This window comes from Exiguobacterium sp. SH3S3, from assembly GCF_004337115.1.
Classification (GTDB): domain Bacteria; phylum Bacillota; class Bacilli; order Exiguobacteriales; family Exiguobacteriaceae; genus Exiguobacterium; species Exiguobacterium aurantiacum_A.
In genome coordinates, this window is record NZ_SJUU01000008.1 from 56,829 (window position 1) to 145,107 (window position 88,279).

The 88,279-nt window shown below is 53.6% G+C and carries 82 protein-coding genes, 1 tRNA gene, 2 rRNA genes and 3 riboswitches (1 of these 88 running past the window's edge); of the genes, 20 read left to right on the plus strand and 65 right to left on the minus strand.

What is annotated here, in order from left to right; all coding sequences use genetic code 11:
- A protein-coding gene (locus tag EVJ28_RS08965; RefSeq protein WP_131456785.1) for a DUF368 domain-containing protein crosses the window boundary here: on the minus strand, positions 1-136 show its beginning. Its footprint begins 674 nt before the window's first position; the window shows 136 of its 810 coding nt (coding positions 1-136); it begins with the start codon at positions 134-136; its stop codon lies off the left edge, out of view.
- A gap of 106 nt (positions 137-242) precedes the next feature.
- A complete protein-coding gene (locus tag EVJ28_RS08970; RefSeq protein ID WP_236634107.1) occupies positions 243-797 on the minus strand; it encodes a GNAT family N-acetyltransferase in 555 nt (184 codons plus the stop codon).
- 100 nt (positions 798-897) lie between these two features.
- On the opposite strand from EVJ28_RS08970, the gene EVJ28_RS08975 reads away from it, so the two are divergent.
- Entirely contained in the window at positions 898-1,647 is a 750-nt protein-coding gene (locus EVJ28_RS08975; protein WP_131456781.1) for a sugar nucleotide-binding protein, read from the plus strand.
- Positions 1,648-1,735: 88 nt separating this feature from the next.
- A complete protein-coding gene (locus EVJ28_RS08980) occupies positions 1,736-2,098 on the plus strand; it encodes a potassium channel family protein (protein WP_131456779.1) in 363 nt (120 codons plus the stop codon).
- Between the two features lie 15 nt (positions 2,099-2,113).
- Here EVJ28_RS08980 and EVJ28_RS08985 read toward each other — a convergent pair whose 3' ends face one another.
- Both EVJ28_RS08985 and yidD read right to left on the minus strand, forming a co-directional pair.
- Positions 2,114-3,472 (minus strand): alanine/glycine:cation symporter family protein, encoded by a 1,359-nt coding sequence (locus EVJ28_RS08985; protein WP_131488720.1) that lies wholly within the window; start codon positions 3,470-3,472, stop codon positions 2,114-2,116.
- Positions 3,473-3,604: 132 nt separating this feature from the next.
- The gene (yidD, locus tag EVJ28_RS08990) at positions 3,605-3,874 is read right to left on the minus strand and encodes a membrane protein insertion efficiency factor YidD (protein ID WP_083274114.1); all 270 of its coding nucleotides are present in this window, start codon (positions 3,872-3,874) and stop codon (positions 3,605-3,607) included.
- A gap of 209 nt (positions 3,875-4,083) precedes the next feature.
- On the opposite strand from yidD, the gene EVJ28_RS08995 reads away from it, so the two are divergent.
- From EVJ28_RS08995 to EVJ28_RS09010, 4 genes are all read left to right on the plus strand, one after another.
- The gene (locus EVJ28_RS08995; protein WP_070328863.1) at positions 4,084-4,881 is read left to right on the plus strand and encodes a pyrroline-5-carboxylate reductase family protein; all 798 of its coding nucleotides are present in this window, start codon (positions 4,084-4,086) and stop codon (positions 4,879-4,881) included.
- A gap of 187 nt (positions 4,882-5,068) precedes the next feature.
- The gene (locus EVJ28_RS09000) at positions 5,069-5,305 is read left to right on the plus strand and encodes a FeoA family protein (RefSeq protein WP_070328862.1); all 237 of its coding nucleotides are present in this window, start codon (positions 5,069-5,071) and stop codon (positions 5,303-5,305) included.
- Positions 5,302-7,278: a ferrous iron transport protein B gene (gene feoB / locus EVJ28_RS09005; protein WP_131488722.1), complete on the plus strand. Its 1,977-nt coding sequence runs from the start codon at positions 5,302-5,304 to the stop codon at positions 7,276-7,278. The genes EVJ28_RS09000 and feoB overlap by 4 nt, the downstream gene beginning before the upstream one ends.
- A gap of 15 nt (positions 7,279-7,293) precedes the next feature.
- Positions 7,294-7,509, plus strand: coding sequence for a FeoB-associated Cys-rich membrane protein (locus EVJ28_RS09010; protein ID WP_131488724.1), 216 nt, complete (start codon positions 7,294-7,296; stop codon positions 7,507-7,509).
- 27 nt (positions 7,510-7,536) lie between these two features.
- On the opposite strand, the gene EVJ28_RS09015 is transcribed toward EVJ28_RS09010, so the two are convergent.
- The 6 genes from EVJ28_RS09015 to EVJ28_RS09040 all read right to left on the minus strand — a co-directional run bounded on the left by EVJ28_RS09015 (position 7,537) and on the right by EVJ28_RS09040 (position 10,414).
- Positions 7,537-8,241 (minus strand): DUF554 domain-containing protein, encoded by a 705-nt coding sequence (locus tag EVJ28_RS09015; protein ID WP_070328859.1) that lies wholly within the window; start codon positions 8,239-8,241, stop codon positions 7,537-7,539.
- 158 nt (positions 8,242-8,399) lie between these two features.
- Positions 8,400-8,472 (minus strand) — tRNA-Val (locus EVJ28_RS09020).
- Between the two features lie 86 nt (positions 8,473-8,558).
- Positions 8,559-9,116 carry a GNAT family N-acetyltransferase gene (locus EVJ28_RS09025; RefSeq protein ID WP_083274112.1) on the minus strand — a complete coding sequence of 186 codons (558 nt, stop codon included), beginning with the start codon at positions 9,114-9,116 and terminating at the stop codon, positions 8,559-8,561.
- Positions 9,117-9,183: 67 nt separating this feature from the next.
- The gene (locus EVJ28_RS09030; RefSeq protein ID WP_131488727.1) at positions 9,184-9,498 is read right to left on the minus strand and encodes a DMT family transporter; all 315 of its coding nucleotides are present in this window, start codon (positions 9,496-9,498) and stop codon (positions 9,184-9,186) included.
- Positions 9,495-9,824: a DMT family transporter gene (locus tag EVJ28_RS09035; protein WP_236634113.1), complete on the minus strand. Its 330-nt coding sequence runs from the start codon at positions 9,822-9,824 to the stop codon at positions 9,495-9,497. Before EVJ28_RS09035 ends, EVJ28_RS09030 begins: the two co-directional genes overlap by 4 nt.
- 11 nt (positions 9,825-9,835) lie before the next feature.
- On the minus strand, positions 9,836-10,414 hold the full coding sequence (locus EVJ28_RS09040) for a TetR/AcrR family transcriptional regulator (RefSeq protein WP_131456763.1): 579 nt from the start codon (positions 10,412-10,414) through the stop codon (positions 9,836-9,838).
- 131 nt (positions 10,415-10,545) lie between these two features.
- On the opposite strand from EVJ28_RS09040, the gene EVJ28_RS09045 reads away from it, so the two are divergent.
- A complete protein-coding gene (locus EVJ28_RS09045) occupies positions 10,546-11,328 on the plus strand; it encodes an alpha/beta hydrolase (RefSeq protein ID WP_131456761.1) in 783 nt (260 codons plus the stop codon).
- Between the two features lie 52 nt (positions 11,329-11,380).
- Here the strand turns inward: EVJ28_RS09045 and EVJ28_RS09050 are convergent, their stop codons facing one another.
- Positions 11,381-12,619, minus strand: a complete 1,239-nt coding sequence (locus EVJ28_RS09050; RefSeq protein ID WP_131456759.1) for an aminopeptidase — start codon at positions 12,617-12,619, stop codon at positions 11,381-11,383.
- Between the two features lie 114 nt (positions 12,620-12,733).
- On the opposite strand from EVJ28_RS09050, the gene EVJ28_RS09055 reads away from it, so the two are divergent.
- The 3 genes from EVJ28_RS09055 to EVJ28_RS09065 all read left to right on the plus strand — a co-directional run bounded on the left by EVJ28_RS09055 (position 12,734) and on the right by EVJ28_RS09065 (position 16,797).
- A complete protein-coding gene (locus tag EVJ28_RS09055) occupies positions 12,734-13,141 on the plus strand; it encodes a YkvA family protein (RefSeq protein WP_131456757.1) in 408 nt (135 codons plus the stop codon).
- An 86-nt stretch (positions 13,142-13,227) separates the two neighbouring features.
- On the plus strand, positions 13,228-14,094 hold the full coding sequence (locus EVJ28_RS09060) for a YitT family protein (protein ID WP_131456755.1): 867 nt from the start codon (positions 13,228-13,230) through the stop codon (positions 14,092-14,094).
- A 99-nt stretch (positions 14,095-14,193) separates the two neighbouring features.
- A complete protein-coding gene (locus EVJ28_RS09065; protein ID WP_236634108.1) occupies positions 14,194-16,797 on the plus strand; it encodes a putative bifunctional diguanylate cyclase/phosphodiesterase in 2,604 nt (867 codons plus the stop codon).
- A gap of 43 nt (positions 16,798-16,840) precedes the next feature.
- Here the strand turns inward: EVJ28_RS09065 and EVJ28_RS09070 are convergent, their stop codons facing one another.
- Entirely contained in the window at positions 16,841-18,910 is a 2,070-nt protein-coding gene (locus EVJ28_RS09070) for an alpha-amylase family protein (protein ID WP_131488729.1), read from the minus strand.
- Between the two features lie 168 nt (positions 18,911-19,078).
- On the opposite strand from EVJ28_RS09070, the gene EVJ28_RS09075 reads away from it, so the two are divergent.
- Positions 19,079-19,702 carry a hypothetical protein gene (locus EVJ28_RS09075; protein ID WP_236634109.1) on the plus strand — a complete coding sequence of 208 codons (624 nt, stop codon included), beginning with the start codon at positions 19,079-19,081 and terminating at the stop codon, positions 19,700-19,702.
- Positions 19,703-19,747: 45 nt separating this feature from the next.
- Here EVJ28_RS09075 and EVJ28_RS09080 read toward each other — a convergent pair whose 3' ends face one another.
- Both EVJ28_RS09080 and EVJ28_RS09085 read right to left on the minus strand, forming a co-directional pair.
- Entirely contained in the window at positions 19,748-21,784 is a 2,037-nt protein-coding gene (locus EVJ28_RS09080) for a heavy metal translocating P-type ATPase (RefSeq protein WP_131488733.1), read from the minus strand.
- A gap of 109 nt (positions 21,785-21,893) precedes the next feature.
- A complete protein-coding gene (locus EVJ28_RS09085) occupies positions 21,894-22,259 on the minus strand; it encodes an ArsR/SmtB family transcription factor (RefSeq protein WP_070328849.1) in 366 nt (121 codons plus the stop codon).
- A 145-nt stretch (positions 22,260-22,404) separates the two neighbouring features.
- Here EVJ28_RS09085 and yhfH point away from each other — a divergent pair, with 145 nt between their 5' ends.
- Positions 22,405-22,566 carry a protein YhfH gene (gene yhfH / locus EVJ28_RS09090; RefSeq protein WP_016509445.1) on the plus strand — a complete coding sequence of 54 codons (162 nt, stop codon included), beginning with the start codon at positions 22,405-22,407 and terminating at the stop codon, positions 22,564-22,566.
- A 29-nt stretch (positions 22,567-22,595) separates the two neighbouring features.
- Here the strand turns inward: yhfH and EVJ28_RS09095 are convergent, their stop codons facing one another.
- The 3 genes from EVJ28_RS09095 to EVJ28_RS09105 form a co-directional block, all read right to left on the minus strand.
- Positions 22,596-22,943: a fluoride efflux transporter FluC gene (locus EVJ28_RS09095; protein ID WP_070328848.1), complete on the minus strand. Its 348-nt coding sequence runs from the start codon at positions 22,941-22,943 to the stop codon at positions 22,596-22,598.
- A complete protein-coding gene (gene crcB / locus EVJ28_RS09100; protein ID WP_131488735.1) occupies positions 22,943-23,347 on the minus strand; it encodes a fluoride efflux transporter CrcB in 405 nt (134 codons plus the stop codon). The genes EVJ28_RS09095 and crcB overlap by 1 nt, the downstream gene beginning before the upstream one ends.
- Positions 23,348-23,439: 92 nt before the next feature.
- The gene (locus EVJ28_RS09105; protein WP_131488737.1) at positions 23,440-24,642 is read right to left on the minus strand and encodes an ornithine--oxo-acid transaminase; all 1,203 of its coding nucleotides are present in this window, start codon (positions 24,640-24,642) and stop codon (positions 23,440-23,442) included.
- A gap of 158 nt (positions 24,643-24,800) precedes the next feature.
- Here EVJ28_RS09105 and EVJ28_RS09110 point away from each other — a divergent pair, with 158 nt between their 5' ends.
- Positions 24,801-26,843: an EAL domain-containing protein gene (locus tag EVJ28_RS09110; RefSeq protein ID WP_131488739.1), complete on the plus strand. Its 2,043-nt coding sequence runs from the start codon at positions 24,801-24,803 to the stop codon at positions 26,841-26,843.
- 42 nt (positions 26,844-26,885) lie between these two features.
- Here the strand turns inward: EVJ28_RS09110 and EVJ28_RS09115 are convergent, their stop codons facing one another.
- A complete protein-coding gene (locus tag EVJ28_RS09115; RefSeq protein WP_070328844.1) occupies positions 26,886-28,289 on the minus strand; it encodes a basic amino acid/polyamine antiporter in 1,404 nt (467 codons plus the stop codon).
- 224 nt (positions 28,290-28,513) lie between these two features.
- On the opposite strand from EVJ28_RS09115, the gene EVJ28_RS09120 reads away from it, so the two are divergent.
- Positions 28,514-30,142, plus strand: a complete 1,629-nt coding sequence (locus tag EVJ28_RS09120) for a peptide ABC transporter substrate-binding protein (protein WP_070328843.1) — start codon at positions 28,514-28,516, stop codon at positions 30,140-30,142.
- A 110-nt stretch (positions 30,143-30,252) separates the two neighbouring features.
- On the opposite strand, the gene EVJ28_RS09125 is transcribed toward EVJ28_RS09120, so the two are convergent.
- The 3 genes from EVJ28_RS09125 to ade all read right to left on the minus strand — a co-directional run bounded on the left by EVJ28_RS09125 (position 30,253) and on the right by ade (position 34,303).
- Entirely contained in the window at positions 30,253-31,845 is a 1,593-nt protein-coding gene (locus EVJ28_RS09125; RefSeq protein WP_131488741.1) for a Na+/H+ antiporter NhaC family protein, read from the minus strand.
- A gap of 113 nt (positions 31,846-31,958) precedes the next feature.
- A riboswitch (Lysine riboswitch) is annotated at positions 31,959-32,134 on the minus strand.
- Between the two features lie 69 nt (positions 32,135-32,203).
- The gene (locus EVJ28_RS09130; protein WP_070328841.1) at positions 32,204-32,476 is read right to left on the minus strand and encodes a hypothetical protein; all 273 of its coding nucleotides are present in this window, start codon (positions 32,474-32,476) and stop codon (positions 32,204-32,206) included.
- Between the two features lie 117 nt (positions 32,477-32,593).
- A complete protein-coding gene (gene ade, locus EVJ28_RS09135; protein ID WP_131456733.1) occupies positions 32,594-34,303 on the minus strand; it encodes an adenine deaminase in 1,710 nt (569 codons plus the stop codon).
- 119 nt (positions 34,304-34,422) lie between these two features.
- On the opposite strand from ade, the gene EVJ28_RS09140 reads away from it, so the two are divergent.
- Entirely contained in the window at positions 34,423-34,959 is a 537-nt protein-coding gene (locus EVJ28_RS09140; protein ID WP_131456731.1) for a gamma carbonic anhydrase family protein, read from the plus strand.
- A gap of 428 nt (positions 34,960-35,387) precedes the next feature.
- On the opposite strand, the gene EVJ28_RS09150 is transcribed toward EVJ28_RS09140, so the two are convergent.
- Positions 35,388-35,936 (minus strand): nitroreductase family protein, encoded by a 549-nt coding sequence (locus EVJ28_RS09150; RefSeq protein ID WP_070328837.1) that lies wholly within the window; start codon positions 35,934-35,936, stop codon positions 35,388-35,390.
- A 186-nt stretch (positions 35,937-36,122) separates the two neighbouring features.
- Between EVJ28_RS09150 and EVJ28_RS09155 the strand changes: the two genes are divergently transcribed.
- Entirely contained in the window at positions 36,123-36,737 is a 615-nt protein-coding gene (locus EVJ28_RS09155; protein ID WP_131467958.1) for a hypothetical protein, read from the plus strand.
- A gap of 99 nt (positions 36,738-36,836) precedes the next feature.
- On the opposite strand, the gene lysA is transcribed toward EVJ28_RS09155, so the two are convergent.
- The 10 genes from lysA to EVJ28_RS09205 all read right to left on the minus strand — a co-directional run bounded on the left by lysA (position 36,837) and on the right by EVJ28_RS09205 (position 46,661).
- A complete protein-coding gene (gene lysA, locus EVJ28_RS09160) occupies positions 36,837-38,129 on the minus strand; it encodes a diaminopimelate decarboxylase (RefSeq protein WP_236634110.1) in 1,293 nt (430 codons plus the stop codon).
- Positions 38,099-39,187, minus strand: a complete 1,089-nt coding sequence (gene alr, locus EVJ28_RS09165; RefSeq protein ID WP_131488743.1) for an alanine racemase — start codon at positions 39,185-39,187, stop codon at positions 38,099-38,101. Before alr ends, lysA begins: the two co-directional genes overlap by 31 nt.
- Positions 39,188-39,200: 13 nt before the next feature.
- Positions 39,201-40,127 (minus strand): branched-chain amino acid transaminase, encoded by a 927-nt coding sequence (locus EVJ28_RS09170; RefSeq protein ID WP_071399081.1) that lies wholly within the window; start codon positions 40,125-40,127, stop codon positions 39,201-39,203.
- 46 nt (positions 40,128-40,173) lie between these two features.
- Positions 40,174-40,881 (minus strand): 2,3,4,5-tetrahydropyridine-2,6-dicarboxylate N-acetyltransferase, encoded by a 708-nt coding sequence (gene dapD, locus EVJ28_RS09175; RefSeq protein ID WP_070328832.1) that lies wholly within the window; start codon positions 40,879-40,881, stop codon positions 40,174-40,176.
- Positions 40,859-41,608: a 4-hydroxy-tetrahydrodipicolinate reductase gene (gene dapB, locus EVJ28_RS09180; RefSeq protein WP_131456721.1), complete on the minus strand. Its 750-nt coding sequence runs from the start codon at positions 41,606-41,608 to the stop codon at positions 40,859-40,861. Before dapB ends, dapD begins: the two co-directional genes overlap by 23 nt.
- Positions 41,605-42,486, minus strand: a complete 882-nt coding sequence (dapA, locus tag EVJ28_RS09185; RefSeq protein WP_131456719.1) for a 4-hydroxy-tetrahydrodipicolinate synthase — start codon at positions 42,484-42,486, stop codon at positions 41,605-41,607. Before dapA ends, dapB begins: the two co-directional genes overlap by 4 nt.
- Before the next feature lie 12 nt (positions 42,487-42,498).
- Positions 42,499-43,494, minus strand: coding sequence for an aspartate-semialdehyde dehydrogenase (locus EVJ28_RS09190; RefSeq protein ID WP_131467950.1), 996 nt, complete (start codon positions 43,492-43,494; stop codon positions 42,499-42,501).
- 12 nt (positions 43,495-43,506) lie between these two features.
- The gene (locus EVJ28_RS09195) at positions 43,507-44,706 is read right to left on the minus strand and encodes an aspartate kinase (protein WP_070328972.1); all 1,200 of its coding nucleotides are present in this window, start codon (positions 44,704-44,706) and stop codon (positions 43,507-43,509) included.
- Between the two features lie 114 nt (positions 44,707-44,820).
- A riboswitch (Lysine riboswitch) is annotated at positions 44,821-45,001 on the minus strand.
- 77 nt (positions 45,002-45,078) lie between these two features.
- The gene (locus EVJ28_RS09200; RefSeq protein ID WP_131488745.1) at positions 45,079-45,507 is read right to left on the minus strand and encodes a GNAT family N-acetyltransferase; all 429 of its coding nucleotides are present in this window, start codon (positions 45,505-45,507) and stop codon (positions 45,079-45,081) included.
- A complete protein-coding gene (locus EVJ28_RS09205; protein WP_131488747.1) occupies positions 45,501-46,661 on the minus strand; it encodes an alanyl-tRNA editing protein in 1,161 nt (386 codons plus the stop codon). The genes EVJ28_RS09200 and EVJ28_RS09205 overlap by 7 nt, the downstream gene beginning before the upstream one ends.
- Positions 46,662-46,756: 95 nt before the next feature.
- Here EVJ28_RS09205 and EVJ28_RS09210 point away from each other — a divergent pair, with 95 nt between their 5' ends.
- Entirely contained in the window at positions 46,757-47,485 is a 729-nt protein-coding gene (locus EVJ28_RS09210; protein WP_131456711.1) for a GntR family transcriptional regulator, read from the plus strand.
- A gap of 34 nt (positions 47,486-47,519) precedes the next feature.
- Here the strand turns inward: EVJ28_RS09210 and EVJ28_RS09215 are convergent, their stop codons facing one another.
- The 4 genes from EVJ28_RS09215 to EVJ28_RS09230 form a co-directional block, all read right to left on the minus strand.
- Positions 47,520-48,623: an LCP family protein gene (locus tag EVJ28_RS09215; RefSeq protein WP_131488749.1), complete on the minus strand. Its 1,104-nt coding sequence runs from the start codon at positions 48,621-48,623 to the stop codon at positions 47,520-47,522.
- A gap of 156 nt (positions 48,624-48,779) precedes the next feature.
- Positions 48,780-49,544, minus strand: a complete 765-nt coding sequence (nagB, locus tag EVJ28_RS09220; RefSeq protein WP_131456707.1) for a glucosamine-6-phosphate deaminase — start codon at positions 49,542-49,544, stop codon at positions 48,780-48,782.
- Entirely contained in the window at positions 49,541-50,689 is a 1,149-nt protein-coding gene (gene nagA / locus EVJ28_RS09225; protein WP_131470609.1) for an N-acetylglucosamine-6-phosphate deacetylase, read from the minus strand. Before nagA ends, nagB begins: the two co-directional genes overlap by 4 nt.
- A 178-nt stretch (positions 50,690-50,867) precedes the next feature.
- Positions 50,868-52,238: an MATE family efflux transporter gene (locus EVJ28_RS09230; protein ID WP_131456703.1), complete on the minus strand. Its 1,371-nt coding sequence runs from the start codon at positions 52,236-52,238 to the stop codon at positions 50,868-50,870.
- A gap of 39 nt (positions 52,239-52,277) precedes the next feature.
- On the opposite strand from EVJ28_RS09230, the gene EVJ28_RS09235 reads away from it, so the two are divergent.
- Positions 52,278-53,051 carry a CHAD domain-containing protein gene (locus tag EVJ28_RS09235; protein WP_131456701.1) on the plus strand — a complete coding sequence of 258 codons (774 nt, stop codon included), beginning with the start codon at positions 52,278-52,280 and terminating at the stop codon, positions 53,049-53,051.
- Here the strand turns inward: EVJ28_RS09235 and glsA are convergent.
- Positions 53,048-53,989 carry a glutaminase A gene (glsA, locus tag EVJ28_RS09240; RefSeq protein ID WP_131456699.1) on the minus strand — a complete coding sequence of 314 codons (942 nt, stop codon included), beginning with the start codon at positions 53,987-53,989 and terminating at the stop codon, positions 53,048-53,050. The genes EVJ28_RS09235 and glsA overlap by 4 nt on opposite strands.
- 59 nt (positions 53,990-54,048) lie before the next feature.
- The gene (locus EVJ28_RS09245) at positions 54,049-54,228 is read right to left on the minus strand and encodes a hypothetical protein (RefSeq protein WP_070328819.1); all 180 of its coding nucleotides are present in this window, start codon (positions 54,226-54,228) and stop codon (positions 54,049-54,051) included.
- Positions 54,229-54,340: 112 nt separating this feature from the next.
- Between EVJ28_RS09245 and hemG the strand changes: the two genes are divergently transcribed.
- Both hemG and EVJ28_RS09255 read left to right on the plus strand, forming a co-directional pair.
- Positions 54,341-55,708, plus strand: coding sequence for a protoporphyrinogen oxidase (gene hemG, locus EVJ28_RS09250; protein WP_131467945.1), 1,368 nt, complete (start codon positions 54,341-54,343; stop codon positions 55,706-55,708).
- Positions 55,705-56,778, plus strand: coding sequence for a TIGR04053 family radical SAM/SPASM domain-containing protein (locus tag EVJ28_RS09255; protein ID WP_131488751.1), 1,074 nt, complete (start codon positions 55,705-55,707; stop codon positions 56,776-56,778). The genes hemG and EVJ28_RS09255 overlap by 4 nt, the downstream gene beginning before the upstream one ends.
- Positions 56,779-56,811: 33 nt before the next feature.
- Here EVJ28_RS09255 and clpB read toward each other — a convergent pair whose 3' ends face one another.
- The 27 genes from clpB to EVJ28_RS09390 form a co-directional block, all read right to left on the minus strand.
- Positions 56,812-59,403, minus strand: a complete 2,592-nt coding sequence (gene clpB / locus EVJ28_RS09260; protein WP_131456693.1) for an ATP-dependent chaperone ClpB — start codon at positions 59,401-59,403, stop codon at positions 56,812-56,814.
- Between the two features lie 18 nt (positions 59,404-59,421).
- Complete coding sequence (locus EVJ28_RS09265) at positions 59,422-60,288, minus strand: DnaJ C-terminal domain-containing protein (RefSeq protein ID WP_070328816.1); 867 nt, start codon at positions 60,286-60,288, stop codon at positions 59,422-59,424.
- Between the two features lie 140 nt (positions 60,289-60,428).
- The gene (locus tag EVJ28_RS09270) at positions 60,429-61,538 is read right to left on the minus strand and encodes a CamS family sex pheromone protein (RefSeq protein ID WP_236634111.1); all 1,110 of its coding nucleotides are present in this window, start codon (positions 61,536-61,538) and stop codon (positions 60,429-60,431) included.
- Positions 61,539-61,743: 205 nt separating this feature from the next.
- Positions 61,744-63,237 (minus strand): LPXTG cell wall anchor domain-containing protein, encoded by a 1,494-nt coding sequence (locus EVJ28_RS09275; protein WP_131488770.1) that lies wholly within the window; start codon positions 63,235-63,237, stop codon positions 61,744-61,746.
- A 255-nt stretch (positions 63,238-63,492) separates the two neighbouring features.
- Positions 63,493-65,487, minus strand: a complete 1,995-nt coding sequence (ligA, locus tag EVJ28_RS09280) for an NAD-dependent DNA ligase LigA (protein ID WP_131488753.1) — start codon at positions 65,485-65,487, stop codon at positions 63,493-63,495.
- Between the two features lie 9 nt (positions 65,488-65,496).
- Complete coding sequence (pcrA, locus tag EVJ28_RS09285) at positions 65,497-67,713, minus strand: DNA helicase PcrA (protein WP_131456685.1); 2,217 nt, start codon at positions 67,711-67,713, stop codon at positions 65,497-65,499.
- A 40-nt stretch (positions 67,714-67,753) separates the two neighbouring features.
- Entirely contained in the window at positions 67,754-68,434 is a 681-nt protein-coding gene (gene pcrB, locus EVJ28_RS09290) for a heptaprenylglyceryl phosphate synthase (protein ID WP_131456683.1), read from the minus strand.
- Between the two features lie 90 nt (positions 68,435-68,524).
- Positions 68,525-68,758, minus strand: coding sequence for a hypothetical protein (locus EVJ28_RS09295; RefSeq protein WP_016509263.1), 234 nt, complete (start codon positions 68,756-68,758; stop codon positions 68,525-68,527).
- Positions 68,759-68,770: 12 nt separating this feature from the next.
- Complete coding sequence (locus EVJ28_RS09300; protein ID WP_131488755.1) at positions 68,771-70,153, minus strand: TrkH family potassium uptake protein; 1,383 nt, start codon at positions 70,151-70,153, stop codon at positions 68,771-68,773.
- A gap of 35 nt (positions 70,154-70,188) precedes the next feature.
- The gene (locus tag EVJ28_RS09305) at positions 70,189-70,494 is read right to left on the minus strand and encodes a YerC/YecD family TrpR-related protein (protein ID WP_016509246.1); all 306 of its coding nucleotides are present in this window, start codon (positions 70,492-70,494) and stop codon (positions 70,189-70,191) included.
- 67 nt (positions 70,495-70,561) lie between these two features.
- Positions 70,562-72,304 (minus strand): adenine deaminase C-terminal domain-containing protein, encoded by a 1,743-nt coding sequence (locus EVJ28_RS09310; RefSeq protein WP_131456679.1) that lies wholly within the window; start codon positions 72,302-72,304, stop codon positions 70,562-70,564.
- Positions 72,305-72,479: 175 nt separating this feature from the next.
- On the minus strand, positions 72,480-74,765 hold the full coding sequence (locus EVJ28_RS09315) for a bifunctional diguanylate cyclase/phosphodiesterase (protein WP_236634112.1): 2,286 nt from the start codon (positions 74,763-74,765) through the stop codon (positions 72,480-72,482).
- Positions 74,766-74,865: 100 nt separating this feature from the next.
- Positions 74,866-76,119, minus strand: a complete 1,254-nt coding sequence (gene purD / locus EVJ28_RS09320; RefSeq protein ID WP_131456676.1) for a phosphoribosylamine--glycine ligase — start codon at positions 76,117-76,119, stop codon at positions 74,866-74,868.
- A 13-nt stretch (positions 76,120-76,132) separates the two neighbouring features.
- Entirely contained in the window at positions 76,133-77,653 is a 1,521-nt protein-coding gene (gene purH / locus EVJ28_RS09325) for a bifunctional phosphoribosylaminoimidazolecarboxamide formyltransferase/IMP cyclohydrolase (protein WP_131456674.1), read from the minus strand.
- Entirely contained in the window at positions 77,650-78,228 is a 579-nt protein-coding gene (gene purN, locus EVJ28_RS09330; RefSeq protein ID WP_071399056.1) for a phosphoribosylglycinamide formyltransferase, read from the minus strand. The genes purH and purN overlap by 4 nt, the downstream gene beginning before the upstream one ends.
- The gene (gene purM / locus EVJ28_RS09335; RefSeq protein ID WP_131488757.1) at positions 78,225-79,259 is read right to left on the minus strand and encodes a phosphoribosylformylglycinamidine cyclo-ligase; all 1,035 of its coding nucleotides are present in this window, start codon (positions 79,257-79,259) and stop codon (positions 78,225-78,227) included. The genes purN and purM overlap by 4 nt, the downstream gene beginning before the upstream one ends.
- A gap of 12 nt (positions 79,260-79,271) precedes the next feature.
- Positions 79,272-80,681, minus strand: coding sequence for an amidophosphoribosyltransferase (gene purF / locus EVJ28_RS09340; protein ID WP_131456670.1), 1,410 nt, complete (start codon positions 80,679-80,681; stop codon positions 79,272-79,274).
- On the minus strand, positions 80,657-82,876 hold the full coding sequence (purL, locus tag EVJ28_RS09345) for a phosphoribosylformylglycinamidine synthase subunit PurL (RefSeq protein WP_131488758.1): 2,220 nt from the start codon (positions 82,874-82,876) through the stop codon (positions 80,657-80,659). The genes purF and purL overlap by 25 nt, the downstream gene beginning before the upstream one ends.
- On the minus strand, positions 82,860-83,540 hold the full coding sequence (gene purQ / locus EVJ28_RS09350; protein WP_070328802.1) for a phosphoribosylformylglycinamidine synthase subunit PurQ: 681 nt from the start codon (positions 83,538-83,540) through the stop codon (positions 82,860-82,862). The genes purL and purQ overlap by 17 nt, the downstream gene beginning before the upstream one ends.
- A complete protein-coding gene (gene purS / locus EVJ28_RS09355; protein WP_021065194.1) occupies positions 83,537-83,779 on the minus strand; it encodes a phosphoribosylformylglycinamidine synthase subunit PurS in 243 nt (80 codons plus the stop codon). The genes purQ and purS overlap by 4 nt, the downstream gene beginning before the upstream one ends.
- A complete protein-coding gene (gene purC / locus EVJ28_RS09360; protein ID WP_131488760.1) occupies positions 83,776-84,480 on the minus strand; it encodes a phosphoribosylaminoimidazolesuccinocarboxamide synthase in 705 nt (234 codons plus the stop codon). Before purC ends, purS begins: the two co-directional genes overlap by 4 nt.
- Positions 84,481-84,528: 48 nt before the next feature.
- Positions 84,529-85,821, minus strand: coding sequence for an adenylosuccinate lyase (purB, locus tag EVJ28_RS09365; protein WP_131441204.1), 1,293 nt, complete (start codon positions 85,819-85,821; stop codon positions 84,529-84,531).
- Positions 85,818-86,912: a 5-(carboxyamino)imidazole ribonucleotide synthase gene (purK, locus tag EVJ28_RS09370; protein WP_131456664.1), complete on the minus strand. Its 1,095-nt coding sequence runs from the start codon at positions 86,910-86,912 to the stop codon at positions 85,818-85,820. Before purK ends, purB begins: the two co-directional genes overlap by 4 nt.
- Positions 86,912-87,400 (minus strand): 5-(carboxyamino)imidazole ribonucleotide mutase, encoded by a 489-nt coding sequence (gene purE, locus EVJ28_RS09375; protein ID WP_131441206.1) that lies wholly within the window; start codon positions 87,398-87,400, stop codon positions 86,912-86,914. The genes purK and purE overlap by 1 nt, the downstream gene beginning before the upstream one ends.
- A 69-nt stretch (positions 87,401-87,469) precedes the next feature.
- Positions 87,470-87,571: riboswitch (purine riboswitch) on the minus strand.
- Positions 87,572-87,712: 141 nt separating this feature from the next.
- Positions 87,713-87,904: an NETI motif-containing protein gene (locus tag EVJ28_RS09380; protein WP_034809046.1), complete on the minus strand. Its 192-nt coding sequence runs from the start codon at positions 87,902-87,904 to the stop codon at positions 87,713-87,715.
- A gap of 85 nt (positions 87,905-87,989) precedes the next feature.
- Positions 87,990-88,105 (minus strand): 5S ribosomal RNA (gene rrf / locus EVJ28_RS09385).
- Between the two features lie 51 nt (positions 88,106-88,156).
- Positions 88,157-88,279: ribosomal RNA gene (locus EVJ28_RS09390) — 23S ribosomal RNA — on the minus strand; the annotation flags it as partial.

An 88,279-nucleotide genomic window follows, 5' to 3' on the forward strand; every position in this document is an offset into this window, starting at 1 on the left:
GACTGAACACACCGCTGATCGCTTCGATCAATCGATCGTAAATCCCTAAAATGACCGCGATTGTCCCCCCGCTGACGCCAGGAATCAAGTCACTCGTCCCCATCGCGATACCGCGCAGGATATTTTTCCACTCCATAATCGATCTCCTTTTTACATCTGATTCGTTTCAAGCACTTAGTATATCCGAGAAGCTCGGGTTTTGCATCGGTTTCAAGACTGAGACTCAGACTTCGACCCATGTTTCACAGATTGAGCATCATATAATCGAAGCGGCCTCCCGAAATCTCAATCTCTTTATGTTTGCGGAAACCAAGACGTTCGTAAAGACGAGCCGCTGCCGGATTGTCCTGGTCGACGTTGAGTGTGACGACCGGGATGTTGATCTCACGAGCATGTTCGACCACTCGCCGGACCAATTTCGTACCGATCCCGCGTCCTCCAAATTCTGAGTCGACGGCCACGGAATCGATATACAAAACGTCTCCTTCCGTCTCCACGTCAAGATGTCCAGGCTGCCCGCGCTCAATGAGCCATTGCTTAATCGGCTCATCCAACTCAGTCGCGCGCTTGCCCTCATAGGCGATAATAATACCTGCGATAACGCCATCTATGTCTGCCACCCAAATGTTTTCATAACTCAACCGGTTGTTCGGCCGACCGATCCACATCGCTAAGCGCTCGAGCACTTGCTTTTGGTCTGCCGTCCCCGTCAATGAATACGCGATGTCATGAATCGCTGCGTAAACGAGCGGTGCGATCGCTACACTCTCGTTTGACTGTGCCTGTCGAATGTTCATCATTTATCTCCTCCACCAATTAGTCTAGCATAAAGCTAGAAACTGTTGGTTTGTCACATCTAGAAGTGTGGGATGATAGAAACAGAAGGGAGGAATTTTTATGAAAGCTATTTTAACGGGCATGAACGGTACAGTCGCACCGGTCGTCGCCAAAACGATACAACGACATGGGATCGAACCTGTCGCTTGGGACAGATCAAAAGTCTCGACGTCAGACGAGGCGGCGATGCGTGAATTTATCGAATCGGTGCGTCCTGATTATTTTCTCCATATCGGCATGGGATCGGTTGAATGGGCGGAAACGTTGGCCCGCCTTTGTGGAGAATACAACATCCCGTTCTTGTTTACGAGCACGGTCTCGGTATTCTCAGACAATGTGACCGGTCCGATCATGCCGGACACACCACCTGACGCGACGGACGAGTACGGCAGTTACAAACGAGCCTGCGAGGAAACGATCGCCCGGACAAACCCCGGGGCACAAATCGTCCGACTCGGCTGGCAAATTGGAGAAACTGCCGGCTCGAACAATATGATGGACTATTTTACGAATGAAATGAACCAGCACGGTGTCATCAATGCGAGCGCACACTGGTACCCGTCGTGCTCCTTTTTAGAAGACACGGCTGACGCACTGTTCGAGATCTTGACGAAGCGCGGTCCCGGTCTATATCAATTGAATGGCAATCCGAGCCTGTCGTTCTATGACATCGCCACTGCTTTAAACGAGTTGCATGACCTCGCGTGGCGCGTCGAGCGAACGGATGAACCAAAACGCGACAATCGAATGATCGACATGAACATCACAATCCAACCGATCACGAAACGATTGACACTTCATACAAAATGAGTCGACGAATTCGTCGACTCATCTTTTGGCTACAAAGGATGTTCCCTCGTTTCTATCGAACAAACCTACTAGGAAAGGAGGGATCTGTATGCTCTCATTCATTTTGACGTTCCGTCGCATGTTCCGTGGGATTTGGCGCGGGTTGAAAGAACCCGAATTTCAAGTATTGTTCACCTTAGCGTCCCTTACTATATTGTCGGGAACGCTGTTTTATACCCGCTTCGAAGATATGCGTTGGTTAGACGCCCTCTATTTCAGCGTCATCACGCTCACGACGATCGGCTACGGTGATTTCGTCCCGACGACCGATATCGGCAAAGTGTTCACAATCGGTTACGTCATCACCGGCGTCGGCATCATGGTCGGGTTCGTGACACAAGTATTCAATCACTTGCAGCAGGCACGACTTGAGGAAATAAAGAACAAACGAAAAATGCCGCCATCCGATTAAGGATAGCGGCGTTCGTTACGATGCTTTTCGACTTCGATTCTCGATCGCTAACCGCTGATTAAAGCGCTTCGTCTCAGCGATGACGACACCCGACAAGAACAAGAGCCCAATCAAGTTCGGAATGGCCATCAAGCCGTTGAAGACGTCAGACAGTGCCCATACCATGTTCAAGTTCGTCGTCATCGCCCCGAGTCCGGCGACGAGTACAAACGCGATCCGATACGGGATGATCGACTTTTGACCGAACAAGTAATGAGTCGACCGCTCACCGTAATACGACCAACCGAGCACCGTCGAGTAGGCGAACATGACGAGACCGATTGTGACGACATAACTGCCGAACGGCCCGAGGAACTGCTCGAACGTCGCCGTCGTCAACTCGACCCCTTCGAGTCCCGATCCGATTTGACCGCCCATGACGAGCGTGATCCCCGTGACCGAACAGACGATCAACGTATCAAGAAACACCTGCGTCATCGAGACGAGGCCTTGACGACCTGGCATGTCCGTCTTGGCCGCGGCCGCTGCGATCGGAGCCGAGCCAAGACCAGCTTCGTTCGAGAAGACGCCTCGCGCAACCCCGTACCGGATGGCTGCCCCGATGGCCCCGCCGCCAATCGCTTCGGCGCTGAACGTGCTGCTGAAGATGAGCGCGATCGCATCGGGGATGAGTGTGTAGTTCATGATCATGATCAAAAGACCGCTCCCTAAGTAAAAGACAATCATGACCGGGACGAAGTAACTGACGACACGACCGATCGATTTGACACCACCGAGAATGACGGCGCCCGTAAAAATCATCATCAAGATACCCGATACGTAAAGCGGGACGTCGAACGTCGAGTTGAGCGCCAACGCGACTGAGTTCGTTTGAACCCCGTTCCCGATCCCGAACGCGGCCAGTGAGGCGAACGCTGCAAACGCGACCGCGAGCCAGCGTTGCTTCAAGCCCCGTTCCAAATAATACATCGGTCCTCCGGCCATTTGACCACGTTCGTCCGTCACCCGGTACTTGACGGCGAGCACGGCTTCGGCGTACTTTGTTGCCATCCCGAAGAAGCCCGATACCCACATCCAAACGATCGCGCCTGGTCCCCCGAGGACGACCGCAGTCGCGACACCGACGATATTCCCCGTACCGACGGTCGCTGCGAGCGCCGTCATGAGGGCTTGGAAGTGGCTAATATCTCCTCGTGACGTCTTGTCTTGATTTTTAGAGAATGCGAGTTTCAACGAGTAAGGCAACTTCGTGATTTGGAGCCCCCCGAGACGCACCGTCAAATAAACGCCTGTCCCCACAAGCAAAATTAACAGCGGCGGTCCCCACACAAAGTCTGAAATCGTACCGATTAGTTCGCTGAACGATTGACTCATGCTGTAATCCCCTTTCCCCTTATGTAATAAATACACCTCTATTTTTTCAGAATACTCGGAACGTTGTCAAAAGTATTGTGCTAAAACAAAGAAGGGGATAAACGCCCTGTATCTAAAACAGCGAGCCGTCGGTTAGACGTCTCGCTGTGACGGTGGCTTTTCGCGTTGCAGGGGGGCTTTCCAATCAAAATCGTCCGGCACATAGTCAAGTCCGCCCGAATGGAACGGTTGGCATCGCAACAGGCGCCGAGTCGTCAAATATCCGCCTTTGACAGCGCCATGCTTCTCAATCGCCTCAATCCCGTAGTGCGAACAGCTCGGATAAAATCGGCACGTCGGGGGCTTTAAAGGAGAAATAAAGCGCTGGTATCCTTGAATCCCACGTACTAATACTCGTTTCATTTCAATCGCCTCGCTCAGTCAGATTACTGCAATGATAGCCCGGACTGCGTGAATTGTCATCTGCAGCGCTTCGTCGATTCTCGTTACAAAACGACGAGTTTTTTTCCTTTCTTTTACAATTCAAGCGTGGCAGGCGATAATTGCTCGAACATTTGTTATGATAGGCAACATATATACGACCGAATCAAATGAATGAAGAGGTGACGGAAATGAACATATTAATGGTAGGAGCAGGATCGATGAGCGAGGCACTCGTCCGAGGCTGGATCGCTTCCGGGCTCTCCCCTGAACAAATTACGATGACGAACCGGAGCGACCTTACACGTCTAGAGCAGTTGCGAGATGAGCTCGGCGTACAGATCGTCGAAACAGAAGACGTCAACGCTTATACAATCGTCGTGCTCGCGATGCAACCAGACGGCGTCTTAGCTTACGCTCAATCACAGACGTGGAAAACACCGCTGCTCGTATCCGTTGCGGCGCATATCGAACCGAGCGAGCTTGAAGAAGCAGCCGGCATCCCAGCCATCTGCGCGATGCCGAACACCCCGGTCGCCCATCAAACCGGGATGACCGGACTCTGGTTCGGACCTGAGACAGATGCGACCGACCGCGAGACGGCGACCGCACTGTTCAACCGTGTCGGTCGGACGGCCGTAACGGACGCGAAAACGATGTCGGCTTTCATGGCGGCGGCCGGATGCAGTCCTGCGTTCTTTTACGAGATCGTCGGTTCGATGACCCCGGTGCTGACAGAAGCCGGGTTTGATGAAGACACGGCCCGCCAAATCGTCGCTCAAGCGATGAAAGGATCAGCCGAGTTATTGTTGCATGAGACACGTCCGACCGACGAGCTGATCGCCGACGTCGCCGCACCAGATGGACCGACCGACCGCGGTGTCGGCGTGCTCCGCTCACGTGACTTGTCTGACGTGATGTCGTCCGCCCTACGTGAGAGTGCAAAGGAAGACCACGACCCTGTCGACGCAACGATTGAAAGAACGTAAGCACTTGAACCGCCCGATAGAAGTCGAACGTTAAGTTCTGACTTCTATCGGGCGGTTTTTTTAATTCTCGCACTACTATTTTTTAGAAGTCATAAAATCCACAAATAATCTTGCTTCCCGATAGTAAAGAACGTGTTATGCTACCAAATGAGAAGAATTATCATTTGACTAAAATGGAGAGATCTTAATGAGTTCATTACTTGCCATGCCGCTACATCAACCAGTGCTCATATCCGATTTAACGAGAATCGATGACCGCTTGCGGCGTCGCATGATTGCCTTAGGATTTTATGAGGGCTGTTCCGTACGAATTAAACGTCGGGCCATCTTTTCCGGACCACTCACGATTGAACAAATCGAACATCAACAAATGATTGCCATCCGTCGCTGTGACGCTGAACAGATTGGGGTGATCGTCCCGTGACGCAACGGATTGCCCTAATCGGAAACCCGAACACCGGAAAAACGTCTTTATTTAACCGATTAACGGGCTCCTTCGCCCACGTCGGTAACTGGGCCGGTGTCACGATCGAACAGAAAATCGGGCAGCTGCATGGAAACATCGGACAGTTGATCGACTTGCCCGGTGTCTATGATTTAGACCCGCTATCGGCTGACGAAGCAATCGTCTCACGATTCTTGTTGCAGGAACCGTTCGATGGGATGTTCAACATCATCGATGCCTCGCAGTTCGAACGTAACTTACAACTAACGCTCCAACTGCTCGAAATGGGCCGCCCGCTTCAAATCGGTCTGAACATGGTCGATGTCGCTGAAGGCCGAGGCATCCACATCAATTTAGAGCGTCTGAAAGAACGTTTGGACGTGGATGTGTTTCCGATCACAGCGCGCACAGGCGCCGGCTGTGAAGTTCTCCTGTCCTCCCTGCGAACGACCCCTCGCGAACCTTTCGTACTCGATTACGGGGAAGAGACCGAACAGGCGATTCAACAAATTCTTGAAGCGACGGGACTTGGTGAGCGCGATCGCTGGGTCGCCATTCAATACTTGGCCGGAAATCGCGTCGTTTCAGAACAGCTCGAGTCTTCGACGCCAACCGTCAATGAAATTCGTAAAGCGTTAGAAGTAAAACTCGGACGCTTCGCCCACGCCCACATTACAGAACGCAGACGCGACTGGACGAAAGACGTTCGCCACCACGTCGTCGATCAGCAAGGCGCACAACAAGCCACGGTCACTGACCGCATCGATGCCGTCGTGACACATCCGATCTGGGGCTTACCCATTTTCTTTACAGTACTTTACGCCTTGTTCCACATCACGTTCAACTGGATCGGTGCCCCGTTGTCCGATCTGTTGGATGGATTTCTGTCGGGTCCGGTCACGTCCGGAACGAGCTCGTTGTTACAACTGCTCGGGACCTCTTCTTTCATCCAGGCGTTGCTGATTGATGGGGTGATTGCCGGTGTCGGCGGTGTCCTCGTCTTCGTCCCTCAGATTTTCGTGCTCTTTTTCTTTATCTCGTTTTTAGAGGACTCTGGCTATATGGCGCGTGTCGCCATTGTCATGGACCGATTCATGCAACTCGTCGGACTGAACGGGAAAAGTTTCATTCCGATGATCATTGGATTTGGTTGTAACGTCCCAGGTATTATGGCGGCACGGACGGTCGAGGAAGAGCGGGAGCGGCTCGTCACGATTTTTATTTCGCCGTTCATGTCGTGCTCGGCGCGTCTACCGATCTATGCCGTCTTCGCTGCCAGTTTTTTCGCATCAAACCAAGCGCTCGTCGTCTTATCGCTCTATATGCTCGGGATCGTCCTGGCGTTGATTGCCGCGAAAATATTCACGTCCGTATTGGCGGCGGAAGATCGAAACAGCCTCTTTATCGTCGAACAGCCTCCATATCGTGTCCCCCAAGGGTTGACGCTTTGGCGTAGCACGTGGCAAAAAGCGAAAGGGTTCGTCCGAAAAGCAGGTACGTTCATCTTTGGCGGTTCCGTCTTCATTTGGTTACTCGCCTATTCCGGTCCAGCCGGAATGGACGTCCCGATGAACGAGAGTTTTCTCGCTATGATCGGCGGGGTCGTTGCGACGTTGTTGATTCCACTCGGTTTCGGGACGTGGCAGGCCGGTGCTTCGCTCATCACAGGTTTTTTGGCGAAAGAAGTCGTCGTATCGACGATGGCGATCATTTATGCGGTCAGCGAATCTGACTTGTCCGCTTCGTTGCTTCCCGTGTTTACGCCGTTGAGCGCATATAGCTTCATGGCGTTCGTCCTCTTGTACGTCCCTTGTCTAGCGACCGTCGCCGTCATTCGGCGCGAGGTGGGAAGTGCCAAGTTGACGTGGGTCGCTAGCCTTTATGGGCTTGGTGTTGCGTACGTCGTATCACTGATGATCTATCAAATCGGTCGTCTGTTCGGATTGTCTTAACAAGGAGGAAATCATATGTTCTTATTTGATTTACTGATCGGTCTTGCCGTATTCGGGTACGCCGCCTATTCGCTCTATCGCTACACCCGTAAAGCAAAAGCCGGTAAATGCGCCACGTGCGAAATCGCACCGACTTGTACGACATCCTGTGATGCCGCAGACTGGGATAAAATCATTGCGGAAGCACTACATCCTGATCAACCAGTCACGGCCCACAAAAAAACGGATTAGCGCGAAAAAATGCGCTAGTCCGTTTTTTCATTGAAAGATATGTAGCGTGGTGACAATGATCGCGACCATCAAAATACCGGGCAGCAAGTTGGCGACACGAATCCGGGTGATCCCGACCAGGTTCAACCCGATGGCGACGATCATGACGCCCCCGGTCGCCGTCATCTCCAAAATAAAGTCATCCATGAGCGACTCCGGAATAAACTTCATGATCTGGATGGCGAGCAACGCGATCGCTCCTTGGTACAACAAGACCGGTACGGCCGAGAACATGACGCCGATGCCGAGCGTCGAACTGAGCACGAGCGCCGTGAAACCGTCAATCAACCCTTTTGTATAGAGGACGTCATGGTCCCCGCGCAGGCCGCTGTCGAGCGCCCCGATGACGGCCATCGCCCCGATCACAAAGATGAGCGTCGCCGTGATGAAGCCTTCCGCGATGCTCGACTTACTTTTTCCACCGAGACGCCGTTCTAACTGATAGCCGATCTCGTTCAACTTCTCGTCGAGCTTCCACCATTCGCCGAGTGCGGCTCCGATAACGAGACTGCCGATGACGATTAAAAAGTTCTCACTCTTCATGCCCATCTGCACGCCAAGCAAGACGACGGCGAGACCGATGGCAGCCGTGACCGTCTCTTTCATCCGCTCGGGGATTCGGTGAAACAACAACCCGAGTAATGTGCCGACCACGATCAAGGCCGCATTGACGATTGTTCCGGTTAATACCATCGTATAATTCCCCGTTTCTGTATGTATTGAGAGGAATATACCAACTGTTTATGTGGGCTGTCAATTAAAAGAATACACAAAAAAAGCCACTTCTCGTAAGAAGTGGCTGCGCGGAAACCCACGTTCCTATGGGTTTCGCATCGGGTTTGGCACCCAAGTGATTCTGACTGGGCTCGAACCAGCGACCTCTACCCTGTCAAGGTAGCGCTCTCCCAGCTGAGCTACAGAATCAGGTCGTGTCCTCTCTTTAGGACACTATTAATATATCAAGAAACTAATGCCTTGGCAACTGTTTTTTAAAACTTTTTTTATTTTTTTCACCGCGTCATTTCTTCCCGCTTCATGTGACGGCATAGACGTTCCAAATCGCCGGCATACACGGACACGATCATGCCTCCGTGTTCGGTGTCACGGTCCCAATGCAATCCGTTCGCTTTCGCGACTCGTTGTGACGGCACGTTGTCTGGGTGGATGAGCGAGATGATGTCTTTCTCGCCTTCCTCGAACGCATGCTGCATGAGACGCGCGGCCGCTTCCCGGCCGTAGCCCATGTGCCAGTGCTTTGGTGCCAGCCAATAACCGACCTCGAGCTCGATGTTGCCATCAAGTTCATGCAAGAGCGTCCCGGCATGGCCGATCGGCTCATCGCTGTGATGTGTCATCAGCTTGAGGAGTCCGGTCTGTCGGCCCGTCGTATAGCGGACCAATTGTCTCTCGAACCATTCGATTGTCTGTTCATCCGTATATGGCTTGCCGTCCGGACTGATGAAACGCATCACTCGCGGATCTTGGAGTAGCGATTTTACGAAATAGAAATCGGAGATCGTGTAATGTTCAAGCCGTAGACGTTCTGATTGCAACTCGACAAGATTCATCTTTCCCGCCCCTTTCGTTCACAGTCTGAACTATTCGATTCCCGTTTTCATCTCGTTTCAATCCTATTCACGCCACGACTTTCAATCCGATAACGCTCCCGATAATGAGAATTAAAAAGAAGATACGCCAGCGATCCCTCGACTCGTTCAAGTACAACATACCGAGAATCACTCCGCCCGCCGCGCCGATCCCGACCCAAATCGAGTAAGCGAGCCCGAGCGGCAGCGTCTCGAGCGAACGTGACAACAAATAGAAACTTAGTGCGAACGTCGTGATCGAAAGAAGCGACCATTTTAAAATCTGATAGCCTTTTGATTTCCCCATGAAGAAAACAGCAAGCATCTCAGCGAGCCCAGCCCCGATTAAAAAAATCCAACTCATGCCGACTCACCTCCTGTCACTTGCTTCAAACCGACCACCCCGACAAGGAGTATCGCGATAAACAACAGCTTCATTCCCGTCATCGTCTCATCGAACAAAACATTTCCAACGATGACCGTCCCGACGGCGCCAATACCCGTAAAAACGGCGTACCCAGTGCCGGCTGGCAACACACGGAACGACATCGCCAACAAGCCAAAACTGACAATCAATAACGCGATGGTCACGACGGTCGGCCCTAACACGGTGAACCCGTTCGACAATTTCATCGTCGTCGCCCAAACAATTTCAAGAAGTCCGGCGAGCACGAGCCACAACCAAGCCATTTGTTCCTTTTTCATGTCCACCCGACTCCTTTCTTGAAAATTTTAAATGCTGCATGCTGTCGTTGCGCTCGATTCGTTGCAAACGAAAAGAGTGAAAGCAACGCCCCGTCCAAAAAGCAATAGTACGCATCATATACGTCGTCGAGCGATTGTTCCGGTAAATCGCCCCGCTCCATCGCCAAACGGAACTGCTCTTTCTCAAACGTTTGGAGCTCGGTCTCGACCGACCCGATCGTCGACTCGATGAAGGCGCGCAGCTCAGGCGGCGGTACGAGCAGCATTCGTTTCGTCAGCATCCATGTCTCTTCTTCTTCGAAGAAATGAATCAACGCTTCAACGATCGCCTCGATCCGTTCGAGCGGTGCCGCCCCGTCAGACGCGTCCCGTGCTTGTTCCCAAGCTCGCTGGTAACGCTCGGCCATCTGTTCGACGACTTGTTTGAACAGCTGTTCTTTTCCTTCGATGTGCGCATATAAAGACGGCTTCTTAATCCCGACATCTTCGGCGAGCGCCGCCAAAGACAGTCCTTCATATCCTTCAAGCGCAAACCGGCGCCTGGCAGCCTGTTCAATTCGCTGTTTCGTGGTCATGTGCGATCTACCCCTTTCATCTCCCCTCACTTTAACTAACGAACGGTAGGTAGTCAATCTTCCGGATTGAGTTTTTGTACGGACAACGCCAAAATGAGAAGAGACCGTCAGAGGAAGGGAGGAATGATTGTATGATCGAACAGTTTAGTTTCACCTTGCCGACCGAGACGATGCGCGGCCGAAAACGAATCGTCCGCGTCTACCGCCCTGACTTCGCTCGTACCGACGAGGCGTTGCCCGTGCTCTATATGCATGACGGCCAAAACGTCTTCGACGGCAAGACCGCGACAATCGGGGAAGGTTGGGCGATTGACCGCCATCTCGACGATTTGCAACTACCGCTCATGGTCGTCGCCATCGCAAGCGCCCCCGATTGGCTCGACCGCTATGACGAGTACTCGTTCTATGAAGACGAGATGCTTTATAAACGCATCGGGCCCGAGCTCGCTAAGACCCGGCCGACACTTGGCGGCAAGGGGCGTCTCTATGCCGACTGGCTCATGTTGGAGCTGAAGCCGTGGATTGACGCACGCTACGCGACCAACCCGGATGACGTCGGCGTGATAGGTAGCTCGATGGGCGGCGTCATCTCGCTCTATATGATGGCGACGTATCCGGCAATCCGTCGTGTCGGTTCACTGTCGACGGCCGCCTGGGCCAACCTCGACTCGCTCATTCGTGAACTGAAACAAACTGACCTGTCCGCCCGGCTCTATATGGATATCGGCACGAACGAAACGAGCGGACCGATCACGCCCGAGGACTACTTATACACGAATGCGAAACTCGTCGAGACGATCGCTCGGACCGGCATCGCCTTCCGCTATGAAGTCGAGCCTGGGGCGGTCCACAACGAGATTGCATGGCGACGTCGGTTGCCGAACGCGCTCGCATTTCTGTATGAACTCTCATGACATGAAAAGACGCAAAGGCGGTCGCCTTTGCGTCTTTACTTATTGTTTTCTATTAGATGACCCAGTTCCCATCACGCATGATGGCTTCGCGTGTCCCGTCCTCGAGCTCACCGTCGATATTCATTTCGGCCGAGCCGATCATGAAGTCGACGTGTGTCATCGAGTCGTTCGCACCATTCTCAGCGAGTTCTTCGGCCGACATCGCCGGTCCGCCTTCGAGGCACGTCGAGTAGGCACGACCGAGCGCCAAGTGGCACGAGGCGTTCTCATCGAACAACGTGTTGTAGAAGAGGAGTCCTGAGTTTGAGATCGGCGAATCGTCCGGCACGAGTGCGACTTCTCCGATGCGGCGTGCCCCTTCATCAAGGTTCAACAGTTCATCGAGTGCCGCCTGCCCTTGTTTCGCTTCCGCTTTCACGACTTTTCCGCCTTCGAACCAAAGCGTGAACCCGTCGATCAAGTTTCCGCTGTAGCTGAGCGGCTTCGTGCTCGACACGTGTCCTTCGACCGCATCTTTATCGGCGAGCGTAAACACTTCCTCCGTCGGCATGTTGGCGATGAAGTCGACGCCGTCCAGGTTCGGACCGCCGCCGCCGAGGAAGACGTGCTTCTTCGGAAGACCGATCGTCAATTCCGTGCCTGGTGCTTTGTAGTGAAGTTTCGCGTATTTCTTGTCCGTCAACAGCTGCGCCCGCGAGCGCAACGCTTGATCGTGCTCGTCCCAGGCGGCAACGACATCGTCTTGGTCCATTCGTGTCGCTGCGAAAATCGCTCTCCACAGGGCTGGAACCGCATCTTCACGGTCTGGGAATACTTTTTTCGCCCACGCTTCAGAAGCACCGGCCACGATTGACCAGCTGACATTATCACTCATGACATACTTACGCCATTTCGCGAGCGCGACACCAGACGCCCGGTTCGAGTCGGCGATGCGTGATGATTCGACACCGTTTAGCGCGTCGGGATCGTCGCTGACGATCGACAAGAACGCCGTCTTCTCTTCCGCGAGTTGCTCGAATCGTGCTTTGAGCCACTCCGGGAACTCCTTGAACGCTTCATTCGGTGCGTTGAAGTAACGCACTTTCGTCGTCTCTTCATCGCTCCAGTTGACGTACACTTGTTTCGCCCCGGCCGCGTAGGCCGCTTTCACGATTTGACGGACGAGCGGTGCTTGGCTAATATCGGCTCGGACTTCGAGCTGTTGACCCGGTTGAATGTTGACACCTTTTTTGACGGCAAGCTCAGCATAACGGGCAAATTCTGCCTCGGTCGGTAAAGTTACAGTAGACATATGTACAGTTCCTCCTTTTTCACTTACACCTATCTTCTTAAATTTTCGGAAAAGTTGCAACCAAATCGCAAAAACGGGCATATTAGTAGATGTAGAGAGAAGGAGGAGAAAAACATGTCAGATTGGAAAACGACTTATTCACACTTTTTAAACAACGCCCAAACCGACTTCACCGAGAACGAACAGCTAGGTGACTTATTAGTCCAAGGAGAACTCGCCCTAGCAAAAGTCACGGTCGACGTCGCTTCAAACGAAATTAGCGACATCGAACGGGAAGAGGAGCTCACACTGTACTTCCAAATGAAACAACTGCTCAACATGCTACGCGCCGTCTACAACGCCCAGTTCGAGATGCAGCCCGACAAGCAACACGCCCTCGTCGCGGCCGTGCTCTATTTCGTCTCACCGTTCGACGCAATCCCGGACGACGCCCCGCTCGGACTGTTTGACGACGCTCAAGTCATCGACTACGTCCACGAACAGCTAGCAAGTGATATCGACCGCTTTCATAACGAGTTATAATCTTTCAAGACTTGAAATTAAGGCTTCATCGGAGTACGCTTGCATGAGTTCATGCAAAGGAGGCGTATGGCGCCTTAGCCACTCATATGTACGCAAAATCACGTAAACGGATCGCTGTCGAGACAGTCCTTTTTATCATCGCCGGAACGATCCTACAATCTATCTTTGTCGGCCTGCTCCTAAAGCCGAATGAAATCGGGTCCGGCGGGATTGTCGGCATCACGCTCATCGTCAACGAGCTGTTCGGCACACCGATCGGACTCACCCAGTTGGTGCTAAACATCCCGCTCTTCATCATCGGGATCAAATATCTCGGGAGACGATTTATTCTCATGACAGGACTCGTCGTCGTCCTGTCATCGATTTTAATCGATGCGCTGCCTGTACTCATTCCACCGACGCCACTCGACGATCCGCTCGTCGCGTCCGTCTTCAGCGGGATCGTCTCGGGACTCGGTTTGGCACTTTTGTTATTTGCCGGGGCGTCGACAGGCGGACTCGATATTTTGGGGAAAGTCATCTTCATGAACAACCGCAACTTATCGCTCCCGAAAATCTTTTTGACCCAAGACCTCATCGTCTATATTCTCGTGTTCATCACGTTCGATATTAAAGCGGTCATGTACGCACTCGTCCTCAGTTTTGTCCGGTCGCGGACGCTGTTGACGATCCATCGCTTCTTCTCCGCCCAAAAACAGTGTTTCATCATCTGTAAAAAAGCGGACGAGATCAACTTGGTCATCAAACAGAACTTGAAGCGTGGGGTCACGATCATGGACGCGACCGGCGGCTATTCGAACGACGCGAAAAAAATGCTATACGTCGTCGTTCAAAACAATGAGATTCCAAAGTTGCGTCAAATCGTCTCAGACATTGATTCCGAGGCGTTCGTCACTGTCTCAGAAATCGACTCAATTGTCGGTAACTTTAAAGAACATTCGTATACACTTTGATCGACAGCACGATGCTGTCGATTTTTTGTGTAATAAATACCCGAACGTTCCGATAATAAGAATGAGCCTCAGAGACATATACAGAAGGAGGTGCATAAGTTGTCTAGCCACACTTTGCGCCAATCAGTCCCCGCTCTTCTCGTCGGGACGTTTTTTATCGGTCTATTCGTTATCTTATTCAGCCCTTATGCGTTAAGGGAGACGAGCTTGTTCGTCTACTTTATGATCATCGCACTCGTCGCCACCGTGGTAAGCGGGAGTGCCATATTGCGCCATCACGGGATGCGCCGCTATATCTATCTTCTCATTAGCGCTGGCAACGTCTGTTTCATCGCTTATTTGGTGGGACACCGCTTTACCACGGCGATGCCAATTGACATGATGCTGTTCATTCAAAACTTCTTTTATTTGATCATGGCCCTCATCGTCATCACCCAATCGATTGAAATTAGAACGTTGAAGTTGCGTACGTTTGATGTGTTCGCACTGCTCAGCTTTTTGATTGTCGGTGCGTTGCATATCTTCTTTTACACAAAGAACAACGGTCAATATGTCACGAATTTGAACGGCTTTGAAGAACAGATGGTGCTCATCAGCCTTTACATGGTGCTCGGTTTCTTATATTTGAATCGCATCGTGACATCCGGGCAAGGCTTCCGCGTGATGCTCCTCATCGGGATTCTCGGTTTTACAACCGCCTCGATCATCAATGAGCTGCAGTTGTTCACCGGTATCGGCCATGAGCTCCTCCATTTGCTTCAAGTAATCAGCATTCTCATCATTTCAATCAGTTATTTGTTTGATGAATCGACAGAAGACGTCCTCGCTCATGATTCTGTGTTTGATTACGTCATCTACAGTACGATTGTCATGTTGTACATGCTCGCCTCGGATCGACTGCTCGGCACCTCGATCATCGACTCGATGATTGCGAACGCGGTGTTGCTACTGCTCATCCGTCAATTCGTTGTCGCCAAACAGAACGCACTCATTAGCCATCGCTTACATACCGTCAATACAGACCTCGAAGTCGCAGTCACGACGAAAGCCCACGAGCTCGAACTCCGTGAACAACAGTACCGCTCGCTGTTCGCGTATCACGCAGAGCCCATCTTTTTGTTCGACCTTGACGGCGAAGTGTTGTCCGTCAACGAAGCAGGGAGCTCTGTCCTCGGTCATGACACCGAGACGCTCATCGGATCAAATATTTTAGACATCATCGAACAAACGGATCGATCCGCCTATACGAACGTGTTACGTGACCTTACGAACGGACGGCCGCAAACATTAGACGTCAATGTCGTGACAGAAGATGGTTCGGCACGCGTTTGGCAATTGATGAACATCCCGATGATCATTGATGGGGAAGTCGAAGGCATCTATGCCATCGTCAAAGACATCACGCAAATGATCGTCCAGCAAGAACAGATCCTGTATCAGGCTAACCACGATAGCTTGACCGGGCTGCATAACCGTTACGCGCTGCAAGAACAGATCGAGCGCCTGATCACGGACGGCCGACCGTTCACACTCATGTTCTCCGACCTCGACGGGTTCAAAGAAATCAATGACCAGTTCGGCCATCATATGGGTGATCAGTTGCTGCAGCACATCGGTAAACGTCTACGCAGCGCCTTGTTGCCAAACGAATATGCCGGACGACTTGGAGGCGATGAATTCATCGTCGTCGCCGAACACAATGATGATGAAATTCTCGTTGAACGTTTACGTCGTCTCGTTTATCGTCCTCCTTATTTCATGGCCGGGAACCTCGTCGAAATTCATGCTTCAATCGGAATCGTCCGTTATCCGGAGCACGGCACGACGCTGAAGCACCTCTTATCGAACGCTGATTTGGCCATGTATAAGGCAAAAGACAAAGGACGCGATGAGACCGTCATCTTCGCTCCTGCGCTTCGCGTCGATAAGGAAGAACGAAAATTGTTGATGGAAGGACTTGATATGGCGCTCGAGAAAGGTGAAATCTCACTTTATCTCCAGCCACAGGTCGATGCCTCGACGAAGGCGATCATCGGCGCCGAGGCACTCATGCGTTGGCAACGCGACGGCAAGTTCATCCCGCCGAGCGAATTCATTCCGATTGCCGAAGAGACCGGTCATATTCATGACCTCGGTCGTTGGATGATTCATGAGACGTTCCAACTGATGTATGCGTTTGAACAAGGCGACATCGATTTGCCGAAACTATCGGTCAACTTGTCGGTCCGGCAATTGTTCGATGAACACTTGATCGATTATTTGACGACGTTGTTCGAACGCTTCCCGATCGAACCGAGCCGCTTGAACTTCGAGTTGACCGAAACGGTCGCGGCGCACCAGTCGGACCGCGTCTTAAATCGAATTCTCGAGTTGAAGGCACTCGGCATCAAACTATCGATCGACGATTTCGGGACCGGCTACAGCTCACTCGCCTATCTAGTCCGCTACCCGATTGACGAGTTAAAGATCCCGCGGGAGTTCACGATGCAGCTAGAAGAAAATCGCGAGTATCAAACCGTGACCGCGACCATCGTCGCCATGGCACGACAACTTGGGATGGCTCTCGTCGCTGAAGGCGTCGAGACCGAATACCAAGAGACGTTCCTTCGGCGGATCGGTTGCAATTCGATGCAAGGGTATCGTTACGCGAAACCGATGCCGCTCGACGAGTTCGTCATCTATTACATGAAACAAAACGCTTGAACAGACAAACGCCTCGGATCCGCTTACGGATCCGAGGCGTTGCTTATTTCATTTCATAGATTTTGACTTCGCCTGGCATCAAATCGACCCAAAGGTCCCAGTTGTCGTCGAACGAATGCTCGGCGTACGGCCATGAGTTCGGTGAGTACACCATCTCGGCGAAACGACTCGCGTTCCAGTTCCGGCGACGCACCCCATCGAGCGGCACCTTACCTTGCAGGTGCTCTTGCATATTCGTGTTGGCGACGATGAGCAACGTCTCGTTCGTATCTGCCCGTAACCAAGCCAGACCGATGAACGGCGCCCCCCTATCCGTCATCGTGAGCGGTTCGAAGTGACTCGGGTCGACGAGAACATCGAGCCAACGGCGGCGAACTTCCGCCACTTGATGCATAAGTTCGACCATTTCAGTCCGCTCAGGATGATCCCAATGGAACTGATACGCGTCGAAGAAAGCAAGTTTCCCGAAATATGGATCAGTCGGGAACAACTGATACGCCTCTTCCGGTCGGCAATCGAGACCGGTATTCATCGGCTGCGTCTCATACAGTTCAAGCCCCGAGTTCGTCAATGGCACCCCGTTTGGCATGAAGCCGTTCAGTACGGTGAGCAAGCGACTCGCCTGGCGTCCGCCGTCTCGCGTCGCAATCCGGCGTGTATCGGCTGTCTCACCAGCCGCAAATACCGGCAACGGCAAGAAACGTGAGTCGTAGATGAATTGATGGGTGTCATGTGTGTCAAAACGCGGCTCTTTATAGAACCCGTATCCGATGATCATATTGTAGCCGGCCTCACGCGCCGCCCAAGCCCCGACTTCGATCAGTTCTTCGGCGATGAAACTGAAGTTCGAATCGAGTTGACGCGGCTCTGTCAAGATGCGCTGGGCGAGATCGACCGGCAAAGCGTGTCCCATGTCGATTCGGGCACCGTCAATCCCATATTCGCGTTGATAATGCGGAATGATGTCGGCTAACATCACCCAAAGCGGTTCGTTGATCTCGTCACCCCGGAACTGGTTCGACTTGATCGAGTCGAACAAAATATATGGGGCCAGACCAGCCTCGCCGACATAAGGGGCAGCGGCTGTCGGATGGTCGAGGAACAAGCGGAAGTACGTGACGTCCGACCACGGCGGTTGCGGATCGTTGATACAGTCCGAGAACGCCGGAGCGGTCGTCAAACCGAACTCACGCTCGATGACGGCAAGTAAGTTTTCCTCTGGATGTTCGACCAAGTAGGCTTTCACCGTCTCCCACTTGGCAGCATCGACGAGATTAGGCGCCATCGAGAAGCGGCGGAGATGATGCCAAACGTCCTCAGATCCATAGATCATCGGCAGGAATGCATACTCAGGCTTCACGTTTTCTCCAATTCCCGGGACGTGAGGCGGGTGATAGTAAGCGAGTTCCGCAACCGGGATCCAGTAGAACCATTCCGGATTTTCTAAAATGAGACGGTTATCGCGGGCGCACGTGCGAGGAATGACATCGATGACGACACGGATGCCCACCATATGACACGCCTCGACGAAAGCGGCGAACTCTTCCTCGACCGTCAATCCGTCCCCTGTCAATGTCTCTTTTAGTTCTTCGTCGATGGCAAAGAAATCTTGGACAGCGTATGGGGAACCGAACTCACCTTTCTTATTTTTATGACTGTGCTGCGAGATCGGCAATAAAAATAACGTGTCGATCCCCATGTATAACAAGTGCGGCAACAGAGCCAGCGTTTTCACGAACGTGCCGGTATCTTTCATGCCTTGAGAGTTGTCCATCTCGACGTAGCCTGACCCGTCATGGTCCCACGACGTCGAGGTCCGGACTTGCATCGAGTAAACCGAGGAGCGCTTAATCCAGTCTCCCCCTGTCTCGAGGTGCCCGTCCGCTTGTGCGACCGACTGACGATAATCACGCCCGTTGACAGCGTGCGGAAGAATGCCTCGTTCAATCGTATCGATTAAAAAGTCGTACGGGTTCACCCGCTCGACACCGTCGCGCACCGGTTCTGCCGGAAATCGCATCCGGTTCCACAAGGTCGGGATTTCATATTGAAGGTTGGTCCGTTTTGTTTTTAAGACCTGATGTAACTTTTTTAACGACGAGTTCTCTGGCATATTTACTCTCCTTATGAATGAAATCATTCCATCGTCTATTGTAAGCGATAACAAGAAACGTCATATTATATATTTAACTCTTTACCCGGTTTTTCCTTTCCCAAAAAAATATTTTATGCTGAAACCCGAAAAATATTGTACGATTGTCTTCATAAAGGAGGGATGAACATGTCCCAACGAAAGTGGCTGCTGCTGCTCGCCTCATTGTCCGTATTAATCGTCCTCGTCATCGCCAGTTTCATCGTTCAACTGCGAAATACGACTGACCAGATCGATACCATTCACGAGCAACGGTTCGATTCATATGAAGCAATTGAAGACATCATGTACTACAATATCGAACGCGCCAACGCTATCCGCGGTCTCCTCGCCTATGAAGACCGCCGCTTTTTAGAAGCCTATTACAGCATGTCCCAACGTACGAAAGAATTGAAGGAATCTATCAAGAATGATCCGAGAACGCCAAGTTCATTCCTCGACTTACTGCATCGGGACGGCATTTGGGAACAAGAAGCCGACCGCGTCCTCGTCATGTACGAGAGCGGTGACATCGAACAGGCGACGGTGACGGCCAAGTCGATGACCGATCAACGGCAGACGATACTAGAAGATTTAAGAGCTTTGAAACAGATGCAATACAACGATATCCGGAAAGAGCTCGTATCCACTCAAAATCAAATCGATATCGTCATTCAAGCACTGTACTCAATCGTTTTCTTACTCGTAGCGACTATCATCATCCTCGTGTTCATGATTTTCAAAACACGTCAAAAAAAGACCGATCACAACTGATCGGTCTCAAGTATTCACCAAACTTCAAGCTCGCTTGAAGTTTTTTTAGTTGGAACGAATCAAGCGAGTCGCGTTGCCGATGGCGAGCAACGCGACGCCGACGTCTGCGAACACAGCTTCCCACATCGATGCGAGTCCGAGCACGCCGAGCAGGAGGAACAGCGCCTTCATCCCGAATGCGAGGACAATATTTTGCCACACGATCCGCTTCGTCCGCTGACTTAGCTCAATCGCCGCAACGACATCGCTCGGTGCGTCATTCATGAGCACGAGGTCTGCCGCCGTCACTGCGGCATCGCTCCCGATTCCACCCATGACGAGTCCGACGTCCGCACGGGCTAGCGCTGCCGCATCGTTCAAACCGTCACCTACGAACGCGACTTTCCCTCGCGCGGCCAACTTCTCCACTTCCTCGACTTTCTGATGGGGAAGTAACTCACTTTTCACTTCATCGATTCCGATTTTCAAACCGACCGACGTCGCAACTTCATCCCGGTCCCCTGTCAACATGACCGTCCGATAGCCGAGACGTTTTAGCGCGGCAATGGCTGCTGCGGCATCCTCTTTCACCGTATCCATCAGTTCAATCCGCCCGAGCCAGCGGTCATTTCTCATGACGTGGACGCTTGTGCCCATTTGTTCATCTTGAATCGAATGTCCTAACTTCCTCATGAAACGGGCACTTCCGACATAGATTGTATCCGTGCTATCTGTCGCTGTCAGACCGTAGCCCGGGTCTTCGGTAATATTCGCAAACGCGGTCGTCTTGCTCGCCTTCGCGACGATTGCTTTTGCCAGCGGATGCGTCGATGCCATCTCAACACGGGCAGCGAGCGTTAACAACTCCGCTTCCGTCACGTCTCCGCTCGTCGTCACGTCCGTCACTTCAAAGCGACCGGTCGTGAGTGTTCCCGTCTTGTCAAAGATGACCGTCTTCACTTCGGCGAGCACGTCTAAATACTCGCCGCCTTTGACCAAAATCCCTCGTTTAGAACCAGCCCCGATCCCGCCGAAATAACCTAACGGAATTGAAATGACGAGTGCGCACGGGCAACTGATGACGAGGAAAATTAAGGCGCGATACACCCACTCCTCTAAATTCCCAACGAAAAGAGGTGGGATGAACGCAACGATTGCTGCTAAAACGACGACAATCGGCGTATACACTCTGGCTAAGCGTGTGATCATCTGCTCTGTCTTTGCTTTGTTCGAGCTTGCCTGTTCGACAAGCGCAATCATCTTTTGCAAGCTCGACTCCGTCGCAGATCGTATGACGCGCACTTCAAGCCGCCCTTCTAAATTGACCATTCCGGCGAGCACTTCATCGTGCGGTCCGACTTGACGGGGAACCGATTCGCCCGTCAATGATGCCGTATCGAGTGAACTCGATCCGATCACGACGCTCCCGTCCATCGGAACTTGTTCGCCGGCACGGACGATGATGACCGAGCCGATTGCCACATCTTCAGGACGCCGTTCGAACTCACCGTCCGGACCGAGCACACGTGCCATCGTCGGTTTCATATTCAATAATGACTGGATCGACCGACGCGACGCGTGGACGGCTCGTCCTTGGAAGTATTCGCCGAGTTGATAAAATAGCATGACGGCGACCGCTTCCGGATATTCTCGAATTGCGAACGCTCCAATCGTCGCAATCGTCATTAAAAACTTCTCATCGAACCATTCGCGATGCCATACGTTTCGTGCTGCCGCATAGACGACATCATAGCCGGCGACCGCATAAGCAACAACGTATAACGGCAGTGATTCAGTCAAGAGAGCGAGCACAAGCAGGCTGAGGGCGATACCAAAGCGCCACAACAGGTGGTTCGATGCTTGCTCGATTTGATCAGTTTTCACGAAATGCGCGCCCGGTTCAATCCGCCCCATCGTCTCTTCAATTGAACGGAGGCCTGTTTCACGCTCGGACGGATCAATCCATTCGATGATCATCCGGCTCGTCGCAAAGTCGATTTGACAGGATGCGACACCGGTCTGCTCCGAGACGCTTTTCTCGATCTTCGCCGCACAATTTGTACAAGTTATACCTTCGACTGGTAAGACGTCACGTGATTCCATCGCTCTTCCTCCCACTTCATTCAAACGTTTATTTGAATATATCGTAACGCTGATTGGAAGAGAATACAATATAAAAAAGTGTCTACTGTGTTGTCGCAGTAGACACTTCTCAAAGACCTGATTGCTGTTCGGCACTGTGCGCCATCGCGATTTCGACGAGAAGACGAACGTGCTCATCATCTAATGAGTAATAAACAACTTTCCCATCTTTACGATATTTTACGAGCCCTTGATCGAGGAGCGTCCGTAAATGATGAGACGCGGTCGCGTTCGAGTGTCCGATCACGGCGGCGACGTCACAGACACATAATTCTTGCTCGAGCGTCAAGACGTACAGCACTTTCAGTCTCGTCGGATCAGCGAACGCCTTAAACAACCGACTGACTCGGTTCGCATCCAATCGCACAAGTGCCTGTTGCAATACAGCCACATCTTCACTTTGGATGGCGATTGTTTCGCATTGTGGTGCCTTCATCCGTGTCACCTCATTTCGTATAATTTCATTTTAGCAAATCCAAACAGAAAAATCTGTTATAGATTATAATTGACTTAAACACAACTGTTATAATACAATGAATACAACTTAACAAACGCACGCATACTTAAAGGAGGCGCTTTATATGAATGAATGGGCAAGCCGACTCGAATCGTCAGTCGAATTTTATCGGAAATTACCAGATAAGACGTGTCAAGAATGCGGACAACATATGGATGAGCAGTGTGAGTCTTATGAAAACACATGCGCATCATGTGCTGAAAAGCTTCAACTCGCTGAACAATAAACAATCCCTCGGAGTTTCCGAGGGATTGTTTATTGTCCAAATTGGTAGCCAAGGTAGGCGGCAATTAAACCAAAGACATACGTCGCCAGTAAGTATAAACCAAAGCGAAGCCAATCTTTCGTCACGAACCGCATCACTTCAAGTTTGAACGTCGAGAACGTCGTGAACGAACCGAGGAAGCCGACACCGATTCCGAGTCCCACCACCGAAGGTACAGGGGCTGCATACAAATATCCGAGCCAAAACGATCCGGTCACGTTCACGAACAAAGTCGCCCAAGGAAAGACCGATCTCGTCCATACTTTAACGAGCTGACCAATTCCGAAGCGGGCCATCGCCCCGAAAAAGGCACCGATCATCACTGTCACAACAGTCATCACGCCTCCCCCTCTCGCTTCACAAAACGCCGGAATCGTCTTCTTCCTAGTTTATAGCCTAACCACGAGCTGAACAGGCCGAGGACGATGCTCAGTGTCACATAGGTGAGCGCTCCGATCAGGTTCCCTGACTCAATCATCACAATCGTCTCGACACTGAACGTCGAGAACGTCGTGAACGAACCGATAAACCCTGTACCGACCGCCGTAATGACCATCGGTGAGAACTTTCCGGTCTGAAACAAGTAATGGGTGAGCCAACCGAGTAGAAAACTGCCGATCAAGTTGACGGTGAGCGTCCCTAGCGGAAATGTACCTGTCCACAACGTATGCATCCCTATACCGACCCCATACCTTGCTAGCGCTCCAAGCGCTCCTGCTAAACCAACGTAAACGTAGAGCACGACCGTTCCTCCTTACGAAAAGACACCTGCCGCGAAAACATCGCCCGGCAGGTGTCTGCATTTCTTCTCAAATTATAACAAGCCCTCCCGCATTATGAAATAGGAGTCGGTGCGAATACAGCCTCGATTGCCGTGAACGCCTCATCGAGTTCTTCTTTCGTAATGACAAGCGGTGGCGCGAGTCGAATGACCGTCTCGTGCGTCTCCTTGCAAAGCAAGCCCCGCTCTTTAAGCGCCTCACAATAAGGACGAGCCGCTTCCGTCAACTCGATCCCGATAAATAGGCCGCGGCCCCGGACTTCTTTAATGCGTGGGTTGTCGATTGACTTTAAACGGTCCATAAAGTACGTCCCGAGTTCGAGCGAACGCTCCGGAAGCTGTTCTTCTTCAAGCACCTCGAGCGCAGCGATCGATACCGCCGCCGCGAGCGGGTTCCCCCCGAACGTCGACCCGTGCGATCCTGGATTGAACACTCGGAGGACGCTTTCGTTAGCAGCCACGCACGATACCGGGAAGACACCGCCACCGAGTGCTTTTCCGAGGATATACATATCGGGATCGACGCCTTCCCATTCGATCGCGAACCATTTTCCAGAGCGGCCAAGACCTGACTGAATCTCATCTGCGATGAACAACACGTTGTTCGCCTTACACAATTCAGCCGCCCGCTTCAAGTAACCCGCCGGCGGGATGATGATACCCGCTTCCCCTTGAATCGGTTCAACGATGAACGCCGCCGTGTTCTCCGTGATCGCCGCCTCGAACGCGTCGATGTCTCCGTACGGCACGACTTTGAAGCCTGGGAGGAGCGGTCCGAAACCGCGCTGATAGTCCGCTTCTGTCGACATCGACACAGCCGCCATCGTCCGTCCATGGAAGTTGCCGGTGCAGACGATAATCTCGGCTTGCCCCGGAATTTGTTTGACCTCATAGGCCCAGCGCCGTGATGCCTTGACCGCGGTCTCGACCGCTTCGGCACCGGTGTTCATCGGTAACACCATTTCTTTATTTGTAAGCGTTGCCACTTTTTTGTAGAAGCGACCGAGCTGATCATTGTAGAAAGCACGTGACGTCAACGTGATCTTGTCGGCCTGATCTTTTAACGCTTGAATGATTTTCGGATGACAATGCCCCTGGTTGACAGCCGAATACGCACTCAACATATCCATGTAACGATTTCCTTCCGGGTCCGTCACCCAAATCCCCTTCGCCTCCGAGATGACGATTGGAAGCGGATGATAATTGTGCGCCCCGAATTTCTCTGTCAATTCAATCACTTCTTGTGTTTTTGACATTTGATTTCCCCCTTATGAAAAAAAACTACCTTACTCCTCCAGTATATGATGACCGTCTTTCTTTTGACAACGACGAACTTGCCCGTTCCTTGGGTTGGGAAAATAAGGTACACTGAACGTATAGTATGACTTATTTGATGTAGATTGGAGGAATTTGTGTGACTTCATTGCGTGATTTGCCGATTGATACGTTCATCGATGCCCTATCGATCCCATGCTGTTACATCGATTTTGACGGCACCGTCCTTCTTTGGAACGAACAAGCGGAGACGCTGTTCGGTTGGGAGCGTGACGAGGTACTTCACCACGCATTACCCGTCGTCCAACATTTAGAGCAGGCGCTTGATACGTGGTCACCATTGCTCCTTCAATATCCATTCTCGACGACGGCGTTGACGGCGTTTAAACATAAAAACGGCTCGGTCGTCTATGCGACCGCTTACTTACAAACTTTTTCGATCAACAACGTCAACGGCTATTTTTTAGCCTTCCTACCGAAAGGCTTCGGTCCGCTCATCAGCACCGAGCAGTTCAACCTGCTCCACCACTTCCAAGCGATGATCGAGCATTCGACTTATTATTTGGCAGCCAACGCTCGCGGCGAGATCACAGAGATCAACCCGCTGTTGTGCGACTTGATCGGGGCACCTGACCAACAATTCATCGGTCGTAACTGGTTCGATCTCATTCACCCCTCTTTTGAAGATGATCCGATTGCGGGCGTGGTACGTCAAGCGCTCACGACCGATCAAATTTGGAACGGCGAGATGCCGATTCGGTCACAACGACATGTGACGAACATCTGCTGGCTCAACTTGACAATCGTACCGATTTTAAGTGAAGACGGCGAAATCGCCCAATACACGGCGTTTGGTTTCGACGTGTCTGATAAGAAACGTCTCGAACAAGAAGTGAACTACCTCGCCTATCACAACGATTTGACCGGACTGTTAAATAAAAAAGGGCTCTTGCGCCAATATGCGCACTCACTTACTGACGTGAAAGAACATAACGGGTTGTTGCACGTCGCCCTCTTCGATATCGATCGGTTCAAAATTATCAACGAGTCGTTCGGTTCACGCGTCGGCAATGAACTGTTGCTCCAAATTAAAGATCGGGCTGAACGCTTCCTGCCCCAGTCGAGTGTCATGTTCCATCCTTCGGGCGGCTTGTACGGTATTCTTTTCTTTGAACAATCAAAAGAAGAAGTGTTCCAGCTGCTTCGTCAACTGCAACACGAACTGCAACGACCGTTCCGGATTTACCACCATTCGATCATGTTATCGATCTCGATCGGTTGCGTGTTCTACCCATCGGCCACTAATTCGTTGGACGAGCTATACACCCGGGCCGAGAGCGCTTTGTTCAAAGGCAAGCGCATCGGTGTCGGGACGATCCAATTCGTCACGAAAGACATGGACGATGCGTTCTCAAGACAAATCCATATCGAAAAAGCGCTGTACCAAGCGCTCGAAGAAAAACATTTTTATCTCGAATACCAACCGAAGTTCGACTTGAAAACGGATAAGCTGATTGGATTTGAGGCGTTACTGCGCTGGCATCACGACCAACTCGGGCAAATCCCGCCTTCGGAGTTCATCCCGCTCGCTGAAGAGATGGCGCTGATCGTCCCGATCAACAACTGGGTCATTCTTGAGGCCACCAAGCAACTGAAGGCGTGGCAACCGCTCGTCAATCATCCTCTATCGATGGCGGTCAATATTTCGCCGAACCAGTTCCGCAGCGAGAGTTTCATCAACACGCTCCGAAACATCAAGCAACAACTCGATTTGAACCCGTCCGACGTCATTCTCGAGATCACAGAAAGTCTCGTCATGCAACAGACGGAGGAAACCATCGCTCGGATGAATCAAATCAAACGGCTCGATTACCGCCTGTCGATCGACGACTTTGGAACCGGCTTCTCGTCGCTTCAATACTTGAAATCGTTCCCGGTCGACGAGCTGAAGATCGACAAAGTGTTCCTCGACGACTGGTTGACGTCGAAGTCTCACTTGCTCGACGTCATCGTCCACCTCGGCAAGAGTTTGAACCTTCACGTCGTCGCCGAAGGCGTCGAAGACCAAATCATGCTCGACCATTTAAAAGAGACCGATTGCGACTCGTTCCAAGGATTTTTATACGCCAAACCAATGCCACCCGACCAAGTCGTCCGGTTGCTCACGAATAACGAGACATAAAGAAGCACCGGTCGTCATCTCGACGACCGGTGCTTCTTTTGATTAGAGGCTAATCGCAGCCGTCCATAGTCCGTACACACCATAAGTCGCCGCGAGGATGATGACAGTCGCAATCGCATACTGAATCCCGCTTAGGAACTTCCGTCCTTGCTCCCGTTCTGCGAGCATGAAAACGAAGATTCCCGGCGCATACAAAATCATTGCGATGAGCATGTATTCAATCCCGGATGCGTAGAGTAACCATGCCGCGTAGAGCGAGGCGACACTCGAAACGAGGACCATTTTCCGAACACCAGTCCGCCGTGCCTCTTTCCAGCCGAACAAGGCCGAGAATAAGTAAGGCACGAGCGCGGCGATACCGGCGATGCTCGAGAGCACCAAGTACGTCTGTTCCGAGAACAAGGCGATGACCGTGACTGCTTGCGTGAACGCTTGCGTGATGAACAAGGCGCTCACCGGCGTATCATTTCGATTGAGTCGATTGAACAATTTCGGGAACACACCGTCCCGGCTCGCCACGTAGGAGATCTCCGTCGCCAATATCGTCCACCCGAGCAACGCCCCAGCGAGCGACACGAGCAGACCGATATTGATGATCGTCGCACCGACCGGACCGACGACCGCTTCGAGCACGTACGCCATCGACGGTTCCGGGAGCGCCGTGAGTTGTTCTTGCGTCATGACGCCGAAGGAGAAGATTGAAATCATCATGTAAATCAACAGCGTCCCGATGAGGCCGATCACCGTCGCCCGCCCGACATCGCGCTTATTGCGCGCCCGCGACGATAAGACGACCGCGCCTTCAATGCCGACAAACGCCCAAAGCGTCACGAGCATCGTCGATTTCACTTGGGGAAACACGTGCGACCAACTGAAACCAGACTCGCCCCAAACATCGATTTGGAACGTCTCAATCTGGAACGCAAACAAAATGAGCACGATGAACAAGAAGATCGGGACGAGCTTCGCGATCGTCGTGACGATGTTCAAGAGCGCCGCCTCCTTCATCCCTCGAGAGATGAGCCAGAACAGCCCCCAAATGAAGAACGCGCTCATCACTAACCGGAACGATCGATGCTCTGCTGAAAAAATCGGGAAAAAGTAACTGAGCGTGCTAAAGATCAGCGTGATGTTCGCTACTGTCCCGATCCAAGCGGACATCCAATAACCCCAGCCGCTATTGAAGCCGACGAACTTCCCAAACCCTTCTTTAGCGTAGGCATAAATCCCACCCTCAAGTTCAGGACGTGAATCCGCCAAAAATTGGAATACGAACGCCAGCATAATCATACCGACCCCTGTGATCGTCCAACCGATCATCACTGACCCGACCCCGGCACCTTGGGCCATCGCTCCTGGCAAGTTAAAAGCTCCTCCGCCAATCATCGTCCCGACGACCATGGCAGCGAGCCCGAAAAAGCCGATTCCGGCTGATTGTGACTTCATTCAAAACCCTCCAACATTAGTTCACTTTTATCGAATAACTATACACACATAATGTATAAACATTCGATGATTTTCTCATTCTACTGAATAAAGGAACGTTTAGATAGGTGTTTTAGTAATGTTTGTATTTTCGAATAATTTAAAAAATTTCATTGCGCATTCATTCTGTTTGTAGTTTAATTGCAATATATTCGAAACAATCAGAATTTTCGGGAGGTAAGACAATGCGGAATAAAAAATGGTTAGCTTTATCGGGTGTCGCTTTGCTTGCTACAGCAGCGTGTGGCGGTGGAGAAGAGGCAACAGATTCGTCGGACGGATCGTCATCAAGTGACGCGAAAAAAGAAGTCACGCTCGTTTCGGCAACTGATTTGCCACAGCTTGACCCGACACTCACGACCGACTCGACATCGATCATCGTGACGAACAACGTCTTCGAGGGACTGTATCGTCTTGATGAAAACAACCAACCAGTACCAGGTATTGCTGAGGACGTCGAGATTTCGGAAGACGGTCTTACATACACATTTAAATTACGTGACGCCAACTGGTCAGACGGCTCACCAGTAACGGCTGAAGACTTCGTTTACTCGTGGAAACGTGCCCTCAACCCTGAAACGGGTGCCGAGTACGCATACATCCTTCAAGACTTGAAGAATGCCAACAAAATCCTCGGCGGCGAAGCTGAACTCGATTCACTCGGTGCGAAAGCAGTCGATGAGAAGACGCTTGAAGTTCAATTGGAAGCACCGGCTCCATACTTCCTCGGGTTGACAGGATTCCCGACGTACATGCCGCAAAAACAAGAGTTCGTCGAAGAACAAGGCGAGTCGTTCGCGACAGCCGTCGATAAAACGCTCTACAACGGCCCTTACGTACTTGATAGCTGGCAAGACAACGAAGGTTGGGTTTATAAAAAGAATCCAGATTACTGGGATGCTGAAAACGTCAAGATGGACACGATCAACGTCAAAGTCGTCAAAGAAGTCGCGACCGGTGTCAACTTGTTCGAGTCAGGTGAAGTCGACTATACGCTCTTGTCTTCTGAATTCGTTCCACAATTCCAAGAAGCAGAAGAGTTTAAAACACGTGCTGACGCACGGATCAACTTCCTTCGTTTCAACCAAAAGAATGAAGCACTCCAAAACGTGAATATTCGTGAAGCGTTGGCGAAAGGTTTCGACAAGCAAGGCGTAACCGACGTCATCTTGACAGACGGTTCACAGCCGGCCAACTTCATCGTCGCTAAGGACTTCACGTTCACGGAAGACGGAGCTGACTTCCGCGAGAAGTATCCTGATCTTCAAAGCTACAACGTCGACGAAGCGAAAGCTGCCTGGGATAAAGGACTTGCCGAGCTCGGCGTCGAGACGATCGAACTCGAGTTCCTCTCACGTGATGAAGAAGCGTTCAAGAAAGTCAACGAGTACATCAAAGGTGAACTCGAGAAGAACTTGCCTGGACTCACGCTTAACATCAAACAACAGCCGTTCAAAAACTTCCTCGAGCTTGAAGGTGCAGGCGACTATGATATCTCTGCTGCCGGCTGGGGCCCTGACTATCAGGATCCAATGACGTACCTCGACATGTGGATCACAGACGGTCCGTTCAACCGGATGGCGTACTCGAACGATGAGTACGATCAGTTGATCCAAAGCGCGAAGAAAGAAGCTGATCAAATGAAGCGTTGGGAGACGATGCAAGAAGCTGAACGCATCCTGCTCGAAGACGACTTCGCGATCGCACCGATCTACCAAAAAGGTGAAGCTTACCTCGAGCGCTCAAACATTCAAAACATGTACCGCCATCCGTTCGGAGCTGACGCTAGCTTCAAGTGGTTGGACGTTAACTAAAAAACAAATCCTGTCGCATAGCGGCAGGATTTGTTTTTACATTCCATACAAAAAAGATGTGTGTCACATGATTCGTGACACACATCTTTTCGGATTGTTAGACGAGCTGTTTACGCTTCACGCTCAGCACGCATCTCTGCCGGCACTTGGCCGCGCTTCGAGATGACTTGAGCGACGACCAGCGCGACGACGAACGTCGCGAACGCCGCGAAGAATCCAATCCACATCGAGCTTGTGATCCCAAGAACCAAGTAACCGACCGCCGACACTCCTGCCGCGATCAACGCGTACGGGAGTTGTGTCAACACGTGGTCGATGTGGTGCGACCCGGCACCCGTCGAACTGAGGATCGTCGTATCCGAGATCGGTGAACAGTGGTCACCGAACACGGCACCTGCGAGCACAGCGGCAAGTGTCGGGAGCAACAGCTCTGGGTCGACTGCCATGATCAAATCAGCACCGATTGGTAGCATGAGACCGAACGTCCCCCAGCTCGTACCCGTTGAGAACGCCATGAGACCGGCAATCGCGAACAAGATGAGCGGCAAGTATGACGCCGCGATCGTATCTGTGACGAAGCTTGCCAAGTAATCACCAGTTCTCATATCCCCGATGACGGCAATGATCGTCCAAGCGAACAGCAAGATGAGTACGGCTGGCCACATGGCCCGGATACCGGCCCACGCTGCATGACCGTAGTCCACAGCTGGAATGTTGCGACCGATGAGAAGCAAGAACGCCACGATCAAACTGATGACCGCGCCGGCAACGAGTGAACGCGTCACGTCCGTCGATTCGAACGCTCCGAGCAGCGAGAAGCTTTGACCGTCAGCAGCAAGCGCTTGGCCACCTGTGTAAAGCATGGCCGAGACGGTCGCGATGATCAAAACGATGATCGGGACGATCAAGTCGCGAACTTTCCCACCATCATGCTCTTTAATGTCTTCACTCATTCCCATCGGCGCACCTTTCGACACGTCGTAGAGCTCGCCTTTAAGCGCACGTAGCTCGTGCGTCCGCATCGGTCCGATGGCAAGCCCTGTGAAAGCGACGTACCCCGTCAACATGAGTGCGAAGATGGCATAGAAGTTCATCGGAATGATTTGAATGAACGCCGAGAACGACGAGTAGCTGTCGATTGAGTACTTCGTTAAAATACCAGCGATGATGGCGATGATGTAGGCCCCCCAGCTCGAAAGTGGGCTGATGACACAGACCGGAGCCGCCGTCGAGTCGATCGTATACGCGAGTTTAGCGCGCGATACTTTCTTCCGGTCCGTCAGCGGTCGGCTAATGTTCCCGACAGCGAGACTGTTGAAATAGTCGTCGATGAAAATCAACATTCCAAGACCGAACGAGACGAGGCGCGCGCCGCGCGCCGTTTTGACGTTAGAAGCCGCCCATTCACCGAACGCGCGAGCACCGCCCGATGTTTGAATGATTGACGATAAAACACCAAGCAAGAGCAAGAACGCGATCAAGAGCACGTTCCATTCGTTTATGGCCCCATCCGCCCAGAACAAGGCGATGACGTTCGACCATAAGTACTGAATCGATTCAAGTGGATTGAAGCTATGAAGGAGCAAGACCCCTGCGATGATCCCGACACCGAGTGACGGAATAACTTTCCTTGTTGTGATCGCCATAATGATGGCGAGTAGTGCCGGCACTAACGAAAGCACCGATGTTGAATAATCTACCATGCTGATTTCCTCCTCTTCTGTTTGAGATGAGGCCCCCCAATGCTTAAAAAAACGCAAAGCGAGGGCATCGGCAACAAAGCCGACACCCTCGCTGGATGTTCCGTCTTTCTTAGCCGACTTGGAGCGCTCCATACGTAATATATGTATGGCAGTCCGACGAGTATTTCCCGTCAGCCCAGCATAAAGTCAGAGACATGACTTTACACTTCGGCGATTCTGCCTTTCTGTAGTCTTCACCGTTGTCATCCTCGGACTACTTACTCATCAGCATCGCACCTCTACCTCATCGATAGCACGAATATTCATTTAAAGTTACGTCTAAATTATCATAGGTTACAGTAACATATCAATAGTTTTTTTAGTCACGGACGATTTGTTTTAATACAGCGAGCGCGGCTTGGTCGTTTGACTCAACGGCTTTAAAGAAATCACTAAAGAAGTGATAAAGCACGAACCGTTCGGCATGCGATGACGTATGATCTTTGATCGTCAATAAAATAAGACGGCGCAACCGTCGCTTCGTCTGCGTCTCGCTAGGTAATTCTTCACACCGGTCCTTGAAGGCACGATACACAGAATTGATCAAATCCTCATGTTCATCATACGACCGGTTGTAAGCAACTTGTTCCATCTGTTATATCCCCCCTTTCAATTTGTACCGATGAAACTTGTTGTAACTATATCAACTTAAGCGCACGCATTCAAACGTTTCGGGTTGGTCTTTACGAAAATCATACGTTAGACCGAGTCAATTTCCGATAAATGAGAACGTTGTCACATCAAACAGTCCCATGTCCGTCAATTTCAAGTCGGGAATGACGGGGAGTGCCAGGAACGACATCGTCAAATACGGGTTGAAGTGACGATGAGCCCCGACGACGTCAAGTGCGTCGTTCAGCTGTTCGAGCACGTCTGCGACTTCATGATACGGACGCCTCGTCATGAGCCCTCCAATCTCGAGCGGCAAGACGGCAAGCACTTTCCCTTCCGAGACGGCGACGACACCGCCACCGACCTTCTCGAGCGTCTCTGCAGCAAGTAACATGTCTTCCGGGCTGACACCGGCAATGACAAGGTTATGGCTGTCGTGGGCGACCGTCGCTGCGAGCGCACCACGTTTGAGTCCAAAGCCCGTCACCGGTGCGAGCGCCATATGGCCCGTCCCGTGATGCCGCTCGATGACGGCGAGCGTCACGATGTCCTCGGTAAGATCAGCGCCCGATTCATCCGGGTTGAACACGTGGCGGACACGCTTCGTCAACAGGCTGTTCGGCAACACTTGAATCACGTCGACCGCTTCTTCCTTGATCGGCAGGCGGAACGAGTCAGTTGTCAGGTCCGGGAGTTTGAGCTCACCTTTCATCGGCTTCGGCACTTCAACCCCTTCGGCCTCGAACGTGGCTTTCCCCGCTCGCGCGACTGCCGTACCATCGACGTAGACGGTTTCGATGTTAACCGATTCGACGTCTGACAAGATAACAAAGTTCGCTTTTTTGCCCGGCGCGATCGCACCGACGTCTTTCAAGCCGTATGCTTCAGCCGCATGAAGGCTGGCGATGGCGTATGCCGTCTCCGGCTTGACGCCCTGACGGATTGCCATGCGGATGTTATAGTCGATACCACCTTCTGCCACGAGATCATCGAGGTGCTTGTCGTCCGTACAGAACAAGAAGCGGTGGGCATTACTTTCGGTGATGGCCCGACTCACTTTCTCGACGTTCCGCGCGACCGATCCTTCGCGAATCTGGACGTAAAAGCCACGACGGACCCGCTCGATCGCCTCTTCTGCCGTCGTGCATTCGTGGTCGGTCATGATGCCGGCTGTCCGGTACACGTTTAACTGATCAGGATTGAGGCCTGACGCGTGACCATCGACGACTTTCCCCGCGAGTTCCGTTTGCGCGATTTTTTGGAGCATGTCCTCGCTGCCGGCTTCGACCGATGGATAATCCATCACTTCCCCGAGACCGTGCACTCCAGGGTCCCCTAAAAATGGCGCAAGATCTTCGGCATACAGTTTGGCGCCCGCGTGTTCGAACGGCGTCGCCGGGACGCAGCTCGGTAGCATCATCCGGACGTCGAGCGGCAATCCGTTCGCATCGGCAAGCATATACTCGATCCCGAGCGCACCGTTGACGTTCGCGATCTCATGTGGGTCGGCGATGACCGTCGTCACACCGAGCGGCAGGACCGCTTTCGCAAACTCATGCGGAGGCACCATCGACGACTCGATGTGAACGTGTGAGTCGATGAATGACGGAGCGAGCGTCCAAGACGGGTCATGATATTCCGTCTCCCCTTCGTAACCTTCTCCGATGGCGACGATATAGCCCGAGTCGATGGCGACATCGGTGCGAATCGTCTCGCGGCTATAGACGTCGATGACCGCGACGTCCTTAAAGACGACCGCCGCTTTCTTTTTCTTGGCGGCAATGTCGATCAAATGTTGTTTTTCCATCTGTCTGTCTCCTTTTGCAACGTATTTTACCTATCTTATCAAGAATAATCTTTCGGACGCAATTTCTTTTTGTAGTTGTGCGACAATGGGAGCATATCTAGTTGAAAGGGGTTACACATATGCAATACAAATTAGGAGACCTGATCCCACATGTCGACGAGACGGTATTCGTCGCACCTGGCGCCCACGTCATCGGTGACGTCACGATCGGAGCCCATTCCGGTGTTTGGTTCAACACCGTCATCCGTGGAGACGAGGGCCCGATCCAGATTGGCGCTTATGTCAATATTCAAGACGGGTCGATGATCCATCAATACGAAGGATCACCGACAATCATCCATGACCGTGTCTCGATCGGCCATATGGCGATGATTCACGGTTGTGAGATCGAGGAAGGCTGTCTCATCGGGATGCATGCGACCGTGCTTGACGGTGCCAAAGTCGGGAAAGGCTCGTTCGTTGCCGCCGGTGCACTCGTCACCCCGAATATGCAAATTCCGGAAGGTGTCATGGTCATGGGCGTACCAGCCAAAGTCGTCCGTCCGCTCAATGACGAAGACCGCTTCATCATGGAACGGACCGTCAACAAGTATGCGAAGCGGGCCGAGCAGTACTTGACGACGTGTGAACCGTTAACACCGACACAAAGTTTGTGAAAGCGTTTACAAGATTCATAAATTGTTAACGATTACCCCGATTTTTCTTCATGTTTCCCTTGTATACTGAGGATGTAGTCAAGCCGACGTGTCGAAAGGGGCCAATTGTATGTATCCAAACCATGCACAACTCATGTTAGACCTGTACGCCTCGTCCATTAACCCAAGCTATTGCCTTCACATCGATGATTCGTTCGATGATACGCTAAAAGGTACACATCGAGAGGTTTGGGAACGGATGCAATTGGATAATGCTATAGAAGAAGAAACTCAAACTGGGGGAAAGTAATCACCATGATTCCGACGAATGTCATTCAAAACTGGCTTGCTGGCAAGCTCAAAAAATAAACTGAGACGTTTTTAAACGTCTCAGCCTATTTATACATCCAGCTCGAGTGCGGCCACGTCGCACTCGAGCTTTTTCATGTTCACTCAAAGATCGTCAAACACGCATCAAGCGACTGCCGCGCCTTCGTCGGCGGGACGTCTTCAAATCGTCCGAGTTGGAGCAGACCGACGAACGTCTCCCCGTCCGCACCGATCATCTCCTGCAGGCGAGCGTCTTCGAAGATACCGCCCGTCCGCCAGACGAGCCCGATGTTTTGCTCGGCACAGAGCAAATGGAAGTTCTGGATGAACGTCGCCGTCGCGAGCAGTGCATCCTTTTGCCCTTTCTCCGTCTCAAACGGCTTCGTCGTTACGTACACACACGCCGCCGCGTTGCGGATCCGTCCGGTAATCTTCTCTCGCTTGGCCTCAGGACCGTCTTGAAACGCCGGTTCGAGCGCGTCTAACAACACGCCTTTCCCGTCACCGTTGAACAAATAAAGATTCCACGGCTCGACTTTGTTATGAAACGGCGCTTGGTGGGCCGAGGTGAGCAACTGATACAGCAATGCCGTATCAAGCGGTTCCTCTACAAACATCCGAATCGTCCGCCGCGACTCGATCAACTGTTGTCCGACTGTTTTCTCCATTAGAAATCACTTCCCCTGATGTAGTCTTTTTCATCATAAGTGAAAATGGTTCTCACGTGTAGCAATTTGACCGAAAAGCATGGGAACTTGATAGCTCATCGTCCCGTATATAGAAATGACTAGATTGTTCTTTTGATTGAAACTTGTACTACGTTTGAAGACGATACAAATAAGGAGAGGATCACCGTGACCCCACGTTTCAAATCGTTTCTATTATGTACGCTCTCGCTCGTCATCTTTACAACAGCATGTCAATCCGCGACATCGTCACCTTTGACGATTGACATGAAGAGCGAAGAAGAACAACGCCAAGTCGTAGACAATTTCGCGTTCGACGATTATAAAGCACTGTTTGACGACGTCATCACCGAAGCAAACCAGTTCGACGTTGAGGAACCGCTTCGAAAGTGGGTGATTCGGACATTGTCCCAAGAGAAACTGTATTATGAAACCGACTTGACGAATGAACAAGTCATCACGCTCTCAACCGAAGCGATGAAACAAAGTATCGCATGGAAAACGGTCGCAAAAGAGAAGTACAACATTCACGTAACGGAAGAAGAGATTGACCGTTACATTCAACAAGGCCCGGATCGGAGTGATTTACCGAGTCATCTCGCCTACGCGAGCGCCCTCGGCTTGTCGCTGCACCAACTAAATCATCAGTTCGATCGAGACCTTTATGAAAAGAATACGATTTGGCTAAAGTTGAAACTTGAGTTGGAAAAGAAGTACCAGACAGACGACAACAACGAGCTCGTTAATCGATATGAAGCGGAAGTCAACGCACAACTAGATTAACCTGATAGATCGACTCGGTAAGGTCGCATCGGTCGTTCATACGAAAAGGGATTCAGTCGTTTTTATGACTGAACCCCTTTTCTTTATCTGCCTACAAAATTATGTCGATTGTCCAATCACTTCACACGCGACCAAGTCTTCAAGTGTCTGTCTGCGGACGACGAGACGATGTGTCCCGTCTTTCACGAAGACGACGGGCGGGCGGAGCATTTGGTTATAGTTGCTCGCCATCGAGAAGTTATAGGCGCCTGTCGCTTTAACGAGGAGAAAATCCCCGGCTTCAACCGGCGGGATGAGCGAACGGTTCGAGATGATGTCTCCCGACTCGCAGCATGCCCCGACGATCTTCGCTTCAAGCGTCTTCGCTTCATCCATCCGCGTCGCCGCGATGACGTCATATTCGGCATCATAGAGGGCAGGACGGATGTTGTCTGTCATGCCGCCGTCGACCGAGACGTATGTGCGGACACCGCTCACGTCTTTGACCGTCCCGACTTCATACAGCGTCGCACCGGCGTTGGCGACGAGCCAACGTCCCGGCTCGATGCCGATTTTTGGGAGCGGCAAACCGAATCGCTCCACTTCTGAAACGAGCGTATCCATCACTTGCGTCATCGTAGCGGCAAAGTCGAGCGGGTCATCCGTCTCGAGATAGGCGACGCCGAAGCCACCGCCGATGTTCAACACATCAGCCGTAAAGCCGGTCTCCCGACGAATCGTCTCGATGAAGTTGACCATCGTCTTGACCGTATTGATGAACAGCGTCGGTTCTTGAATCTGTGACCCGACGTGACAATGGATCCCTTTCAGATGAAGACGTTCCGTCGCGAGTGTTTCCCGGACCGCTTCGAGATACGTGTCGTCATGCGTCGGGAAACCGAACTTCGTATCGACCCCACCCGTCTGGATCGCCTCGTGGGCGCCTCCAACGACTTGCGGGACGATGCGGAGCAAGACGTCGACATCGACATCATGCTTTACGGCGAGACCCGAGAGCAGACCGATCTCACGCATGTTGTCGATCGTGAAATGGGTGATGCCGTTCTCGAGCGCGAACGAGATGTCTTGCACCGTCTTATTTGACCCGTGAACGTGAATCCGGTCAGCCGGGACACCGGCATGGAGCGCGACGAACATCTCACCGCGTGAGACGACGTCGATGCTCAAGCCCGCCGTCATGACTTTCTCATACACGGCCGCGATCGACATCGCCTTTGACGCATAGAGCGCGTACGTGTTCGGATACTTATCTAAAAATGCGCTCCGGACGAGCCCGAGCCGAGCTTCAAGTTCTGGCTCGCTCATGATATAGAGCGGTGTCCCGTACGTCGCTTGAAGTTCTTGGACGGATACGCCCTCGATCATACAAACGGATTGGTTGCTGGTGTACATAAAATGCCTCCTTCAAAGCGATGCGGGACACGCCATGAGCGTGCGCATAGTTGTTCCGAGTTGTTGGCGTGCCCGGTCCGGGTCACGTCATCGATCTTCGTCTCATTACCGTACAGCTCGACCCGGTCGCCGATTTGAACCGTCTCGTCGACGCGGAGGAAGCTGTGGCTCATGAAAATATTGCTAACGAACGGGAACGCCCGTCCATTAATGTGGACCGGCAAATGCCGACGGGCCCGCATCAAGCCATCGCCATATCCGACTGACAACACGGCGATCCGCTCTTTCGACGGTGCCGTGTAGCCCGTCCCGTAGCCGACGTGTGCGCCGGCCTCGATATCGTGCACGGCAACGACTTCCGTCTCCCAATAAAACGCCGGGACGAGCCAATCGACCGCCTCGACCGATGAGTAGCCGTAGAGAAAGATTCCGACCCGGACGTGCGTGCAGTGCCCGAGACGCGGATCGGCTTGAAGCGTCGCCGCGCTGTTGGCGGCATGGACGACTTCAAACGAATGCCGTTCGATCAGCCGCGTCGACCAGTCGGCAAACCGTTCGACATGGACACTGTGCTCGATTTCGGCGTTATCGGCGTCGGCGAGCGGAAAGTGTGTGCACAAACCGACGAGGTCGAGCTTTTCATCTTGGCAGAACGCTAAGATGGCAAGCGCTTCTTCGAACGTCTTCGCGCCAAACCGGTTCATGCCGACATCGAGCTTCAAATGAAGACGGACGCCGTCGAGCTCATGGCGTTGTGAGACGAGCCAATCGTACGAACCGATGGCGACGTCTAAACCGTCGCGATGCACGGCCGACCACTCGTAAACGGGGTTCATGACGAGGACGTTCGCCTCGGGTGCATGCACCCGGACCTCGCTCCCCTCGTCGAGCGTCGTCACCATGAAGTGACGCACCCCTTCTGCGTACAATGTCGTCACAACTGGCTCCATCCCTAAGTTATAGGCGTTGTTTTTCACGACGGCAAACACCGGTCGGCCGAGTGCCTCGATCCGACGTTTGTTCTCGCGAATCGCGTTTAAGTCAATTGTGACTCCCATACACATTGCTCCCTTATTCTTTGACTGCTTCTTTGACGAACGTGATCCAATCGCGATGTGCCGGGATCAGTCCCGTCACGGTCTCGCGGTAACGGGCGAGCATAGTCGTTGCGACCGTCTGAACCCCGCCGCCGATCGAGATATTGTCGACTTCGATGACACTCGTCACTTCAGCTGCTGTACCCGTCAAGAAGATCTCATCTGCTACATACAATTCGTCACGTCCGATATGGCGCTCAATGACCTCGAACCCTTCTTCACGGGCAAGATCGATGACCGTTTGACGCGTGATGCCGTCGAGGACGGAACAGTCGAGTGACGGTGTGAAAATTTTATTGCCTTTGACGAGGAAGATGTTGGCGACGCTCGCCTCGCTGACGTTTCCGTTCATGTCGAGGGCAATCGCTTCGTCATACCCGTCTCGGACCGCTTCTCCTTTAAGGAGTTGCGAATTCATATAGTTGGCTGCCGCTTTCGCTTGCATCGGCATCATCGTCGACGAGACGCGGCGGTATGACGCGACTTTCGCCCGGATACCGACCGTCTTGCTGAAATATTCGCCGAGCGGCCAGCATGAGATGGCAACGTGTACTTTCGTTTCCTGCGTCGGCATGAGTGCCTGCCAAGGTGTGCCGAGGAAAACGAATGGACGGATGTAACACGCTTCAAAGCCGTTGCGTTCGATCAATTCGATCGTCGCTTGTTCGAGCTCGTCGACCGTGTACGGTAGTTCGACGTGATAGTAAGCACACGAACGAACGAGTCGCTCCAAGTGTTCACGGAGTCGGAAGATGGCTGGACCTTCCTCTGTGTGATACGCCCGAATTCCTTCGAAGAACCCGCTACCGTAGTGGATCGCGTGCGTCATGATACTCGTGTTCGCGTCACTCGGCTCGATCCAAGCCCCGTCTTTCCACATCCATTGTCCATATTGTTCCATTGTTCAACTCTCCCATTCACTTTTGATATTTTCTGTCTATTATACGTTACAGGGAGCGTAAGTCATCCACTAGTTGTGTTTTTTCTGCTGTTTTTTCATCTTTTTGCTTGATGACACGGGCTGGCGTGCCGGCGACGACACTTCCTGCCGGGACGTCGACTGTGACGACACTGCCTGCTGCGACGACCGCATTCTCGCCGACACGGACACCTTCTAAGATGACCGCGTTTGCACCGATCATGACCCCGTCTTCGATGATGACCGGATCTTTTGAAGGCGGCTCGAGGACACCTGCGACGACTGCGCCAGCGCCAAGGTGGACGTTTTTACCGAGTGTGCCGCGGGCGCCGATGACGGCGTTCATGTCGACCATCGACCCGTCACCGATGACGGCGCCGATATTGATGACCGCCCCCATCATGACGACGACGTTGTTGCCGATTTGAACGTGGTCACGGATGAACGAACCTGGTTCGATACGGGCGTTCAACTTCGTCGTGTCAAGCATCGGCACGGCGCTGTTGCGGCGGTCGAACTCGAGGTGCGAGTCGGTGATGACTGACGCGTTCGCTTCAAGGAAAGCGGCCGCACGTTCAGCCGTCGTGAGGAATAATTTCGACTCGTCCGTTCCGAATGCTTTTGCTTCTTCGATTGTTAAACCTGCCAACTGACCGTTGACGTACAATTTGACTGGCGTTTCTTTCTTGGCATCTTTAATGTATTGTGCGATTTCATAAGCGTTTGTGAGTAACATGAGTGGCCTCCTCGTATAGGTTCGTTAAATTGTATAATCCGGCCGGGCGGTCGAGAATCGTCGCCGCCGCGGCGAGTGCCCCGTTCGCGAAGACGCGTTTCGACAGGGCCGTATGTTTTAATTCAAGCATTTCATCGTCTCCGGCGAAGAGCACCGTATGCTCACCGAAGATCGTGCCGCCGCGGACCGAGTGCATGCCGAGTTCGTCAGTACCTCTCGCCTCACGACGTGACGCGCGTTCGTACACCGGCGTCACGTCCCGTTTCGCCTCGATGGCACGGGCGAGCAGTTCAGCCGTCCCGCTCGGCGCATCGACTTTTTTACGGTGATGCGCTTCGATCACTTCGATATCATAACCAAGCGTGAGCGGCACGAGCTGGTCAAGCAACTGCTTCAACAGTGCGATCCCGTAAGACGTGTTATACGACTGGAAGATCGGGATCTGTTTCGATGCGTCCTCGATCTTTGCCAGTTCAGCTTCCGAGAAGCCCGTCGTCGCGATGACGAGCGGGATTTGCTTGTCTTTCCCGAACGCGAGCACGTCATCAAGCAGCGCCGGGTTCGAGAAGTCGATGACGACGTCGATCGCGGCGTCGACTTCTTTCAGTGAAACGGGATGATCGCCGCCCGCCGGTGAGACGATGGCCGCGACGTTCAAGTTTTGAGCGAGCGCGACTTCTTCAACGATCTGTCCCATCGCGCCGTATCCGTGAATTAACAAGTTCACTGTCTCACCTCATTAAACTGCTCCATCGCCGACAACAGACGTGCCTCGGCCGTCGCGCTCATCGGAACGAGCGGGAGGCGCGGCGAGCCAAATTCGAAACCGCGGGCGTTCAACGCCGCCTTGACCGGGATCGGGTTCACTTCGGCGAACAGTTCATCGATGACCGGAAGCAAGCGGATCTGCCATGTGCGGGCCGTCTCTAAATCTCCGGCGAGAAGCGCTTCGGCGAGCGCGACTGTCGCTCCCGGATACACGTTCGAGAGCACCGAGACGACACCTTGGGCACCCCATGCCATGTACGGCAGGATTTGGTCGTCATTTCCGCAGTAGACCGGGAAACCTTCCGGCAAGTGGGCCATCATTTGTGCCATCACCGAGATGTCCCCGCTCGCTTCTTTCAACGCAGCGATGCGTGGGTGTTCGGCGAGTTCACCGACCGTTGCCGGATCGAGCGCGACGCCTGTCCGTGACGGGACGTTGTAGAGCATGAGTGGAATCGGTGACGCGTCGGCGATCGCCGTGAAGTGGGCGATCAGCCCCGCTTGGGTCGACTTATTATAGTAAGGCGTGACGACCATCGCCATCTCGGCACCAAGTTCTGCCGCCCGTTTCGTCTTGGTGATACTTAACGCCGTATTGTTCGACCCTGTCCCGGCGATGATGACGGCACGACCGGCGGCGACTTCGATCGCCTTCGTGAGGAGCGTCTCGAACTCTTCGTCTGTGATCGTCATCCCTTCGCCTGTCGTCCCCCCGATGACAAGACCGCTGACGCCTTCTTTGATTTGATCTTCAATCAATGCTTCCCACGCTGTGAGATTTAACTGACCGTCCGTTTGGAACGGTGTAGCGAGTGCTGTAGCGACTCCTGTGAACATATGATTTCCCCCTTATTTCGTAGCGACTTGCCCGATCATGCACTGGGCGATTTGAACGGCATTCGCCGCCGCCCCTTTGCGGACGTTATCGGCGACACACCAGAGATGGAACGTGTTCGGTTGCGACTCGTCGCGGCGGACGCGACCGACGTACACTTCGTCCGTCCCGTTCGCATCGAGCGGCGTCGGGTAGACGAGCTCGCTCGGGTTGTCCATGAGGACGACGCCTGGCGCGTCACTGAGGACCGCCTTCACTTCCGCGAGCGTCGCTTCACGCTCGAGCGTGACCGTGATCGAGACGGCGTGGCTGTTACGGACCGGGACGCGGACACACGTCGCCGTCACACCTAATTCTGGTGCGTTCAAAATTTTGCGTGTCTCGTCGATCATCTTCTGTTCTTCTTTCGTGTAGCCGTTCTCGAGGAAGACATCGATATGCGGCAGCACGTTATCGTAGATCGGATACGGGTAGTTTTGCGGCTCTTCACCGCGGGCGCCCCGTTCGAGGTCTTCGATGCCTTTTTGTCCCGAACCGGAGACGGCTTGGTAAGACGTATAGGCGACACGCGTCAATCCGTACACTTCGGCGAGCGGTGCGAGGGCGACGACCGATTGGATCGTCGAGCAGTTCGGATTGGCGATGAGCATCTTGTCCGGGCCCAGTTCGACTCGGTTCACTTCTGGTACGACGAGCGGGATTCCTGCTTGCATCCGGAACGCGCTCGAGTTATCGATGACGATGACCCCTTGTTCACTCAGGCGCGGTGCATACTGTTCACTGATGCTACCACCGGCCGAGAACAAGGCGATGTCGATCGCGTCTGCGTAAATCGCGTCCGACAGTTCACGGATGACGATGTCGCGACCGTTCACTTCGACTGTTTTCCCAGCCGAGCGGGCTGACGCGTATAGTAATAGTTCGTTGATTGGAAACTCATATTCTGTGAGCACGTCGATCATCTTTTGACCGACGGCGCCTGTCGCACCGATGACGGCAACGTTATACATGGTAACTCCCCCTTATAAATGGAAACGCTCCGCGATGGCCGCGACCGCCGCTTCAACGTCTTGATCGTTAATCGTGTAAGAGATGCTGATCTCTGAAGTTGTGACTTGATAGAACGGGATTCCGCTCTCACGGAACGTGGCGAACAATCCGGCTGCGACACCGGTCGCGTCGCGCATGCCGATGCCGACGACCGAGATTTTTGCATGTTCGGTATGACGGTCGATTTTAATTTGTGGGAACGCCTCCGTCAGTTCGGCGAGCGCTTCTTCGAGGAACGCCTCCTCGTCAAGTGGACAAGTGAACGACAGGAACACTTCACCGTCGAACGCTGTCTGACTGATCATGTCGATATTGACGTGACGCTGTGACAACTTCTCGAAAATATCGGCAACCCCTGCCACTGAATGCGGAATATGTTTGATCGAGACGCTGAGCACGTTTTTCACGACGCTCACGCTCGTCACCGCTTTTTGTTCCATCGCCTGTGTCATATCCATGATCCATGTTCCTCCTTCGCTCGATAGCGTCTTCCCTACAAAGATGTTCACATCATATTTTTTGGCCAGCTCGACGCTGCGCATTTCCATCACTTTCGAGCCGAGCGCGCTCATTTCCATCATCTCGTCATACGAGACGGTATCTAGGCGCCGTGCCGTTTTATGGATACGCGGATCGGCCGTATAGACACCGGCGACGTCCGTATAAATCTCACAACGTTTACTGAGGACGGCGGCAAGTGCGACGGCTGTCGTATCAGAACCACCGCGTCCGAGCGTCGTTACATCCCCGAACTCGTTGACGCCTTGGAAGCCGGCGACGATGACGACGTCATTCGTTCTGAGCCTTTCTTCCAACACTTCTTTCCGGATCGCTTTGATCTTACTTTTCGTGTGAATGCCCATCGTGTCGATCCCGGCCTGTTGCCCCGTGAGCGAGATGGCGGCGACGCCTCGTGAGTTCAAGGCGATGCTGAGTAGACTGATCGTCTGTTCTTCTCCGACGGCGAGCAAGCGGTCGAGCTCACGAATCATCGGACGCTCTGTAATTTGTTTTGCGAGTGACAGGAGTGAATCGGTCGTTTTCCCCATCGCGGAGACGACGACGACGAGTTTCTCGCCAGCGACGACTCGTGTCTGTAAATATTCAGAAATTGCCTGAATCTGTTCGATTGTGGCAACAGAACTTCCTCCAAATTTTAGTACGGTTGTCATCAGGTTCCCCACTTTCATGATGTCGACCAACAGAAAAAGCGGCAGACCGGTAGGAAGCACTCTCCCTACGGTCTGCCGCTTGTACGCGCAGTTGAAAAACGATTAAAAAATCGTTCCGTAGATAGCGCTCCATGGCATTTCATCCATGGCAGTGTAGGCGTTGTTCACGACTACCCCAGCCTTCGTTCGTACGCATGCGAACGTTGACTTCGGCGAATTTCCCCTTTCGGCTCGATCCGGAATGCGTCCGTTTCAATCAAGCTTACTCATGTCATTCGCAACCTCTATCTGTCAGTTGTTAGTTTTAGTTATAACAAATGCTTTCCGGCTTGCCAACCTTTTTTTAGAAAAAAAGAAACTTTCTAAAAATAATCACCACGACTTCTTCATCATCCGATGCGGGATATCGGCGTCTAAAAACTCGTCACCGAACGTCGTATAGTCGAGCCGTTCATAGAACGGGAGCGCCGTCAGTTGAGCGCCGAGCTTCAACTCATGCAGCCCGCTCTCGCGCGCCACATCCTCGATTTCGAGCATCAGCTTTTTCGCATATCCGTTCCCTCTCGCCGATGCGAGCGTGGCGACCCGTTCGACTTTGCCGACACCGTCCCCGATCGGTCGCAGCCGTGCCGTCGTCACGGGCTCCCCGTCTATCGTCCCGACGAAATGGATACAGACTGGATCGAGGTCGTCATATTCGAGCGCCGGGTCAATCCCTTGCTCGCCGATAAAGACAGCCTCCCGTACGGAACGGGCTCGTTCGATGAGCGGCGTGTCGTTGCCGTGTTCAATCGTCAACATGACACCACTCCTTCCTGTAACCGTTTGACGACTTCTGCCGTGGCCCGTTCTAGGTCGACGATCGATTCGAAGCGGGCTTGGGCTTGTTTATGACTGCCACCGCCCCGACCGATGCCAAGGTCGTCTAACGTCCGTTTTAAAAACTTGCCGATGGCGATGTCATGCGTCCCGTCATGCATGAGTAACAGTTTTTGTCCGGTATGATTGGCACCGACGGCAATCCGTCCGGTCGCCGCGATCCGTTCGACGATCATCGTCGTGAGCGTCTCCGCCTCGGTCTTGCCGATGTGCGTGATGACGTAATTGTCCTCTTGTAAGAATGCTGCGACTTTCGCCTTGGCGACCCGGGCCTCGAGCACCTTCACTTCTTTTTCACGTTCGAGTCGCGCCGTGCGCTCTTCGGCGACACGGGCCGCGACCGTCTCGTTCGTCGTCGACAACGTTTGATGGATCGCCCGTAGCGCGGTGCGCGAAGATTGGATGACCGTTAGTGCCCGCATCCCTGCGACATACGTCAAACGAACGTTCCCCCGCACTTTTTTCATCGAGGTCACTTTAATGATTCCGAGCTGGCCGGTCGTCGACACATGCGTCCCTCCGCAAGCGTTATAATCGAGTCCATCGATTTTGACGATCCGAATCGTGCCGGTGCGATCCGTCGCTTTACGTAACCGGTCATGCTCGACTTCGCCATCCTGTAATTCAAAAATGTGAATCGGTCGGTTGTCGAAGATGATCTGCTGAACGTCACGTTCTAACGTTTCGATTAACGCCCAATCGAATGATTCGGCCGCGATCTCGATCGATGACTCGTCAGCACTGATCCCAAAACTGAGCGTCTCGATACCGTATCGGTCTTCAAGCAAGGCCGTCAGCACGTGTTGCGCCGTGTGTTGGATCGAGTGGTCGTGACGTGTCGCTGCGTCGATTTGACCGATCACTACCGTTGCTTCGTCGATTGGCTCGTTGACGAGGTGCCACACGGTCGGGTCGTCACGTTGCACATCTAAAACGGCTTGTCCGCCAATCGTCCCTGTATCGGCCGGTTGTCCGCCACCTTCCGCGTAAAAATGTGTTGCTGCAAGCGCAATCCACGTGCCCCGCTCATCTTCCCGCTGCGCTGTCACCGTCGTTTCAAATTGCCATGAGTTCATATTGGTCGCCACCTTTTCTGCATGATATGTTCAGACAACTAGTCTGATTTGGTCTATAATAAGGAACACTTACCCTTAGGTCAGGAGCGATATGTATGTTACAGATTGATAAAAAGTCCCCGTTACCTATTTATTATCAAATCGAAGCCTATTTAAAGCAACAAATAGATGCTGGCGAGCTCCAACCCGGCGAATCGATCCCGTCCGAACGGGAATATTCGGAGCGGTATAACGTCAGCCGGATGACGGTGCGCCAGGCGATCACGAACCTCGTCAACGCCGGTTATTTGAGCCGTCAAAAAGGACGTGGTACGTTCGTCGCCAGTAAAAAAATCACGATGGCGCTGTCCGGTTTGACGAGTTTTTCAGAAGAAATCAAGCACCGGGGCATGCGTCCGTTCAGCCGTCTATTGTCATTCGACACGATTCCAGCCTCGAATAAAATCGCGCAGAAATTGAATGTCGCAGCCAGTACGCCGGTCTATGAGATGAAGCGTCTCCGACTCGCCGACGAGGACGTGCTCGCTTTAGAAACCGCCTATATCCCGGTCGCCTTATTGCCCGAACTGACCGAAGCAGATGCCGTCGGCTCGATTTATGAGTTCGCCGAACAGTCCGGACTTCGTTTGAAAAACGCGACACAGACGCTCGAAGCCCGAAGCGCCGGACCTGTTGAAGCGAAGCTGTTGACCATCTCCCCGAACGCGCCCGTCCTATTGATCGACCAACGGACGTATCTCGAGAACGGCGACATGTTCGAATACAGTCGTTCTTTGTTCCGCGGCGATGCGTATTCGTTCACTGTCGCGATGGAACGCACCTAAAAAATGGTTTGCCCCGCTGAGGGCAAACCATTTTTTATTGGGCTTCGTATGTGATGCCGGACGGATCGAGCATATAAGACTCGAGCTCCGTCTCCGTCATCGCTTCGACTTCGTTGCCGGAATCCGCTTGTTGCACACGGTACCGGACCTCGTCGAGCAACGGTTCGTTCAAGAAGTAATAGAAGTGGCCGTCATTACCACGCGCACCTTCTCCGGTCAATTGATATTGAACCGTGTTGTTGAGCGCACCGACGTCTTCGATCAAACGCATATAGTCGTTCGGTCCGAGCGTCGTCTGCATGTTGTCACCGACCGCTTTGAGCACTTTGTCATAGTTGTTGATCAATGACGTGCCGAGCGACTGCTCGAGCACGGCGTTGATGACTTCCATTTGACGTTGGCCGCGCCCGATGTCCCCGCGCGGGTCGTCATAGCGATTTCGGACATAAGCGAGTGCTTCTTCACCCGACAGCTGCTGAAGACCGGCTTCGACGTTAACTACTTCTTTTGCAGTTGTGTGCTTAATGGTCTCAAAAGGAAACTCAACATTAATTGTTACTCCATTTAAGGCATCAATAAAATCGACGAAGCCTTGGAAGTTGAGCGACACGACGTGGTCGATTTCAACACCGACTAGGTCTTCGACCGTATTCGTCGACATGCGCATACCGTTGTTCGGATCCGACTCGTCCATCGATCCGAAGTAGTAGGCGTGCGTGATTTTATCTTGATCGAGACCGGTCTTACCGTAAGGGATATCGAATCCCGTGTAATCGATATTGACGTACGAATCTCGCGGAATGCTGAGCATCGTCGTCTGCTTGTCTTTCTTGTTCAAAATGACGACAATCATGACGTCAGAGCGACCGAACTCCCCTCGCGCTTTCTTTTGCGGGGAGATGTCGGTGCCGAGCACGAGGAAACTTTCGGTGTCCTCTTTATCAAACCGGGTCGGTTCGATCGTCGGGTCGTCCTCGAGCGTCACTTGTGTGCCGGACAACATGTTGTGCGCTTTATAAAAAGCCGCCCCATACATGCTAGAGCCGACGATGACGGCAATGAGGATCAGCGAGCTGAACACTTTATAAAACGTAGACGGACCTTTACGCCGTCTACGCGCCTGGGTTCTTGAGTTCATGTTTTTCTCCTTCACGGTCGAATGATACGAGCTTCACTTATTATAGAGGAATCCTCGAGTTTTGTCGAAAACGTTTTGATGACAAACTCATTTCCATACAATTTCCCATAATCGCAACCAAAAAAACCTGGGGACGTGCGTCCCCAGGTTGAACGGTTATGAGCGGATCGAGAAGAAGCGTTCGGCTGCTTCGCTTCCGCGTGCCTGTAAAGCTTGCGCGCACTGTGAGGCCGCCTCGGTATCAAGTACGATCGTGACACTCGGATGCGCCTGCAAAATCGTCGCGGGCCAATCGACAGACGGCACACTTTCGATCATGTGATGGACCGCGTTCGCTTTTCGGTCTCCCGTTGCGACGAGAACAATCTCGCGCGCGTTCATGATCGTATCGAGTCCCATCGTGATCGCGTGCGTCGGGACTTCTTCGCTTGCATCGAAGAAGCGGCGATTCGCTTCCCGCGTCGACTCGGTGAGCGCTGTCACGTGCGTCTTCGCATCGAGCGCCGTCCCCGGTTCGTTGAACGCGATATGCCCGTTTTCACCGATCCCGAGCAGTTGCAGATCGACACCGATTGATCGGACGAGCTGTTCATACCGCTCCGCTTCAGCATCAGGGTCTTTTGCGTCACCACGCGGAAGATGGCTTTCTTTGAACGGAACATCGTTGAACAGACGTTCTTCCATGAAATGATAGTAGCTTTGAGGATGACTCGGAGCAAGCCCGATATATTCGTCCAAATTGACGCTCGTCACATGGCGGCAATCGAGCTGGTCCTGCTTGAACATTTTATACATCCCGACCGGCGTGCTCCCCGTCGCCAGCCCGAGTACGAACTCCCGTTTCCCGGCCAACCGCTCTTTAATAAGCGTGTAGGCAATCTGTTCAGCGTCCGCTGGTGTCTTCGCTACTAATATATTCATTTCACGTCCTCCTTCTCAAATCCGATGCGTCCTTGGTGAATTGTCTGCTCGACCGTCAATGACCCGTCCCAGATGACGAGATCAGCGTCAAACCCGGCTGCGATTGACCCTTTTTTACTCATGCCAAACTCCGCGGCTTGGTTCGCGGACGTCATCTTCACGGCTTCTTGAATCGTGCACTCGGTGAAGGCGATGATGTTGCGGAACGCCGCGTCCATCGTCAACACACTTCCAGCCAAGTTACCGGCTTCAAGCCGCGCCGCACCATCCTCGACGATGACCGGTTGTCCCCCTAGCTCGTAACGCCCGTCCGGAAGACCTTTCGCCCGCATCGCATCCGTGATGACGACGAGACCGTCCGCGCCTTTCAAGCGATACGCGAAATCGACCATCTCCGGACGGCTGTGAATCCCGTCCGGAATGATTTCGACCATGACGTCCCGTTCTAACAGGCAGTAACCGACCGTCCCCGGTTCACGGTGGTGCAGCCCGCGCATTTGGTTGTATAAATGTGTGCCGTGCTTCACGCCAGCCGCTTTGTTCTCGGCAAACGTCGCATTCGTGTGACCGGCTGAGCCGATGGCACCCGATTCCATCATCGCCCGCTCAAGCTCTCGTGCGCCCGGACGTTCTGGTGCGTACGTGACGAGTCGGATGTGACCGCCCGCCTCGTCTTGCCAGATGCGAAACTGTTCGGCATCAGGATCGATAATATATTCTGCCGGTTGAGCCCCCGCGTTCTCGACGTTGACGAACGGTCCTTCTAGATGGATACCGGCAACCGTCGTCTCGTTTGACTCGATGACGTCTCGGACAGACTCGAGCGCCTTGGTGATGGCTTTCGGTGACTGCGTGATCGTCGTCGCAAAAAACGAGGTCACCCCTTCGGCGAGCATCGATTGACTGAGGAGTCGTAACCGGTCTCGGTCCGCATCCATCGTGTCGACGTCATAACCCCCGTGAACATGTATATCAATCATGCCCGGTGTCACGAGTTTTCCCGCGACATCGAGCACTGTCTCATCTCCGGCCTCATAGTCAGCCATCGCCCCGACCGCTTCAATCGTCGCCCCGTTTATCCGAACGTAACCCCGTTCCCACGTCTCTTGTCCAGAAACGAGGTGTGCGTTAATAATCACCATCATCAGTCATCCACCCTTTCACTACTATTCTCGACAATAGCATAACAAAAACCAGTATAGTTGTATAGACCAATTTATTCATTTTAAAAAATTCATCAAATCATCAGTCATTTGCCCGACTTCCCATCGACTCAAACAAAAAAAGGCTGAACCCGGGCGAACCAGATTCAACCTTATTCTGTCACGCTGTCTCTTCGACAGCTGCTTTGGCATTGTATCGTTTGACGATATGGACGAGGCGCATGAACAAGAGCACTGCCCCGGCGGCAAGTCCGACGATGAGCCCGATCCAATAACCATCGGGACCGAATCCGAACCGTTCCGCGAGTAAGAAACCGAGCGGCAGCCCAATCACCCAGTAGGCGATGAGCGACAATACGAGCGTCACGTTGACGTCTTTGAAACCGCGCAAGATGCCTTGAATCGGTGCGGCGACGGCGTCAGACAATTGGAAGAAGACCGCAAAGATCATGAAGTGGGCCGCAAGTTCCACGACAGCGGCGTCATTCGTATAAATGGCGGCGACGCGTTCATTCTGCCAGAACAACAAGGCGCCTGAAAATGACGATACGGCCAGACAGAGCGCGATCCCAATCTTGGCATAGCGCACCGCGTCTTGGAGTCGGCGCGCACCGAGTTCATAGCCGACGACAATCGTCAAAGCGCTCGAAGCGGACAACGGCAACATATAGACGAACGAGGCAAAGTTGATCGCCGCTTGGTGGGCGGCGACGATATTGTCCCCGTACTCGCTAAGGAGCAGGGTCACGGCCGCGAAGATGCTGACCTCGGCAAAGATGGCGAGGCCGATCGGCGTCCCGAGCTTGAGCAGCTCTTTTTGGCGCGGCCATGCTAAACGATCCGGCGCGCGCAGGAACCGATACTCAAGGAACGGTTTCCCGCTCCGGACGAACGCGAACGCCATGAAGAAGAGAAGCCAATAGGTGATGGTGGAAGCGATGCCGGCTCCGATGCCCCCATAAGCAGGGATTCCGAGCTTCCCGAAAATGAAGATGTAGTTTAACCCGACGTTAATGGGTAACCCTAATAGTATAAGCAACATGGAAATCCGGGTTTTTCCGAGTGAATCCATGAGCGTCCGGAGCACGTTGAACAAGAACATCGGCAAGACGCCGAATCCGAGCGCGAGCAAATAACCTTTGGCGATCCGTTTTCCTTCCTCGCTTAGCCCCATCCCGTCCACTGCGGCCGGAACGAGGAACGCACCGAGGACGAGTGTCGCGATGCTCAGTCCGATCGCTAAGTAAACGCCTTGATACAGCGTCCGTTGGATATGTTGGATATTACGGGCCCCGAGCGCCTGAGCGACAATCGGTGCGACGGCAAGCAGAATCCCGCTCAGTCCCGTATAGACCGGCATCCATAGACTCGAGCCGACACCGACGCCAGCCAAGTCGACGGCTCCGGCTCGGCCTGACATGACCGTATCGAAGAAGCTGATTAAGTAAAATGATACTTGTGTTACTAAAATCGGAAAGAAAATCGTAAAAAATAATTTTATTTTTTCGTTAAGTGAATGCGTTTGATACATGGACAACCCTCATCTCATTTCAGAAAGGAACAAATTCGGATGAATCAACGGAATGCAGAGAAGCTAAAGTACGAACTATTGGAAACATGGAATACGTTCAACCATTATATGACCGAAGCGCTCACCTTTCAAAACACAGAAGACGTGCATCAGGCCCGGGTCCATTTGCGCAAGTTGCTGACGTTCATGCAACTGTACGACACGAAACCTTCTACGTATCGGCAATTGAAACAGCTGATGGAAGCGCTCGGCGCGGTCCGTGACGGGGACGTGTTGCTCCAAGGTCTCGCGCTCGAGACCGGGCTCGAGCAGGCGTTTGCCGATCACATGGAAGCGAACCGCGAAAAAGACCGGACATTATTAAGTTCGCGCGTCACCGAAAAGATGACGCCGTCGCTCGACCAACAAGTGCGCCGCTTCATCGGCGGTCAATTGTATCGCTCGTTAAAGAAGCAAGACGCCTCAGCGTTTCTCGATAAGGCAAAATCGGAGCGGAAACGCCGCGTCGAGTCCCACCACCACGCCACATCAAAGCATGACCGGCTCGAGGCACTCCATAAAGTCCGGCTCGCCGTGAAGCGTGAACGCTACTTGCACGAGTACTTGTTAAACTACGAAGAAAAGGCCTCGAAAGACCAGGTCCAAAAGTTAAAACGGCTCCAAACCGAGCTCGGTGAGATGAACGACCGTCATCAATTGCTGCTGCGCTGGACCGATTTTTCACCGCCGACCGAATACGTTTCGGCGTATGAACGACTCATCGACACACTGCACGAGCAACTTGACGCTTCTGTCGACGCTATCAAGCTCTAGCGTGACGTGTAGCGTTCGACGAGCAGTTCGAGTAGCTTCATACCAGCAATCGAATTGCCTTTTGAGTCGAGCGCGGGGCCGAAAATCCCGAAGCCGACGTCGCTCAGTCCGAGTTCGTGCTTCCCGGTCGCGAGAATCGCACCCGACACCCCGCTCTTCCCTGGCAGACCGACACGGACCGCAAACTCACCGGAGGCGTCATACATGCCACAAGTCGTCATGATCGCTTTGACGATGCGGACGACCCGGCGCGGAATCAACTCTTCGCCTGTGACCGGGTCTTCCCCGTTGCCCGCGAGCACCCGTCCGATGCGGGCCAAGTCAAAACAGTCGATCTCGATGGCACATTGTTTCGTATAGACGTCGATGATCTCATCGACGTCACCTTCCACGATGCCGTGGTGGCGCATGAAATAAAGCAAGGCCCGGTTCAAGTCGGTCGTCTCGTATTCCGAGCGGGCGACTTTTTCGTTGTACGTCACTTCTTCGACCGGCACGTCGAGCAACGTCGCTAAAAATTGACGGAACTGATAAATTTTAAGTTCCGCCGTATCCCCTAGTATCATGCTCGTGACGGCTAGCGCCCCGGCGTTAATCATCGGATTGAGTGGTTTTGATGGCACGGTCTCTTCGAGCTTGGCGATCGAGTTGAACGCATCACCCGTCGGCTCCATCCCCACTTTCGAGAACACGAAGTCCTCGCCGAACTCCATCAACACGTAACAAAGCGCGAGTGCTTTCGAGACGCTTTGGATCGTAAACTTATGATGGACATCACCCGCATGGATGTAAGAACCGTCAGGCAGGCAAATCGCCACGCCGAGCAAGTCGTCCTTGACATGTGCGAGCTCAGGGATATAATCCGCCACTTTTCCTTGAGCCGTATACGGACGGCACTCGTCGACCAAATGTGCCAACTGCTGTTCTAATACGTTCATCAAAATCACCTCATATCCGATAGTTTACAACCGGCTCATCTTATCATATCTTCTCAAGCTTAGCCATCAGGCGGACCGTCATCTTTGGACGATCCTGGCTTGTACCAGTCCTCGTCGGCCCAAATGACCGGCGGACTTTCCTCATCCCCGGCAAGCTTCTCTCCATGTCGGTTCATCGCGGCGATGAATGCGACAATCCCAACGACGACAATCGAAGCTGTGATGCCGAACCAAACCATAGTCGCCCCTCCCTTTCATCCGTGACAATTTCGTCTAGAACCGCGTGATACTTATCCTATGTCTACACGCATATTCTCGGTACGGTTAATTCGAAGACTATTATAGAAATGGGTGAATCGATTGAACAACATTGCGATTATCGGGGGCGGCATCACGGGTATGGCCGCTGCCTACTATGCGAAACAGGCTGGTGCACACGTCACACTCTATGAATCGAGTGATCGGATCGGCGGGAAAATCAAGACAGTTTATCGGGACGGATTTGTACTCGAATGCGGTCCCGACGGTTATATGGCCAGAAAGCCGACGTTGACCGAGCTCATCACCGAACTCGGTCTTGATGAACAGCTCGTTCGTTCACAGACTGGCACGTCTTACATATACGTTCGAAACAAGTTACGGCAAATGCCAAAAGGTTCCGTCATGGGCATTCCCACGAAATTTTGGCCGATGGTGAAGACCGACCTGTTCACGTGGCGTGGAAAGGCTCGGGCCGGGATGGACTTGGTGCTCCCCCGCGTCTATGCGGGCGAAGACATTTCACTCGACACGTTTTTCCGGACCCGACTCGGCTCTGAAGTCGTCGAATCGATGATCGAACCGCTCCTATCAGGCATTTATAACGGGACGCTTCAAGATATGAGCATCGAGTCTACTTTCCCTCAGTTTATCACGATTGAACAAAAAACACGCAGCTTGATTCTCGGCATGAAAGCACTCACGCCGCCTGTACAAGCCGGAGTGAAACCGCGTGAGGCCGGGAAGTTTTTATCGTTACAAAACGGGCTCGGAATCCTCATCGAGGCGCTCCGTCCGTCGATCGACCGCCTCTACACCGGCACCCGTGTCGCCTCGGTCCGCCCTCATGAGATCGAACTCGAGGACGGCACGATCGAACAGTTTGACGGCATCATCTTAGCGACTTCGCCGAATGCGCTCGGCCCGATCCTCGGAATCCCCGAGGCGGAGCGATTATCTCAATTGAAGCGCACCTCATCGATCACCGTCCTCGCTGCGTTCGACGAGAAAGATGTGGCGGCGCTCGACGGGACAGGTTACGTCATCGCCAAAGCGGAAGCCAATGCGTTGACCGCCTGCAGTTGGATGCATAAGAAATGGCCTCACATGGCACCGAAAGGTAAGGCGCTCTTGCGCGTCTATATCGGTTCCGATCACGTGCCCGCCTTATTAGCTGCAACGGATCAAGCGGTCGCCGAGTTTGCGTTAAACGAGCTCCGCAAAATTCAACACGTCGGGACACCGCTTTTCACGAAAGTCGAGCGCCACGTCGATACGATGCCACAATACGAGGTCGGTCATAAGCAACATGTGCACGCGTTCGAACATGCCTTGGCCGCTCTCGATGGCGTCGAGGCGTGCGGGGCGATCTTACACGGGGTCGGGCTTCCCGACTGTGTCGATTCCGCCAAACAGGCCGTCATGCGGGCGATGACGGCGAAGCAGGTGGTGCGTTCATGAAACGGATTGATTACAACGAGAACCCGTTCATCGTCATCTGGGAAGTGACGCGCGCCTGCGCCTTGTCTTGCGTCCATTGCCGGGCCGAGGCGCAGTACCATCGTTACCCGGATGAATTAGACACGGCGCAAGGCAAAGCGCTCATTCGTGACATTTACGCGATGGACAACCCGATTCTCGTCTTCACAGGCGGCGACCCACTCATGCGTGAAGACTTGTTCGAGTTGACTGAATACGCGGCGTCACTCGGCATGCGCGTCTCAATGACCCCATCAGCGACGCCACGGGTGACTCCTGACGCGGTCAGACGGGCCAAAGCGGCCGGGTTGACACGCTGGGCGTTCTCACTCGACGGTGCCGACGCGAAAGCGCACGATTATTTCCGGGGGACACGCGGCAGCTTCGAGCGGACGATCCGCGGCATCTCCTATTTCCGGGAGGAAGGCATGTCGTTCCAAATCAATACGACCGTAACCGAGTACAACGTCGACCAACTGCCAGCGATCGCGAAACTCGTCGGTGAGCTCGGCGTCTCGGTCTGGACGCTGTTCTTCCTCGTCCCGACCGGTCGCGGCTCGCTCCTGCAACCGATCTCGCCGGAACGACATGAGGACGTGCTGCGCTGGGCGTTCGCGCTGCAAGAACATGTGCCATACATCATCTCGACGACCGAGGCCCAGTTCTATCGCCGGGTCGCCCGGCAAGAAAATCAAAAACGGAAAGACGCAGGACTCGCGCCAATCGGTCATCCGCATGACGACCTCGCCAAAGCGCCACGTGGGACGAATGACGGCAACGGCTTCGTCTTCATCTCTCACACCGGTGATGTTCAACCGTCCGGCTTCCTGCCGATCAAGTGCGGCAATGTCAAAACGACACCGCTTGCCGAGATTTATCGGAAACATCCGGTGTTCAAGACGCTGCGGGACCCGGACACGCACGGCGGCAAATGCGGCTACTGCGAATACCGTTACTTATGCGGCGGATCGCGTGCCCGAGCCTACGCCGTCACCGGCGACTATAAGGCAGAGGAGCCGTATTGCACGTATCAACCTGAACACGCTAAATAAGGAGCACAGGCCAAGGCCTGTGCTCCCTATTGTTTAGTACGCCACCGTCGTCGGACGGAGCGTCAATTCTCCGTTCTCGACGTCGATCATGACGGTCTGACCATCCTCGACGTCACCGGCGAGAATGCCGCGCGCGAGCTTCGTCTCGATCGTCCGTTGTACGTAACGGTTGATCGGACGGGCGCCAAACTGTGGCTCGTATGCTTCGTCGGCGATGAACGCTTTCGCCGCGTCCGAGATTTCGATCCGAATCGAGCGTGCCGTCAAGCGGCTGCCCATCCGAGCGACCGCTTTCTCGACGATTTGCCCGATTTGGGCGCGCGTGAGCGGATGGAACAAGATCGTCTCATCGACCCGGTTCAAGAACTCCGGCCGGAAGTGGCGACGGAGCCGCTCGATGACTTGACGTTCTTCCTCTTCATCGATGATACCGTCTTTCGCGGCCTCGAGTAAAATGTCGGCCCCGATGTTTGAGGTCATGATGACGATCGTGTTCTTAAAGTCGACGACGCGACCGTGTGAATCGGTCAAGCGACCGTCATCGAGCAATTGTAGCAAGATGTTGAACACGTCGGCGTGTGCTTTCTCGACTTCGTCAAGCAAGAGCACCGAGTACGGGCTGCGGCGCACCGCTTCGGTCAATTGACCGCCCTCTTCGTAGCCGACGTATCCTGGAGGTGCCCCGACGAGGCGAGATACGGCGTGTTTCTCCATGTACTCACTCATGTCGAGACGGACGATGTGGTCTTCAGAATCGAACATCGCTTCGGCGAGCGCTTTCCCGAGTTCGGTCTTCCCGACCCCGGTCGGACCGAGGAACAGGAACGAGCCGATCGGACGGTTCGGGTCTTTAATGCCGGCCCGGGCCCGGATGACAGCGTCGCTGACGAGTCGGATCGCCTCATCTTGTCCGAAGACACGTTGATGCAGTACCGTCTCGAGGTTGAGCAACTTGTCGCGCTCACCTTCTGTCAACTTCGTCACTGGGATGCCCGTCCATTTCGAGACGACCTCGGCGATCTCTTCTTCCGTCACTTCTTCCCGGACGAGTTCACGCGTCACCGAGCCGGCGAGACGCTCCGCTTCGGCGAGGTCACGTTCGAGCTCTGGAATCCGTCCGTACTTCAACTCGGAAGCCCGGTTCAAGTCGTAGCGGCTCTCGGCTTCTTGCAGTTCGAGCTTCACTTTCTCGAGGTCCCCGCGAATGTGTTGGACGCGGTGTGTCGACTCTTTCTCGTTCTCCCAGCGCAGGCGGAGCGCATCCGCTTGTTCACGCGTCGAGGCGAGCTCTTGCTGGAGCACGTCGAGACGCTTTTTCGAAGCCTCGTCGCTCTCTTTCTTCAAAGCGGCCTCTTCGATTTCAAGTTGCATGACGCGGCGTACGAGTTCGTCGAGTTCAGCCGGCATCGATTCCATCTCGGTCCGGATCATCGCACACGATTCGTCGACAAGATCGATCGCCTTGTCTGGCATGAACCGGTCGGTGATATAGCGATTCGACAGCACAGCCGCCGCGACGAGCGCGTTGTCATGAATGCGGACGCCGTGATGAATCTCAAAGCGTTCTTTCAATCCGCGCAAAATCGAGACCGTGTCTTCGACGTCCGGCTCGGCGACGAGCACTTGCTGGAAGCGCCGTTCGAGCGCCGGGTCTTTTTCGATATATTGGCGGTACTCATCGAGTGTCGTCGCGCCGATACAGTGAAGTTCACCGCGGGCGAGCATCGGTTTGAGCATGTTGCCCGCGTCCATCGCGCCTTCCGATTTACCGGCCCCGACGATCGTGTGCAACTCGTCGATGAAGAGGATGATCTTCCCTTCCGCCTCTTTCACTTCGTTCAAGACCGCTTGTAACCGTTCCTCGAACTCGCCGCGATATTTGGCACCGGCGACGAGCGAGCTCATGTCGAGACTGAAAATCGTCTTGTCTTTTAAGCTTTCCGGGACGTCACCGCGGACGATGCGCTGGGCAAGCCCTTCGACGATCGCCGTCTTCCCGACCCCTGGCTCCCCAATGAGCACCGGGTTGTTTTTCGTCTTCCGGCTCAAGATGCGGATGACGCGGCGAATCTCACTGTCACGCCCGATGACGGGGTCGATCTTTCCGGTCTTCACTTCTTGAATCAAATCACGGCCGTACTTCGTCAAGACGTCGTACGTCGCTTCCGGTGACTTCGACGTGATGCGTCGGTTGCCGCGCACGGCGACGAGCGCCTCGCGCAACTTGTCCTCGGTCACGCCTTTACGCTCGAGCATCGCTTGCGTCTGGCTCTTGTTGAGGAGGATGCCGAGCAAGATGTGTTCGACCGAGACGTACTCGTCACTCATACCGGTCGCTTCACGCTCAGCTGTCGTCAACACGTTAAGCAGCGAGGCCGAGATCATCGGTGTCGTCGGGTTTTGAAGTTTCGGTGCGTTCTTGAGTGCCATCGCGACCTCTGCCTCGATCTCCGCGACGTTCAACTCCATCTTTTGCAACAACAGTGGAATGATGCCGTCAGCTTGCGAAATCATCGAGGCGAGGACGTGCCATTCATTCATCTCGCTATGATGATACTGTTTAGCAAGTGCTTGCGAACTGACGATCCCTTCATGCGCTTTATCTGTAAATCGATTGAAATCCATGTTGTTTCCTCCTTATGCTCAGCGTTCTAGTTGTTCATAAACAGACCGGTGGGCGGCGTCGAGCGGCAAGTCGACCTCGAGTTGGATGAACAAGTCGGACCGGACTTTTGAAGCGGTCATGAAACCACGACCCGGAATCCGCATCCGCTGGCCCGGACGTGAGCCCGGTTTGACTTTAAGCTTGACGCGGCCGCCGTCGAGCGTCGCCACGACGACTTCGGTACCGTCTAGGAAAGCGAGTGGCCGCAACCGTTTGACGGTGATGACGTTCGCTCCTTCTCGTCGATACGTCTCGTCATCGGTGAAATGGAGTTCGACGTACACATCGCCCCGGTCGCCTGATTGACCGACTTTGCTACTCTTGCCTTTCAGTCGAAGTTTCTGGCCCTCATGGGCGCCTTGCGGAATCTTCACGTTGACCGTACCCGTTTGCAGGCGCAAACTCACTTTCGAATCACTCGTCAACTGGCTGAGCGGCACGTTGACCCGGACCGTCTCATCTAAGTCTTCTTCTACCGCTTGGTTGAAGAAACTTCCGAACATGTCGTCGAATCCGAACGTCCGCGACGTCGTGCGTGATCCGCCACCGAACTGACGGAACAAGTCTTCAAATTGCGCCGAACCTTCCCCGTATCCGTCACCGTCATACGTCCCTTGACCGAACGTCGGGCCTTCCGGACTGCCGTAACGGTCATAATTCGCTTTCTTGTCGGGGTCGCTCAACACATCGAACGCTTCTTGGATTGCTTTGAACTGATCTTGTGCCCCCGGCTCTTTATTCACATCCGGATGATATTGTTTCGCTAATTTTCGATAAGCTCGCTTAATGTCTTGGTCGGATGCCTGTTTCGACACGCCAAGCACGTCATAGTAGTTTTTCGTCATCTCGATTCACCTCACCTTATTCTTTCCCGTTTCTGTTAAGTCTATTCTACCGATTTGGTCAAAGAAGGTCAAAGATTTTCCTCGTTACAATACATACGAAAAAAAGAGGCGCTTCGTTTCATTACGAAGCACCTCTTCTGTTAAAAGTAAACTTTCGGTGTAGCCATGCCTTCTTCGAACACGATCGTCACTTCTTGTGTGCCACCGAGTGAGGTGACATTGATACGGACCGGGACGTTCCGATTGTATTCCCAACGGTTCTCAAGCAAACCGACGACGTGTTGCGTGAAACCGACGAGTTCGGCCCGGCTGTAGAATTGGATCGGGATGTCGATCTCGATGCGTGACAAGTCACCGTTCTGATAGAATCCTTTACCGATCATGCCGCTGAAGTCAGGGAAGACATCAGCGATTCGGTCGCTAAACAACGTGAACTTCTGTGCGTCATCACGCACTTCGGTCGTCGCCGTATTCGATGGGAAGTAGTAGTACTTCTCGTCGATTGCTTTCCAATCAGACGCGGCCACTTCCGCACCTTCCCCGACGAACGCTGACTTGACATAATTGCCCGGTGTCGGTGACCCTTGCGCCGACTTCATGTATAGGGCGACGTTAATGTCAAGACCCTTAAAGTCTTCACGCTTCCGCAGTTGTGCGACGAGTTCATTTGCCATCCGTTCCCCTTCTGCGATGACTTTTTTCGCATCTAACTTTTCCGTGTAGGTCGGACCGAAGTTCGGGGCCTGGAAGACGTACTCGCGGTTCAAAATGAGGGCGAATGAGACACCGTCGAGTTGATATCCGCTATCCGTCTTTGTCATATAGTTTTGTTCGACGAGCGACGCCAAATAGAGCGGCGACTTCTTGTTTTCTTCGACGAACTTGGCATCTGCCACTTCTGCCGTCCCGTTCGCATAGGCCGGGTTGAGCGGTGTCAGACCTTCAGACGTTTTATCTTTTCGTCCGAGCAGACGAGAGACGTCTTCAGCCTTCAATAATTGACCTTCTTGATAAACGTATTGTTCAGGCGCGAACGCGCCGGTCGAATGACGCATGAGACCAAGCTCGACTTCTTCTAGTTCGAGCGATGAGCTGACTTGGCGTTGGGCGAGCCCGCGCGCTGCGGCCGGCTTGAATGGAATTATCATCTGGTAATACGAGTCACGCGCTTCAATCGCTTGTGTGACACCTTCTGACGTCGTCTCGTTCCCGGTCGGCGTCACTTCTTCTTCCCCCATCGGAATTTTCATTGAACACCCACCGAGAAATACCGTCGCGGCGAGGGCGGGGATTATTATTTGTTTCCATTTCATCTATGTCCAAACTCCTTTGACGAATCAATTCGTTATACACTTCGTCCATTATAACAAAATCGTCTGTTGAAAAAAGTGTCGAAGCGGAATCAGTCGAGAATCACAAAAATACGTCCCTCGACTTTCATCGAAGGACGTATGATCAAGTTTTTGAAGACGGCCGGCGCCGGTGTGTGAAGAACAATAGGCCGAGTACGATCAAGACGAGGCCAATCACAGTAGCCCACGTCTCGGTCGTGCCGGTCATTGGCAATGTGCCTTGCTCAGGTGACACGGGCGTGATCGGTTCTGGTACGTATGCTTCCTCGTCTTCCCGTTCCGGAATCGCTTGTTTGACGTGGACTGTCGTTTCCGCCGCCCGGGAGACGCGAGCTGCCTCGTTGACTTCAAACGTGAACGTGACCCGGTTCGTCAAAATCCCCCCGGCTCGAACATCGTATGACGGCAGCAACACTTTTTCTAGTTCGAGCACGACTTCCTCGCCCGGAATCAATCCGTTCTCGACTTCAGCGAGCGCTCGCATCCCGTCGCGGAGCACCTCTGTCGTCTCGCGTTGTTCTTTCGCTGTCAAAGCGCCGCTCGTCCACTCTTCCACCACGTCGACGAAGTAAAGGGTGACGTTCGACGTATTCGTGAGCGTGTACGTATAGAGGATCGTCTCGCCCGGATGAACCGTTTGCGGGTTCGCGACTTTCGTGACCGTGAAATCGAGCCGGTTGAGCAAAACGATTTGCTGACTTTCGGCGTTGACGACACGACCCGATTCATCTGTCGCAGCGACACGGAAGATGTTCCCAACTTCAGGATGCATCACTTGGTCGTAGTCGCTCGGCACATCGAGAATTACAGTCGTTTCGACGCGTTCGCCGGAAGCGAGACCATCGTCACCGATGAGCGCCGTCAACTTGCTGCGTACTTCCTCGTTGAAAGCAGTGATGGCATCGTCTTGAATCCCACCGCTGAAAAACTCGTCTTCAATCGACGTGATCGTCAACGTCGCATCGCCCGTGTTCTCGATGACGAACGTATAAGGGATGCTCCCTCCGACGACGGCTTGGTCGATGTTCGCCTCTTTGCCGACTTCAAGTCCGATTGCGACCGCTGGTTCGACCGTCGTTGCTGCCACTTCTTCGGTCATCGGCGCTTCGGTTGCCGGTTCTGTCACTTCGCTCACTGGTTCACTGCTCTCGTCGGTGACACCAGGTTCTGCCACTTCGCTCATTGGTTCACTGCTCTCGTCTGTGACACCAGGTTCTGTCACCTCGAGCGCTGGCTCTTCAATCGGTAGCTCTTCAATCGGTAGCTCAGCTGTAATCGATGCTGGCGTAAACGAGTACGGTACGCCTTCCTCGTTATATAACGTGACTTGATCAATCAAGGACGTCTCGACTGCTTGAACGTCCACGATAAAACGCCAGACGTCCGCGGTCTCGCGAACCCCATAATACGTAATATCGGCATAGACAAGACTAGCTTCGTCTAGTGTCGCTTGCTCTTCAGCGGTGAGATCGACTTGGACGTACAGCGTGCTCGTTTCCGTCGTGTCGCTTGCATAAAGAACGTTTGGTGCCCACATGCCGATGAGTAAAACGAATAACGTGATGAATGCCGTGAACCGTTTGGTGGCGCTACGCATGGTGGTCCCCTCCTCTAAGATGTATGTCCATCAGTGACAAAATGTCCCGACGACAGCGCTCTGGCACGGAGAGGAGATAGAGGGTGAGTGTGCGCGAGTCGTGGTGTCAAGAGTACCTCGGTTGCAGAAATATTTTACAATTTTGTTGTTACTATTCATTACCCGTCCACCACTTTAGTGAATCCGTCCATATACTGAGATTTTTATAAATTAGGTCAATGAAAAAAGACCCTCGCTTCTTTGAGGGTCTTCCGTTCAGACGTGTTCCGCTAAAAAGGCGAGCAGTTTCGATTCATCCCATACTTCGACACCGAGCGCTTCGGCTTTCGACAGTTTTGAACCTGCCTTCTCGCCAGCGACGAGGAGATCGGTGTTCTTACTGACACTTCCGGTCACGCTCGCGCCGAGGAGTTCTAATCGTTTTCCCGCCTCACCGCGTGTCATCTCATACAACTTCCCGGTCAAGACGACCGTCTTACCAGCGAGCGGGGCGTCGGCGGCGACGGACCGCTTCACTCCTTTGAACGTCAAGTTGACACCGGCCGTATCGAGTTCGCGGACGAGTTCACGCGCCTCAGGCTTCTCGAAGTAAAGAACGATCGATTCCGCCATCTTCGTCCCGATCCCGTCAATCCCGATCAACGCTTCAACCGAGGCGTCCATAATCGCGTCCATCGTCTCGAACCGCTCCGCGATGAGTGAGGCCGCTTTCTGACCGACGAGACGAATCCCGAGGGCGAACAACACCCGTTCAAGCGAATTCTGTTTCGATTGTTCGATTGCGGCAAGCAAGTTCGTCACTGACGTCTCACCCATCCGTTCTAAATCAAGGAGCGCTTCTCGCTCGAGGACGTACAAATCGGCGACGTTATGGACGAGGCCAGCCGCATGAAGCTGGGTGATGACTTTTTCACCGAGACCGTCGATATTCATCGCTGGTCGCGACACGAAATGAATCAGCCCTTCGAGCAGTTGGGCCGGACATTCCGGGTTGACGCAGCGATGATCCGCCTCACCGTCTAAGCGGACGAGTTCGGACTCACAAGCCGGGCACCGGGTCGGGAAAACGATTTCTGCCTCGTTCCCGGTCCGTTCGCTGACGAGCGCGGACACGACGGCCGGAATGACGTCCCCTGCCTTTTTAATGACGACTCGGTCGTTGATCCGAAGGTCTTTCTCTTTGATGAAGTCTTCGTTATGGAGTGTCGCGTACGTCACGGTCGATCCCGCGACCGCGACCGGCGCGAACCGGGCCCGCGGCGTCACTTTCCCCGTCCGTCCGACACTGAAATCGACGTCTTCGATCGTCGTGACGACTTCTTCGGCCGGGAATTTATAGGCGACGGCCCAGCGCGGGCTCTTGGCCGTAAAACCGAGCTGTTCTTGTTCTTCGTAAGCCGCGACTTTGATGACGATCCCGTCAATCTCATACGGAAGTTCTGAACGTTTCGTCACGTACATCTCGATATAGTCCCACAGCTCGTCCGCTGTCCGACATGTCGTATATTCCCCGCTCACGGCGATCCCGAGACGCTTCAAGTATTCGAGCGACTCATCATGTGACGCGACGAGCTCATCGTTTGAGACGAGCCCATACGCGAAGAAGGCGAGATTTCGTGACGACGCGATCTTCGAATCGAGCTGACGCAGGGACCCCGCGGCCGCATTACGCGGATTGGCGAACAACGGCTCCCCAAGGCGTTCCCGCTCGTCGTTCAAGTGTTCGAACGAACGTTTCGGCATATACGCCTCGCCGCGCACTTCGAACGTCACATCCTCATTCAGACGGAGCGGGATCGTGCGAATCGTCTTCAAGTTTTGCGTGATGTCTTCGCCTGTCGTCCCGTCTCCACGCGTCGCCCCGCGCTTGAGGCGACCGTCCTCGTATTTGAGCGAGACGGCAAGACCGTCGAACTTCAGCTCGGCGACGAACAACGGGGCATAGCCAAGATCTTTTTCAATCCGCTCGACCCACTCGATCAAATCGTCTTTCGAGAACACGTTGCCGAGCGAGAGCATCGGGGTATCGTGCGTCACTTTCACGAACGCATCGAGCGGGGCGCCGCCGACGCGTTGCGTCGGCGAATCCGGGCTCCTAAGCTCCGGATAGTCCGTCTCGATTTGAATCAACTCGTTCATGAGCCGGTCGTACTCGGCGTCCGGGACGCTCGGCCGGTCAAGCACATAATATTCATAGCCGTATTGGTTCAACTTTTGTCGTAACGTTTCGACGTGTTCTGTCATCTCCATACGATCACCTCACGCTTTTTCGATCGGGGCAAATTTGGCGAGCAGGCGTTTAATGCCGACTTGCGGGAAGGCGATATCAAGTTCGAGCTGATCGCCCTCGCTACGTGTCTGAACGACCGTCCCTTGTCCCCATTTTTTATGATTCGCTTTATCCCCGACTTGCCAGCTTATCGACTCGGCACCTGACGATTGAGCGACTTTTGGCTTCGGTTTCGAGCTGAACCCATTGACTGGCAACTTCCCAGGTGATTCGACCGGATTCCACGGCATCGCTTTTTTCGCTTTGCCCGAACGTTCGAGCAGCGTTTCCGGCAACTCGTGCAAGAAACGGGATTCCGGATTGTTTTGGAACCGTCCGTACAACATGCGCGACTGAGCCCGTGTCAAATAAAGGCGCTTCTCGGCACGGGTGATGCCGACGTAGGCGAGACGGCGTTCTTCTTCCATCTCTTCCGGGTCATTCAACGAACGGCTGTGCGGGAACAGCCCTTCTTCCATCCCGATCAAGAAGACGACCGGGAACTCGAGCCCTTTCGCCGAGTGAAGTGTCATGAGCGTCACTTGATGCAACTCATCGACTTCTTCAAGCGAGTCAAGGTCTGAGACGAGCGTCAAATCGGTCAAGAAGGCGACGAGCGTCTGCTCTTCGCTCTCCTTCTCAAAGTTTTGAGCGACGGAGAGAAATTCTTGTAAGTTCTCGAGGCGGCTCTCGGCTTCGAGCGTCTTCTCGATTTTAAGCATCTCTTCATAGCCTGACTTCTTCAGTACTTCTTCAATCAGTTCAGAGATCGACAAATAGTCTGCCATTTGCCGAAGGTCGATCATAAGCTGGCGGAACTCGGTCAGCTTCGTCGCCGCTCGCGGCGCGATACCCGACAGTTCGATGTCGCGAATCGCTTCCATGAGCGAGACGCCTTGCATACCGGCGAAGTCGCCGAGCTTATCGACCGTCGCCGCGCCGATGCCGCGTTTCGGTTCGTTGACGACGCGGACGAACGAGAGGTCCTCGTCCGGATTGGCGATCAAGCGCAAGTACGACAGGATGTCTTTAATTTCTTTACGCTCATAGAACTTCGTGCCGCCGACCATCTTGTATGGGATGTTCGACTTGAGCAACGTTTCCTCGAGACCACGCGACTGGGCGTTCGTCCGATATAAGACGGCCATCTGGCCGTATTCGATGCCTTCTTGGCGCAGTTCTTTCATCTCGTTGATGATGAAGAACGCTTCGTCCCGGTCGTCCGAGGCGACGTGGATGAGCAGTTTCTCTCCCTCGTCGTTATCGGTCCATAAGTTTTTGTCTTTACGGGTCGAGTTGTTTTTAATGACCCCGTTCGCCGCTTCTAGAATCCGTTTCGTCGACCGATAGTTCTGTTCGAGCAAGATGACGTGCGCGCTCGGATAGTCTTTCTCGAACGTCAAAATGTTGGCGATGTCGGCCCCGCGCCAGCGATAGATCGACTGGTCCGAGTCACCGACGACACATAGGTTCTCGTGAGCGGCCGCGAGCATCTTGACGAGCGTATACTGGGCCCGGTTCGTATCTTGATATTCATCGACGTGGATGTATTGGAACTTCTTCTGATAGAATGCGAGCACGTCCGGGGCTTCTTCGAATAACTGGATCGCTTTCATGATGAGGTCATCGAAGTCGAGGACGTTGTTGTGTTTCAGCTTCTTCTCATACGCCGTGTAGACGTCCGAGATGACTTTTTCGTACGGATTGTTGCCGACGAGTCCGGCCGCGTCTTTCGCTGTGCGCAGTTCATTTTTATGGTTCGAGATCATCCCGAGTAACGTCCGGGGCTCGTACTTCTTCGGATCGAGGTTCAACTCTTTGAGCACTTGCTTGATCGCCGTGAGCTGATCGGACGAATCCAAAATCGAGAAGTTACGGTCGTAACGGATCCGGTCGATGTCGCGGCGCAAGATGCGCACACACATCGAGTGGAACGTCGAAATCCAAATGTCGTCTGCCACGCCGCCGACGAGACGGGCAATCCGGTCTTTCATCTCACGGGCTGCTTTGTTCGTGAACGTGATCGCGAGAATATTCCATGGCGCGATTTGTTTCGACGCCATCAAATAGGCGACGCGATGCGTCAACACACGTGTCTTACCTGATCCGGCACCAGCCATGATCAAGAGCGGACCGTCTGTATATTTGACCGCTTCTGCTTGTGGCGGGTTCATGCCTTTGACTAATTCTTCGCTTAAGTTATACATAGGGGGTATCCTTCCTTATTTCCAAACATTTGTTCTTATTTTAACGGACTACTTGCACAGTCGCAAGCGCCCCTTCGAGATTGTCGTAAATGATGTTGCCGACGACGATCGTGTCGGCGTATTCGGCCATCATCCGGGCCGTGTCGCTCCCGTCGATGCCGCCCCCATAAAACACGTGGGCATTGGGTAAAGCCAGCTTCACTTCTTTGACGACGTCAGGTGAACCGAGCGTGCCGCTATATTCGAGATAAAGCGACGGGAGACGGAACAGATGATGACCTGTTTCGGCGTAGGCGACGACTTCTTCAAGCGTCAACGTTGCTCTCGCCCCGGTCACAGCGGCCACTTTCGCTTCCGGATTCAAGACGATATACCCTTGTCCGGTCACGTTATTTGAGTCAAACAGATGGCCGTACCGTTCGAAAGCCCGCATTTGATGACCGACGACCCAATCGACGGTGCCGGCGTTCAACACCGTCGGGATAAAGTAATGATCGAATCCACGGATGGCGTGTTCAGGATGACTCATCTCGAGCGCGACCGGAATCCCGCAACCTTGCAGCCGTGCGTAAAGGGCGAACGTGTTCTCCGCATCGACCCCGTCCGTACCACCGATGAGAAACGCGTCCGTACCTGAACGGACGAGCGCGGCAAGTGCCGATTCATCGAGCTTTTTGTTCGGGTCCAGTTTAAACACATGGCGCCACGTCTGAAAATCCATCCATCTTCCCTCCATTCGATACCTTCTCTAGTGTAGCGATTTTTAGGACAGGTTGCATCTGTTGGACAAAAAAAGACTTGCCGAAGCAAGTCATGTACGTGCGGTCCGGCTACGCTCGCGCTCCGTCAACCATTTGGCGACGAGGAGCGCGAACAAACCATAGACCGGGACGAACCAGAGCGGGTTGGCCAAGAAAAAGCCAAGCACGGGGATATCGAGTAGCGGTGAATCCGGCGAACAAAGCGCCGTCCCGTTCACGACGGCGATAAACGGCAACACTGGAACAGCGAACACGTAACCGAAATTGATCCAAAATGCCTTCATGTCACAATCTCCTTAACCTAAGATAATCGATTCTTTCGGATAGTTGTACATTCGCTTCGGTTGTCTCCGTTGCAAGAGCAAGATGAAGGCGATGACACCGATCCGACCGATGAACATGAGCATCGTGAGCACCCATTTGCCGACATTGCTAAACTCCGACGAGAGGCCGACCGAAAGCCCGGTCGTCCCGAACGCTGAACACGCCTCAAACAAAATGCGCGTGAGCGATGCGTCTTCAAAGAACGTGAGCACTAAGACCCCCGTCAACAAGACGGCGAGCGATACCGTGATGATCACGAACGCTTTCCAAATATCTTCGAGCACGATCTCACGTCCGAACACCTTGATCGACGAGTCCCCGCGAATGAACGCGATGACCCCGAGCACGGCGACGGCGAACGTCGTCGTCCGAATCCCCCCGCCGACAGAAGACGGCGAGGCCCCGATGAACATCAAGATGGATAAGAGCAGCATACTGCCTTCGGAGAACAAGTTGACGTCGACCGTCGACAGCCCTCCGTTTCGCGTCGTCACAGACTGGAACAACGAATCGGAAAGCGCGAGCCAAAGCGGCAACTCTTTGAAGGCGTTATTGTATTCGAACAAGAACAGACCGACCGTTCCAACGGCGATCAAAATGAAGAACGTCGATACCGTCAACTTCGTGAACAAAGAAAAACGACGCGGGAAGTTCCCACTCTTGCGACTGATCCGGTTCGTCAAATATGTCCGAATCTCGACGAGCACCGGGAAGCCGATTGCGCCGCCAGTCATGAGCACGATTTGCGTGAAGATGACGAACGGATCTTCACGGAACGGCGCGAGCGAACTGCCGGTAATATCGAATCCGGCGTTAGTCGTCGCACTGATCGAACCGAACAGGCCTTGCAGGAACGCCTCTCCGGCCGTGTCAAAGTAGTTTAAGTAATGGACCCCGAGCAGGATCGCCCCTACCGCTTCAATCGCGATAACGGTAATGACGATTTCCGCGATGTATTTGACGATGCCAGACATCGACGTCTGGTTCTGGTCGCGCAAAATCAACTGGCGCTCGCGGAATCCGATTCGTTTCCCGAGCAAGATCCACATGATGACGTGGAGACTGATCAAACCGACCCCACTCACTTGAACGATGAATAAAATGATGAACAGTCCGAACGTCGAGAACGTATCGGTCACGACAATCGGGGTGAGTCCGGTGACACTGACGCAACTGACCGCGAAGAAGACGAGGTCGGTGAACGTAATCGTCACACCTGGTTGCCTCGCAATTGGTAGCGCCAACAAAACGATGGCTAGGACGACCGCGGCGCTATAAATCAACACGAGCGTCTGGATTGGTGTCAACTTCCGGAAAAACAGTTGTAAATTTCGTTTCATGAACTTATCTTGCATCTCGCCCCTCCTCTCCATCAAAAACAAGATGACTCTTACGAGTCACCTTCTGATTGTTGTAGACGTTCAAGGGCAAGATCATAGCCGCCTGACCCGTAATTCAAGCAACGCTTGACGCGGGAAATCGTGGCCGTCGAAGCACCTGTCGCTTCTTCAATTTTATGATACGTGCTACCTTCACGAATTTGGCGTGCCACTTCTAACCGTTGGGACAACGCCTGCACTTCGTTCACGGTCGCTAAATCTTCGAATAGTTGATAACAGTCTTCGAGTGTGTCAAGCTTCAAAATCGCTTCAAAAAGCTGATCGAGCTCTCGTCCTCGTAATTTATCGAGTTGCATCCGCAAGCATCCTCTCTCATCGTACTTCTTTATCATTCTAAAGCACGACCGGCTCGGACTCAACTGTTCATCGTAAAATTGCCGGAAATAGTATTTGTTTTTTCATAACTTCGTATATACCGAGCGGTGTCGCCCGGACGTAAGGCAAGTGGGTCGACGCCAGGAACAGCAACGTATAGATCGGGTCTTCGAAGTGATAGCCGCGGGCGATCAGCTCGGCACGCAACCGTTGTTCTTGGACAATCAATTGTTCGAGCGGCTCTGTCGAAGTCATCCCGCAAAGCGGTAACGGGATCTCAGCGATGATTTCCCCCCGGTCGACGAGGACGATCCCGCCGCCGAGCTCTTTCATCCGTTCGAACGCCATCAACATGTCTTGTTTACACTTCCCGAGGATCAAGTAGTCTCCGCTGATCGAATACGAGCTGACAAGACCGCCAAAATCGTTGGCGAACCCTTTAAGTACCGTATTGAGCCGCCATTTCCCTTCTTTATCTAACAGCATCAAGAACGATTCGTCGCAGTCGCGCGGCAGTTCGTCTTGGCCGGTGTCGTGTGTGATTTTAAACAGCTTCATGATGACCGAGTTGACCATATCGAGCCCGACCGGCATGCTGAACGATAAATCGTTTGGCGTCAAGTCGATCGCGACGTCGGTCGCCGGCATGAGCGCGAGCGCCGCCTCGATGAGTTCGTTCGGGAAGAACGAGGCCCCATCCCGATAGATCCATTGGCCTTTGGCGATGACGGCCGACGGACGCGGCTCATCGATCGCATCGAGGATGTTCAGGTGGGCGATCCGTCCCGGCGCAATCGAGCCGAGGACGTGATCGAGTCCGAAGTGCCGCGCCACGTTGAGCGACACGATCCGATACGCCTCGATGGCAGGCAGACCCGCCTCGATCATAATCTTCACGAGCGCGTCTTGAAGGCCGTCCTGATAAAACCCAGGGGTCGAACCATCCGTCGTTACCATCAAGTGGTCGAACGCTTCGAGACCTGCGTCCAATAACCCACGAATCATGCCCGGCAAATCGGGACGGATCGACGAATGGCGGAGTGTCGTCGTATAGCCATGTTCGAGTCGGCATAACGCCTCGTTCGCCGTCATCGCCTCATGGTCGCTGTGAACACCCATCAGCGCCATCTTCGTCAACGTCTTCGCGGACGCGCCAGGGAAATGTCCTTCGACCGGGAGACCGCACGTCTCCGCGTCGAGCATCCATTGGAGCATCTCATCGTCACCTTTTAACGTACGCGGCCAAGCCGTCAATTCTCCGGCCATGACGACGTCAGGATGATTGAACCAAGCGTGGACGCGCTCCGAGTCGACGAGGACGCTGTCGCGGTCGAGCTCGGTTTGCGTGTCGAGTCGAGCCCACCAATACGTGCTCGTCGGGAGCTGTTGAATCGCCTCGAGTTGCGCAAACGCTTGCTCCTTGTCTTGTAAAAAAAGAAGCATGTTATCGTTCACGAGCGTCGTCGTACCCCGCTCGCCTGCATACTTCGACAGCGTCGCCGGATTATAAAGTTGGAACGGATGCGCGTGCGGCTCGATGTAACCTGGTACGATATATTTCCCGGTCATGTCGACCGTCTCGACGGCCGAATCCGGCACGTCTGGTCCGACGTAAACGATGCGGTCGTTTTCAATCCATATGTTAGCCTGTTTCCACTGTTTCACGTACACGTTTAAGTATGTGGCGTTTGTCAATACGAGCGAAGGTGGTCGCAATTGATCCACGACTTCAAGTTGTGAGCGAATCATCGCTTTTGACCACGGTGCCCGCGCCGATCGTTTTAAAGGCATCGAACCCAGTCCTCCCTTAATCGCTTCAATAGTATCAAAAAATAATATTGTAAGCGTTTTCTTTCATTTGTTTCAAGTTTACCTTTTCTATGAAACACCTGCAAGCTATGTTGCCAATTGTAACGTAATTCACACGGAATTCACATAATAAAGACGCCTCTTCACAGAGGCGCCTTCACCAATCGTACATCGTTGCCGTGTTCTTCAAATAATGCTCCAGTTGCGCGAGCGGAACCGGCTTGCTGTAATGGTAGCCTTGAATCAATGAACCGCTATGCTCGAGCACGAACGCGAGCTGTTCCGGACGTTCGACCCCTTCGGTGACGATGTCGAGCCCGAGCGTATGGAACGTCTGGTACAGACCTTCGAGGAGGGCCCGGTCGAACGTGTTCTCAGGAATCCCTTTGACGAAGTTTTGATCGATCTTGATGATGTCGAGCTGCAGCGATTGTAAGAACGACAGCGACGATGTGCCGACACCGAAGTCGTCGAGTGAGATCTTGACGCCAATCGCTTTGAGCGAACGGATGAACTGTTGCAGCTCATACAAGTTGCCCCCGACCTCGCTCTCCGTAATTTCGACATGGAGCAGGAGCGGGTCAAACCCTGTGTCACGCAACACTTCCTCTAACTCCTGAAGGAACGAACCGTCCGCGATTTGACGCTTCGAGACGTTGATCGACAAGAACAAGTGATGGCGGGCTGCGTACTCTTTCATCTCCAATATGGACTGCCTGAGTACCCAGCGCCCGATGTCCGAGATGAGTCCCAGCTGCTCCGCAATCGGGATAAACAGCCCAGGTGAAATTTGTCCTTTATCCGGATGGTTCCAGCGAATGAGCGCCTCGACCCCGCGGACAGCGAACGGGCGCGGGGACACAATCGGCTGGTAGTATAGCTCGAATTCTTCATGTTCAAGCGCGTAGCGTAAGTCACGCTCCATCTCGAGCGTCTGGAGATAGTGACTTCCATCCTCGATGTCTTGGAACGATAGGATCCGATTTTTCCCGGACAGTTTGGCCTCATGGATGACGACGTCGAGACGTCCCATCATGACTTCGTACGTATGATGCGACTCGCGACAGGCGAATACATCGAGACCGATTGTCGCCGTCATTCCTTTGACACCGTTCACGTCGGACCAGTCTTTCAAATCTTTCGTCAGCCGTCGCGCGATCGGCTTCAATTCTTCGAATGTCCAATCTGGGTGCAAGAAAATGAACTCATCCGCACCGAGCCGGGCTGCAAATCCCGCTTCTTTATAGAAATTCAGACGCGACGCGATGTAAATCAAGACGGCATCACCGGTACGGTGACCGAACTGGTCGTTGATACGTCGGAAGTCGTCTAAGTCCAAACCGATCACACCGATCCGTTCATGGCTCCCCCTCACGGTCGAAAAATAGTCTTCGAGGGCGAGCCGGTTCGGCAGCAACGTCAACGCATCACGAAACGCGCGATCGAGCACTTCTGCCCGCGTATCTTCGAGTGCCGAGAGCACTTCGTTCATGCTCGTCGCCATCTGTTCGATCTCGTCTCGGCTATGTTGATCTCGACGCAGACGGAGCCGGCTATCCCGCTCGACCGTGATGTGTTTCAACTCATCGACGATTTCCATCACCCGCCGAATCACGACGTGATGTATCGTCCATAGAAGCGACAAGAACAGACCTAACGCTAAAGCAAGCAACGACAACATCCCGAGCCTCAGCATCGAGATCGTGTTCTGGTAATGGGTCGGTTCGACAATAAAGCCGACTTCAAAGTCTGCCGTTTGAAAGACGGTGTCAAGTGGCACGACGACCTCGGTCCCCTCGTTTTTGAACGTCATCTTCGTCTCACTATGTTCGACAGGCTGAATCGTCAGCGGGATTTTCGTCTGGGTGCTTAAGTCTGCCAAAAAATCCACGTCAACAAATTCAAGCATGACGAGCGTTCCTTGAGCCGGTCCGCTCCTATCACTCCGTAAGATCGGGTGACTGGCGTATAGGATCGGTCCATAGTCGCTGTCATATACACCGTTTTGTGTTTCTAGTCCCAGGCTCAACCGATTCGTAATCTCCGCGATGATTGTTTGCCGATCCGTTTTAGACAACGGAGCGTCTTCTTGACGGAATGTCGAATAGTGGACCTCGCCTTCACGGTTCAAGTACACAATCGCTTGCACACTCAAGTTTTCGAGCGACTCCTCATCTATGTTGCTTGCTATGTAAGAATCGTTCTGATTTTGAATGAACGTATACGTGTCGTTCCACACCGCCCAGTCGACGAGTGTCCGTTCAAGCGTACTCTTCCGATTCGCGAGCGTCTCGGTCACACTCGCAATTTGACTCTCGACCGTTTGACGGTCTTGCTCCATGCTTTTCTCGATAAAGTAGGGACGGATCACAAAAAAGATGACACCGACAAACACGAGTATATTCACGGCAACCGCAATCATCAGCTTCGTCCGAATGCGCACGTCGACCACCTTCTTCCTTCAATCTACTTCACCATTGTAGAGCAAGGAAGTCGGTATTCCCTTTTTTTCGCATGAAAAAAAAGATGGGTTGACCCATCCTTTAAAAAATCCGCGCCAGCGCCCGTCCGCCGATATCTCGACGATGGAACGTTTGCGGTAATGTTAACTTTTCGAGCGCGTCGTAAACGGCTGTCTTCGCTTCAAGCAAGGTCGGTTTCGTCGACGTGATGACGAACAGTCGCCCACCGTTCCCGACGATGTGACTTCCTTCGCGCGTCGTCCCAGCATGAAACACGAGCACATCTTTCGGTAAGCGCTCAAAACCTGAGAGCACTTGCCCCGTCGTTGCTTGTTCCGGATAACCGGCGGCCGCGACGACGACACCAATCGTATACCCGTCAAGCCATTCAATCGCATACGGTCGTTTAGCGATGACCGCCTCGATGACGTCAAGGAGCGGCGATGCCAAGTTCGGGAGGATGACTTCGGTTTCCGGGTCACCGAACCGGGCGTTGAACTCGATCACTTTCGGTCCGTCTTCCGTCAGAATCAGACCCGCATATAAGAATCCTTCGAACGGCGTCCCCCGCTCCACCATCGCCCGCGCGAGCGGGACGAGCACACGCTCCACCGACTCCATATAAACGGCTTCTTCTAAATGCGGCATCGGGCTATACGCCCCCATCCCGCCCGTGTTCGGTCCTTTGTCCCCGTCGAAAGCGCGCTTATGGTCTTGCGACGTGATCATCGGGATGACGTGTTCACCGGAGACGAACGCCATGAGTGAAAACTCTTCCCCGTCCAAAAATTCTTCGATGACGACGCGTGACTGGTCACCGAACTTGTCGGTCGTGAAGATGTCATGAATCGCCGCACGTGCCTCATCGAGCGAGAAGGCGACCGTGACCCCTTTACCGGCTGCGAGACCGTCCGCTTTGACGACGAGCGGTGCCCCGATTGACTCAATATAAGCGAGCGCCGCTTCCGCTTCCATGAACGTCTCATAAGCTGCCGTCGGGATGTTCGCTTCACGCATGATTTCTTTGGCGAACGCTTTGCTGCCTTCTAGCAACGCCGCTGCTTTCGTCGGTCCAAAGATGCGTCGTCCGCTCGCGTTGAACGCATCAACGACACCCGCCATGAGCGCTGACTCAGGACCGACGATCGTCCAATCGATGTCTTCGGTCTCTGCGAAGCGGACGAGTGCGGTGACGTCCGTCTCTTCAATCGGCACACACGTCACACCGTCCATGTTCAAGTTACCCGGGGCGACGAATACGTCATGCCCGTCTTGTCTCAACTTCCATGCGAGCGCGTGTTCACGGCCGCCGCGGCCAATGACGAGTACGTTCATCCTCTTGCTCCTCTCAATGTTTGAAATGTCGGACTGAAGTGAACACCATCGTAATGCCGTGACGGTTCGCCGCTTCAATCGACTCGTCGTCCCGAATCGAACCACCTGGCTGGATGATGGCCGTAATGCCGGCTGCAGCTGCAGCTTCGACCGTATCGCCCATCGGGAAGAACGCGTCGCTACCAAGCGCGGCACCGACTGCACGATCCCCTGCCTGTTCGAAAGCGATTTTCGCCGCACCGACCCGGTTCATCTGTCCGGCACCGATGCCGATCGTCGTCTCGTCTTTCGCCACGACGATTGCGTTTGATTTCACGTGTTTGACGACACGCCACGCGAGCTTCAAGTCTTCCCATTCGGCCGCCGTCGGACGACGGTCGGTCACGATTTGGCACGAAGCATCGTCGAGCGTCATATCGTCGCCGTCTTGGACGAGGAGACCGCCCGCGACTGCCGTCAGACGCATGCCTGTCATCTGCCCCATCTCAAGCGTCAATAGACGTAAATTCTTTTTCTCTTTCAATCGGTCAAGTGCTGCCTCGCTAAAGGATGGGGCAATGACGATCTCTAAGAAGATGTTGCGGAGCGCTTCTGCCGTCTCGAGGTCGACTTCACGATTGAGGGCGACGATGCCGCCGAAAATCGAGACCGGGTCGGCCGCATGGGCGCGAGCGAACGCTTGGCTGATCGTCCGACCGACAGCGACGCCGCATGGATTCATATGTTTGACGACGACCGCTGCCGGTTCCGTCAACTCGCTGAGCGCCTCGAGCGCCGCGTTCGTATCTTGGATGTTGTTATACGAGAGTTCTTTGCCGTGCAGTTGCACCGCATCGGCGAGCGTCATGCCGTCATAGAGCGGTGTCTTATAGAACGCCGCCTGTTGGTGCGGGTTCTCCCCGTAACGAAGGTCTTGGACTTTTTCGTACGTGACCGTCAGCTGTTCTGGGAACGTTTCGCCGATTTGCTGACCTAAATAGTCGGCAATCAAGGCGTCGTACGCTGCCGTATGACGGAACGCCCTCAAAGCGAGTCGTTGCCGCGTCTCAAACGACGTACCGCCATTCTGAATCTCTGCGGCAACGTTGCCGTAGTCGGCCGGGTCGACGACGACCGTCACGCTCGCATGGTTTTTCGCGGCTGAACGGAGCATGCTCGGGCCGCCGATATCGATGTTTTCAATCGCCTCTTCATACGTCGCGTTCTCTTTCGCGATTGTCTCTTTGAACGGATACAAGTTGACGACGACGTAGTCGATCGGCTCAATGTGGTGATGTTTCATCTGTTCGACGTGTGAGTCTAAATCACGGCGTCCGAGCAGACCGCCATGGACGAGCGGATGGAGCGTCTTGACACGTCCGTCGAGCATCTCGGGGAACGATGTCACTTCCGAAATATTTTTCACGGGCAGTCCGGCCGCGACGAGTGCCGCTTCCGTCCCGCCTGTCGAGATGAGTTCGATGCCCGCTTCGTGCAAGACGCGCGCAAGTTCGACGATACCTGTTTTATCTGACACACTCAGTAATGCTCTCACTTGAAAACCTCCTGTTGGTTCAACACTTGTTGTAATACGCGTGGATAGAGTTGGTGTTCGATCGCTTGAATCCGGTGGGCCGCCTCGATGCGGTCACATCCCGCGATGTCGACTTCTTCTTGCGCGATGATTGGACCCGTGTCCATCCCGGCGTCGACGTAATGGACGGTGACACCGCTCGTCGACACGTTCGCGGCAAGCGCTTGACCGATTGCGTCTTTTCCTGGGAAGGCCGGCAAGAGCGACGGATGGATGTTGATGATCCGACCCGGATACGCCGCGAGCAGCACATCCCCGATTAAACGCATATAACCCGCCAAGACGATATAGTCGACGTGTAGCGCTTCTAACAGAACGAGCAGCTCCCACTCAAACTCTGACTTTGACGCATACGCCTTCGGCTCGAATGAGAACGTCTGGATATGATGACGGTCTGCCCGCTCGAGCACTTTCGCCTCAGGCTTATCCGTGACGAGGAGCATACACTGTCCACTCAGCTCGCCGCGCTCAATCGCTTCCCAAATCGCTTCGGCGTTGCTCCCAGATCCAGAGGCGAAGATAGCGAACCGCTTCACTGGTCGACCCCCATAATCCGGACGCCTGGTTTCGCTTCGACTTTGCCGATCCGATGCGACGTTTCGCCGACCCGTTCGAGCGCGGCTTGTACCGTGTCGACGTCTTCGGGACGTACCGTGATCATGAAGCCGATTCCCATATTGAACACGTTGAACATCTCTTGCTTCGACACGTGGCCGACTTGTTCGAGCCAGTCGAATACCGGCAGGCTCGGCCAGCTTGATGCGTCAAACGTGACACCAAGACCTTCAGGCAGCATGCGCGGCACGTTCTCATAGAAACCGCCGCCAGTGATGTGGGCCATCCCTTGGACGAGTCCGGTCGAAATGGCCGCTTTCGCCGCTTCCGAATAGATGCGGGTCGGTAGCAATAATGCGTTCCCGAGCGTCGTATCGAGCATCGCGATTTCATCCGTGTACTCGAGCCCTTGCGCCTCGACGATGTGACGGACGAGTGAGAAACCGTTCGAATGGACACCTGACGAAGCTAACCCTAGAACGATGTCCCCCGCTTCGATCGTCCGTCCATCGATGAGTAGCTCTTTCTCGACGACACCGACGGCAAATCCGGCGATATCGTACTCCCCGTCCGGATACATGCCCGGCATCTCGGCCGTCTCGCCGCCGACGAGGGCACACCCTGCTTGGACGCAGCCTTCGGCCACACCCGCGACAATGCGTTCGAGCTTCGCCGGTTCCGCTTTTCCGGTCGCGATATAGTCTAAGAAGTAGAGCGGTTCGGCTCCGTGGACGAGACAGTCGTTGACACACATCGCCACGCAATCGATTCCAATCGTATCATGTTGGTCGAGCGCGAACGCGAGTTTTAGCTTCGTGCCGACCCCGTCCGTCCCGCTCACGAGGATCGGATGTTTCAATTGCATCGAGCCGAGATCGATCATCGCCCCGAAACTGCCAAGTCCGGTCATCACTTCTGGACGCATCGTCCGTGCGACGTGACGCTTCATGCGTGACACCGCTTCATAACCTGCCTCTAAATTCACACCCGCTTGTTCATATCTTAAACTCATCGTCAGTCCCCCTCAAGCTTTTGTCTCTGTCACAAGTTCCGCCAGTTCAGTTGGATAAAGTCCGGTGAAGCAAGCGGCACACTGCCCGCGCAAGTTTCCTTCGAACGGTCGGCCGATTGCTTCGACCGTACCGTCTAATGTGAGGAACGCTAATGAGTCGGCCCCGATCTCTTGTTTAATCTCTTCGATCGATTTGGTGGCCGCGATCAACTCGTCCTTTGATGATGTATCGATACCGTAATAGCACGGATGTTTGATCGGTGGTGACGTGATGCGCACATGTACTTCGGTTGCCCCGGCTTCCCGCAGCAACTTGACGATGCGACGGCTCGTCGTACCACGGACGATCGAATCATCGACCATGATGACACGCTTGCCGTTGACGACCCCACGTAGCGCCGACAGCTTCATCTTGACGCCACGCTCACGCAATTCTTGTGACGGCTGGATGAACGTCCGCCCGACGTAACGGTTTTTGATGAGACCCATCTCGTACGGGATCCCGCTCGCCTCGGCGTACCCGATGGCTGCCGAGATGCTCGAGTCCGGGACACCGGTCACGACATCCGCCTCGACCGGTGCCTCGTTGAACATCTTTTTCCCCATCGCCTTACGGGCCGTATGGACGTTGATGCCGTCGATGATCGAGTCTGGCCGCGAGAAGTAGATGTATTCCATTGAACACATCGCCCGGACCGCTGCTTCACTGTAACGTTCTGAGACGATTCCGTCTTTCGTGATCATCAACAGTTCGCCCGGTTCGACGTCACGTACGTACGTCGCCCCCACGACGTCGAACGCGCACGTCTCTGAAGCGAACACGAACGCCCCGTCTTCAGTCTTTCCGAGCGAGAGGGGACGCAAACCATGGACGTCGACGCCGACGTAAATCGCGTCTTCCGTCAAGAAAAGAAACGCGAACGCGCCGACGAGACGCGCCAAGCTGTCCGAGATCCGCTCTTTCAATGAGTTGCCGCGGCTCCGTTTGATTAAGTGGGCGACGACTTCCGTGTCAGACGTCGTCTGAAAGATTGCCCCTTCCGCCTCGAGCATATGCTTCAACTCGTTGGCGTTGACGAGGTTGCCGTTATGCGCCATCGCAAGGTCCCCGGTGAGCGATTTGAAATGGAGCGGTTGGACATTCTCAAGCGTGTTGCCGCCCGCGGTCGAATAACGGACGTGACCGATGGCGTGATGTCCGGTCAGGGCATCGAGTGACGGCTCGTCGAACACTTCGGCGACGAGACCGAGCCCGCGTTTCGCATGCAGGCGTTCACCGTCGGCCGTGACGATACCCGTCCCTTCCTGACCTCGGTGTTGCAGGCTGTGCAGTCCGTAGTAGGCGAGGTGTGACGCTTCGTGGTGATTGAACACCCCGAACACCCCACACTCCTCGTTCATGCCTCGGATGTCATATAACATGGAATAGCTCCTTCCCATACACGTTCAAGTTCAGTGACGTCCATTTCAATTAACCGATCGCTCGAGCGGACCGTCAGTTGCGTCGCTTCGGTCACTTGACCGATTCGTGTCGCCTTCGTCAGTTTGGCGAACGTGTCCGCGTAAATTGGCGCGACCGTGACGAGGAAGCGCGACTGTGACTCGCTGAACAGTGTCGTCACGAGATCCGTGTCGACGCTGACGTCTGCACCGAGCCCCGTGCCGAACACGAGCTCAGGAAGTGCCGCCGCTAAGCCACCTTCTGACACGTCGTGAGCTGCCGTGACAAGTCCTTGACGGATTGCCGTGAGCAGCGCTTGCTGGTGACGGCTCTCGATCTCGAGGTCGAGCGTCGGTGCTTGTCCGCTCACTTTTCCGTCTTGCAACATTTGTAGCGCACTGCCGCCAAATTCAGGCTTCGTATCGCCGAGAAGGAAGATGACATCTCCAGCTGTCTTGGCGTGTGACGTCGTGATATGTTCCGGCTTCGTGATTAAACCGACCATGCCGACGACCGGTGTCGGGTAGATCGCCGTCCCGTTCGACTCGTTATAAAGCGAGACGTTCCCGCCGATGACCGGTGTGTCGAGTGCCAAACACGCCTCGGCCATACCTTCGACGGCTTGGTCGAGCTGCCAGAACCCTTCCGGTTTGTCCGGACTCCCAAAGTTCAGGCAATCGGTGAGTGCGAGTGGCTCGGCACCGCTCGCGATGATGTTGCGCGCCGCTTCAGCGACTGCGATGGCACCGCCGACGCGCGGGTCGAGGTAGACATACTTCGCGTTACAGTCGGTTGTCATCGCGAGCGACTTGTCCGTGTCACGGATTCGGATGACGGCCGCGTCGCTACCTGGTGCGACGACGGTCGACGTTTGGACCATATGGTCGTATTGCTCGTACACCCAGCGTTTCGAAGCGATCGTCGGCATCGCGAGCACATCTTTCCACGTCGCGAGCACGTCTGTGACGACCGGTTGAACCGGCGCCATCGCTTGGAACGCCTCGTAGTATGCTGGAACTTTTGACGGTTTATGATAGACCGGCGCATCTTCCGCGAGCGCGTCGACCGGCACTTCAGCGGCTACTTCGCCGTGATGGACGAGACGGAGCACTTTCTGCTCGATGACTTCGCCGATCTTGATCGCATGAAGTCCCCACTTCGTGACGATCGCTTCGATCTCGTCTTCGTGTCCTGCCTTGACGACGAGGAGCATCCGTTCTTGTGACTCGGACAACATCATCTCGTAAGGCGTCATATCTGCCTCACGTTGTGGGACGAGGTCGAGGTTCATCTCGATACCCATGCCCGCTTTCGATGCCATCTCGGCCGAAGACGACGTGAGACCGGCCGCACCCATGTCTTGAATGCCGACGAGGGCCGGATGTTTGATGACTTCAAGACACGCCTCGATCAACAACTTCTCCATGAACGGGTCGCCGACTTGGACGGCCGGGCGTTTCTCATCGGCGTCTTCGCCGAGCTCTTCAGAGGCGAACGTGGCGCCGTGAATGCCGTCGCGTCCCGTTGTCGCCCCGACGTACATGACCGAGTTGCCGACCCCCTCGGCGATCCCTTTTTGAATGTCTTCGTGGCGGATGAGGCCGACACACATCGCGTTGACGAGCGGGTTGCCGGCGTAGGCCGGGTCGAACGCGACTTCTCCGCCGACCGTCGGGATGCCGACACAGTTGCCGTAGCCGGCGATGCCGGAGACGACATGGCCGAAGAGATGTTTCACACGTGATTCGTTCAAATCTCCGAAGCGGAGCGAGTTGAGGAGTGCGACCGGACGTGCGCCCATCGAGAAGATGTCGCGGATGATCCCGCCGACACCTGTCGCCGCACCTTGATACGGCTCGATGGCCGACGGGTGGTTATGGCTCTCGATTTTGAAGGCGACCGCCTGACCATCGCCGATATCGACGATTCCAGCCCCTTCACCGGGTCCTTGAAGGACGTGTTTTCCGGTCGTCGGGAATTTACGGAGCACTGGCTTCGAGTTTTTGTACGAACAGTGTTCAGACCACATGACCGAGAATAAACCGATCTCGGTGTAGTTCGGGTCACGGCCTAAGAGCGAGACGACGAGTCCGTATTCGTCGTCAGTGAGCCCCATTGTGGCATACAGTCTTTGTTCACGGATGTGCGTCGCTGTCGGTTCAGTTGTAAGTAACATGTCGTGTCCCCCATTTTACAATCGAAGTGAATAACCGTTTGCCGTCTTCTCCGCCGAGCATCGCCTCGACCGCTCGTTCCGGGTGCGGCATCATGCCGAGCACGTTTCCTTGTGCGTTCGTGATGCCCGCGATGTTCGCGACCGATCCGTTCGGGTTGTCTGTGTAGGTGAAAGCGATCTGGCCGTTCGTTCGCAGTGTCTCGAGTGTTGCTTCGTCACAGTAGTAGTTGCCTTCTCCATGTGCGATCGGGACGCGAATCGTCTCGCCCACCGCATAGTCGCTCGTAAACATCGTCTCGTTCGTCTCGACTTTCAGTTCGACCGTCTTGCACATGAACTTCAAATCACGGTTGCGCATCAATACGCCGGGTAGGAGTCCTGCCTCGACGAGCACTTGGAACCCGTTGCAGACGCCGAGTACCGGACGTCCCTCTTCAGCGAATCGCTTCACCTCACTCATAATCGGTGAGAACTGGGCGATCGCGCCGCAACGCAAGTAGTCCCCGTATGAGAAGCCACCTGGTAACAGCACACCATCAAAACCGACAAGTGACGTCTCCGTGTGGAATACATATTCCGCTTCTTCCCCGAGCACGTCTTTGACCGCATGATACATGTCGAGGTCACAGTTTGATCCCGGGAAGACAATGACTGCGAACCTCATGCGAGTACCCCCATCTCGATCCGATAGTTCTCGATAACCGTGTTGACGAGCAATTTCTCGCACATGTCACGGACCATCGCCTCGGTCGTCTCGTCTGCGACTTGAAGTTCGATGACTTTACCGATTCGTACCGATTCGACGCCTGTGAAGCCGAGATGCTCGAGTCCGCCTTTGACGGCGACGCCTTGTGGGTCAAGTACACTTTCACGTAATGTCACGTACACGTTCACTTTTTTCATTGGTCAGTTCCCCCTATGCGTGTTAACAATTGGCCGTACGTCTCTGTCAGTGATCCGAGGTCTCTGCGGAACACGTCTTTGTCGAGCTTTTGTTTCGTCTCTTTATCCCACAGGCGACACGTGTCGGGCGAAATCTCATCGGCGAGGATGATCGTGTCATCGAGTTTACCGAACTCAAGTTTAAAGTCGATCAAATCGATACCGTGTCCATCGAAGAAGTCGAGCAAGACATCGTTCACCCATAACCCGAGTTGTCGCAATGTTTCGACTTCTTTGTGTGTGGCGACTTGCAGTAAACGGATATGGTCCTCAGTTAAAAGCGGATCTCCGAGTGCGTCATCTTTATAGTAGAACTCGACGATCGGCGACAACAGTGGCGTTCCTTCTTCCCAGCCGAGCCGTTTAGCGAGACTCCCTGCGGCGACGTTGCGTACGACGACTTCGAGCGGAATGATGTCGACGCGGCGTACGAGCTGCTCGCGGTCTGACAGTTTCTTGATGAAGTGGGTCGGAATCTTGTTGTCGTGCATGAGCTCGAACAAACGCGTCGTGATGGCGTTGTTCAACACGCCTTTCCCTGCAATCGATTGTTTTTTCTCTCCGTTGAATGCCGTCGCGTCATCTTTATAGTAGACACGGAGCACACCTTGTTCTTCTGTCTCGTATAACGCTTTCGCCTTACCTTCGTAGATTGCTTCCATCTGTATCGTCCCCCTTTAAAGTGAGAGGGGCATAGCGCCCCTCAACGATCACAAACCACAGCGTTCAAAGATTGTATCGACACGACGTACGTGATGGCTCGGGTCGAACAAATCATCGAGTTCGTCACTCGTAAAGAGTGCGCCCATCTCGGCATCTTGCTCGATCAACGTCCGGAACATCGTCTCTTCTTCCCACGCTTGCATCGCTTTCGGTTGGACCGCGTCATAGGCGGCTTCACGTGACCAGCCTTTCTCGATCAAGGCGAGCAGGATGCGTTGTGAGAAGATGATGCCGAACGTCCGGTCCATGTTGCGGCGCATGTTGTCCGGGAACACCGTCAAGTTCTTCACGATGTTGCCGAAGCGGTTGAGCATGTAGTTCAGAAGGCCGGTCGCGTCCGGGAGGATGATCCGTTCCGCTGACGAGTGCGAGATATCGCGTTCGTGCCAAAGCGGGACGTTCTCATATGCCGTCACCATATGACCGCGAATCACGCGGGCGAGTCCCGTCATGTTCTCCGAACCGATCGGGTTACGTTTATGCGGCATCGCCGACGAACCTTTTTGGCCTTTGGCGAAAAACTCTTCGACCTCACGTGTCTCTGTTTTTTGAAGGCCGCGGATCTCGGTCGCCATTTTCTCGATGGATGTGGCGATCAAAGCAAGCGTCGACATGTACTCGGCGTGGCGGTCACGCTGTAACGTCTGTGTCGAGATCGGGGCTGCTTGAATCCCTAACTTGTCACACACATACGACTCGATGAACGGGTCGATGTTTGCGAACGTCCCGACGGCGCCGCTCATTTTTCCAAACTCGATCGTCTCGCGTGCGGCCATGAACCGTTTCTTGTTTCGCTTCATCTCTTCGTACCAGAGTGCGAGTTTCAAACCGAACGTCGTCGGTTCTGCGTGGACTCCGTGTGTACGACCCATCATGATGTCATATTTGTGGGCTTTCGCTTTCTCGGCGAGGATGTCGATGAAGCGATCGATATCGGCTTCAAGGATGTCATTCGCTTGTTTGATCAAGTACGATAGCGCCGTATCGACGACATCGGTCGACGTGAGACCGTAATGGACCCATTTCTTCTCGTCTCCGAGCGTCTCTGAGACGGCCCGTGTGAAGGCGATGACGTCATGGCGCGTCTCCTGCTCGATCTCAAGGATACGCTCGACATCGAATGATGCCTTGTCCCATAATACGTTGACGTCCTCTTTCGGGATGACGCCTAGTTCGCTCCACGCCTCGCAAGCGTAAAGCTCTACTTTGAGCCATGCATCAAACTTGTTCTCATCTGTCCAAATCGCCGCCATCTCGGGACGGGTGTAACGTGAAATCATAAAACGGTCTCCTTCCAAATTGCCAGTTGTTCGATGGTGTGAAGCGCGTCCTCGACGGTACTGCCGAGCACGTTCAAGTGCCCCATTTTCCGTCCGGGTTTCGCTTCTTCTTTTCCATACAGATGTAGTTTAACATTCGATGGTAACGTTTGTGGGTTCACTTTATCCATATGTTCGCCGAGCAGATTGACCATGACGACCGGTGTGTACTGAGTCGTCCGTCCGAGTGACATGCCCGTAATCGCGCGGATGTGTTGTTCGAACTGTGACGTCTCGCATGCATCAAGCGTATAGTGTCCTGAATTGTGAGGACGTGGCGCGAGCTCATTCACGTATAGCTCGCCGTCTTCCATCACGAACAGTTCGACGGCGAGCGTACCGATCAATCCAACATGGTCAGCGAGCTGAAGTGCTAAATGGCGCGCATCTTCTAGAATGTCCATGTCAAGCCGGGCCGGAACGATCGATAAATGTAATATATTATTTTGATGGATGTTTTCACTGATTGGGAATGTTGTCGTCTCATGTGCGCCTCTCGTCACGATGACCGAGATTTCTTTTCGGAATGGCAACCACGCCTCGGCGACATATTCATCTTCATTGAACTGTTCTATGAACGCGCGTACGTCTTGTGATGTCTGGAGCACGGTTTGCCCTTTCCCGTCATAACCGAAGCGGCATGTTTTGATGACCAATGGGAGTCCTAGCAAATCTTCGGCCCGGTAAACGTCCCGTACCGATCGGACCGGCACGTAAGGTGCGACATGCAATCCGGCCGCCTCGATCATCTGTTTTTCGAACAGACGATGCTGCGTCGCTGTTAACACGTCCATCCCTTGCGGACATTTATCGGCAATCGCCTCAATCATCGCTGAGTCGATATTTTCAAATTCGTACGTGACGATGTCCGAACGGCCTGCTAGTTCTTTTGCCGCTGAGATGTCGTCGAACCCGGCGACGATACTCGGTGCGACTTGGGCTGCCGGAGCCGTCGGGTTCGGGTCGAGACTGAGCGTCTCGTAACCCATTGCGCTCGCACTGAGTGACATCATCCGCCCTAACTGTCCTCCGCCTAATATCCCGATTCTCATTAGACGAGTTCCTCCGTTCCGCGCAGCGCCATGTCTCGTTTTTGTTGACGATACGTTTCTAGACGATCGATGACTTCAGGGAATTGAAGACTGAGAATTTGAGCGGCAAACAGTCCGGCGTTTGTCGCTCCGGCTTTTCCGATGGCGACCGTTGCGACAGGAACACCTGCTGGCATCTGAACGATTGACAGTAACGAATCAAGTCCGTTCAGTGCTTTCGATTGAATCGGGACTCCGATGACCGGAAGCGTCGTCTTCGCTGCTACCATACCCGGAAGGTGGGCTGCCCCGCCTGCACCGGCGATGATGACGTGTATCCCTCGTTCCCGAGCCGCTTCGGCGTATTGGAACATCAAGTCCGGCGTTCGATGCGCGGAGACGACTTGCTTTTCGTATGGAATGTCTAACTCTTCTAGCGCGTCGCACGCATGCTTCATCGTCTCCCAGTCAGAAGAACTTCCCATGATCACACCTACTGTTGCCTTCACATCAACGTCCCCCTTAAATAAAGAAATCCCTAAACTGATTAAACAGTTTAGGGTATAGGCCATGACAAAAAAATGTCGGCTATACCCCATAGTCTGATCAGAATCGGTGATCAGGTAGAAACTTGCAAGCCATTTCCTTGCGATTATATGGAGCAATATTTGATTTTCTTAACTCACAAGCCTATCGTACCTCGTTCTTTGAAAATATGTCAACAAACAGCGAACAATTTAATTGTCTGAATATTTATCGTTCGTCTTTACGATGTTTTTACAAAAACAAAAAAACCGCCACGCATTCGTGACGGTTTGGCATTATGGTTTGAGAGCGACGCACTCAAATAAGATTGATTGATGAGAATGAACAGGTTCGTCTTTGGTTCCCGTTTTTTCAAAGACAGGCTTTTCAATCCTTCGTACCGGGCGATACCCCATTTGAGCGATTCGGTCTAAACACTCACCGACTGTCTCGTTTGGCTCGACGTATACTTTGATTTTCTTGGCCATCTGTTATTCCTCTCCTTCATTTGAGTCACGATACAAAATACAAAAAAGCGGCGGCCCTTGAGCGAATGCTCCAGAACCACCGTTTGCCTGGCGACGTCCTATCCTCACAGGGGGAGACCCCCAACTACTTTTGGCGCTGAAGCGCTTAACTTCCGTGTTCGGCATGGGAACGGGTGTGGCCGCTTCGCTATCGCCACCAGACAAGGGAATTGTTCCCTGAAAACTGAAGACTCATCAAGTTCAAACCGTTTCTAGATCAAAGCCTCGACCGATTAGTATCATTCAGCTCCACACGTCGCCGTGCTTCCACCCATGACCTATCTACCTCATCGTCTCTGAGGGGTCTTTCTTGATTGCTCAAAGGGAAATCTCATC

Excerpts from the sequence above, each read along its gene's own strand:
- EVJ28_RS09070 (WP_131488729.1), bottom strand. The coding sequence starts at position 18,910 with ATGCCAGAGAACTCGTCGTTAAAAAAGTTACATCAGGTCTTAAAAACA.
- EVJ28_RS09015 (WP_070328859.1), bottom strand. The coding sequence starts at position 8,241 with ATGGTATTAACCGGAACAATCGTCAATGCGGCCTTGATCGTGGTCGGC.
- purF (WP_131456670.1), bottom strand. The coding sequence starts at position 80,681 with ATGTTATATGACATCCGAGGCATGAACGAGGAGTGTGGGGTGTTCGGG.
- EVJ28_RS09270 (WP_236634111.1), bottom strand. The coding sequence starts at position 61,538 with ATGAAAATTCCGATGGGGGAAGAAGAAGTGACGCCGACCGGGAACGAG.
- EVJ28_RS09085 (WP_070328849.1), bottom strand. The coding sequence starts at position 22,259 with ATGAAGGCACCACAATGCGAAACAATCGCCATCCAAAGTGAAGATGTG.
- EVJ28_RS09075 (WP_236634109.1), top strand. The coding sequence starts at position 19,079 with ATGTCCCAACGAAAGTGGCTGCTGCTGCTCGCCTCATTGTCCGTATTA.
- pcrA (WP_131456685.1), bottom strand. The coding sequence starts at position 67,713 with ATGTATAACTTAAGCGAAGAATTAGTCAAAGGCATGAACCCGCCACAA.
- EVJ28_RS09190 (WP_131467950.1), bottom strand. The coding sequence starts at position 43,494 with ATGTATAACGTTGCCGTCATCGGTGCGACAGGCGCCGTCGGTCAAAAG.
- purQ (WP_070328802.1), bottom strand. The coding sequence starts at position 83,540 with ATGAGGTTCGCAGTCATTGTCTTCCCGGGATCAAACTGTGACCTCGAC.
- EVJ28_RS09235 (WP_131456701.1), top strand. The coding sequence starts at position 52,278 with ATGAATCAACGGAATGCAGAGAAGCTAAAGTACGAACTATTGGAAACA.
- nagB (WP_131456707.1), bottom strand. The coding sequence starts at position 49,544 with ATGAATATATTAGTAGCGAAGACACCAGCGGACGCTGAACAGATTGCC.
- dapD (WP_070328832.1), bottom strand. The coding sequence starts at position 40,881 with ATGTTACTCACAAACGCTTATGAAATCGCACAATACATTAAAGATGCC.
- EVJ28_RS09025 (WP_083274112.1), bottom strand. The coding sequence starts at position 9,116 with ATGAATCTTGTCGAGTTGCAATCAGAACGTCTACGGCTTGAACATTAC.
- EVJ28_RS09140 (WP_131456731.1), top strand. The coding sequence starts at position 34,423 with ATGCAATACAAATTAGGAGACCTGATCCCACATGTCGACGAGACGGTA.
- yidD (WP_083274114.1), bottom strand. The coding sequence starts at position 3,874 with ATGAAACGAGTATTAGTACGTGGGATTCAAGGATACCAGCGCTTTATT.
- EVJ28_RS09095 (WP_070328848.1), bottom strand. The coding sequence starts at position 22,943 with ATGACTGTTGTGACAGTGATGATCGGTGCCTTTTTCGGGGCGATGGCC.
- purL (WP_131488758.1), bottom strand. The coding sequence starts at position 82,876 with ATGTTACTTACAACTGAACCGACAGCGACGCACATCCGTGAACAAAGA.
- EVJ28_RS09010 (WP_131488724.1), top strand. The coding sequence starts at position 7,294 with ATGTTCTTATTTGATTTACTGATCGGTCTTGCCGTATTCGGGTACGCC.
- EVJ28_RS09200 (WP_131488745.1), bottom strand. The coding sequence starts at position 45,507 with ATGTTGACGATTGAACACGGCAACGACACGCCGCTCATCGAACGAGCC.
- EVJ28_RS08975 (WP_131456781.1), top strand. The coding sequence starts at position 898 with ATGAAAGCTATTTTAACGGGCATGAACGGTACAGTCGCACCGGTCGTC.
- EVJ28_RS09120 (WP_070328843.1), top strand. The coding sequence starts at position 28,514 with ATGCGGAATAAAAAATGGTTAGCTTTATCGGGTGTCGCTTTGCTTGCT.
- purM (WP_131488757.1), bottom strand. The coding sequence starts at position 79,259 with ATGAGTTTAAGATATGAACAAGCGGGTGTGAATTTAGAGGCAGGTTAT.
- EVJ28_RS09310 (WP_131456679.1), bottom strand. The coding sequence starts at position 72,304 with ATGCCTTTAAAACGATCGGCGCGGGCACCGTGGTCAAAAGCGATGATT.
- purS (WP_021065194.1), bottom strand. The coding sequence starts at position 83,779 with ATGAAAAAAGTGAACGTGTACGTGACATTACGTGAAAGTGTACTTGAC.
- EVJ28_RS09150 (WP_070328837.1), bottom strand. The coding sequence starts at position 35,936 with ATGGAGAAAACAGTCGGACAACAGTTGATCGAGTCGCGGCGGACGATT.
- EVJ28_RS09215 (WP_131488749.1), bottom strand. The coding sequence starts at position 48,623 with ATGAACTCAAGAACCCAGGCGCGTAGACGGCGTAAAGGTCCGTCTACG.
- EVJ28_RS09195 (WP_070328972.1), bottom strand. The coding sequence starts at position 44,706 with ATGACAACCGTACTAAAATTTGGAGGAAGTTCTGTTGCCACAATCGAA.
- pcrB (WP_131456683.1), bottom strand. The coding sequence starts at position 68,434 with ATGGATTTTCAGACGTGGCGCCATGTGTTTAAACTGGACCCGAACAAA.
- EVJ28_RS09080 (WP_131488733.1), bottom strand. The coding sequence starts at position 21,784 with ATGGAATCACGTGACGTCTTACCAGTCGAAGGTATAACTTGTACAAAT.
- EVJ28_RS09275 (WP_131488770.1), bottom strand. The coding sequence starts at position 63,237 with ATGCGTAGCGCCACCAAACGGTTCACGGCATTCATCACGTTATTCGTT.
- dapA (WP_131456719.1), bottom strand. The coding sequence starts at position 42,486 with ATGTTCACAGGAGTCGCTACAGCACTCGCTACACCGTTCCAAACGGAC.
- EVJ28_RS09170 (WP_071399081.1), bottom strand. The coding sequence starts at position 40,127 with ATGGAACAATATGGACAATGGATGTGGAAAGACGGGGCTTGGATCGAG.
- glsA (WP_131456699.1), bottom strand. The coding sequence starts at position 53,989 with ATGAACGTATTAGAACAGCAGTTGGCACATTTGGTCGACGAGTGCCGT.
- EVJ28_RS09210 (WP_131456711.1), top strand. The coding sequence starts at position 46,757 with ATGTTACAGATTGATAAAAAGTCCCCGTTACCTATTTATTATCAAATC.
- lysA (WP_236634110.1), bottom strand. The coding sequence starts at position 38,129 with ATGTACACCAGCAACCAATCCGTTTGTATGATCGAGGGCGTATCCGTC.
- EVJ28_RS09105 (WP_131488737.1), bottom strand. The coding sequence starts at position 24,642 with ATGTCAAAAACACAAGAAGTGATTGAATTGACAGAGAAATTCGGGGCG.
- purC (WP_131488760.1), bottom strand. The coding sequence starts at position 84,480 with ATGGAAGCAATCTACGAAGGTAAGGCGAAAGCGTTATACGAGACAGAA.
- EVJ28_RS09295 (WP_016509263.1), bottom strand. The coding sequence starts at position 68,758 with ATGAAGGCATTTTGGATCAATTTCGGTTACGTGTTCGCTGTTCCAGTG.
- EVJ28_RS09050 (WP_131456759.1), bottom strand. The coding sequence starts at position 12,619 with ATGTCTACTGTAACTTTACCGACCGAGGCAGAATTTGCCCGTTATGCT.
- yhfH (WP_016509445.1), top strand. The coding sequence starts at position 22,405 with ATGAATGAATGGGCAAGCCGACTCGAATCGTCAGTCGAATTTTATCGG.
- EVJ28_RS09205 (WP_131488747.1), bottom strand. The coding sequence starts at position 46,661 with ATGAACTCATGGCAATTTGAAACGACGGTGACAGCGCAGCGGGAAGAT.
- purB (WP_131441204.1), bottom strand. The coding sequence starts at position 85,821 with ATGATTTCACGTTACACCCGTCCCGAGATGGCGGCGATTTGGACAGAT.
- clpB (WP_131456693.1), bottom strand. The coding sequence starts at position 59,403 with ATGGATTTCAATCGATTTACAGATAAAGCGCATGAAGGGATCGTCAGT.
- EVJ28_RS08970 (WP_236634107.1), bottom strand. The coding sequence starts at position 797 with ATGAACATTCGACAGGCACAGTCAAACGAGAGTGTAGCGATCGCACCG.
- alr (WP_131488743.1), bottom strand. The coding sequence starts at position 39,187 with ATGGGAGTCACAATTGACTTAAACGCGATTCGCGAGAACAAACGTCGG.
- EVJ28_RS08995 (WP_070328863.1), top strand. The coding sequence starts at position 4,084 with ATGAACATATTAATGGTAGGAGCAGGATCGATGAGCGAGGCACTCGTC.
- EVJ28_RS09245 (WP_070328819.1), bottom strand. The coding sequence starts at position 54,228 with ATGGTTTGGTTCGGCATCACAGCTTCGATTGTCGTCGTTGGGATTGTC.
- EVJ28_RS08985 (WP_131488720.1), bottom strand. The coding sequence starts at position 3,472 with ATGAGTCAATCGTTCAGCGAACTAATCGGTACGATTTCAGACTTTGTG.
- ade (WP_131456733.1), bottom strand. The coding sequence starts at position 34,303 with ATGGAAAAACAACATTTGATCGACATTGCCGCCAAGAAAAAGAAAGCG.
- EVJ28_RS09265 (WP_070328816.1), bottom strand. The coding sequence starts at position 60,288 with ATGACGAAAAACTACTATGACGTGCTTGGCGTGTCGAAACAGGCATCC.
- purD (WP_131456676.1), bottom strand. The coding sequence starts at position 76,119 with ATGAACGTACTCGTCATTGGCCGCGGCGGCCGTGAACACGCGCTCGCA.
- EVJ28_RS09125 (WP_131488741.1), bottom strand. The coding sequence starts at position 31,845 with ATGGTAGATTATTCAACATCGGTGCTTTCGTTAGTGCCGGCACTACTC.
- EVJ28_RS09115 (WP_070328844.1), bottom strand. The coding sequence starts at position 28,289 with ATGAAGTCACAATCAGCCGGAATCGGCTTTTTCGGGCTCGCTGCCATG.
- EVJ28_RS09055 (WP_131456757.1), top strand. The coding sequence starts at position 12,734 with ATGTCAGATTGGAAAACGACTTATTCACACTTTTTAAACAACGCCCAA.
- EVJ28_RS09305 (WP_016509246.1), bottom strand. The coding sequence starts at position 70,494 with ATGCAACTCGATAAATTACGAGGACGAGAGCTCGATCAGCTTTTTGAA.
- EVJ28_RS08980 (WP_131456779.1), top strand. The coding sequence starts at position 1,736 with ATGCTCTCATTCATTTTGACGTTCCGTCGCATGTTCCGTGGGATTTGG.
- EVJ28_RS09030 (WP_131488727.1), bottom strand. The coding sequence starts at position 9,498 with ATGAGTTGGATTTTTTTAATCGGGGCTGGGCTCGCTGAGATGCTTGCT.
- EVJ28_RS09380 (WP_034809046.1), bottom strand. The coding sequence starts at position 87,904 with ATGGCCAAGAAAATCAAAGTATACGTCGAGCCAAACGAGACAGTCGGT.
- EVJ28_RS09035 (WP_236634113.1), bottom strand. The coding sequence starts at position 9,824 with ATGGCTTGGTTGTGGCTCGTGCTCGCCGGACTTCTTGAAATTGTTTGG.
- EVJ28_RS09255 (WP_131488751.1), top strand. The coding sequence starts at position 55,705 with ATGAAACGGATTGATTACAACGAGAACCCGTTCATCGTCATCTGGGAA.
- EVJ28_RS09300 (WP_131488755.1), bottom strand. The coding sequence starts at position 70,153 with ATGCAAGATAAGTTCATGAAACGAAATTTACAACTGTTTTTCCGGAAG.
- EVJ28_RS09040 (WP_131456763.1), bottom strand. The coding sequence starts at position 10,414 with ATGACCACGAAACAGCGAATTGAACAGGCTGCCAGGCGCCGGTTTGCG.
- EVJ28_RS09045 (WP_131456761.1), top strand. The coding sequence starts at position 10,546 with ATGATCGAACAGTTTAGTTTCACCTTGCCGACCGAGACGATGCGCGGC.
- EVJ28_RS09130 (WP_070328841.1), bottom strand. The coding sequence starts at position 32,476 with ATGGAACAAGTTGCTTACAACCGGTCGTATGATGAACATGAGGATTTG.
- EVJ28_RS09000 (WP_070328862.1), top strand. The coding sequence starts at position 5,069 with ATGAGTTCATTACTTGCCATGCCGCTACATCAACCAGTGCTCATATCC.
- nagA (WP_131470609.1), bottom strand. The coding sequence starts at position 50,689 with ATGATGGTGATTATTAACGCACACCTCGTTTCTGGACAAGAGACGTGG.
- EVJ28_RS09060 (WP_131456755.1), top strand. The coding sequence starts at position 13,228 with ATGTACGCAAAATCACGTAAACGGATCGCTGTCGAGACAGTCCTTTTT.
- EVJ28_RS09230 (WP_131456703.1), bottom strand. The coding sequence starts at position 52,238 with ATGTATCAAACGCATTCACTTAACGAAAAAATAAAATTATTTTTTACG.
- purK (WP_131456664.1), bottom strand. The coding sequence starts at position 86,912 with ATGAGAATCGGGATATTAGGCGGAGGACAGTTAGGGCGGATGATGTCA.
- ligA (WP_131488753.1), bottom strand. The coding sequence starts at position 65,487 with ATGGAGATGACAGAACACGTCGAAACGTTACGACAAAAGTTGAACCAA.